Source organism: Sorangium sp. So ce887 (assembly GCF_051521455.1).
GTDB lineage: Bacteria > Myxococcota_A > Polyangia > Polyangiales > Polyangiaceae > Sorangium.
Map to the genome: position 1 here is coordinate 3,308,009 of NZ_CP150354.1, position 84,492 is coordinate 3,392,500.

The following is an 84,492-nucleotide window of genomic DNA, read 5'->3' on the forward strand; positions in this document are numbered from 1 at the left end:
CGGGTTGATGTACCCGATCGCCTCCGGCGCGACGCCCGCCCTGGCGAGGGCGCGCTCCAGCGACAGCGCGAGCCCGAGCCCGGTCGAGTGCGGCCGCGTGAGGTGCTGCGCGTCCGTGGTCATCCCGAAGCCGGCCAAGAGGGCGAGCGGCTTCGCGCCGCGCGCCCGCGCGTGCTGCTCCTCCTCGAGCACGAGCGCGCCCGCGCCCTCGCCCATCACGAAGCCGTGGCGCCGCCGGTCGAACGGGCGGCTCGCGCGCGTCGGGTCGCCGTCGATGGCCCTGGCGAGCGCCTTCGCGTTGCCGAACCCCGCGACGGTGTTGAGCCGCGTCGCGGCCTCGGCGCCCCCCGCGACCATCACGTCGGCCTCCCCCGCCTCGATCATGAGGGCCGAGGTCGCGATCGAGTGCGTGCCGGTCGCGCACGCGCTCGCGAGGTTGTACGACGGCCCCATGAGCCCGTAGCGCATGGCGATGAGCGCCGCCGCGCCGTTCGGCATGACGCCCGGGATGAAGTAAGGCGACACGGCCCTCGGACCGCGCGCCGCGCTCCGGGCGATCTGCTCCTCGAAGATATCGACGGAGCCCATCCCGGTCGACATCAGGCACCCGATCCGGGTCCGGTCGAGGCCGCCGCCGACAGGCGCCGCGGAGCCGCCCGGCGCCTGCGCGCCCTCCGCCGCCTCGTGGTCCGCGGCGGGGGCGCGCTGGATCGGCGCGATGCCCGCCTCGCGCAGCGCCTCCACCGCGGCCGCGAGGCTCAGGTGGGTCACCCGGCCGTAGATGTCCGCCTCCTTGGGCGACAGGTACTTTCCGACGTCGAACCCCTTCACGCTGGCGGCGATGTCGCTGCGGAGCTTGTCGACGGGGAAATCGCGGATGAAGTCCACGCCGGACCGGCCGGCGAGGAGGTTTTGCCAGGTGGTATCGACGTCGTTGCCCAGCGGGCATACGGCGCCGATCCCGGTCACGACGACCCGCCTTCGCATCGGACTGCTCGTGCTCGCTTCAGGGAGGGGGAGAGGGTTCAGGGCGGGCCGGGGGACGGTTCAGGCGGACAGCGCCTGCGGGCCGGCGTCGTTCAGGTTGGGAGCGACCGCGAGGCCCTCGATCGACGTGTCGCGCGACGTGTCGCGGCGGCGCTCTCCGCCGTGGCGCAGGTCGAGCGCGGCGCGCTGGGCGGAGAGCATCTCGTGCCGGCCCACCCCGAGGTACTTGAGGATCGGCATGTAGACCTTCTGGATGAACACGTTCCGATCGACGCCGGCCTCGCGCATCTTCAGGATGCGCGAGTCGTAATCGGGGACGATCCCGACGCCCGGCATCTCGAAGTTCGCGAACACGTGCGCCATGTCGGCGAGCGTCCCCTGCCGGTCCTCCTCGAGCAGCACCTTGATGACGTTCTGGTAGAAGCGGCAGTGGGCGATCTCGTCGCGGGCGATGTAGTCGTAGACGGCTCGCAGGCACTCGTCGTTCTCGCCCGCCGCCCGCTCCCGGTGCTTCACGTAGATGACGAACGTCGCCATCTCCTGCACGCAGCCGTAGAAGGTCATCTGCCGCGGCGTGTGGAACGGGAGATCCCACTTCTTCGCGAAGAGCTGGTGCTGCAGATCGGTGAGCTGCTCCTCGGTGCGCTTGCCCGACCGCAGGAGGTACTGCATCAGCGTGAGCGAGTGCTTCGACTCCTCGTAGGCCCAGTTCGCCTGGAACCACGCCTGGCCGAAGTAGCTGCGCACGAGGTTGATGCCGTTCGACACGTAGTCGGGCAGGTACATCTCGACCGAGCAGAAGGTCTCCGCGCAGAGCGCGAGCTCCTCGCTGGCGTCCTTGTTCACGCGGTCCCAGGGGATGTCCTCGAAGAGGTTCCAGCGGCGCTCGCGCTCCGCCTTCTCGAAGAAGGTCATGTACTCCTGGAAGATCTTCTCCTCGAGCCGGCTCATGCGCCTGCCTCCAGCCGCTCTCCGACCTTCTTGCAGAGGTCGCCCACGGTGATGAGCTCGACCAGATCTTCGTCCGGAATCATGATCCCGAGCTCGGTCTCCATCTCTCCGACGATCTGCATCATCGAGAGCGAGTCGATGCCGAGCTCCGTGATCACCGACGTCGCGGTGACGCTGGGGAACTCGCGCTTGTCCACGCGAGCGGCAACCGTCTTGAACATCTCGAGCAGATTGGTCTTGTCCGTCATGGTTCAGTCGATCCTGCGAAGCTCGTATTGAGCGAGGGAGCTGTAATGCTTGTCGAACGCGTTCACGCACGTCGACAGGTAACGATCGTAGTCGTCGAAGACCTTGTCCCCCCACGTCGACCGGATGGTCTTCTCGTTCAGCCTGAGGCGGCGGAGCCACTCCGCGGTGGTGCGCTGGTAGTGCTCGCGCCGCGTGTTCACCTGCATCACCTCCCAGTAGGGGTTCGCCGCCTGGATGATGTCCTCGAGCCGCGGGTTCAGGCCGCCGGGGAAGATCTCCCGGGTGACGAAGTAGATGTCCTCGAGGTCCTTCCGCGTGCCGGCCGGGAGCCCGCCCCACGGCGTCATCCGCGGCGTCCGGTTGCGGAGGATGGTCTGGAGGCCGAACCAGGCGCCCTTGTTCGTGAGCTCCCAGGCCTTCTTGAAGTACGCCCGGTAGATGTCGATCGCCTTGCCCTGACGCGCCTCCTCCGGCGAGCACAGGTGGTCGATCATGCAGATCGAGATGAGGCTGTCGAACCGCTCGGACGTCGTGAAGGTCCGGAAGTCGCCGCCGACCACCTCGACGCCGGGGAGCTTGCGGGCGTTCACCTCGGCGGCCTGCGCGGTGGACAGGGTGACGCCGACCGCGCGCTTCACGCCGCGCGTCGTGGCCACGTACTCGAGCGCCGCGCCCCACCCGCAGCCGATGTCGAGGACCTTCTTCTCGGGCCCCGCCTTGGCGAAGTCCGACAGGATCCGGAGCTTGTTCAGCTGCGCGGCCTCGAGCGACTGCTCGGGGGACTCGTAGACGGCGCTTGTGTAGTTCATGCGCTCGTCGAGCCACAGCCTGAAGAACTCGTTCGAGACGTCGTAGCTGACCTCGACCTCGGCCTTACTGGATCCCATCGATGACTCCTTCGACACGTGCCGGGGCGCCGCCCGCGCGGCCCCCTTCGTTTCGCGCCGCCGCTCCGCTCGTGCGGACCGCTTCGGCATGGGGGGAGGGCGTGATGCCCTCGTCAACGTCCGAGGCGACCTCGAGCTCGCCGGCCTCGAATCGCCGCTTCATCTCGCGGCGCCGCACCTTGCCGCTCGACGTCTTCGCCAGCGTCCCGCGCTTGATGAGCGCGACCTCGGACAGCTGGACGCCGATCTGGGCGCGCACGGCCTGGGTGATCGCCTGCGCGACGCCGCCCGCGCCGCGCTTGGCCTCGGCGACGACGACGGCCCGCTCGGCGCCCGACGCGGTGAGGCACGAGAACGCCACGCAGTGGCCGTCGCGCACCCCCTCCACGGAGGACGCGACGCGCTCGATGTCCTGGGGGAAGTAGTTCTTGCCGCCGAGGATGATGAGATCCTTGGAGCGGCCGCAGAGGTACACCTCGCCGGCGACCGTATAGCCGAGATCGCCGGTCCGCAGCCAGCCCCCTCCGAACGCGGCCTCGGTCGCCTCCGGCTCGTTGAAGTAGCCGGCGGCGACGCTCGGGCCGCGCACCCAGATCTCGCCCACCTCGCGCTGGCCGAGCGGCGCGCCGTCGGGCCCCACGATGGCGAGCTCGTGGCAGGGGAGGGGACGGCCGCAGGAGACGAGCTCCAGCGACGCGCCGCCGTTCGCGGGCCGCGCCTTCCCCGCCTGCATCGCCTTCGCGTCCACGCGGTCGGTGGTGAGCGGGGCCGTGAGGTCGCTGAAGGTGATCGCCAGCGTGGCCTCGGCCATGCCGTACGAGGGCAGGATGCTCTCCGGGCGGAGCCCGTGCTTGCCAAAGCGATCGAGGAACGCGCCGAGCACGTCGGCCTGGATCGGCTCGGCCCCGCACCCGAGCGCGCGCAGACAGGAGAGATCCCACTGGCCCGCCTGCGCCTCGGTGACGGCCCGCGTCGCGAGGGCGAAGGCGAAGTTCGGGGCGAAGGTGATCGTGCCGCGGAACCTGTGGATCGCGTCGAGCCAGAGCGAGGGGCGGCGGATGAACGCCGTCGTCGGCAGGAACATCACCGGCACGAGCGCGTAGAGCGGCGCGATGACGAAGCCGATGAGCCCCATGTCGTGGTAGAGGGGCAACCAGCTGACGCCGCGATCTTCCGGGGTGGAGCGCAGCCCGTCGAACATGATCGCGTGGCTGTTCACCGTCAGGTTGCGGTGGGTCACCATCACGCCCTTGGGTCGCGAGGTGCTCCCCGACGTGAACTGCAGGAACGCGAGGTCGTCGAGGGACACCCGCCAGGGCTCCGCCGCGTCGGACGCGTCGAACCCCTCGGGCTCGCGCAGGTCGCGCTCCAGGACGACGCGCAGCCCCGGCAGGGCGGCTCGGCCCTCGCTGCTCGAGGCGAGGTAGGCGTCGATCATCTCCTTGAGCTGCTCGTTCGTGACGAGCACGCTGGCGCCGGACGCCGCGAGGATGTGCTGCACCGTCTCGCTGTACGCCTCGAGCTTGGCCAGCGACTGCGGCGGATACATCGGGACCGCGACGATGCCGGCCGTGAGCGCTCCCACGAAGGTCAGGACGAACTCGTCGGCCTCGGTCAGGATCAGCGCCACGCGGTCGCCCTTGGCGAGCCCGAGCTTGCGAAGCGCGTAGGCCCGGCGCCGCGCCTCGAGCCAGAGCTCGGCGTAGCTGATCGCCCGCTCCTCTCCCGAGTTGCGAACGAACCGGACCGCTCGATCGGCGTGCACCGAATTTTGCTGGAGGACTTCGACGAACGTTCGCATGGCTCTCTGGTGACTCAGGCCGACCGGACGTAGGTGTCCGTCCGACAAGGACGCCCCTGGCTTGAGTGAGCGCAGCCATAAGCGAAAATCGGGCCAGGGCAAACAGAAAACAATGGAAACCAGGGTTTAGGCCTGATTTCGCCATTCGGGCGCATGAGCCAGCCTGACACGGGCGTCCTGGGTGACGAAAATCCGTGCGCAGAGTGCGTCGAATATTCGTCACATCGCCCGCCGTGTGCGAATCGGGATTCGCGTGGCGCGGGGGCCAGGCCACGTCGGTGCACAAAAAGCGAAGAGGCGCCGGTCTCCCGGCGCCTCCCTATCTCACGCGCGATGTCGCCGGCTACTCGCCGTCTTCCATGTCCGGCATGCCGGGCATGCCGGGCATGCCGGGCATGCCCATGTGGCCCGCGGCCTCGTCCTCGTGGGGATTGCCCCCCTGCTTGTCGTCCTTCTTCTCGGACTTCTCGAATCGCTTCGGGTCCGCGAGGGCCCAGTCGGCCGACCACGACGAGAGCACGTAGATCGTGCCGTCGCCGCCTTCTTTCACGGCGTAGCGGCTCGACGCCTTCGCGGTCTTACCCACCTTGATGGTGAAGTCGCCCGCGTTGTCCTTGAGCTTGATCGTGACGATGCCGCCGTTCGTGGTCGGCGCGTCGAGCCCGGTGTCGGCCTCGGACTTGCCGTCGCCGAAGTCCTCCGCGCCGAGGCCCTTGAAGGCGCGGAGCAGGTCCTTCACCTTGGCCTCGTCGAACTTCTCCCACTTCGCGGAGGCCGCGCCGAGCTTGCCGCTCTTGTCGCGCGGCGCGAACGTGCCGGCCCACTTGTCGTCGTTCTTCGAGAAGCTGAACAGGCCGTTCTTGTTCTCCACCGAGACCTGGATCGCGTTCTCGTCCTCGAACTTGAGGATCGAGTTCTCGCGCCAGTTCTTCGCCTCCCGCGTGTAGAGGTAGCTCGAGTAGCCGCCCGCGACGTAGACACCGTCCGTGCCCTCGACCCGCGCCATCTGCCCGCGCGACCCGCTCTTGCCGAAGTACAGGTCGAGCGCCTTCTCGTCGCCCTTGTGCGCGACAAGGTGGACCGCCTTCTCGTCGGTGAGCTCGTACTGGCCGTAGGTGCCGCTCGTCCTGTCGATCACCTCCTTCAGCTTGAGCTCCTTCAGGTTGTCGAGGAGGCTCCGCACGTTCGCCGTGTTCGCCTTCGCGTTCACCGGCTTCGTGACCTCCCACGTCTCGCCCTTCTTCTCGAGCGTCACGTCGGACTTGTCGGCGTTCTTGATCGAGATCTTCGTGATCTTCTCGACGTCTTCCTTCGAGACCCCGACCTTCGGCATATCCGCCGAAGCGGCGGTCACCGAGTGCGCGGCGAGCTCGTCCTTCTGCCGCTTCTGCGTGAGGTACACGCCGACGCCGAGGAGCGCGAGGACGACGAGGGCGACGTAGATTTTGTGCTCGGTCTTCATGGCTCTTTCACCCCGTGGGGCCCTGGCTCAGTCGAGCGTGATGTTCGCGCGTGCGCTCTCGCGCCGCCGCCACCGGACGATGCCGAACGCGGCGAAGAAGACCGCCGGCAGGAGCGTGAGCGTCCACTGCACGCGCTGCTGCACGGTCTTGCGCTGCGCCCGGTACTCCTCGGTCTTCTTGGCCAGCGTGGCCTCGTCGTCCGCGGCGTCCTGCTTCGGCTTCTCGATGTCGGCGTAGGTCAGGTTGGTGTCGCCGAACATCTTCGCGGTCGCCGCGAGCAGCGTGCTGTCCCCCGCCATCCAGTCGAGGGTGTTCTTGAACGTCAGGATGGTGGCGGTCAGGTACTTCTGCGCGTAGGGCTGCGACAGCATCAGGAGATCCTCGTCTCCGCCCATCCCGCCCATCATCTGCATCTGCGGCGGCATGGGGGGCGCGTTGCCGGCGCGGGCGAACGGGTTCGCGAGGAACTGCGACGCCGAGAGCACGAGGATCCGGCTCCGGTCCGCGCTCTCCGCGGGCGCGCTGATCCCGAGCCCCTCCTGGCCGCCGAAGGCGCTCTTGAGCTTGCCCTCGACCGTCACCGCGATCGCGCGCTGCGCGTGCTCGCCCTTCGGCTTCCAGTCGGCCGAGAACTTCATGTCGACGGCCTCGGACGTGTCGACCGTGGTGTTCGGGGTCGAGCGCGCGACGACCTTCATCGTCGCCTCGGGCTGCTTCTCCGGGTGCGGCACGAGGGTCGACGGGAAGGGGAAGGCGAGCTCGGGCAGGCGGAAGAAGCCGGGGAACGACGAGTCGAGGATCTGCTCGTTCTCCTCGAAGCGGCTGTCCTCCTGGAGCTGGAGGATGCCCGGCGCGCGGAACCACATGACCTGGCCCGACTGCGTCTGGACCGGGATGGCCATCGAGCGGCTCCAGTCGAGGATCGCCTCCTTCTTCATCTCGACGCCGTAGCCGTCGAGCAGCTTCTCGAGGCCCCAGGTGTTCAGCGTCGCCTTCATCGACGGGTCGGACGCCTTGAGGTTCACCGCGCCGGCGAACACCGCGAGCGACTTGTTGCCGAGCATCAGGAACTGGTCGATGCGGCGCAGCTCCTTCTCGGTGAACTCCTTGCCCGGCTGCGTGATGACCAGGCCGGCGAGCTCCTTGTTGACCTCGGCCTCGCCGCCCTTCAGGTCGACGTCCTCGAACTTGTAGAACGGGAAGTGGTGCTCGAGCAGCGCCCGCATCGACGGGCCGCCCCGGCCGCCCTGCGACGCGACGAGGTTCGGGTCCGTGAGCTTGATCTCGTCCTTGCCGGTCACGACGCCGATCTTTGTATCGATGCCGTCCGCCTTGTCGCGGATCTCCCGGATGGTGTTCGTGATCCAGAACTCGAGGCCCTGCCCCTGGTCGGGCGAGAGCATCGGGATCGCCTCCTTCTCGCTGCCGTACTTGAAGGCGATGCCCATGAACCCGCGGGTGATCGTCGCCTGGTCCTGGCCGGTCTCGCTCCCCTCGCCGAACGCGGCCTCCTGCAGGCCCGCCTCCTTGGCGGCGGCGCGCTGCTCATCCGTCTTCGCCTCGATGATCGCGTAGTGGAGCTTGCCGTTCGAGGCCTGCTCGTACTCGTTCATCAGGTCGGTGAGGTCCTGGATGAACGCCTCGTGCTTCGGGAGCCCCCGGGTGACGTAGACGTCGATCTGGAGATCCTGCTTGAGCCCCTCGCGGACGAGGTGGGCCGAGCCCTTCGAGAGGGTGAACCTCTCGGCCTTCGTCATGTCGAAGCGCTTGTAGACGCCGATCGAGATGATGTTGGCCACCACGAGGATGGCGGCCACGATGGCCAGATAGAAGCCTGTCTGCGTCGCGGCTTTGGCTTTGCGTTCCATGGTAGTCCTTACGCCCACTTCCTGCGCTCAAGCGCCCTGAACGCGGCCATGAGGCAGCCTGCGGTGACCGAGAGGAAGAAGACGATGTCGCGGGTGGACACCATGCCGCGCGCGAACGGCGTGAGGCGGGTGTCGAAGCTGATGAAGGAGAGGACGTCGCGGAAGAGCGACGGGGCGTAGTCGGCGAAGTTGTCCACGCCGTGCAGGAAGGCGAGCACCAGGAAGGTGATGAAGAAGGCGATCACCTGGCTGTCGGTCAGCGACGAGATGAGGAGGCCGATCGAGACCGCCGCCGCGCTGTAGAGCACGAGGCCGACGTAGCCCGCCACCACCGGCCCGCTGTCGAGCGCGCCGAGGTGCCAGGGCCACATGAACATCATGATCGGGTAGAGGATGGTCGAGAAGACGAGCACGAGGACGAGCCCCCACGCCCCGAGGAACTTGCCGAGGACGACCTCGTGGTCCTGCACGGGCAGGGTGATCAGCATCTCGAGCGTGCCGCTCCGCTTCTCCTCGGCGAGGAGGCGCATCGTGATCACGGGGATGATGAGGAAAGAGAGCCCTATCGGCGCCCACGAGAACAGCTGCACGAGCGAGGCGCGGTCCGCCTGCCAGAAGCCGCCGTTCATGAAGAAGAAGATGACGCCGAGCGCGATCAGCCCGAAGCAGATCACGACATAGGCCAGGGGGGAATCGAAGTTGGAGCGGAACTCCCGCTTCGCGATGGTCAGGGTGGTGCTCATACCGTTCAGCCCTTCTTCTTGGCCGGCGCCTCGTCGTCGGCGCCTCCGTCCTCGGCGCCGTCGCTCTTCGTCTCGTCGCTCTCGTCGCTCTCGTCGCCGGCGCTGTCCTCGTCCTCGTCGTCCTCGTCGTCCTCGTCGTCCGCGGCGCTGTCCTCGTCCTCGACGTCGTCGAGCAGGGCGCGGCCGCGGTCCTTGCGCTCGTCGCCGCGCGTGAGCGCCTTGAACACGTCCTCGAGGCTCTGCGAGTCGCGCCGCATCTCGAGGAGGAGCCAGCCCTTCTGCACGATGAGCTGGAAGAGCTCGGGCCGGACGTCGCCGCCGAGCGCGCCGAGGAGCTGGAAGCTGTGGGCGTTGTCGTCGGTCGGCAGCTCGGTGACGCTGGTGACGCCGGGCAGCCCGGCGAGCGCCTCCTGGACCTCCTGGGCCGTCGGGGGCTTGCGCGCGCCCGACCGGTAGCCCTCGCCGCCCTCGAAGACCTTCTTCTCGTGGACGGTGACCACGTACCGGACCTTCCCGCTCTTGGAGCGGATGTCGTCGAGGGGGCCGTCGGCGACGACGCGCCCCTTGGAGACGATGATGGCGCGGGCGCAGGCGGCCTCGACCTCGGAGAGGTTGTGGGTGGAGAGGAGGATCGTCCGCTCCTTGCCGATCTCCTTGATGTAGCGGATGACCTCCGCCTTCTCGTTCGGATCGAGGTCGCTCGTCGGCTCGTCGAGGATGAGGATCGGCGGATCGTGGACGAGCGCCTGACCGAGGCCGACGCGCTGGCGGTAGCCGTGGGAGAGGGTGCCGATGTCCTTGCCGAGCACCTGGGCGAGGCCGCACACCTCGACGATCCCCTTCATCCGCTTCTTGAAGAGCGACGGGTCGAGCCCGCGCATGTCGGCGACGAACGACAGGTACTCCCAGACGTTCATCTCGCCGTAGAGCGGGGCGCGCTGGGGCAGGTACCCGAGCTTGCGCCGGACATCGAGCGGGTCGTCGAAGACGTCGTAGCCGTGAACGCGCGCCGTCCCGGCCGACGCCGAGATGAAGCAGGTGAGGATGCGCATCGTCGTCGACTTGCCGGCCCCGTTCGGTCCGAGGAAGCCGACGACCTCGCCGCGATGGACCTCGAAGCTCACCTTGTCGAGCGCGCGCAGCGACCCATAGCGCTTGGTCAGCGAGCTCGCCTCGATCATCACATCGCTAGCCAAAATGACCTCCTTAGATGGTTCCTTGAGAAGCGGAGCGGGTGCTCCGCGGTTCGCCTCTGGGCGATCCCCCCCGCCCTGGCGGGCGGCCGCGCCGTCGTGGCGCCCTGGATCGCCCATTACCCAGGCGAATGGCGGCGCCATCGTAGCGACGGGGGGATCTGTGTCAACAGCGCCGACCCGAAGCGGCTGAGCCGCGGGTTTATTCCCGGCCGGCGGGCCTGCACCGGGCGTGGTTGTTCAGGGGTTCCACGCTCGGGGTGGGGTGACGAGGGGGCTCCCTGGGCGTGTCCTGGGCGCGCTGTGCTCGTCTGCTCCGCGGTGTTTTCGCGTGCCCTGCGGCGCTGTCGCGTGCTCCGCGAAGCTGTCGAATTTCCTCTTGACCCGGGCGTCCACGTTGGACTAGTTGGCCACACCTCGCGTGAGCCTCATCGTCCAGAAGTTCGGCGGCACGTCCGTCGGGTCCATCGAGCGCATCCAGCGGGCGGCCGCGCGGGCGCTCGCCACACAGCGGGCCGGTCATCACGTCGTGGTCATCGTGAGCGCGATGGCCGGCGAGACGAACCGGCTGCTCAAGCTGGCGTCGGACATCGCGCCCGTGCCTGACGCTCGGGAGATGGACGCGCTGGCGGCGACCGGCGAGCAGGTCTCGGCGGCGCTGATGGCGATGGCGATCCAGGCGCTGGGGGGCCAGGCGCGGAGCTTCCTCGGTCACCAGCTGAAGATCCTGACGGACAGCGCCTACACGAAGGCGCGGATCAAGGCGATCGACGCCCAGCGGCTGCACGAGGCGCTGGCGGCGGGGAAGATCGCTGTGGTCGCCGGCTTCCAGGGCGTGGACGACGCGGGCAACATCACGACGCTCGGGCGCGGCGGCAGCGACACGAGCGCCGTGGCGATCGCGGCGGCGGTGGGCGCCGAGTGCGAGATCTACACGGACGTCGACGGCGTTTACACGACGGACCCGAACATCTGCAAGACGGCTCGGAAGATCGAGCGGATCAGCTACGAAGAGATGCTGGAGCTCGCCTCGCTGGGCGCGAAGGTCCTTCAGATACGGAGCGTGGAGGTTGCGATGAAGTATGGTGTCCCGGTGCACGTGCGGTCGTCGTTCTCGGACGTGCCGGGCACGTGGGTCGTCGGCGAGGAGCAGTCGCTCGAGAGCGTGACGGTCACGGGCGTGGCACTCGACCGGAACGAGGCGCGGGTGATGCTGGTCGGCGTCGACGACAAGCCGGGCGTCGTGGCGCAGATCTTCGGCGCGCTGGCCGAGGAGAACATCAGCGTCGACATGATCATCCAGAACGCCCCGAGCTACGGTCTCGAGGCGCGCGGCGCGTCCGGCGAGGTGAAGGCCGACGTGACATTCACGGTCGGCAAGGCGGATCTGCCGCGGGCGAAGCTCGTGATGGAGAAGATCGCCGGCGGCGTGGGCGCGGTGGGCATCCGTTACGAGGAGGACATCGTGAAGGTGTCGATTGTCGGCCTCGGGATGCGCACGCACGCGGGCGTGGCGGCGCGGATGTTCCAGCTGCTCGCGGCGGAGGCGATCAACATCCAGGCGATCTCCACGAGCGAGATCAAGATCTCGTGCCTGGTCGGGACGAAGTACGCTGAGCTCGCCGTCCGTGCGCTGCACGATGGCTTCGGGCTCGGCGCCAAAGCGTGACAAAAACTGTGCTACCGTCGTAGTGCGCTCGCGGTGAGCGGTCCGCCGACAGGGTCGGTGAGGCTGCTCGCGGCGCGTTGCGTTATGGCGTCGCGATCGCTCCCCGAGGAGCGCACGGCGTTATTTTATCGTCGTGGAGGTTCGCATGCGTAGCAGGGATGTTGAGCTGCTGTGGCGAGGCGCGCTCTGCGCGGTGGCGTTTTCCATGAGCGCCGGCGGGTGTCAGCCCGAGGGGAACAGCAGCCTGCCGACGGGACCCGGGGGGCCGGGAGGGACCACCAGCGGGGCGGGGGCGGGGGCGAGCGCTGGCGAGGGCGGCAGCGGGGGTAAGGCGGGGACGGGGAGCGCTGGCGGGGATGGCGGAGGGGGAGGGGCGGAGGACCCGCCCGCGCAGGTGGTGACGATTCAGGGCATCACCAGCGGCACCGTTGGAGACGGGATCGACGTCGAGGTACAGGGCGTCGTGGCGATGAGCCGGAAGTGGCTCGTATCGAAGAGCAAGAGAAGCGGTTCATGTCTGTGGGGCGTGTTTCTGTCCGCTCCCGGGATCTCTGTGACCGAGCCCAACTCAGGCATTCTTGCTCTGAGTTATGGCACTCCCGGCGTGACTGACGATCAAGACAATCTCATTTGCCCCAATATCGAGGAAGCGTCTGCGGGCGACGCATTCCCCGACGACGTCAAGCCTGGCGATGTTCTCGATGTGACCGGGAGAACCTCCTACCACAGCCCGGCCGATTGCCACGAGCAGCCACCGGAAGCCAACCCAACTCAAGTCAAGCAGCGTCAGCTGGCCAACGTGACCAAGGTGAAGCTCGTCGGCACGGCGCCGATCCCGGAACCCCATGTGCTTTCCGGCGAGGACATCGCTAAGCTTGCCGCCCCGTCGAATCCAGATGGAGAGAACTTCCACGATGCATGGGGCGGCGTGAAGGTTCGTGTAGCCGGTCCTCTCGGCCCGTCCCTCCAGGGTGAGATGCAAACCGTCGTCGGTGCATATGGAAACATCACGCTTTCCGGGAGCGGGCTTCGGGTGGGCGATAAGGTTTACTACGTGCAGGGATCCATGAATGCCTGCCATCGAGCACCTGACTACCCCAGCACTGACGTCGAATGGGCGCGAATCGATGGCTTCAGCACGCTTGACTACTGTACCTGGAGCCTGCAGCCCTTGAACAAATGTGCGGATTTCGATCCAGCGGCGAAGGAATGCACAGACGGACTGATATGTGAATAGAGTCCTCGCTCGTCAATGACGACGGCGAGACTCTGCGATGAGGTCGAGAACGGCCGACATCTACGCGCTCGACAACCCTTCAGCGTCCGAACCTGGCTAGCAGGATGTCACTCCCACCGCTGGAGTACAGTGCGCCTGCGCCGACATTGACGCTACCCTCGATATCGCCTCCCAAGATGGGCTCTCCAGAGGGCAATATCGTGATTGCCTTTGAAATCTGATTCCTGTCGTCACCGAAGCGCTTGCTCCAGACATGCGCTCCGTCTGGGGCGAGCTTGATCAGTGGCAAGTCGATGCCGCCGGCTCCCACCAGGGGACCTCCACCGTAGTCAACATCTCCCTGGGCTCTCCCGGTGACAGCGATGGTGCCATCGACTGCCACTGCCAGCTCGATGGCGATCTCGTCGCCGGCGCCTCCGATAGATGTATTCCATACGCAAGATAGCTGACTGTTGAGTTTTGCGACGAGTATGTCCCTCATGCCAGCTGACGATGCGCCGTAGATGCCCACTGTTGTCATGTTGTCATGATTTGCCAATACGATTGCGTTGTCGTCCTTGTCTGTTGCGATATCAACGCTTATCTGTTCCCCAGGGCCACGAATAGTCTGCTGTGCTTTGAAATTTCCGTCGTTGTTGAGCTTGACAATGAACCCGTCGAGATCGTCCCTGAGCGCGAAGATGGGTCCACCGAATTCGACCGGACGAGCCTCCTCGCTGCTGGCCAGAGACCCTGTGATGTATATGTCATTCATTGGGCCTATGGCGATATCTCCGGCGAGACGTTTTCCCTGAGAATCGGAGCCGACAAAGTGTTTGCACCAAGCGCGTTGTCCGTTGGTGTTGTACTTGCATAGCCAGAGGTTTTCCCCGGCGATGACGCATGCGGATGCACAGCTGTCGCGTCCGTAGACAAATACGTTGCCCAGCGTGTCGGTCGCAGCCCCGGCTATCTGCGGATCTTCTTTGGATATAGCTTCAGAGATGGCCCATGAGAGCGTGCCGGACGGATTCCATTTGGCTACATATACAGAAGATATCACGTAGCCATCGACCTCGAGTGTCGTGTCTTCAATACGCAGTTGGGACTGAAAGCTCCCGGCCAGGATCGCGTTGTCTTCTGAGTCGACGGTCAGGCTGGTAGCGCTCGCGTAGGCATCACCGAACTTTCTGCTCCATACGGGAGCGCCATCTGCTGTGAATTTTGCCAGGTAGAGCGCGCGATCGTCCGCGGTCAGCGGGTCAGAAGCAGCAACGTCCAATGTTCCACTGAAGGTACCCGTGACGAGAATGTTGCCTTCGCTGTCGAGCGCGATGTCATTCACGCCTTGATTGCTGGCGTCTCCGAAGATTTTTGACCAGATCGCGCAGTCATGGCCGTCGCAGTTTTCGTCTGCCGGATCTGTGCATGTTTCGGATTTTGGTATTTTCTGGCCGTCGCAGCTGCCATAGGCGGTGCCTTCGTCGTTGCATGTCTTTTGGCCAGTCTTGCAGATGCCGATGTGCGCAGTGTTGTCAGGTCCCTCATAGCAGCTCACAGCTTTGCCAGGCTCGCAGGTTGCGCCTTGGCCTCCGGTTCCGGTTCCGGTTCCGGCTCCGGTTACGCTGGACTCCGATGACGGGGCATCCTTGAATTCGTCCAATCCAAGCAGCAGTCCGCATCCGGCTCCGGTCCATGTTGACGCAACGACGAGAAGTCGGGAACAGTACCGAAGTGATCGATCTCGCATGACCAACACCCTTACAAAGGACATGGATATGGGCCACGGCACACCGCGCTTCCTTTGCGTGTTGTACCGACCCCCCTCACGGCGCCAGCATCAGCACCTTCACCTGGCTCGGCACGACCCTCATCCCCGGGCAGTTCGTGCTGTTCTGGAGCGACATGCTCGTCAGCCTGCTCGCCGGCATCCCGCGGATCAGCACCGTGAAGGCCCCGGTCAGGTGGCGGCTCGGCCCCATCACCGTGCCCGACGCGACCCCCATCGCGACCCCGGCGTTGTCCCCGTTCGTCAGCGGGATCGTCGTCGCCAGGTTGTGCGCGGGCGCGGCCATGAACAGCACGTTGTAGACCGCGGGCACCCCCATCGGGCCGGCGGCGATGTTCGGGTAGGGCACGGGCACCGGCGCGGGCGAGGGCGTCAAGCACACGTCCGGTAACCCCAGGTCGATGCCCATCATCTGCGTGTTGGCAAACATCGCTTCCTCTGCTCCCGTTCAGCTCAACCGAGGTGGATCTGCGCGCCGTCGAGCTTGACCAGCTCCTCGGCCGTCACGAGGGTGTTCTCGCCGCGCAGGCTCATGTTCTTCTTCGCCACGTAGTCGACGCGCTCCGCCCGGAGCTGCTCGAACTCCTCGACGAAGCGGTACACCCGCTTCAGCCGCTGCGTCACCCGCTCCACGGAAGCGTCGAACGCCGCCGCCTTCACCTTGACCTTGTCGATCTCGGCCTGCACCGCCGTCCCGAGATACGACAGGCTCTCCACGAAGACGCTGCCGAGGCGCGCGTTGACCTTCAGCTCGCCGGCCACCACCCCGACCTCCTTGCCGGACGCGAACGTCACACCTTCGGCGGCGCCGACAACGAACCGCCCTCTGGGCAGCTTCACGTGCAAATCCCCTTCGAGCACCAGGCTGACGTCGCTGCCCTGCCGCTCCAGCACGGCCAGGATGTACGCGCCGCGGTCCGGCAGCACCGAGACGAGCACAACGTCGCCGGCCACGGGCTCGACCATGCAGCTCACCGCGCGACGTGCCTCGATCTCGGCGGCGCCGGAGGCCACCACGAACGCACCGCCCTCCGCGCGCACCACGCGCCCCGCCTCCTGGTAGGCAGCCTCGGGCTCGATCTTCGCGAGCTTGTGAATCTTCGCGAGCTTGTCGATCTTCGCGAGCTTCCTCGCAACGTTGTTTCGCATCACGCCTCCCGCGCCGGCTCAGCCGGCCTTGCCTCGAAGCTTGTCCTGCCAGGCCTCCGCCTCGGCCAGCGGCTCGTCATCGCCCAGGGCGAGGGCGCGGCCGGTGATGACGGCCCCCTCGTCCCGCGTCCGGTGAAGGCGCGCCCGGAAGAGCGTGGCCCCCGTGAAATCCGCCCCCCGGACGTCGGCGTGGGAGAAGTCGGCGTACGTGAGCTCCGCGCCCGGGAACCGGGCGCGCTCGCACCGCGCGCGGTGCCAGAGGCTCTGCTCGAGGCTGGCCCTCGAGAGATCGGCGCCCCCGAGCTCGGCGTCGACGAAGATCGCCTGCTTGAGCCGCGCGCCGCGGAGGCTCGCGCCGCTCAGGTCGGCCTCGACGAAGATCGCGCCCTCCGCCCCGGCGTCGTCGAGCCGAGCGCCGGTGAGCTTCGCGCCCTTGAAGCCGCACTGCGTGAGGGTCGCGCCGGTCAGGTTCGCGCCGGTGAGATCCGCCTCGGTGAACTGGCTGAGGGTGAAATCGAGCCCCGAGAGATCCATGCCCGCGAACCGGCTGCCGATGAAGATGACGCTCCGGCAGCGCGCCCCGGCCAGCGCGACCGTCGTCATGTCCGCCTTGATGAGGTGCGTGAACTCCAGCCGAGCGCCCGAGAGATCCAGGTGCGCCACGTTCGCGTCGACCAGCACCGTGCGATCCAGGCTCGCGCGCGCGAGCCTCGCGCCTGCGAAGCTCGACTGCGCGAACGCTGCGATGATCAGATCCGCCTCCGAGAGATCGGCGCACGACAGATCGGACGCGGCGACCTGCGCCGCCGCCCAGTTCGTCCGGACCAGCTTCGCCTGCGCCAGCACGCACCGGTGCATCGCCACGTGGTGCAGGTTGGCGCCGGTCAGATCCGCCTCCCTGAAGTCGCACGCGGTGAGGATCGACTCCTTGAACGAGGCCCCGGCGAGGCGCGCCCCCTGGAAGCTCACCTGCTCGAAGAGCCCGCCGGAGAGATCGGCGCCGCTCAGGTCCTCCCCGTCGAGGCAGGCGCCCGAGATCGTCTCGCCGCCCTGGATCGCCGCGATGAGCTCAGCCCTGTCCACGCTGCCTCCGCGGCACGAACCGCACCTCCCGGACGTTCGCCTCCTCGAAGCGCGTCCGCTCGTCGCCGAGCACCTTCGCGAGATCGGCGCGGAAGAGGTTGGCCCCGGTGAAATCGGCTCCCATGAGCTTCGCCTTCTGGAGGACGCCCAGCATCAGATCGGCATACGTCAGATCGGCGTCCGACAGCTCGGCTCGGATGAACCGCGCCTCTCGCGCCGCGATCCAGGCCATCCTGGCGCCGCGCAGGTCACAGTCGCTGAGATCGCTGCCGTTCATCTGGGCCTCGGTGAAATCGGCGCCGGCGAGGCTCGCCCCCCGGAGGTTCGCGCCGGTCAGCGTGGCGCCGTGGAAGTCGGCGCCGTCGAAGGCGCACTCCTTGACCATGCGCAGGTTCTCCGCGAAGGCGCCCCGGAACACGGCGCCTCGACCCTCCGACGAGAAGAAGGCCGTCGAGATCAGCCGGGCGCCCGAGAGATCGACGCCGCCGAGCTTGCACTCGATGAAGGTGGACCGCGAGAGATCCGCGCCGGTGAGCTTCGACCCCGCGAGATCGACCCGGAGCAGCGTGAGCAGCTGCGCCAGCGCGTCCGAGAAGTCGTTGTCGCCCAGGGTGGCCTCGGAGAGGTCGGCCAGGGTGAGCTCCGCGCCGCGAAACGATGCCCCCGTGAGATCCGCCCGGTAGAGCACGGCGCCGGAGAGGTCCGCGCCGGAGAGGTCGGCGCCCCGGAGCGTCGCCAGCCCCAGGTTCGCGTCCTCGAGCCTCGCGCCCCGGAGCGTGGCCCGGGAGAGGTCGGCGTGGGCGAGGACCGCCCGCTCCAGATCGGCGTCATCGAGGTCGGCGTCCGCGAGGCTCACGCCCTCGAGCAGCGCGCCGGTGAGGATCGCCCCGCGGAGATCGAGGCCGGAGAGGTCGGCGCCGGTCAGATCGCGGCCGGCGAGCGAGCGCCCCGCGCGATGCGCCTCGGTCACGTCGTCGCGGAGGCGCCGCGCGACCTCGCCGGCGAGCCGGCCGGCCGCGGGGCCGAAGTGCGCGGTCTGCCGGTATCCCTCCAGCACCTGCGCTTCCATCTCGGCGAGCTTCCGATCGAAGGCGGGATCGGCGAGCGTCTCCTCGAGCGCGGTGTTCGGATAACCCGCGTTCGCGAGCAGCGCCGCGAGATCCTCCAGCCGCTCGCGCTCGGCCTTCGCCGAGAACTTCGGCGGGCCGGCGGCCTGCTTCATCGCGTCTGCCGCCAGCGCGTCGTAATCCATCCCGGCCGCGGCGTAGGCCGCGCGCGCCTCGGCTTCGGCGCTCGCCCGGCGGCCCTCCGCCTCGGCCCGCTCCCGCTCTGCGCGCGCCTCCAGCTCCTCGACGAACGGCCCTAGCTCCTCGATGTCGGGGATGACCTCTTCCACGGCCGGCTCCTCGGCCTGCTCCAGACCGAACTGCGCCGGGTCGAGCCCGAGCTCCACGACGGTCGCGTGCGCCTTTCGGCGGTTCGCCTCCGCCCTGCGCCGCGCGCCGTCCTGGAGGTTCTTCCGGAGGAGATCGTCGCTCTCCAGCAGCCGCTCGACGTCGGACTTGTCGCGCGGCGGCCGCGCTCCCGAGGGCAGCGGCGGCAGGAGATCGCTGTCGCGCAGGGCCGCGAGGTGCCCCGCCTTGGGGTCGAGCCGCTGCCTCAGCACCTCGCGGTAGTGCTCCCCGGCCTTCGGCTCCCCGAGCGTCTCTGCGCCGATCACGATCTGCAGCACGTCGGCCGCGTCGTCCTCGTCGACGAGCGCGATGCCCCGGAACAGGAGGATCCCGCGCTCGGCGTGAGGAAAGAGGTGCACGGTCTCGAGGTGCATCGCGATCTCGCTGAACGTCTCCACCTCCCCGAGCTTCCGGTGGATGAACGCGCGCGTCGCGATCCCCGGCAACGCCGCCTCGATCACCGGCTTTTCCGGGTGCATGTGCTCCAGCACCATCGGCTCGTCGCCCCGGAAGAACCCCTGGATCTGCTGGTCCTCCGGCGCGGCGTTGAACATGCCGAGATCGGTGTCCTCGGCGAAGCCGGGGAACCGTTCCTTGAGCCACTTCTGGTCGTACGTGCCGATCTTGGCGAAGCGCTGCGGCCACATGAGGTCGATCGGGCCGAAGCCCGCGGGCGCAGGCCGATCGCCCGGCGACGTGATCAGCGGCTTCGGCAGCTCGATGTTCGGGAGCGGGTGGAGCTCTCCCGTCTCGGTCTCGATCGGCTGGGCCCCCTTGCCCACGGGGTTCGGCGCGAACCCCGGGCCGCCGAAGGCGCGCTCCCAGACGATCGGCATCGAGGTGAACGGCTCGGGCTCGGTGGGCACGCCGCGTCGCCACGTTCTGTCGCCGATGACGTAGAGCGTCTTGTCCACCGCGCCGAGCCGCGCCCTCACCGCGCAGGCCGGCGCCCGACCCTCGCGCGGGTAAGCCCGCCCGGAGATCAAGAGCTCTCCTCTCGGCTTGGGCATGCCCATGTCGAGCACGGCGTCCCTGCCGAGCTCGGCCGCGGCGAACTTCCAGAGATCGATCTCGGACAGCAGGGCTGCTCCGGGGTCGAACGAGAAGAAGGCCAGGACGGTGACCGACAGATAGCAGTCGCTTTCATCCTCGAAGACCCTGTGGAGGAGGCCGAGCTTCTGGGGCTTGATCGTCTTCATGGGAGAGGGAGGCGCGCCGCGGGAGCGCAGGCCCACGGCCCCCGTGGCGAGGGGACGCGAGGCCGTGGGGCCGGTCGAGGATCAGGGTCGCCGCGGGCCATGCCGCGGCGGCACTGTCACCGAGCCGCTCGCGTCCGTCAATGCGGCGGCCGGAGACCCGGCAGGGTCCCGGCGCGCGCCGCTACGCCTGCGCCATCGCCGCGGCGAAGCGCAGGAGCCCCTCGCCCCAGCCGCCGAGGATGTACGTGCGATCGTAGAACTCGGGCACGAGGGTGTCCTGGTATCCGGCGACCTGCACAAGGAACACGCGCACGTCGCGGTGCACGCGCGCGCGGTACGTCGCGACGAGCTTGGCCACGTCGATGTACTGCTTGTTCCAGGCGAAGTCCGCGTAGTCCTTCGGTCGCGTACCGTAGAGGCCGCCGTGGCCGGCCTGCATGTCGCTCAGCACGAACACCGCGTCCCAGCGCTGCCGCTCGCGGATCGCGCGATCCCAGAACAGCCACACGCCGTTCTCGGTCGCCGTGCCGATCGTGCGGGCGATCTGCTCGGCGAGGTCGAGCTGCGAGAACACGCTCTCCTTCCTGCGCACGGCGAAGCTCTCCAGCCGGTCGCCGAACACGCCGAGGTGCCCGTCGTCGGCGCGCATCCCGGCCACGACGCCCGTGAGGTTCGCGATCGTGGAGATCCGCATCGTGCCGAGGCTGCTGGTGGTCGTGCCCTGCGCCGAGCCGCTGTTGTCGCAGAGCACCATCACCCGCCCGGGGAAGAACGGCACCTGGCCGAGAGAGCGGTGCAGGCACTGCTCCACCGCGTCCAGCACGGCGCCCGGCGCGCAGGCCTTCACCGCCTGATAGGCGCTGTAGTACCGGAAGGGCAGCTGCTTGCCTTCGGCGGCCGTCGCGACGAGCTTCGGCAGGAACACGTCGGCCGGCACGCCCGCCTCGATGAGGTTGCGCAGGTTGCGCAGCAGGGCCATGTGGCCCATGGCCGGCAGCGCCTTGCGCCACGCGCACCGGTTCGAGCCGCGGGCCGAGACGATCGCCTCCCAGGTGCGGCCTGTCGCGCGGAGCGTGCCCTTCGCGAGGCGGTCGACGCTCGGGCTCTTCGGGTGCACGAGGTTCACGACGTCCACGGTCTTGCTCCCCTTGCCCTCGAGGCGGTACTTCGCGAGGGCGTGATCATCGAAGCGCTGCAGCGCGTCGCGCAGCGCGCGCTTAAGCGCGTTCGGCACCGGCTTGCCGAACCGGTAGAGCTGGTACGCGAGGGCGACCGCCGGCTCGTCCGCGCGCTTCAGGATGCGCGGCGCGAACCGGCGCACGAGGCCGGTTCCGCGCACCGAGGCGGTGTTCGCCGCGCGCACCAGGATGACCTGGGGCGTCGTGCGCAGGTGCTCCTCCTCGCGCAGCCGCGCCGCCTCGGCGAGCGTCGCCTCCGGATCGGCGGCGAGCGCCTCGTCGATGGCCCGCTCGATCAGCGCCGCCGGCGAGAGCGCGCGCCACTCGGCCGGATCCACGGCGCCGAGCGTCTCGCGCAGGCGCTTCACCTCCGCGTCGGAGAGCCGGGCGCGGTCTTCCGCCTTCTTCCTGGTCCTGGCCGGGCGCGGGTCCGCCGGCTCGCGGTGGTAGTACATGGGCTCGCCGAAGAAGCACGACGAGGCCGCGAGGCGGAGGCGCTTCAGCGGATCGGCGATGTCGTAGGAGCGCCCGCCCATCCAGTTCAGGTGCGAGGCGCCGTCGCGCTGAGCCTTGCGCTTGAGATGCTGAAAGAAAGCCATGAGGACACCTCCTTCCTCGACGCACGCGCGGCGAGGGGTCGAGAAATCGGGCGCAGCGCGGAGAATGGTGGTCACGGGGTGGGTCGTGGTTGAACGAAGGAACCGTGACGCTCACTGCCGCGCTGCGCCCTTGTGCCAGAGACGGGACTCGAACCCGCGACCTCGTCCTTAGGAGGGAAGTAACCCCGGAGCTCACTGCCGGCGCTCATCGCGCCGGAGAACACCGTCCGGAGTTGTTTGCGCGCTCTACCGCTGAGCTACTCTGGCGTGGACGCTGGGGGGTATTGCAGGGACGATGCCAGGCGGGATCGAGCGGGGTTTTCCGCGGGGAGCCGTGGGGGACGAGCGCGGGGCCCGGGGGTGGCCTATCCTGGGAGATAAATTTGTAGATGGGGAGATAGAGGGGTGAGCTCACCGCGACGGGCGCGGGGGCGCGTTGCGGCCAGCTGCGCTCGCGCCGCCGGCCGGCGGCGTGCGGTGGGGCTTTCGGGCTGGGCGTACCGAGGGTGGACGGCCGGGGGCGGGGCGGGGCGGCGCGGCCGGATGGCGCGCAGGGGTCCGGGAGGTCGCGACCCCCTTGCGCGCTCGTGACGAGCGCGCAAGGGGGTCGCGACCTATCGGAGGGCATGATTTCGACGGAACGGAGAGGTCGCGACCTATCGGAGGGCATGATTTCGGCGGAACGGAGAGGTCGCGACCTGTCGGAGGGCATGATTTCGACGGCGTGGAGAGGTCGCGACGTGGGCGGGGGCTGTGAGACGAGGGGCGGCCAGGGTCGCGACGTCCCCAGGGGCTGCGGAGCGAGGGGAGTATCGCGCGTCGTGGTCGAGGCTGCGGTGCGCGCCGGCCAGCGTTCGTGCGGGCTGTCGCTTCGTGTACAGTTCGCGCAACGCGCCCGAGCGCGCCGTCGATTTCCAGGACAGGATGAGCACAGCGACCGTCGAGTTTGCCGGCATCGAGCTCCTCAGCCCGTGCCCCCACTGCAGCGCGCCGATGGCGGTCAACACGCTGACCGACCGGTGCCGCTGCTCGAGCTGCCTCATGGAGTCGGCGCTGCCGCCGCCGGTCTGGGATGAGGCGCTGCGCGGCGTCGAGAAGGACGTGGTGCAGTTCGCCGCCGGGTACCTGCGCCATGGCCCGGAGTGGGACGAGGGCGGCCCACCGCCAGGGCCGCACGTCGAGTGGCAGCGCGGCCACGACGCGCCGCCGTGTCCGCGCTGCCAGCGGCCGATGCGCCTCGCGCCGCAGGGGGGCTGCGTGTGCGCGGCGTGCGGCGCGGGGCGCGCGATCCTGCCGAAGCCGCCGTGGCTGCCGCCGGACAGCCCGGTGCTCGGGTTCGTGAGCGACGAGCCGGCGGTGGCCGAGGCGCGCCCGCGCCAGCCCGTGCATGTCGCCTGCACCCAGTGCGGCGGGCCGCTCGTGGCGGACGGATCGAGCCGGATCGTGCCGTGCGGCTACTGCTCGGCGCGGGTGGCGTTGCCCGATGCGGTCTGGGCCGCGCTGCACCCGCCGCGCGTCAAGAGGCGGTGGTGGCTGGCGGTGCACGTGGCGAACGACCCGCGACGGGGCCAGGCTGATGTCGGAAGGTTCACCGGGCTAGCCTGGAAGCTCGCCGCCGTCGTGGCAGTCTTCGCAGTTCCCGTGTATGGAGCCGCCGGTATTGCTGCGATAGAGATGCATAGAGATCCAGAGGTTTGGAGTCTCCGTGGCCTCTTTGCTCTGTTTAGCGTCCCTCTCGTGCTATGGCTCAGGGGCCGCTGGCGCTGCTGGCGTATCTGCCGACCTGAGCACGAAGCAGTCGGTCGTATGCGCGGTCCATGGCGTCCAGCGTCGTTCATGTCGGTGCTGGTTACGCCGCCGAATCAGCCAGACGTCGTGCTGGCGCGCGGTTCTCTCTGGAATCTCAGCGAGCAGAAATTCGCTCAGCTCGGCGGCGACGGCGGCAGGGTACGAGCCTGGGTAACCAGGGGGCTATGTAGACAGAGCCACATCGAGCCGACCCCATCAGTCATGGAAGAATAGAGGAGTGGCGTCCTCGTGGCAGACGCAATCTCGCGCCGATAAATCGGTGGCCATCATCAAGGCGTATGAGTGAGGAGCTCTCCTGACTCTACTGCAGCCAACATATGAGCCGCTGGCGCCGTGCGAAGGTGATTCTATACGATCGAGAAAACTCCAGTGACTGCTGTCCAGACCGCGTTCAAGCTCGTTAGCGTGTCGATCTTCTTCAGGTTGAATGAGTTATTTTGAAGTTTGCCTCCGGCGAAGTCGATCTTTATGGCGGTTACGTCGAGCTTGAACCCTCCGACATTGACGCTTGTTGCGAAGGCCTTTTGCTCGAAGTACACGCTCTTCGTGTCCGACATGAGGAATGCCGTCTTGTGCGCGGTGGTGTCCTTGTGCGCCGCGGCCAACGTCTCCCAGACGCCCTTGACCTCCTTGTGGCTCCCCGCGTTGGTGACCTTGAACTCCGGCGCATCGATCACGAAGCTCGGCGCCTTGATGTAGCCGTCGCCGCTGAGCGTCCACTTGAGCCCCTTCGTCTCCCAGTCGAGCGCGCCGACCCTCCACTGGACCTTCCCGCCCTCGAGCTCCTGCGTCCCGAACTTGTCCTTGTGCAGCCCCTCGACGGTCGTCTCGAGGCGCTTGAAGTCCTCGTCGACGGCGCCGGCCTTCGTGTGCTTCTTGCCCGCCATCTCGGTGTCCTGGCTGGCGTAGCGCTCGACCACGGCCTCGGCGGTCGTCTCCTGCTTGCCGCCGATGGTCGTCGTCAACGAGGTGTCGTAGTCCTCCTCGACCGCGCCCTCGACGTGGTCTTCGCGCTTGCCCGCGACGTGGATCTTCTGGTCGCCGCCCACGTCCACGCCCTGGTTCGCGCCGACCGTGACGACGTTGTCGCGGTGGGCGTGGAGCTCGAGCAGCTCCTCGCCCTTCTTGTCCTCCATCATGATCTGGTTGAACCCATCGCCCCCGGGCGACGTCTTGCTCTTCCAGATCGAGCGCGTCTTCTCCGCCGGCAGCTTGAGCGGCGAGACGCTCCACGCGTTGTGGAGGCGGCCGACGACGACGGGCTCGTCCGGGTCGCCGTCGAGGTAGGCGATGATGACCTCCTCGTTCACGCGCGGCAGCATCACCATGCCGTAGTCGAGCCCCGCCCAGCCCTGCGAGACGCGGACGAAGCGGGTCGGGTTGCCCTCGTGCAGGTCGCGGCGATCCCACCGGAACTCGACCTTGACGCGGCCGTGCTCGTCGACGTCGATCTCGTCCACGCCGGCCTTGTTGCCGACCACGAAGGCCGTCTGCGTGCCGAAGATGCGCGGCTTGGGCCGGCGCGCAGGACGCCACGGATCGCCCGCAGGCACGCAGACGAGGACGTGCCGCCGCACCGGGTGCCCGTCAGCCCCCTCCGTCACCGTGCAGCGCGACCGGATCACGAGCAGCTGGCCGTTCACGTCGGCGCGCGGGTGCTCCTCGACCGTGAAGCGGCCGCCAGCGCCGAGCGCGAAGCTCGTGTGGCACTCGAAGACCCGCCGCTCCGACCGGGCCTCTTCCAGGTACCGCTTCGCCAGCGCTTCGCCGTGCTTCTCGGAGGCGGCGGTGAACCTGTTCGTCGTGAACTCGTACCGCTCGAGCGTCGCCTCGCGGACGAAGGCCCTCTGCGAGGTCTCGGCCCGCTGATCGAGGACGTACTCCGGCTTCTTGAAGTCGTAATCCCGCACCGTGACCATCGACGTCTCGATCGACGAGGTGATCGCGATGAACGAGACCGTCGGCGCCGCCGCGCTCATCCCGGCGCCCGCCGGCGGCACGAACGGCACCCGCGGCGCGCCGTCGTCGGTGAAGGCCGTGTCCTCGGCGAGCACCCAGTCGCTGCTCCCGGACCCGTGATCGAAGTAGGAGATGAGGCCCTCGTCCGCGAGGGCGCGGAACATGAAATCGAAGTCGGTCTCCCCGTACTGGACGCGGTACTCGCGCGCCGGCCGATCCGGGGAGGCGATGAGCGAGCTCGGCGCCGGGATCCGGCCGCCGTACGCCGACGCCACGACCTCGCAGACGTCGTCCGCCGTGAGGTTCTGGAAGATGCGGTGATCCGCGCCCCGGGTGCTGAGCCACAGGGGAGGCACGACCGCGAGCTCGTAGCGCGACACGCCGGTGGGCTCCGCCGAGAGCTGCCGCACCCGCCGCACGATGCCGTGGACCTTCTTGAGAAAGGGCTCGCCGTCGAGCTCGACGACGATCTCCTCGCCCACCACGCTGGAGAGATCGACCTCCGGATCGGTGGTCACCACGTCGAGCGTCAGCTCGAAGAGCTCGTTGAGCGCGTCCCTGTAGTCGAGCTGGTGGACCTCGAAGCCGGTGACTCCGGAGGTGGGGAACGTCAGGCGCACGTCGATGGCCATGGTCGGGTCTCCTCGGGGGTTGCGCCGCCGGGCGCAGCGCTCATCTCGGCTCGTTCGGGCTCTTCCCGGCGGGAGAAGAGCGGGCGCTTTGCTGCCAGTAAAGCTCCTGCCAGCGCTGATGCGCCGCCGGGTCGCGCGCCAGGCGCTCGCGCCAGAAGCCGTCCACCGCGCGGCGCGCCTCGGGCTCCCTGAGCCCGTACTGCGCGAAGAGGGCCTCCGCGCTGGCGGGAGCGGCGGCGAGGTCGGCGCAGAGGGACGCGTACTGCTCCAGGGAGAGCGCCGGGGCCGGCGGCGCGCCCGGGGGCGCAGCGGGCGCGGCGCGAGCGCTGGACGAGAACGGCAAAGCCGCCTCCGCGGGCGCTCCGGACGTCGGCTGCGTTCCGGTCAAGCTGGTGAAACCGCGCATGCCTCTGGGCACCTCGGCCATCGCTGCGCCGAGTTTCGCGGGCTGCGGTGGTGCAGGGAGGCCGAACGGCAGCACGGGTGCGCTGGAAGCGGCGTCGGAGGTGGGCTGCGTGCCACGAAGATCGGTGAACTTCCGCATGCCCGGCGGGACCAGCGACGCCGGGTCGGCCGGCGCCGCGCGAAGGAAGCTCGGCACCGCCGGAGCACGACGCGGGGCAGGGTCGCCGGTCGGTCGCGGCGCGGGGGGCTCACCCGGCGCGGGGGGCGCAGGTGCTTCGGGCGCAGCTTCGGGCAGAGAGGCCTCCGCGCGAGCCGCGCCGGGCTTCGCCACGCGCGCGTGCGCCGCCGCCTCCGGGGGCAGCGCGCGCGACCGGGGGCGAGATGCGTTGGGCGACGGGACCATCAGCAGGCTCTTGAGTTGTTTCGTGATCATCGCTGTTGCCTGTCCCGCCGCCGCTCCGCCGCGCTCCAGGCCGGCTGCGTTCATGGCTGTCCACGACAGGTATCACGGTGCGGGTGTTTCGACGCAAGAGCGCACAGCACCGACGGGCGCCACGCTGCGCGCTCGCCGCTTCGCCGCTTCGCCGCTTCGCCGCTTCGCCGCGAAGACGCACGGCACCGGCACGGCGCCCGGTCGCCCTCCCCGGGAACGCGCAGCGCCGGCGCCGCGCGGGGTTCCGCTCATGCTGGATGCCCTCGAGAGCGTGGGTTGCCCACCGGCGCTCGCCGGCATGCGGGCCTCGACCCGACCGGCTTCTGTCTCGTCGCGGCCCACGAAATTCTCCCGCCGCTCGCGCGCCTCGGGTAGAGAGCTCTGGCTGGGTCCGCCCGTTCCGCGGTGGAGCTGCCCCCATGTCCGACGCCTACATCTACCAGCGCGACATCCAGCCCTATGGCCGCCTCACCGCGTCCCAGATCCGGAGGCTCGTCCTGCCGATCGATGCGGGTTTCCAGCAGGCCTTGCGCGCCATCGCGGCGCGGCTCGAGGCCGCGACGGAGGCCTTGCACACGGCGACGCTGAAGGCGATCGCGGCTGCGGTGACGGCCTCCGCGCCCAGCACCGCGACGAGAGGCCAGGTCGATCCGGTCGCGATGGGCCGCGATCTGCTGCGCCGCCTCGTCGCGCAGGCCGCAGCCCGGCCGGGCGGGGTCGCGCTGGCCCGCGACCTCCTTCAGGGCGAGACCCTCGCGACGGTGCTCCGCCGCCGCCCCGCGAAGCTCGCGGCGGCGATGGCGCACGCGGTCGAGGTGCTCGAGCAGCGCAAGCGTCAGCTGCCAGAGCACGAGGCGTGGACGGCTGAGCTGAAGCGCTCCCGGGATGCCCTCGAGCCGCTCGTCCGGAGCGTGCGCAAGACCCGGCTCGCCCGCCGCACGATGACCCCCGAGGTGAAGGCCGCGCGCGCCGAGTGGCTCACCATCTATGGCGCCGCGAAGCTCCTCGTCGAGTGCGTGCTCCGGCTCCACGACAAGGTGTCCCTGATGCCGCAGATCTTCGACGACCTCGCCGCCGACGCGCCCCGCGTCACCGGCGAGCCGGAAGGCCCTGCGCAGGATCCGGCCCCCAGCGCCGCAGGAGGGCTCCCCTCCGGAGCCTGACCGCCTCCGACACGCATCCTCGCAGGCCTCGACGCGGTAGGCCCGAGGCGAGCGTGTCCTTCGCGCGGCGCGGGGAGGGCCGATGTCCGAGGGAGACGCGCCTACCGCCCGCCGAGGTGCGTCCGGAAGAACCGCACCAGGTGACCATACTGGAGTACCTGGTTGTCCCGCTTCTGCGCCCCGTGCCCCTCGTCGGCGAACAGGATGAGCTCGGACGGGATCTTCTTCGCCTCCAGCGCCCGCTGGATCTGCACCGACTCGCCAGCCGGCACGCGCGGATCCGTCACCCCCTGCACGATCAGCAGAGGCGCCTTCACCCGATCGAGGTACGTGATCGGCGAGAGTTTGATCAGCGCCTCCCGGTCCTTCTCGGGATCACCGTACTCCGAGATCCGGAGGATGCGCCGGTAAGGCGCCGTGTTCTGGAGGAACGTCACCAGGTTGCTCATGCCGACGACGGCCGCGCCCGCGTCGTAGGCGCCGGCGAACATCGTCATGCCGAGCAGCGCGGAATAGCCGCCGTAGCTGCCGCCGAAGATGCCGACCTTCGGCGGCCGTCCCTCGTGGCCGAAGCTCGCCCTGACGAACTTCGCCGCGTCCTCGATGTCGGTGATGATGTCGAGCCGCTTGGCGCCGTCGTCGGCGTGCAGCCACGTCTTGCCGTAACCGTCGCTCCCCCGGACGTTCGGCTCGACGAACACGAACCCCGCGTCCACGAAGATCTGCGCACGCGCGCTGAACCCCGCCTTGATCTGGCTCTCCGGGCCGCCATGGAAATGGACGATCACCGGACACGGCCGCTCGCACTGGGCAGGGCGCCGCACGAACATCGGGATCTGCGTCCCGTCGCGCGCCGGATAGGACTCCAGCGTGGCCGCCGCGAACGCGTCCGGCGCGATCTCGGGCATGCTCGGGGTGTGCCACTGCGTCAGCTTGCCAGTCGTCCAGTCGAGGATATAGCTCGCCGCCGGCGCCCTCGCGGTCTCCAGGAGCAGCGTCGTGAACCGGCCATTCGGCGTGGTCGCGACCGGTACCACATGATCCGCTGCAGGGAGCGCGGGGAGCTTGACCTCGCGGTGCGACCTCGCGTCGAGCGCGCGGAGCCGCGTGTGGCCCCGCTCATTCACCGTGTAGAGGATCCTCTTCCGCGCCCGGTCGATGGAGAAGGCGCTGACGTCGAACGGGAGCTCCGGCGAGATTGGCGTGAGCTTGCCCGCCTTCCAGCTGTAGAGCCGGCGGTACTCCCCGAGGCGCGGCGTGAGCACGAGGACCTCGCCGGGCGCCGCTCCGAACATGGCCCTGTAGTCCTCGCGCTCGCCCTGCCCGAAGAGGGGAGTCAGCGCTCCGGCCGCAGGATCGGCCTTCGCGGCGCCCTGCGCGCCGGGCGCCCACTCGTAGAACTCGCTCATGTTGGAGCCGACGTCCCTCGCGAGCAGCAGGCGGCCGTCGGCCGCGGCGTCCACGGCGCGCCAGATGCCCTCGCGATCGAACACGAGCTCGCGCTGCTTCGACGCGATGTCATACCGGTAGATGGCATACGCGTCCTTCTTGACGTCGTTGGCCCGGTAATAGACGTGCCGCCCGTCGTCGGAGACGAACTGCAGCTGCGTCTGCACGCCGGGCTTGTGCTGGATGGCGAGGAGCGGGCCGCCCTTCACGTCCTGCAGGTAGAGCCCGGGGTTCTCCTCGCCCTTGCGATCGCGCGAGAGGACGAGGTGCGCGCCGCCGGGCGTGACGTCCTGCACCACCGTCGGATCCTCGCCGCCCGTCAGCTGCAGCGGGAAGCGCTGCGGCCCGTCGAGCCGGAAGACCTGCCTCGTCCCCGTGATCGTCCAGGTGAAGTAGAGCGCCTTGCCATCCGGCCCGAGGACGCCGCCAGAAGGAGCGCGCACATCGAGCAGCACCTGGATCCGGCGCGACACGTCGTCCGGGAGCGGCGGCGGCGCGTAACGTGCCAGGATTTCAGGAGAAACGCTCGCCGCGCCGTGGCCCTCGTACCCCGGTCGCTCCGGCGCGGGCGCAGGCCGCGGCGCCTCGGCGGAGACCGACGGCACAGGCGGCGCGGGCGCGACGGGCCGGGGCGCGGCCGGCGCAGGCGCCGACGAGGCGGGCGCGCACGCCGCGGAGAGGGAGAGAATGCCGAGCAAGGAGAGCAGCGCGCCGTCGTGGCGCCGGCGCCGCGTCGAGGGGGACGACATGTGGGACATTTCGCCGGAGCGGCCGCGCGCTGGCAAGGTCAAAGGCCGCGGCGGCGACCGGGCCTACCAGGGCAGGGGGACCTTCTTCACGTTCAGCTTCTCGGCGCGCTCCTTCAGGACCGCGATGAACCCCTCCGCACGCGCCGACGCCTGGAAAAACGAGCCTCGGTCCGGATCCCGGATCTGCCCCTTCTGGTGGTAGACGACCGTATACCCGTTCTCCGCGAGCAGCCGCCGGAGCGGCGGCCGCAGCGACGTACTGAAGATGATCGTCGGCTTGGGCAGGCGGCAGTCCTTGCGGATCCGCCGCTGGTTCTTGAAGAAATACTCGTACGACATCGCCGACCCGTAGACGCTCTGCTTGAGGTGGTTCCGGGGCAGGCAGCGGAGCAGGCGGTCCGACGTCAGCGAATAGAGGTCGATCAGCCGGGCGGCGCTCCCGTGCTCCAGGAAGACGTAATAAGGGATCATGCCGGCCTGCCCTGACATCAGGTACACGGGATCCTCACTCGTCGGGCCGAGCTGGCGCATCAGATCGAGCAGCGTCGCGATGAGGGGCGCGTCCCGGAGGTGGGAGCGATTCAACAACTCCGCGGTGGTGAACCCGGGCTCGGGGATGCCCGAGCGTACACGGGCGGCGAACTCGAGGGCCGAGGTCCCCGGGAAGCCGAGGTCCTCCCGCGCATACCGGAGGGTGCCGAAGAGGTTGAGGCCCGCGAAGAGCGCCACGGCCGTGATCGCGAGCATCGGCCTCCGGATCATCCGGTCGATCACCATGATCGTGAGCGCCGCCAGCGCGGGGATCGCCTGGCTCAAGAAGCGCGCCCCGGGCATCCAGTCGCCGCCTGACGTGGCGATGAAGCCGAGATAGGCGAAGCAGAAGGCGGCCGTGAACAGGAGCGCCGGCGCCACGCGCCCGCGGACGAGATCCCGCCCGAGGAGGACGAGGACGAGGACGAGCGAGAGGAGCATCGCGACGTTGTTCGCCCAGATCCCTCTCCAGAGGTACTTGAGCCCTTCGGAGAGCGCGAATCCGCCGGATTTCGCGACCGCCGGGTTGGGCAGGAAGGATCCGAAATACGCCTGCCGGAAGGCGAGCAGCAGGGCGACGGCCGCGGCGCCGCAGCCGAGGAGCAGGAGCGCCCCGAGGAGCCGCCGCCGCGCGTCCGACGTGCGAAGCCGGAGCGCCTCGATTCCATGCCCGGCGACCGCCGCGACGAGCACGCAGAGGAGGACCACGGGGCTCTCCGGCCTCACCGTGACGAACAGGAGCATGGCCAATCCGGCGCGGATCAAGAGCCCACGGTCGACCGGGCGCTCCCCCCCAGGCCGTTGCTCGGCGGCCGCCGCTTCGCCCGCCTTCACTTCATTGGACGCCCTCTTTTCAGCCGCGCCTTCATCGATCGATCCTTCATCGGCCGCTTCGTCACCGGTCTCCGCCGGCTCCCGGCCCGCTGTCTTCTTGTCCGCCGCCCCGCTGGCGGGCGCGTCCGCGCCCATCGAATCCTGAAAGCGCGCGCACTGCAGGAGCGCGAGCACGGCCGCGAACGCCGCGAACGACGACTCCATCCCGCTCGTGCTCCAGTAGAGAAAGCCGCCCGTCGTCGCCACGAGCGGGGCCGCGAGGTAGGCCAGTCGGGGCGAGACCGCGCGGGCCAGCCATACGGCCCAGGCGATCGCCGCCGCGCCAAAGGCGAGGCCCGTGAAATGGCCGAGGATCGGGATCGGGATCGTGGTGATCCGGTGAAGGAGCGCGAGCAAGCACACAAGCCCGAGGCTGCTGCTCTGCTCGATCCGCTCGCCGTTGAAGTTGAGGAGCTGCCCGTGCCGCGCGAGCGCGTGCGACACCCAATAGGTGATGTGGGTGTCGTCGGTCCCTCCCGAGGCGAAGAGGAAGAACCCGAGCGCAAGAAAGAGCAGGATCGAGCAGAGGATCCAGAGTCGCTCGCGTCTCATGAAAACTCAGCGCCTCTCGACAGCCAGGCATGCAAGTCATCCGCGCAATGCCATTCTGACTTGTTAAGAGAGGCTCCTCGACGACCGGCAGTTGACATAGCACCTGAAGAATATGGTTGGCGGGCGGAGCTAGAGCGACAAACGGGTTGAAACCCCGAAAAAAAGCAGGAATTTCACAGGGAGGCGAGGAGGCGGGGAGCGAGAGACGGTGAGAGGGAGAGATTCTTTTTTTCTTCCTCCCCGCCTCCTCGCCTCCCTGTGAAAATTCTCCGGGTTTCAACATGATTGGTGTTCTAGTCGGGCTCGCCCGGGAGCCTGAGGTGGCCGAGGGCCGCTTCCGCCGCCGCGAGCTGCGCCGCGAGCTTCCGCAGCAGCTCGGCCTCCTCGCCCTGGAGCGAGATGTTCGGGACGAGCGCGTTCAGGGCGCGGCGGTTGTACGCGAGCCCGAGCGGCGAGCCCTTCTCCAGGTTCATCGCCATCGACTCGGCCAGCAACGAGAGCGCCTCGCGGTGCAGCCCCTTCGCCGAGAGCACCTCGGCCAGCGCGGCCGTCGAGCGGGCAAGGCCGATGAGATCGCCGAGCGCCTCCTCTGCCTCGATCGCGGCGGTCAGGCGCTGCGTCGCGCGATCGAGGCGACCCTTGCGGAGCTCCAGCCGGCCGATCGTCTCCCACACCCGGGCGAGCTCCCGGCCATCCCCGAGCTGCTTGTAGGTGCGCTCCGCGGCGAGCGCGTGGTCGATCCCCATCGACAGGGCGTCGGACTCGCGCCCGGGCCGGGGGGGGACGTGGAGCGGGATCCGCGCGAAGAGGTGGTCCGTCTCGGCCAGCTCGACGCGCGCCACCGGATCGACCCGGGCCCGCTCCTCGAAGACGCGGCGCGACTCGGTGAGGAGGTGCGCCGCCCGGACGGGATCGCCCATGCGCACGTAGACCGCCGCCTGATCGTTGAGCAGCCGGGCCGAGCCGAGCGCGTCCCCGGCGTCGAGCAGCTGGCGGCTCGCGGTCGTGAGCTCCTCCAGCGCGCGCTCCAGCGAGCGCATGTCGCCGACGTCGTAACAGACGCTCGCGATGAGCGCGGCGACCTCGGCGTGCAGCTCCGGCGGGTCGCCCTGCGCGAGGAGCGCCCGCGCGACGTCGAGCACCTCGAGCGCGCCCGCGAGCGTGAAGGCCGGGTCCGGGCCGGCCGCCTGCCATTGCACCCGGGCGATGCCCGCGAGCGCGCCGACGCGGAGCCGCCGGCGCGCGGGGGTGGCCGGCATGCCGTCGAGCAGCGCGAGCGCCTTCTGCCCGTAGCTCAGCGCCTGGGCATACGCGCCCATGGCGGCCGCCTCCGCCGCGGCCCCGCGGTAGCGCCGCGCCGCTTCCTCGAGATCGCCGGCCTCGGTGAGGTGGGCTGCGGCGCGCGCGTCGTGGGGCCGGCGTCCGGCGCCGTGCACCGGCGCGCCCGCGGCGCTCGCCGCCTCGGCGCGGTCCGGCTCCGGCGGGGCCGGGTGCACGGACACGCCGAGCGGCGCGGCGGCGCGCAGGGATTCGGCCGCGGCGCGCGCGGGGTCGACGCGAGCGCCGGCCGCGGCGTCGGGCGCAGCAGGCCACGGGAACGACGAGCGGGATCCGCCGGGGGGCGGTCGCTCGGACAGGGAGGCGGGGACGCGCAGCGAGGCCCCACGGACCGAGAGGACCGGCTCGTCCGCCTGGCCGGCGGCGCCGCCGGGCGCGAGATCGCGGGGCATCCGCACCGGCCCCGGGATGGGCGCGTCCAGCGAGTCGGGCGGGGCGTCGAAGCGGACGGACTCGGGCGGCTCGGAGCGGCGGCGGCTCTCCGGGCTGCGAGGAAACAGCTCGGCGTAGGGCCACGGCGGGTTGCCCGGCCCGGCGGGCGCGATCGGCGTGGACCTCTCCTGGCCGGCGCGCGGGTACGCGCGGCGCGCGCTGTTCATGTGCGCGCCGCCGGCATGGGCGGCGGCAGGCGGCGGCCTGAGCGTCTCCGCCGCCCGCGGTACCCCGCCGCGCGCTCCAAGGAATCCTGCGTCGGCGCCCTTCTCCCGCTCGTCGGCGGCCGCCGCGCCGCTGCTCTCGAGAACTTGCACGGCGGCGGCGGTGGGCGCGCCCGGCGATGCGGCCGCCGGCGGGGGCATCGTGCCGCTCGTGCGCGGCGTCGCGATGGCGGGTAGCGACGGCGGCGCGGTCGAGAGCGGCGTCGTCGCCCCGGGCCTCGCCCGCGCGGCCGTGTCGTCGCCGCGCGGCGCGCCCGGGCCCGCTGCGCCGGCGAGGTGCCGCTCGACGGCCGCGGTCGCGGCCACCACGTTCTGGGTCGGCGGCGCTGCGGCGTGCGCCGGCGACGCGTCGGCATGCGCCGGCGACGCGTCGGCATGCGCCGCGGCGGGGCTCTTCTGGGGGTCGGGCGCGACGGCGCCCGCCGCTGCGCGCGGGTCGTACGCCGCCGGAGCGCCCGGCGCGATCGGCTCCTCGCTGAGGAGGGTCGCGAGCCGCCGGTGCCACAGCCGCGCGAGCGACGGGAGGATCGACCCGCGGAGCGCCTCGACGATCGTCTGCGGCAGATGGAAGCGCCCCTCGCCGCGGTCCTCGAGCGGAACGCCCGCGTCCGCGGCGCGCTGCAGCGCCTCGAGCACGTCGACCGCATCGACGCGGAGGAGCGCCGCGACGAGCTCGCTCTCGAACCCCGAGCCGACGATCGCGCCGGCCCGGAGCACCCGGAGCACCTCGCCGGGCAGCTCGCGCAGCGTGATCTGCGGCGGCGGCGGGGGCGCGGTCACGCTCGTCAGCGTGGTCGTGGCGTCGGGCGACCGGAGGATCGCGTCGGCGCCGAAGCCGACGCGCACGGCGCTGAGCAGCTCGCCGGCGGGGCCGGCGGGCGCATGCAGGCGGAAGGACAGGACGAGCGCGACCCGGAGCGCGTCGGGGCGCGAGACGACCCGCCGCAGCACGTCGAGCGTGGCGTGGTCGGCGAGCTCCACGGCGTCGAAGACGATGGCCCACCTGCGATCGGTGTGCTGCGCGAGGCGGTTGGCGGTCTCGATGAACTCGACGTCCACCATCCGCTCGTGCACGTCGCCGAGGAGCCGGCGCCGCAGCCCGGAGACGACGCGGCTCCGCGCCTGATCGAGCAGCGGCGGCGCCCCGCCCACGAGCCGCTCGACCTGGGTCCGCACCTCGTGCAGCGGCCCCAGCGTCACCTCCGGCACATCGCAGCGCACGCGCAGGACGCGCAGCCCGAGCTGGGACGGAGGCTCCCCGGGGACGATGTCGAGCAAGGCCGTGTGCCGGCCCTCAGAAACACGCTGCCAAAGCTGTTCCACGGTCCGCTCCTTCCGTCTGGCTCGCTCGGAGGTCTCGCACGACTGCGCCCGATCTCTCCGAAGGACGTCACGCGCGAGCTAGTAGCCCCAGAGAAACTCCGCGCGGGCGAACGCCGTGAAATAGCTCCCCGGACCGTCGCCTGCGCCGGGGAGGAGCAGCGTGTACTTGCCGGCGAAGCCTGCGGCGAACTGGCGGTTGAAGGCGTAGTCGATGCCGAACGGGATGGAGACCCCGAACTGCCCTCGGTGGCAGCTCGGCCGGCCATACGAGCCGCAGGGCGCGAGGCGCACGCTGTCGTACGCGCCGGTCATGAGGCCGATGTAAGGGACCCACTGCAGGATGTCGATGACGTACGCGGCGCCGGCCGATGCGCCGAGGAACATGAGATCGCCCCCCGGGTGGGACGCGGTGTCGAGCTCGGCCATCACGTTGAACGCGTCCGTGAGCCCATAGGCGACGTGCAGGCCGCCGCCGAGCCCCGGGTACGTTCCGCCGTCCGCGAGGAGCGCGTACCCGATGCTGGCGCCGGCGTGCCATTGCCGTTCAAAGGCGTCGGCCTGCGAGGGGGCGAGGAGCGCGACGAGCGCGAGCGCGGCGGCGGTCAGCGGGGCGGCAGGGGAGCATCTCATGGTCGGTGGCGGCGAGCAGCCCGGAGCGCCCCCGCGTCGAACCAGGGAGCGAGGGCGATGGAGGCGCGCGCCGGGCGCTCGAGGGGCGCGCGGCGCGAGGCTAGCATGCGCGCCGCGGGACATCCTCAGCGGAGCTGCTCGCGGCGGCGGGGAGCGCGGGACGCGCCCGCGTCCTCTTCCTCGAACTCCTCCGTGAAGACCCTCGCCGCGGGGTCGGCCGCGCCGTGGCTCGGATCGATGCGGAGCGAGGGCTGCGGGAAGCGGACGCCGGCCGCCCCCATGATCCCGGGGAAGGTGTAGAGGAGCTCGCCGTGCTCGCCGAGCTCGACGCCCACGTCGTCGGGGCGCTCCTTGGCGAGGTCGGTGAGCAGGGTGTCCGCCTCCGACACCGGCAGGTCGAGCACGACGCCGACCTCCTGCGCGGTGAGCGGGCGGCGGCGGTGCGACGCGAGCGAGAAAATCGCCTGGATCTGCGCGTCCCGCGAGGCCTTCACCCCGGACCGGGAGAGCTTCCGCCCGCCGATCAGGAGGAGCACGCCGAGCGTCAGGGCGATGAACCCGATCGGCAGGCCGATCGCGAGGCCGGCGATCGAGCCCGGGAACAGCGCGGCCAAGCCCAGCCCGAGGAGCAGCGCCAGCGCGGTGCCCCCGATGAGGACCAGCCAGCCGAGCGCGCCCGCGACAGCCCCGCCGAGCCTGGACGGCTTCCCCGCCAGGCTGACCGACTTGCCCGCAAAGGGCAGCCGCTCCCGGCCGCACGCGGTGCAATACGCAGCGAGCCCGCGGTGAATGACCGGCGCGTTCTTTCCGCAATGAGGACACATGAGGACTCTCCCCGCGAGCAAATCTTCGCGAGCCAGGCTGTAGCGTAGGAACCGAGCACCACCACCGCCAGCTGGCCGACGATGTGCTCTCCAGGTTTTTCAAGGCATGCCACGGAACGCCCCGGCGGTGGAGTCCGTCCCGGTGCGATGTGCTCTGCGCGCAGGTCTCAGAGGCCGAGGTAGCGCGCGATCTCGGCGCGGGCCGGGTCAGAGGCCACGGCGCGCAGGGCCTCGTACCGGCGTTGCCAAGCGGCCGCGCTGCCTTCGTCGCCGCGCCATCGCGCCGCCTCGGCCCGGGCGAAGGTGGTGTGCCGGAGCGAGAAGCGGGGGGCGTCGAGCGCGAGGAACGCGTCGAGCCACACCTCGGTGTCCCCTTCACCGTCGCCGAGCAGCTGCGCCGAGAGCGCGGCGTACGGGACGAGCGCGGGCGGCGCGTCGCCGCGGCGGCGGAGGACGGCGTAGCGGAGCGCGCGGCGCGTGGGCGGCGGCGCGTCGCGCGCGGCGCTCCAGGCGGCGAGCGCGCGCGAGAACGCCGGCTGGCCGTCACGCGCCCAGGGGACGTCGGGGCGCGCGAAGCCGACCCACGGCCAGGCGGCGGAGAGGTCCGCCGGCAGCAGCGCGGGCGGGCTGCCCTGCCGGAGCGGCTCGCCGCTCCCGGGAAGGGCGAGGGCGAGCCGGGTCCACCGCGCGCGAGCGTCGAGCAGCGCGAGCCCGGCGAGCCCCGAGGGCGCATCGCCGGGGCGCGCCGCGCGCGCGGCGGCGGTCGCCTCCTCCGCGAGCACGGCCGCGCGCGCGGCCTCGATCCGGCGCCCGAGCGAGGCGAGGAGCTCGGCGCGCTGCAGGAGCACGGCCGCGCGGAGGGCCGGCGGCGCCGCGGCGAGGTCGACGCGCTCGATCGGGTCGAGCGCGCGATCGCGATCGCCGGCGAGGATCCACACGCTCGATCGAGCGAGCGCGCGCGCCGCCTCCGGCGCGAGCTCCGGGGCGAGCGCGCCGAGGCGATCCAGCGCGTCGATCGCCCGGGGCGCGTCGCCCTCGAGGGCGAGCTCGCGGGCGGCCTGGAGCGCGAGGGCTCCCGCGGCGGCGCGCAGGGCGTCGGCATCCGACGGCGATAGCTGAGGGTCGGCGGCCAGCTCGGCGGCGCGCGCCGCTGCGCGCGCGCGCAGCGACCCGGCGATCGCGGGCTGCGCGAGCCCCCGCTCCGGGAGCCAGTCGAGCGCGCGCAGCGAGCCCGCGCGCCGCGCCAGCGCAGCGCCGGTTGCGCCGCGTGCCGGGGCGGCTCCGGCGCCTCCGACGGCGACGTCGGCCTCCTCGGTCTCGTCCGGCTCCGGCCGCGCGAGCGCGGCGGCTTCGGTCGCGTCGAGCGTTCCGCCCTCCGCCAGCACGACGGCGAGCAGGTCGCCGCGGGCGTCCGGATCGAGCGCGGCGGCGGCGACGAGCAGATCCCGGATCGCTCGCACGGCGTGCTGCTTCGCCTCGGCGGCGTCCTCGCGGGCGGCGGCGAGGCGGGCGCGCTGCGCGAGCCGCGCCTCCACGGCGTCGGCCAGGCCGGCCTCGGGGTCTTCTGGTATCGGCGGAGGCTCGACGCCGGCCCGGGCAGCGCAGGCGACCAGGACGGCGCGGATCTCGCCCCAGTTGCGCACCATGCCCGCGTGGCGCTTCGATGCCCGGTCGTCCTGGGTCAGCGTCAGGAGCGCGACGCCACGCTTGGCTTCTGCTCCCGTGCCGAGGCAGAGGATCGCGGCGACCGTCGTGCGCAGATCCTCGTCGCGGGGGTCCATCCCCGCGTAGCCGGTCGCGATCGCGAGCGCGCGCTGCAGGTCGCCCTCGGTGAGCGCCGCGCGGAGGGTGTGCACGCGCACGTGCCAGTCGGGCCAGCGATCCGGCTGCTCCAGGAGCGTGCGGCGATCGCCGAGGCGCGCCGCCTCGCGCGCGAGGCTCGGCGCGCCGCCCGCGGGCCCCAGCTCGTCGAACGTGATGCGCCTGGAGCCGGCGGAGACCGCGGCCTCCGCCGTCGCCACCGCCCCGGTCGCGCCGGCGAGCGCCGCGCGATCCGGCCGGCCGACGGCGGCGTCGATGTACCCGGCGACCGCGGTGCGCACGCCGAGCTCCTCGGCCAGCGTGCTCGCCGTCCGGTAAGTCCACGGCAGCCGCGACGGCAGCGCGAACCAGCGGATCTCGGGCCGGCAGTCGGGCAACGCGGGGCCGCGCGGCGCCTCGATCGACGCGAGGCACGCCGCGGCGCTGCGCCTGCCGGCGAAGACCAGCGCGACGGGGGCGAGCAGCGCGAACACGAGCAGCGCCACGGCCGCCGTGGCGAGCATCAGGGCGAGGGGCCGCCGCCAGCGCGGCCGCGCGGCCGAGGCGCCGCGGTGCACAAGGGAGCCGTCGCTTTCACGGGGCCGTATCGTGGGCTGCGCGCGCACGGGACGGCTTTTAGCCCACGGCACGGCCGAGCGACACCACGCCGCCCTCGACGTGGTGCTCGCGCGCGAGCAGGATCATCACCTCGGCGAGCGACCGCACGTACCTGCGCACGTCGCACCGGTCGGGCCGCAGATCGAGCAGCGGGTAGCACACGAGCTGGCCGGGGCCGTGGTAGGTGACGTCGCCCCCGCGGCCCGTCGCGACGAGGTCGATGTCGCGCTCGTTCAGCGCGCCGGAGTCGAGCAGCACGTTCTCCGGGTTCGCCCGCGGGCCGAGCGTGATGACGGGGTCGTGCTCCAGGAGGAGGATCGTGTCGCCGATCCGCCCCTGCGCGCGCGCCTCGACGAGCTGCTTCTGAAGATCGTGGATCGGGGCGTAGCGGCGCCGGCCGATCCACACGGCGCGCGCGCGCCGCGGCTTCGGGGCTCCGAGCGGGGCGACCTGGTCCCTCGCGGGCTGCAGGAGGTCGCGGAGCGGGTCGGTCGTCATGGCTACTCGGGGACCTTCTCGCCGCGCGCCCGCCGCTCATCGCGGTACGCCTCGATGTGCGTCGTGAAGCTGGCCGCGACCTCGGGGTCGAACTGCGAGCCCGAGCACCGCTCGATCTCGGCCACCGCGACCTCGTGCGGGAGCGCCCGGCGGTACGAGCGATCGCTCGTCATCGCGTCGTACGTGTCGGCCACGGAGATGATGCGCGCGATGATCGGGATCTCGTTGCCACGCATCCGGAGCGGGTAGCCGCGTCCATCCCAGCGCTCGTGGTGCAGGTGCACGCCGGGGATGAGCGGGTGCAGGAACTTGATCGGCTCGAGGATGTCGCGCCCGTAGACGGGGTGCCGCTTGAACACCTCGTACTCGTCGTTCGTGAGCTTGCCCGGCTTGTTCAGGTTGAGCACGCACCCGATCTTGCCGATGTCGTGCATGAGCGCGCTCTGGCGGACGATCTCGATCTCGATCGGGCCGAGGCCGAGCCGCTGCGCCAGCATCACCGCGTAGACGGCGACCCGATCCGAGTGGCCCGCGGTGTAGCGGTCCATCTTGTCGATGGCCTTGGCGAGGCCCTGGATCGTCTGCTGGAACGTCGCCTGGAGGTCCTGGTAGAGGCGCGCGTTCTCGATCGCGGCCGCGGCGCGCGATCCGATGATGCTGAGCAGCTTGCGCTGCCCCTCGTCGAAGCGCTTCGTCCGGGTGAACGACGCGACGGCGACGAAGCCCATGAGCCGCTTCTGGATGCGGAGCGGCACGGCGACCAGCGACTGGAGCGGCAGCGCCGGCTCCGCCGCGAAGAACCTGAGCCCCTTCATGCCCTGCTCGAGGAGCTGCGCCTCGGGACGGAAGTGCTCGAGCACGAGCGCCGGGTCGAGCCGGCCGAGGTCGGCCCCCGGCGGGACCGACGGGCCGCGGAGGTGCTGCCGCTCGAAGAAGCTCCCCTCGCCGTCGTCGAGCCACGTCGAGATGAGATCGCCGCGCACCTCGTGGAGACAGCTGTCCGCGACGGTCTCGATCACCTGGTCGAGCGAGAGGCTCGCCGCGATGGCCTCGCTCACCTTGTAGAGCGACACCGCCTCGCGCAGCCGGATGTTCTCCGCGGCCATCCGCTGCTTCTCGATGCCGCGCTGGACCACGTGCACCACCTCGTCCAGCTTGAACGGCTTGAGCACGTAGTCGTAGGCGCCGCGCTTCATGGCGTCGATCGCGGTCTCGACGGTGCCGAAGCCCGTCATGATGACCGTGAGCGCGTTCGGCGCCGTCTTGCCGATCTCGTCCAGCAGCGCGATGCCGCCCATCCGCGGCATCTTGAGGTCGCTGATCACGAGATCGTAATGACCCTTCGTGAGCTCGCTCAGCGCGCTGGTGCCATCCTCTGCAGTGCGGACGTAGTAGCCCTCCATGCCGAGGAAGTCGGCCAGCATGTCGCGGATCACCTTCTCGTCGTCCACGACGAGGATGCGAGGGCGGTCTTCTGGAAACGTGGACATGCGGCCGGCAAGCCTACCAGATCCGCTCGCAGCCCATCGCTCCAAGGTGGGCGGGTCGGGCACACAGGCGGACCCGCGCCCTATGAGGTCCAACGGACCTGCGGCGCCCCGGTAAGGCGGATGGCGCTACCGGGGAGGGGGCGGCCGCCGCGAGCGAGGTGGCCGCCGCCGCGCCACGGGCCGCGACGGCCGGCCGGTCGGTCTCCTGCCCGCGCGCGGCGCGGGGCCGCTCAGTCCTCGTCGCCGGTCGAGACGATGGGGTGCCGGATGGTCCGGGGCGACTCGTCCAGATCCGGGACGCGGATCGAGATGGGCCCGGGGCTGCGGATGGAGGGGGGCGGCGCGGACTCGGAGTCCTCGGTGCGCAACGGGATCATCCTGCTGCTCGGAGCGGGCTCGTCCGTGGTGGTCGTCAGCACGGCGACCGCCCGCTGCTCGCCGAGGGCGTGCTTCTGCTCGAGGAAGCGGAGGACCGACGGCCCGGTCGAGCGCTCGAGCGCCGAGCGCAGATCGCCGGGCAGCGTCGACTCGATGATCATCTTCACCCCGGTGCGGGGGTGCTCGATCTCGATGCGCACGAGGTGCACGAACGAGCGATCGAGCCCGTGCTTCTCCTCGAAGTAGCGGTTCGTGGGCACGTGGCCGTAGCGCTCGTCGCCGAGGATCGGGTGGCCGATCGCGGCGAGGTGCCGCCGGATCTGGTGCGTGCGCCCGCCGTCCGGGATGACGCGGAGGATCGAGTGGCCCGAGGCGACCGCGAGGCGGCGGTAGCGCGTGCGCGCCGTGTACGTGCGCGTCCCCTCGCGGAGATCGCGGGTGATCGCGCCCTTGCCCGGCGTGACGCCCTTGGCCGCGGCCAGGTAGATGAGGCGCCCCGTCTTCGTGAGCGCCTCGCCCCAGCGCGCGGCCGCCTCCTCGTTGCGCGCCAGCATGACCAGGCCGCTCGTGCCCGGATCCAGCGCGTGCACGATGACGGGCGTCGTGGTGTTGCCGGGGATGCGGGCGCAGCGGGCGAGCAGCGAGCCGAGGTACTCGGGCTGCGTGGCCACCGGCTCGTGCGGGCCCTTCTCGACGACCAGCACGTCGTCGTCGTCGTAGATGACCTTCGGCGCCGGAGGGGGCGTCCTCCGGAGGGCGGCGATCGTCTCGATCTCCTCCGTGAGCGGGATCATGTCGAGCGGGGTGAGCTCCGTCGACGAGTACCCGAGGCGGCAGAAGTGATCGAGGTCGCGCGCGAGCGTGTCGGGATCGCACGAGACGTAGACGAGCAGCGGCGCGCCGAGGCGCGCGATCGCCTCGCGCGCCGTCGGGGAGACGCCGCGGCGCGGCGGGTTCACCACGATGCCGTCGAACTTCTCCGTGCTGTTGACGAGGGAGCTCACGATCTCCGAGACGTCGCCGGTGCGCACCTCGATGCGCTGGCTCAGCCCCTGCGCCTCCGCCGCGGCGCGCGCGTTCACCGCCGCGGGCGCGAACGACTCGACCATCAGGACCCGGTTGCCGCCCTGCGCCAGGGCGAGCGAGATCGCGCCCGAGCCGCCGTACAGATCGAGGATGCGCGGGGGCTCCTTGCGCCGGGAGGCCGGGCCCATCGGGGCCTCGCCCTCGATCACGGGCCCGTCGTTCTCGAGCGACGCGATCTCGCGGAGCAGGAGGGCGTGCACGCGCGCGGCCTGCGCGCGGTGCGCCTGCACGAACGAGCCGAACGCGGCGATGTGGTAGGTCTGCCCGATCCGGTCCTCCGCGTGCGAGACGCCATCGAGCACGATCGTCTCGGGCCCGAGGATCTGCGGCGCCTCCGCGTCGTGGAAGTTCGCTGCGATGCCGATGACGCGGGGGAGCATCTGGCGGATGGCGCGGCCGGCCTCCCGCAGCTCGTCGCGCGTGCACGCGCGCTCGCGCTGGAGGACGAACGTGATCAGCACGAACGCCGGGTTGTCCTCGGTCGCGCCCATCTCCGCGAAGAGCGGCGTCCCGGGCGCGAGGTGGACCTCGCGCAGATCGAGCGCGCGGAGCACGCCGCCCCTCGTCGGATCGTACGGCAGGAGCAGCGGCCGGACCTCCGGCGGTGGGGACGCGATCAACTCGCGGAGCCGCGAGGTCACCGCGGCGAGGGCCGGGGCGAGGACCCTGCAGCCCGGGATGTCGACGACCTCGTGATGCCCCGTGCGGCCGTACAGCCCGATCGCGCCGGAGGGGGCGACGATGAGCTTCGCTCGACCGCGATAGCCGGTGATCGGATCGGCCGGGATGACCGGGCTCGTCTGGAGCAGCTGGAGCGACGGGTAGTGCGCGGCGGCGGACACGACCCGCGCGCGCTTCGTGCTGAGCTGCTCTGCGTAATCACCTGCGATGAGCGGACAGCCCGCGCACTCGACCGAGTGCCCGCACTCGATCAGGGTGTTCGGGATCTCGCCTGCCTTCAGTGTGCGCCGCACGGGTCCGGACAAAACGCCGCCGCCCGATCCCTCTGCGCTGGTGCTCTCGCCCAGCCCGTGCGGTTCTTCGATACCTGCGCCGGAAGCCATTCCGGGGGAGCTTACAGGGGCTCTCGGTCAGCGTCGAAGGTGTAAAGAGGAGTCCGTCGAGCTTTTCGTCTGCAGCGCTTCGGCGTTCCGGGCACGCTTCCGGGGGACGCTCGGGATCCCGGCAAAGCCCCGTGTCTCCCCGGCGGCCTGCGCGATTTGCCCGGACGGCGGGCCGTCCAGGCCGCGCTCGCTCCGTCGGGGCGGCCGACTGGTGATGCTGGCGCCAATGTGGGCGGCGCCTCGCGCTGCTCCGTACCTCGGGCCGCCGCGCTGTTCGCGACATCCGCGGCCGCAGAGGGCGCGTCCGTCCCGCGCGCGCCGCGGGGGAGGTGGTAGACTGAGCGCCTCTTGCGCCTTCCGATCGCTTCTCTCTTCGGCGTCCTGGCTCTGCTGTTCGCCCATGCGGCGCTCGCCGCGCCGGGCGACAAGGAGGCGAACCAGGGCATCAACGCGGCCAAAGGCGGGCGATGCACGAGGGCGATCCCGCTCCTCGAATCCGCCGAGAGCCAGCGGCATCGCCCGAGCTCTGCGGTCCCGCTCGCCGACTGCTACGTGAAGCAGGGCGACATGCTGAGGGCCAGCGAGATCTATCACACGGTCGCGAGCGAGAAAAAGCAGCCCGGTTACAACGCGCGGGATGTCGCGGCCATCACATCGGCCAAGAAGAAGGCAACGCAGCTCGACGGGCGCATCCCGACGCTCGTCGTTGCGCCGGTGGAGCCCTACGAGGGGCTCGTCGTCGAGATCGACGGCGCGGCGATCCGCGATCCCTCGAGACCGCAGCGATTCGATCCCGGCAAGCGGCTGGTGATCGTCGCCCGGGCCGATGGGTACGAGGTGTTCACGCAGAAGATCTCGCTGAAGGAGAAGCAGCGGCGCGTGATCAAGCTGCGCCTCAAGCCGAAGGCCAGCGCGACGAATCTGCCGCCGAAGCCCGCGGCGCCGAAGCCGCCGGAGAAGAAGCCGCCGAAGCCCGCGGCGACGAAGCCGCCGGAGAAGAAGCCGCCGAAGCCGGTGGCGACGAAGCCGCCGGAGAAGAAGCCGCCGAAGCCGGTGGCGACGAAGCCTCCGGAGAAGGAGCCGCCGAAGCCGGTGGCGACGAAGCCTCCGGAGAAGAAGCCGCCGAAGCCGGTGGCGACGAAGCCGGCCGAAGGCAAGCCGCGCGTCGCGGCGAGCCCCGAGGAGAAGGCGAAGCCGCCGGTAGAGATGCCCGAGCCCACGCCGCCGGACGTGCGCAAGCAGCGGAACGTGTGGCTCGGCGCCGGCTTTCGGGGCTTCTTCATCCCCCAGGTCCTGTTCGAGCTCTTCGGAGATGGCGGACGGCATGCCCTCTTCCCCGGCGGAGACGTCTCGCTGTCCAAGAGGCTCGGGCGGTTCGATCTCGTCTTCTCCGTCGCCTACGCGCGCTTCCGGTTGCACGAGACGCCGTTCAAGCCGAAGGGGCACCCCGACACCGACTACGAGATCATCGAGAGCGATCTCCAGGCGCTCCAGGCGGACGTTCGCCTGGTCTGGAACATCCCGCTCGATCGCGACGAGCTGTTCGCCTTCCGTGTCGGGGCGGGCCTCGGCGTGGGCTGGATGTTCATGGGCGAGCTCTACCGGACCCAGGCGTACCCGGGCGACGCCGTCCCCGGCGACCAGAGCTCCTTCGCGCCGGGAGACCCGTACCGCTACGTGAAGTGCCGCGGACCGAACAACCCGGCCGGGAGCTTCCGGTACTGCAACCAGCTCGACTACGACGCGAATCATTACCCCGGCTATGTCGAGCCGAGCTGGTTCACCCGTCCCAAGGGGAGGCCCCAGGGCCTGAAGCCGGTCGTCTATCCATGGCTCCTCTTCCCCGAGATCGGCCTCGCGTTCCGCCCGTGGGACCGCGTCGCCTTCGATCTGCGGGTCGGCGCCTCCGTGACGGGCCCGCTCGGAGCGCTCGGCATCCGCTTCGCGCTGTGAGCGGCGGGGCTCAGCGATCGAGCTTCACGGCGCGGCCGAGCTTCCGGGAGAGCACGGCCTCGAGCGTGCTCCAGAGCTCCTCGCCGGTCTTCTGCGCCAGCCAGCGGCCCTCGGACTGCCGGTAGTCGAAGTGCCACGCGGCCCGCTCGGCGGCCATCCAGATCTGCCGCGCCGCGCGATGGCTGTTGACGATGTACTTGATGCCGTCCTCGAACTCCAGGGTGAGGATGCCGCTCTGCAGGTCGGCATCGACGCCGTCGGGGATCTCATTGATCGCCCGATCCAGCGCGCCTAGCGACCGATCGGCCACGGCGTCGAACTCTCGCTCCGACAGGGGCTCTCCGCTCATGCCGATCGGCTTACAACGGCGCGCGCCCCGGCGGTACGGGGAAGCGCCCGGGGGGCCGCTCCGCCTCGAACGGCGGGCAGGGGCGCGCCGCGCGCCGCGCCGATGCGTCAGTAGCCCGGCCAGGGCTCGGCCGGCTTCAGAGGCGCCGGGGCCGGCCTTTTGAAGCACATCACGCCGGCGTCCAGCGCCACGAGCTCCCAGCCGCTCTCCCCGCGAGCCTTGGCGACGGCGCGGGCTTCCTCCACGCCGTGCGTCTGCTCGCAATCCTGCTCCCATCGCGGGGCGGGGACGCTCGGCGCGGCCACCTGGGCGCGCACCCGCCCTGCCGCGAGCGCGCAGGCCACGCCCAGCACCAGACCTCCCAGCACGAGCGCGCCCCGCTTTTCCATGACTCCAGAAACATGGTGGTCCGCTGCGGGCAGGACCGTCAAGCGACGCACCGAGAACGTTCGGCACGCCCGGCAGGATTCGAACCTGCGACCCGCGGCTTAGAAGGCCGCTGCTCTATCCAGCTGAGCTACGGGCGCTTGGACGACAAGCGCGTCTTTCGTACTGCATCGCGGCCCCGGAATCGAGCGCCACGAGCGACGCGGGCGCGCACGGGCGCGGCGCCCCGCCGATGTTCGTTCAGCTCGACGCGGCCAGCCGCCGGACCTGCTCGCCGGTCCGGCCGTAACGCCGCTGCCGCCGGGCGTAGGTCTCGAGCGCCTCGTCGAAGGTCGCCTCGTCGAAATCGGGCCAGAGCGTGTCGGTGAAGAACAGCTCCGCGTACGCGGCCTCGAAGAGCAGGAAGTCGCTGAGCCGCTTCTCGCCGCCGGTGCGGATGATGAGATCCGGATCCGGCATCGAGCTGGTCGTCAGGAAGTTGCGGAGCGACTTCTCGTTGATCTCCTCCGGGATGACCAGCCCGGCGCGCGCGCGGACCGCGAGCGCGCGCATCGCGTTTGCCATGTCGCGGCGGCCGCCGTAGCTCAGCGCGAGCGCCAGGGTCATCTCGGTGCCCCCCGAGGTGTCCTCCACGAGCTTCTCCATCGCGCGCCGCGTCGGGGTCGGGATCTCCTCGAGGTCGCCGACCACCTGCACCGCGATGCCGCGCCGGATCAGCTCGTCGTGCTCCCCCTCGGCGAACTCCTGGCAGATGCGCATCAGGGCGTCGATCTCGTCCTTGGGCCGCGACCAGTTCGCCACGCTGAACGCGTAGAGCGTGAGGTACGGGATGCCGCGATCGCGGCAGGTGCGCACCGAGAGGCGCACGGCCTGCGCGCCGTGCTGGTGCCCCTGCATGCGGGCGAGGCCCCGAGCCGCTGCCCAGCGGCCATTGCCATCGAGGATGATCGCGACGTGCTTGGGGAGGGTGCTGGACGTCATGGGCTTTCCTGGGTGGGGACGACAACGCACTTTGCGCCGAGCAGGAGCGCGGTGGGGGGGCCGACGGTGATGCGATTGTGGAGGTTCTGTGGAGGATGGCGCGCGCGAGCTCGAGCGCCGCTGTCCGTCGACCTTAGCGCGCGCCGCTCGGATCGCTCCGCCCGATCGCCGCCGCGCCTTCGCAGCATCGATTTGACGCTGCGTCAAATCGAGGAAACCTCCCGGAAACCAAGATGTTCGCCGGGGAGGTGAGGCGAAGCGGGGGAGCTCATGGGTTCACCAGCTCAGGCCCCCGGCAGCGAGATCTTGAACTCGACCGCGGGCGGCCCGCGGTGGGTGCACTCGGCCGAGCCGCTGTGGGCCTCGGCGATCGCCTTGACGATCGCGAGGCCGAGGCCGGTGCCGCCCCGGTCGGCGCGGGTCGTCACGAACCGGCGGAACAGGCGGCCAGCGACGTGCCGCCCGATCTCGCCGCGGTTGCGGATCGCGATCGCGACCTGTCCGCCCAGGCGGGACACGGCGATCTGGATGGGGGCCGCGGCATCACCGTGCGTGCGCGCGTTGTCGAGCAGGTTGTCGAGCGCGCGCGACAGCCAGAGCTCGTCGCCGCGCACGGTCGCCGAGCTCGGCGTGTCGATCTCGACGCGGCTGCCGCGCTCGCGCGCCCGCGCGGCGGCGGCCTGCGCGATCGCGACAAGGTCGACGACCGCGGCCTGCTCCACGCCGCGCGCCTCGAGGCGCGCGAGCGACAGGAGCTCCCCGAGGAGCGCCTCGATCCGCGTGATCGCCTCGCGGATGCGCGCGACGAAGCGGGCCGCCTCCTCGGGGTCGTCGAGCGCCTCCGAGAGCACCTCGGCGCTCGCGCGGATCGCGGCGACCGGGTTCTTGAGCTCGTGCGAGAGATCCGCGGCGAACGTCTCGACGAAGGGGCGGCCCTCGATCTGGCGCCGCATCGAGTCGATGGCGCGCGTCAGCCGGTGGACCTCGCGGCCCTGGGCCGGCGGCGGCGCCGCGCGCACCTCCCCCTCGCTCACGCGCACGGCGAACTCGGTGAGCGCCTCGATCGGCGTCGCGATGGTGCGGCCGATCAGGAAGGACGAGAGCGCCGCCGCGGCGCCGAGCACCGTGCTGATCACGAGGATCGGCGGGGCAAAGTCGGCGACCATCCGCTGCACCACGATGGTCGGCTTCACGACCTGGACGCTCCCGACGCGCCGGCCGCGGACCTCGATGGGCGCGGTCACGAAGACGGTGCCGGGCTCGCCCGGCGAGGCGCCGCGCGCCCGGAGCACGCGCCCCTCCGGGTCGAGCAGCGCGATGCTCTGGGCGGTGGGGCCGTCGGCCTCGCCGTCGAGCGCGCGCACGGCCGCGAGGTCGACGCCGCGGACCTCCATCTCCATCGCGGCGACGGCGGCGAACGCGGCCGCCTCGTCGCGCGCGCTGCCCTCGGCGAGCAGCGTCGCGCGCGCCTCGATGCGATCGATGACGAGCAGCCCGAGCCCGAACGCGAACGCGCCGACGATGCCGCCGAGCGCGATGAAGATCTGCATCCGGATGCTCATCCCGGCCGTCCGGGCCCGGACGAGGCGGGAGGCGAACAGCGCGACGAGCAGGATGATCGAGACCGCCGCCGCCGCGGTGACGACGAGGCGCACCATGAGCTAGCCGCCGCCTTCCGTGGGGCTCGGCTTGTCGGTGACGCGGTAGCCGACGCCGCGCACCGTCTCGATGAGGTCGGCGTCGCCCCCGGCCTCGACGACCTTCTTCCGGAGCCCCTTCACGTGCGAGTCGATGGTCCTGTCGGTGATCGCGAACCCGTCGCCCCAGACCCGGTCGATGAGCTGCGCGCGCGTGAACACCCTGCCCGGCACGGCGAGCATGCAGGCGAGCAGATCGAACTCGACGCGGGTGAGGTCGACCTTCTGGCCGTTGACGTGCGCCCGTCGCGTGGCCTCGTCGACCATGAGCGGCAGCGGCGTGGGGGCGGCGTCGGACAGCGACGGTCGCGCGGCGCGGCGCAGGACGGCGCGCACCCGCGCGACGATCTCCCGCGGCGAGAACGGCTTGGTCACGTAGTCGTCGGCGCCGGTCTCGAGCGCGGCGACGCGGTCGGCCTCGCTGTCGCGGCTCGACAGGACGATGATCGCGGCGCGCGCGGCGCTCCGCCGCACCTGGCCGATGAGATCGAAGCCGCTGCCGTCGGGGAGCATCAGGTCGAGGATGATGAGGTCCGCCTTGTCGATCTCCCGCTCCGCGGCCGCGAGCGTGGTGGCGACCGTGGCCGCGAACCCGTCGCGGCGCAGGAAATAGGCGATGGACTCGGCGATGGCCGGCTCATCCTCGACGACCAGGACCTTGGCCATGATCGGGGAGCCTAGAACGGCGCGGCGGACGCGTCGACAGGGCTGGCCGGCGGGGCCGCGTTGTCCCATTGTTGCGTGTTTACGCGTGTTTACGCGTGATTGCGTGGGATTACGGGAGCTTACGGAGCGCTCACGGGCGCCTCGCGTTCACGGGAGCGCCGCGTTGACGAGCTCGCGCACGATGCCGAGCAGCCGGTCGTAGTGCTCGGGGGTGGGCCGCAGGCCGGCGCAGTGCACGACGAGCCCGCCGGGGCGGAGCTCGATGTGCCCCTGAAAGCCGCGGCGGGCGAGGAGCTTCCGCAGGCGCGGAGGGAACGCGGCGGCGGCCTCGCGCCGGGATGCGGCGAAGGTCGTCACGTGGGCGTCCCAGAGGGCGTCGTCGAGGACGACCCTGGCCGGCGGGGGGCTCTCGATGAAGGCGACGCGGGTCAGGAAATGCTCGCCGACGCGCATCGCGGCGCGGTGCTGGAGCGCCGGGTGCGTCGCGAAGCCGAGCAGCGATCGCTCGATCGGCTCGGCTTCGCCGTCCGCGTACCAGGGCTCGGCGATGACGGCGTGCCCGGGGTTCGCCGTCCACGTGCACGCGGAGAGGTAGGCGGAGGGGGGCGCGATCGTGTCATACGGCTCCCAGCGACGGAACCAGGCCTCGTCGGGGCGCGAGGTGAAGGCGAGGCCACGCCGGGCAGCCCACGCTGCGATGAGCTCGGATCCGAGCGAAGGTGGCATGAGCGGCGAGGTTAGTCCGTGCGACGACGCCTCGGAAGCCTCCGCCGCCACGCCGCGGCGAGCGCTCCGGCGCCGAGCGCCATCCAGGACGCCGCGCCGGCGGCGGCGCCGCTCCCGGGCACGTCGCAGGAGCACCGGCCGTGGATGCCCACCGTCGTCGAGGTCGTCTCGTCGTCGTTCTCCTCGTCGTCCAAGGGGCCTCCGGATCCTCCCTGGCCTGCCGTGACGGACGTCCCTCCAGCGTTGCCGTCCGGTCCGCCGTTGCCGCCCGCGCCACCTGTTCCGCCGCTGCCGCCGCTGCCGTCGCTGCCGCCCGCGCCGCCCGCGCCGCCGCTGCCGCCATCGCCACCCGCGCCGCCGTCGCCACCCGCGCCGCCGTCGTCCGCGCAGCGCGTGACGTGGAGGGGGCGCGTGCGCGTGCAGTCCGTCGGCGAAGCGCAGCGCGGATCGGAGAGCGCGGCCGGCGCGCCGCTGCCGCCGATCTCGCCCAGGGCCGGGTAGGCGACCTCGGTCCTCTCCCAGCGCTCGCCGGTGTGCTCCATCCGGCCGAACACCCGCTCCTGGTACGGAACCGCGCCGCCGATCGCCGGATCGTAGACGCCGCGCCCCGCGTCGTAGTTGGGGTTGTTCGGGTTGTTCACGTACGAGAGCCCGTTGTAGGCCCACACGGCGCTGTACCAGTGCTCGACGATCGCCGGTTGCCGGTCGCCGACGCAGCGCGTGGCCTTCCACTTCATCGCGAGGATGTGCGTGCCGGTGGCCGCGTTGTAGGTCGGGTCGGCGGCCACGCGGCGCGGATCGAAATCGGGGCTATCGCCGCTGCGCATGCCGCTCGTGATCTGCGACGCGCCGTAGCCGCAGTCGAACGAGATGATCGTCCGCGAGCTCGCCCCCGCCTGGTCCATGGGCCGGTCCGGCTCGCAGAACTGCTGCCACCCCGACTCCTGCATGGCGATCGCCTTCAGCAGCTCGCAGGGGAAGGCTGCGGGGATCTGCCGCGGCGCCTCCGGTTGATCGCAGCCCTGGCCCAGGTCGAAGGTCGCCGGGCCGGCGTCCCCCCAGGCCGCGGGGCCCCGCGAGACGCGGTCGAAGATGGCGTTCCACTCCGCGACCGATGGGTTGATCCCGGGCACGGCCTCGATCGCGCAGCCGCGATCGTTGTAGGCGCTCGACGCGGTGAAGCAGGGGCAGTACGCCGCGCGGGCGGCCGGCGCGACCAGCGCGGCCGCGGAGAGCGCCGCCGGGATCAGGAGCAGGCGACCCCTCACGGCTCCTCCTTCGCGGTGGTGAAGCCGGCGACGGCGATGCGCGCCCCGGACGGCGCGGGGATCGCGGCGACCTCCCCGCTCTCCACGTGGATCGCGAACGGCACGGCGAACGCGGAGGGGTTCGTGTGCAGCGCGGCCACCCACGCCGCGTCGGACGAGACGGCCTGGATGGCGTCGACGCCGGCGCCGAGCGGGCCGCGGACCGTCGCGCGGGCGCCGACCAGGAAGAGCCCGGTGGCGCGCGTGGGCGTGTACGCGAGCCCGCCGCCCGGCCAGACGTGCGGGGCGAGGCCGTTGCTCGCGCTCACCTCGAGCCGGGTGCGCTTGCCTCGTGCGAGATCGATGCGATCGATGACCCACATGCCGGGATTTGTCTCGTGCCGCTCCTGGAACACGAGCGCGCCCGTCGCCGCGTCGATCGAGAAATCGCGGGCGAACGGCGGGATCGACGGGGCGATCACGCGCGTCGTGCCGGAGTCGGGGTTGACGAGGACGATGTCGGCCGATCCGGGGGAGACGCGGTAGACGACGAGCTCGCCGTTCCACTCGCCGGCGAGGAAGGCGAGGTAGCCCGTGTGCCTGTGCGCGGTGCGCGTCGCGCCGGTGGCGAGGTCGACCTCGTCGATGGTGAGCGCGTCGACCCGCAGCCGCGCGAGGTCGCCGTCCCTCGGCGGCTCCGGGCCGGCCACGCCGCGCGAGACGAAGACGCGCCCGCCGGCGGTGACCAGCGGGCGGCTCGCGTGCACCACGCCGTCGCAGAGCGCGACGGGCTCCGCGTGCGGCTCGATGCGGAAGAGGCTCGCGTTGAACGAGCGATCGCGGGCCGGGCTCGTGTCGGCGGTCGCGACGACGATCGACGTTCGCGGCACGACGCGGGCGCGGACCACCGCGTCGCTCAGGTGCTGGATCGTGGCGAGCGCGGGGCCGGCTTGGGCGCCTCCGACGGCGGCGATGTGGAGCGTCGTCCGGGCGGCCCCCGGCGAGGTCGCGAGGATCGCGACCCTGGCGGCCGCGGAACGCGGAGCGGGCGCCGCGAGCGCCGCGGGCACGAGGAGACGACCGACCCGCGAGAGCGCGGGCGCCGGGTCCTGCCCGCCGGCGAGCACCGCCGGCCCCGCGACCGACAGCGCGGCGAGCAGCGCGCCCGGAAGCGCGGTCCTGTTCAGAGAGCACCTTGTCAGGAGCAGGCGGGCGGAGGAGCGGAGGCGCACGGTAGAAGAGTAGACGATACGCCGGCGATCGCTCGTCCGCCTGCGGTCCCTCGTTCCCCGTGCCGGCGAATCTCGCCGAGCCGGGGCAGCCGGCCGTGTCGCACCTGCGCCCGCACGGAGGCCAGCGGCTCGCCGGGAAGCCTGCTCAGAAGCGGCCGGACACGCCAAGCCCGGCCGCGCCTGGACCGGCGATCGGGGTCAGCCGGACCCCGGCGGCGGGCGCAGGCATGCCGGAGACCGGCCGGGGCTGATTGAACCCGAGCTCCCAGATGAGGCCTCCGGCGACGCCGGCAGCGCCGAGCCCGAGGAGCACGCCGCCAACGGTCGCGTGGGTGCGGCCCTGGTTGCCCTGATCGGCCGCGTCCGGCTCACAGTTGATGCGCGACGGGCAGCTGTCCTCGGCGGCGCCGATGTCCGCGAAGCCGCTCGAGGTCAGGATCCCGCCGACCAGCAGCGTGACGACGCCGGCGCCCGTCGCGACCCACGGGGCATAGCCATAGGGGGGCAGCGGCGGGGGAGGTGGCTCCACGGGGAAGCTCGGGACCGCCGAGGCGGTGGGATCCGTCGGAGGCGGCACGGCTGCCGACGCGGACGCGCTGGCGGTCGGGGTCGGCGCCGGCCGGATGGCGTTCCTGAGATTCTGGATCTTGTCCCGGATCGTCTGGGTGTCGCTCGCGTCCGGCGTGCGGGCGAGGTACGTCTCCAGCGCGGCGACCGCTTCGGCGCGGTCGCCCTTCTTCTCGTACGCGTTGGCGATGTTGATGAGCACGGGGTGCGCCGTGCAGTCGAGCTGGTAAGCGTCCTTCCAGTACTGGATGGCGCGGTCGTAGTCGGCCCGCTCGTAGAACTGCGTGGCGGCCTTGTGCGCGCCCTTGGCGCCTTCCAGGTCCGCAGGCGTGGCGGTGCGGTAGCACTCGGGGTACTCGATGGCCGGATCTCCTGCTACGGCCAACCCCGCAGCGAGGAACATCCCCGCGCCGAGACCGACCAGCCAAGTCCGAAGCACACGCATCCGAGCCGCCCTCCACGAGAAGTGGGCGCAGCATACTGATCCGTCTCGCCGGCAGCGAGAAAAAGGAATCACGGCGGACTTCGGGGCAATGCGTTCGGCCCGTCGACCGGCAGGACGGGCGGCCGAGCGAGGCGGCGGGCAGGAGCCCCGGAGCGCCCGTCGGCGCGACCACGAGGCGCGCGGTGCGCGGTGTCGAGGACGCGCACGTCGCGCGCGCGGCGGCCCACCTGGCGCATCAAGGGGCGGTCACGGCGCTTGCCCGGTTGCCGGTTCTGCTAGTCTCGCCCTGTGATGCTCCCCGAAAAGAAGCAGATCCTCGTCGTCGATGACGAGGCGAACCTCCGGCGGGTCCTCAGCGCCCAGCTCGGCCGGGATGGCTACGAGGTCCACACCGCCGAAGACGGCGAGGAAGGGCTCGCGTTCCTGAAGGAGCACCACATCGATCTGGTCATCACCGATCTCCGGATGCCCAAGGTCGACGGCATGGACCTGCTCCGGGCCGCGCTCCGCGACGACCCCTCGCGCCCCGTCGTGCTCCTCACAGCGCACGGGACCGTCGACAACGCCGTCGAGGCGCTCAAGACGGGCGCGTTCGACTACATCACGAAGCCGTTCGATCAGAACGAGGTGCGCGTCGTCGTGAAGAAGGCCCTCCGCACCCGCGATCTCGCGAGCGCGGACGCCACGCGGGACGTCTCCGCGGCGCCGCTCCGCGGGGGCTCCGACCGCTTCGGCATCATCGGTGAGAGCCCGCCGATCCAGGAGCTCTACGCGATCCTCGAGCGGGTCGCCGACACGCCGACCACGGTGCTCATCAGCGGCGAGAGCGGCACCGGGAAGGAGCTCGTCGCGCGGGCGCTGCACGAGAACTCCAGCCGGCGCGACCGGCCGTTCATCAAGGTCAACTGCGCGGCCATCCCGAAGGATCTCATGGAGTCGGAGCTCTTCGGCTACGAGCGCGGCGCCTTCACGGGCGCGGTCGGCTCCAAGCCGGGGCGCTTCGAGCTCGCCTCCGGCGGGACGCTCTTCCTCGACGAGATCGGCGAGATCCCGAACGAGATGCAGGTGAAGCTCCTGCGCGTCCTGCAGGAGAGCGAGTTCGAGCGGGTAGGGGGCATCAAGACCATCCACGTCGACGTCCGGCTCGTCGCCGCCACGAACCGCGATCTCAAGCGAGAGATCGCTGTGGGAACGTTCCGCGAAGACCTCTTCTACCGGCTCAACGTCGTCCCGATCGCGCTCCCTGCGCTGCGCGATCGGAGGAGTGACATCCCCCACCTCTGCGCCCACTTCGTCGCGAAGTTCAACGCGCGCCTCAAGAAGAGCATCGAGGGCATCGAGCCCGACGCGCTCGAGCGCCTGTCGTCGCACGCGTGGCCGGGGAACATCCGCGAGCTCGAGAACGTCGTCGAGCGCGCGCTGCTCTTCGCCGACGGCGCGCGCATCCGCCTCGACGACCTGCCGGAGGAGATCCGCAGCGGCGCCACGTCGGCGCCCGGCGCCTCGCTGCCGCTCGCGGCCGCGGCCGCGGACACCTCCCTCGCGCCGTCGACGCCCGACGGTCTGAAGGAGCAGGTCAAGGCGGCGATGAGCAAGCTGGAGCGCGACCTCATCGAGCGCGCCCTCAAGCAGACGCACGGCAACGTCACCCACGCCGCGCGGCTCCTCAAGATCTCGCGCAAGGGGCTTCAGCTCAAGATGAAGGAGCTGAACCTCCGCGAACGCGACCCCGAGTGAGCCCGTGGGCCCCGGCGAGCAGCGCTCCGTCCGCACGCCGAGGGGGAAGGCCCTCGCGGCCGCCGTGTCGCTCGCCGTCCTCTCGGCCTCTCTCGGGTGCGAGCGCGGCGGCGCTTCGCCTGGCACGGACGCGGACCTCGACGCCGCGCCGCCCTGGGACGTGGGCCAGGCCGAGCCGGAGCCGCGCCCCGGCATGGCGTGGATCCCGAAGGGCGTGCTCATCGCGGGCACGCCGCCGGACCGGCTGCCGCGCATCGCCGACGAGGAGATGGCGGGCGCGCAGGTCGTGATGCACGGCTTCTACATCGACGTCTTCTCGTACCCCAACGAGGTCGGCGCGATCCCGACCACGAACATCACGCAGGACGAGGCGCGCGCTCTCTGCGAGGCGCAGGGCAAGCGCCTCTGCACGGAGCTCGAGGTCGAGCGGGCCTGCAAGGGGCCGGCGAACACCACCTACGAGTACGGCGACGCGTACAAGGCGTCGGTGTGCGCGACCGGGCAGAGCCGGGTGCTGACGCCGAACGGGGTGAACGCAGGGTGCGCGAGCGCGTTCGGGGTGCACGATCTCCATGGCGGTGTCTGGACCTGGACCTCGAGCCAGTGGCAGCGGGACAGCGGCAAGCCGGGGCTCGTGACGCTGCGCGGGGGCAACGGGCCTTCGGGCGATCTCGTGGGGCGCTGCGCCCACGGGCGCGGCGTCAAGCCGGACACGCGCCGCCCCGAGGTCGGCGTGCGCTGCTGCGCCGGGGAGGCGAACAGCTTCGAGGTGGTGCTCGAGGTGACGCGCGATCGCCCGCTCCGGCTGGAGCCGCTCCTCGACGCGCGCGTCGCGGCGCAGCTCGCGCAGCTCGCTCCGGAGGAGGTGCGCGCCGCGGCCCAGGCCGGATCGTCCGAGGATGCGTTCGAGGTCGAGCGCATGTGGACCTGGCACCCCCGGGGAAACGAGGAGCTCGTGCTCGGCGGCGGCTGTGTGCGCCCGGGCGGCGCGAAAGAGGGGCCGCGTGGGCGCGGCAAGCGCGCGAAGCGAGCGCGGCCGGGCGACAAGGCGACGTGCGGGCTCCTCATCGCGCGGATGCACCTGAGCGCGCCCGCGCTGCTCGCGTTCGTCCCGTCGGACCTCTGGGAGCCCACGATCGGGGAGACGGACTCGCCGCGCGAGCTCCTGCTCTACGGCGGCGATGCGCTGGGCGTCTTCCGCCGTCGCATCACCTACGAGTGGGGGAAGATCGGCGTCGCCGACAAGGAGCGCAAGCGCAAGCACAAGGGCCGTCGCGGGCTCTCGTTCGACTAGGGCGACTAGGGCAGGGGGCTCCCGCTGCGCGCAGAGGCTCCTCCCCGCTCGCGGCGGGGGTGGCGCCGGCGTACGGCGACGACCACATTCCAACGGCGCGCCCTGGCGCGTGCCACATTGGCCTTGCGCCCGCGCGCCTGGAAGGGCAGCGCTAGCGGCGCGCGTCGCCGCCGCTCTGTCCGCACGCCCCCTTCGATGACCCGCCCGCACGATCCCGAACCGCGCGATGCGCCGAGCAGGCGCCCGGACGATCCCGGGCGGCGGCGCGCGGCCGTGCGGAAGGCGCTGCGCGCCGCGGTCGCGCTCGGCTGCGCGCGGCTGCGCAGCGCGCGCGGCGGGCAGCTCGGCCTCGCCATGGCGGCGCTGATCTCGCTCGGGTACGGCGTCACGGCGCTCGTGCTCCGGCTGGACGACGGGACGACGGCACTGGAGGGCCTGCTCGGGTCCGCGGCGCGTGGGCTCGCGTGGGCGGCCGCCGGCCCCATCGCCCTCGCCGCGGCGCACGATCGGCCCGCGTCGGACCGCCGCGACGGCATCGAGGCGCTCGCCGCCGCGCGGGGGATCTCGCGGGCCTCGCTCCACGGCGCGCGCAGCCTCGCCGCGATGCTGGAGATCGCGCGCGTCGTGGCGCTCCCGTTGGCCGTGCTCTCGGCGCTCGCGGCGCTCCTCTCCGGCTCGGCGCTGCTCGCCCTCCATCACCTCGCCTTCGGCGCCGCGCTCGCCCTGTTCGGCGTCGTTTCCGGCGTGACGCTCGGCGGCCTCGCCGCGGCGAGCGGCCGCATCGCCGGCGCGCGAGGGCGCGCCCTGTTCCTGGCGCTGACCCTCGTCCCCTGGGCCCTCGCCGACCTCGCCGGCGACTCGAGGTGGTCGATCCCGGGCGCGCTCGGCGCGTTCCTCTCCTTCGCGGCCCGCTCGGCCGGGGCCCCCGCCGGATGATCCCGGGCGGGCCCATCGTGGTGCTCGAGGGCGTGCGCGCGCGCGACAGCGCCGGCGAGGCGGGGCGCCCCCGGGGGAGCCTCTCCGGCGCGGCGGCGGCGCTCGGCCCGGGCGTGCACGCGGTCCTCGGCGCTCCGGAGGACGGGACGCTGGCCCTCGCCGAGGTGCTCGCCGGGCGCGCCGCGCCCCTCGCCGGCCGCGTCCTCGTGGCGGGGCGCGACCCGTTCCGGAGCGCGGCGACGCGGGCGCGGATCGGCGTGCTCTCCATCGCCCCGGAGCTGCCCGACGGCGCGTCGGTCGCCTCCTGCATGTCCGTGGCGCTCCGGGCCCGCGGCGCGCCCGCGAGCCGCGCCGCGGCGTTGCTCGATCCGCTCGGCCTCGCGCCGCTCCTCGCCCGCCGCAGGGCTTCGCTGAGCTTCGCCGAGGCCCGGGCGATCGAGCTGTCGCTCGCCCTGGGGGTGCCCCAGCCGCTCCTGCTCTGCCTCGTCGAGCCGTTCGCCGACGTCGCCGTGCCGTCGCCGGCGCCGGTCCGCGAGCGCCTGCGCGCGCTCGCGGCGGGCGGCGCCTGCGTCGTTCTCATCACGTCCTCGACGGTGGACGCGAGCGCCCTCGCGGATCGCATCCACGTGCTCGATCGCGGCGTCGTCGCCCGGACCGAGCCCGGCGACGGCGAGCGCCTCGCCGGCGCTCCGCGCTCGGCCGCGCCCGGCGCCGCGGGGTCCGAGGTCGAGCTCCACGTGCTGGTCCATGAGCGGGCGCCCGGCGCGCCCGGCGCTCGCGCGCTCGCCGCCGTGTTCGCGGGCTCTCCCGCCGTCCGCGCGGGCGCGTGGGAGCAGGGGCCGGTCGAGGCGTCCTCGACGCTGCGGATCCGGGCTGCGGACCGGGAGGCGGCGGCGCTCGCGATCCTGGATGCGGCTGCCCGGGAGGACGTCACGCTGATCGCGATCTCTTCCCCGGCCCCGTCGCTGCACGACGTGCGGGCTGCGACCGCGCTGCATCTGGCCGCCGTTCGCCCGGCCCGGTCCTTCGGCGCGCCTGTGGGTGCAGGCGCTGCGCCGCTGCCCGGCGCGCCGCCCCAGGGTCCGGTCGCCGTTGCGGCGTTCGACGTGCGGGCGCCACCCGGCCAGGAGCCGCCCGGCCCGCCGCTGCCCAGCCCGATCCTGCCCGGCGCAGCGCCCGCAGACATGCAGCCGGCGGCGCCCGGCGGCACCGCTTCTGGCGGACAGATCGGGTCCGACGCGCCGGTGACGGACGGCTCGCCGCACGCCACGGAGGCAGGACGCCAGCATGATAGGTGAGAGCGCCCCGGTCGAAGCAGCGCAGCCTGTGCCTCCTGCGGCGGGGGGCTCCGAGCGGAGGACGCCCGCGCTGGTGGGCGTCCGGCTCGGGATGGAGATGGCCCTGAGCCGCCTCCGTGCGCGGCGCCCGCTGCTGGCGCTCGGTCTCGGCGTCGCGCTCGCCGCCACGGCGGCGGTCATCGAGGTCGCTTTCGGGTCTTCCGGGGCCGTCGACCGGGCGCTGCTCGCCACGTTCCGCCTCGTCACGCCGATCACGATCTTCGCCCTCGCCGCTGACGCCGCCGATCGGACCGCGCTGCGTGACGCGGCCTGGCCGGCGGCCCGCTTCGGCGCTTCCTCCCACCATGTCGCGCTCGGCATCGCTCTGGCCACAGCCCTCACCGCCGCTCTGGTGGGCGCGTTGCTCGCCGTTGTTGTCGTCGCGGCCGCCCGGGGCCCCGGCGCTGCGCCGTTTATCCGAGACATGCTCATCAGTGGGTGGATCGGCGCGCTCACCGGCGCCGCCTACGCTGGCTGGTTCTCGCTCGGCGCGACCTTTCTCCGGCGCGGCCTCGGCCGCTTCGTGCCGCTCGCGGCCGACTTCCTGTTCGGGGGCTCGGCCGGGGTGGTCGGCGCGCTGATGCCCCGGGGCAATGCCGTGAACCTCCTCGGCGGTCCCTCGCCGCTCGGGCTCGGGCAGCCGGCGAGCGCCGGCTTGCTCGCGCTGAGCGCCGTTCTTCTCGTGCTCGCCGCGTCCGCTCGCTGCAGGGAGTAGCGTTGTGGGCCGGGGCGGCGGGGGGCGTTCGGTCCAGCTTGCCGCGACCGGCCGCTCGACTTCCTTCCCGAGCGCGAGCTCATCGGCGGTGCAAGAGGGATGGCTTCATCCGCTCGTTCACGTACTCTTCAAGGAATGACTCACGAGGACGACGACGCCACCAAGGCGATCAATACGCCTCGATCGGTCCTGCTCGTCGGCTCGGCGGAGGCGCTCGCGACGCGTTGCAGGGGGATGTGCCTGCGGGCCCGCGTCATGCTCATCGTCGAGAGCGACCTCGCGGCGCTGACGAACACGGCCGTGGAGCGGAAGCCGCTCGCGCTCCTGTTCCCCGACGACATCTACGCCTTCGACAGCGCGGAGTTCGACGCGCTGGCGCGCGACATCCAGGCCGCGGTGGTGACCCTGGAGCCCGGTGTCACGGACGAGGTCATCGAGGCGCGGCTCGCCGAGGCGCTGCTCCGCGCCGAGCTCCTCCGGCAGCCCGAGCCTCAATCGAGCCGCTACGTGCTCGTCCCTGACGGACCGCGCCGCTCCAAGCGCCGCTGATCGTGGCGGCCTCCGTCCTCCGGCTCCCCCGCATGGTGACAAGGATCCCCGCCCCGTGAACGAGCTGCACCTCGATCCTGCCGCGTCCCGTCTGACGATCCGCACTCGCGCCGTCGGGATGCTCGCGCGCCTCGCGCACGATCTCGAGATCACCGCGTCGGATCTGCGCGGCCGGGCGCGGCTCGATGGCGATGCATGGACGGCCGAGCTCGAGATCCGCGTGGCCGGCCTCTGCGTCGCGGGGGTGCTGCGCGGCGATCGCCTCGACCCGGACGCGCTCTCGGCCGGGGATCGTCGCGACATCGAGCGCCGCATCCAGGGCGAGGTGCTCCGGGGCACGGAGGTCGTGGAGGTTCGCGCCTCGGGGGTCGCGCGCGATCGCGCCGACGTGCGTGTGCAGAGCGCCTCGGGGAGCGCCGCGCTGACGGCGCGCCTGTCCTCGCGCGATCGCGGCGAGGGGGCCGTCGGGGTGACGGGGGGCTGTCAGCTCTCGCTGGCTGCGCTCGGCGTGCGCGAGGTCAAGGGGCCGCTCGGCGCCTTCAAGGTGCGGGACGAGCTCGAGGTCCTCTTCGACCTCACTCTGCGGCCGGCGGGCTAGGCGGCTCGGACGGGAGCTCGGGGGCCGCCTCGCCGCGCGAGCACGCCCCGTGGACCTGGTAGGGCTTGCCGGAGAGGCGCTTGACGAGCGAGGCCCCGCGCCAGGCGACGTACGCCTTGTTGAACCCGAGCACCTGATCGGCGGCGAAGTAGGGGTTCTTCGTCTTGCCCAGCGTGACGAGCGTGAGCACCTGCTCCGCGACGCTCACGGGGCAGCCCTCGAGCCGGATGACGCTCTCGTTCCGGGCCATCGCGAGCTTGGTCGTCACCTTCACCATCTTCGCCAGCACGTCGTCGTGCTTTGCGGTGTAGGGGTCCCGCGCGCTCCGCTCGCGGTACAGGCTGTCGATGCTGACCAGCTGATCGCCGATCTTGCCCTTGTACGTCGCGCAGTCGCCGATGAAGACCACCTTCTCGCCTGGCTTGGCGTCGATGGGGCCCTCGTAGGCGCCGAACACCACGTGCATCCGCGGCATCTTCGCGTCGCACTCCTTGTCGTACTCGCGCAGGATCTCGATCGCCTCCTCGATGGCGCCCGGGCAGCCACCCCAGCAGTAGTCGGTGTGCTCGGGCTCGGGCGGCGAGCCTGCGTAGGCGGTGATGTTGGTGCCCTCGAAGTACTTCTCGACGCGGACGAGGCCCACCTTGAACCCCTTGGCCTTCTGCTTCGCCTCCTCGAGCGTCACGTCCCCGGTGATCTCGATCTCGCCGAGGTTCATCGGGCCGAAGCCGCGCTCCGAGGCCAGGCGGATGTGCTCGACGCTCCTCGGATCGACGCCGATGATCTGGCAGCAAACCGCGTCGAACGCGACCTGGTTGTTCCCCATGATGATGAGGCCCAGGTCGAACGGCGACGGCGTGAGCATCCGGCCCTCGCCGGCGGTGATGGCGTCGATCGCGATGAACTGCGGCTGCACGATGTACTGGAGGTCGGCGACCTTCTCGTTCAGCCGGTGGTCGTGATCGATGAGCCGGTGCCGATCGTCCTGGATCCCGATGTAGTTCTTCATCGAGAAGGTCACGGTGGTCCAGGGGTGCGATTTGAACTTGGGGCAGTTCACGAAGAAGTCGGCCTTCGCGACGGGCTCCGGCGTGAACACGTAGTCGCGCAGCCGGCCCTCGTGCGTGAGCCGGATCTCGACCTGCTGCTCTTCCTCGAAGTGGTAGTGCTTGACCCCGGCCCGCCGGAACATCGGGTAGTAGCCGGCGCCCTCGTACGTCATGCGGGTCGGGAGCGTGATGCCGCACCGCTCGCCGACGGCGAGCTCGGTCACGCGCCCGTCGTCGCGATCCCTGAGCGCGCCGATCACCCCCTCGACGAACTCGGGCCGCGTATAGGCGTGCGGGAAGTGCGCGCCGGAGGCGACGACGTTCGGCTTGATGAGCGTCCGGCCCCGCGGGCGGAGCGACAGCTCCTCGAGTCCGCTGCGCACGATGCCGCGGATCTTCTCCACGTCATACGTCGAGCAACGTCGCAAAATTACACGAGGGCGCGACGTGATTTTCATAGACTGTCAGCGTAAGTGTCGCGGTGAATCACCGCAACACCCGCGGCCGGACGGCTCGCTCCGCGGTGATCAGCCCGGACGCTCGTCGACGCGAGCGCGGATCAGCCCGGACGCTCGCCGCCGACGAGCTGCGCGAGCTCGGCGCGGACGTCACGCGTCGCGTCGATGAGCCGGCCTTCGAGCTCGTAGATGCGCTCGGCCGGCGCTGGGTCGCTGGGCTCGTGGGGGGCGCGCAGGCGGCACCGGGCCACCTTCAGCCGGATCGCCGTCCCCGTCGACCGGAGCGAGCCCTCGACGCGCGCTCCCGGCGCCGACGATGCGGTCGAGCGGAGCCGCACGCGGTCGCCATCGATCTCGACGAGCTCCGCCTCGCCGCCCCTCGACCAGGTGAGGTGCGATGTCATTCCGGCCTCCGCGGGCGGGGGCGTTCCTCGCTGCGCGCCGCGCGGGGCGCCGAGCTGCGTCCGCGGTCGCCGCCGCCGCGGGCGCGCTCGATCGCCGCGCGGGCCTCGCGCGCGGCGTCCTTCTCCTTCAGGCTCTCGCGCTTGTCGACGGTCTTCTTCCCCTTCGCGAGGGCGATCTCGGCCTTCACGCGGCCGTTCTTGAAGTAGAGGCGGGTCGCGATCACGGTCATGCCCTCCCGCTCCACGCCCTTGCGGATCGCCACGATCTCGCTCTCGTGGAGCAGCAGCTTGCGCGGCCGCTTCGCCTCGTGCCCGAAGGCGGCCCCGGACATCATGGGGATGTTGACCCCCTTCAGGAACACCTCCCCGTGCTCGATGGCGCACCAGCTGTCCGTCAGCTCGGCGGCGCCCTCGCGGAGCATCTTCACCTCGCTGCCGAGCAGCACCAACCCCGCCTCGAACCGATCGTCGAGGGTGTAGTCGAACGTCGCGCGCTTGTTGCGCACGATGAGCTTCTCTCCCTCTCGTTCCTTCTCTTTACCAGCGCGGCTCACGCGGCCGCATAGCGCGCGCGCCGCCGCCTGTCCACCGCCTCACCGCGCACGGGGCCGGCGGGGGGCGCTCCGCGGCTCGCTCCGCTGCCGGCCCCGCGCGCGGTGAGGCGCCGTCGCTTGACGCCGAGCGCCGCCGCTCGTCCAATGGCTCTATCGAGCGCGACTTGCTGTCGGGCCGGAGGATTCAGTGAATCGCGGACTGCGTTTTTCCGCCTGGCTCGGAGCGATGGTGACGATCTCTGCGCTGACCCCCGCGGTCGGCTGTAGCTGCGCCGCCGATTCGATGATCGAGGCTCCCTACACCGCGAGCAGCGGCGGAACCGGCGGCGCCGGCGGTCAGGGCGCAGCCGTGAGCTCGGGCAGCGGCGGGGAGGGCGGCGGCGGCGGCGAGGGGCAGGGCGGGGCCGCGCACGCTGCGGCGGGCGCGGAGGCGAGCGAGACGGTGACCGCTGGCGAGGTCGCGAAGAGCTCGCGCTACCGGATGGTGTTCACGCTCGGCCAGCCGACGCAGAACCAGGAGGCGTCGACCTCGCCCAAGGTTCGGATGCAGGGGGGGCTCATCGGAGCCAACGGGAGCTTGCAATGAAGAGGATCTGGTGATGAGGACATCGAGGTTCGTGCGGTGCATGATGGCTTCCGCCCTTGCGGCGGTCGCGGTCGCGGGCGCAGGGACCGCGGCTGCGGCGGTGCCGGCGACCATCACCCACCAGGGCCGGCTCTTCGACGAGCGCAACGCGCCCATCAGCGAGACGCTCGATGTCGTCTTCGCCCTCTATGACGAGCGCGGCGCGTCGACCCCCATCTGGAGCGAGGTCCACTCGATCACGTTCGACGACGGCTTCTTCTCGGTGCGCCTCGGCTCGATCACCCCGTTCCAGGGCGCGATCTTCAACGGCGCCGAGCGGTACCTCGGCATCACGGTCGGCGACGACGTCGAGCTGAAGCCGCGCGCGACGGTCGCGAGCGTGCCGTACGCGCTCCTCGCCGGGAACGTGAACGGCGACATCACGCCGACCTCGATCTCGGTGAACACCGAGAGCGGCACCACGGTGCTCATCGACGGGAGCGGGGTCGCCGTGAACGGCGGTCAGGTGATCGACGAGAACGGGCAGTGGGTCGGCTCGCCGACGGGGCTTCAGGGGCCGCAAGGGGTGGATGGTCCCGCCGGGCCGGCCGGAGCGACGGGTCCGGCAGGGCCCACGGGGCCGGCGGGCGCAGCGGGAGCGCAAGGCCCGGTCGGCCCCATGGGACCGGAGGGGCCGATGGGTCCGATCGGTCTGATGGGCCTCCAAGGCCCGATAGGCCCGATGGGCCCGGAAGGTCCGATGGGCCCCGCCGGACCCCAGGGGCTCGACGGTCCGATCGGCCCCGAGGGCCCCGTCGGGCCGCAAGGACCCCGCGGCTTCACGGGCCCCGCTGGCCCGATCGGGCCACAGGGGGTGGTGCTCTCGCTGATGGTCAGCGGAGTCGGCCCGCACGTCACGCTCCCGGCTGGAAGAGCGGTCGACTTCTTCGGCCCGACGGCCCTGGTGGAGGTCTCGTCGATGAGCCAGTCGATCTACGCGACCGCACATCGGTACCTGGGAGCGGGCACCTCGCCGGCGGACAGCCTCAGCCTGTTCATGTGCTACCAGCAGGTTCATCCTCAGCCGTCCGGCCCGCCGGAGCTCGACGACATCTTGATGGTCGGCCTTGGGTTGAAAGGCGGCCGGGTCCCCGCGAGCACGCGCGTGTCCTTCGGGCTCAGCGCCGTCATCACCGGCCTCAACGCGGGCACCTACAACATCGGAATGTGCGGCATGACCTTCAGCCCGAACTGGACCAGCAACGACTACGGCTATCTCTCGCTCCTCCTCGTCAACGGCGGCTAGCCGCTGTGCTCGGCGGGCGCGCTGGCCACGCTGGGCAGAGCGGGCAGACCGGAGCGCACGAGCCTCCCGCCACTTCATCCCGAGCGCGCACCTCGACAAGACACGATAATTCAGCGGTGAAGAACGCAATGCCGCGACGCGCATCCTCTGCGCGCTGTCCACGTACGATCGTCCGCGACGATGGGTGGAAAGGGGGCTAAACACTCGCGGTTTCACGCGGAGCCCGTCCACCCCGGACGCCATCCCGCGGGGCCCACCCTTCAGCGCCTCCCATGCAATCCATCTGTCTCCGCGGCGCCCGCACGCACAACCTCCAGGGCATCGATCTCGATTTCCGGCCCGGCGAGCTCGTGGCCATCGCCGGCGTGTCCGGCGCCGGCAAATCATCGCTCGCGCTCGACACGCTCTACTCCGAAGGACAGCGCCGGTTCGTCGAGAGCTTCAGCCCGTACGCCCGCCAATTCCTCGAGCGGCTCGAGCGGCCGCCGATCGACGCGCTCGAGCCCGTGGCGGCCGGCGTCGCCGTCGACCGCCGCGCGCCGGTCAAGAGCTCGCGGTCGACCGTCGCCACGATGGCCGATCTCGAGCCGTACTTCTGCGCCCTCTTCGCGCGCGAGGCGGTGCCCGTCTGCCCGTCCTGCGAGGCGCCGGCCGCGCGGACCGATCCCGCACGCGCGGCCGAGCTCGCCGCGAGCCAGCACGAGGGCGCGACCGCGCTCGTCACCTACCCGATCCCCGTCGCGGGCACCGAGCGGTTCCTCGACGTGCGCGAGTCGCTGCTCGCCTCCGGCTACCGGCGCTTGCTCGTCCGCGGCGAGGCGCGCGACCTCGACAGCGTGGCGCCGTCCGAGGCGATGAGCGGCACCGACAAGGTCGAGGTCATCGTCGATCGCGTCCGCGTCGCCCCGCGGGAGCGCCGGCGCCTCGGCGCCGCCATCGAGGAGGCATGGAAGGGCGGTGGAGGCGACGCGTCGCTCCACCTGCAGCGCAAGGCCGAGGAGCCAGGCGGCAACGGGGCGGGGTCGACGCGGCTCCGGCTCGTGCGCGGGCTCGCCTGCCCCTCGTGCGCGCGCGCCTTCGATCCGCCGCGCCCGGGGCTGTTCTCGTACCAGTCCCCGACCGGCGCGTGCCCCTCGTGCCGCGGCTTCGGCCGCACGCTCGGCATCGATTACGACAAGGTGATCCCGGACGCGTCGAAGTCGATCGCGGGCGGCGCGATCCGTCCCTGGAACGGCCGCTCGACCACGTGGGAGCGGAAGCTGCTCCGCGCGTTCTGCGAGCGGAACAAGATCCGCACCGACCGGCCGTGGCGCGACCTCTCCGAGGCGCAGCGCGCGCTCGTGCTCGAGGGCGAGGGCACGTGGAACCAGGGGAAGTACCCCGGCGTGAAGGCCTGGTTCCGCTGGCTCGAGACGCGCACCTACAAGATGCACGTCCGCGTGCTGCTCGCGCGCTACCGCACCTACGACGTGTGCGGCGCGTGCCACGGCAAGCGGCTCGCCCCCGAGTCGCTCCTCTACCGCGTCGGCGGCCTCGATCTCGCCGCATGGCACGAGCTCGAGCTCCGCGAGGCGCGCGCGCGGCTCGAGGCCGAGCGCCCCCAGACGGGCCAGGGGGAGATGGCGCGTCGCGAGCTCATCGCGCGGCTCGGTTATCTCGAGCGCGTCGGGCTGGGCTACCTCTCGCTCGCTCGCCAGGCGCGCACGCTCTCGGGCGGCGAGGCGCAGCGCGTCGCGCTCACCGCGGCGCTCGGCACGTCGCTGACGGGCGCGCTCTTCGTGCTCGACGAGCCGACCGTCGGCCTGCACCCGACGGACATCCCGCCGCTCGTCGCGGCCATGCGCGAGCTCGCCGACTGCGGCAACGCCGTGCTCGTCATCGAGCACGAGCCCCTCGTCATCCGCGCGAGCGATCGCGTCGTCGAGCTGGGCCCCGGCGCGGGCAAGCAGGGCGGGCGCGTCACCTTCGACGGCCCGCCGGAGGGGCTCGACGCGCGCAGCCCGCTGCCCTCGGCGCGCGCGGAGCGCCGGGCGCCGAGCGGGAAGATCGCGATCCACGGCGCGCGCGAGAACAACCTGCGCGACGTGACGGTCGACGTTCCGCTGGGCGTCGTCGTGGCGATCACGGGGCCGAGCGGCTCGGGCAAGAGCACGCTGGTGAGCGACGTGCTCTACCGGCACGTCGCGAGGGCGCGCGGCTACAAGGACGTCGAGGCGCCCGGCCTGTACAGGCGCATCGAGGGCACCGCCGACATCCGCACCGTCACGCTCGTCGATCAGGCGCCGCTCGGGCGCACCTCGCGGGGCAACCCCGCGACCTACACCGGCGCGTGGAACCGCATCCGCGCGCTCTTCGCCGAGCGGCCCGAGGCGGCGGCGCGGGATCTCGGGCCCGGTCACTTCTCGTTCAACGTCGCGCTCGGGCGCTGCGAGGCGTGCGCCGGCGAGGGGAGCGAGACGATCGAGATGCAGTTCCTGGCCGACGTCTCGCTGACCTGCCCGACCTGCAAGGGCAAGCGGTTCCGCGACGAGGTGCTCGAGGTGAAGCTCGACGGCCGCTCGGTCGCCGACGTGCTCGATCTCTCGATCGACGAGGCGTTCGCGGCCTTCGAGCGGGAGCCCGCGGTCCGGCGGGCGCTCGCGCCGCTCAAGCAGCTCGGCCTCGGCTATCTCACGCTCGGCCAGCCGCTCTCGACGCTCTCCGGCGGCGAGGCGCAGCGGCTCAAGATCGCGCGCGCTCTCGGCGAGCCCTGCGCGGGCGCGCTCTTCCTCCTCGACGAGCCGAGCGCCGGCCTGCACCCGGAGGAGGTGAAGCACCTGAACGCCTCCCTCTCCGTGCTCGTGGCCGAGGGGGCCTCCGTGATCGTCGTCGATCACGACCTCGACGTCATCGCGGCGGCCGACTGGGTCATCGATCTCGGGCCGGGCGCGGGCAGCGAGGGCGGGCGCGTCGTCGCGGAGGGGACGCCCGAGGAGGTGGCCAGGACGGCGACGCGGACCGGCGGCGCGCTGGCCGAGTGGTTCGCGCTGCGGGGCGATGGCCCCGCGCGAAGGCCGAGGCGCGGCGCGTCGGCCGCCACGAAGCCCGGAAAACGTGGCGGCAACGGCGCAGCGCGCGCGTCGCTCGACCGGGGGCGGATCGAGGTGGAGGGCGCCCGCGAGCACAACCTGGCCGATGTCTCGACCGTGATCCCGCACGGCCAGATCGTCGTCGTCACCGGCCCGAGCGGCTCCGGCAAGAGCACGCTCGCGTTCGACGTGGTCTTCGCCGAGGGCCAGCGGCGCTTCCTCGAGACCTTGACCCCCTACGCGCGCCAGTTCCTCCCCACGCTGCCGCGACCGGACGTCGACCGCGTCACCGGCGTACCCCCGTCGATCGCGCTCGAGCAGCGCACCACGCGCTCCGGCGCCAACTCCACCGTCGCGACCGTGACCGAGATCGCGCACTACCTGCGGCTGCTCTACGCCAAGGTCGGCGAAGCGCGTTGCCCGGACTGCGACGTCCCCATCGAGGCGCGCTCGCCGGACGAGGTCTACCGCTCACTGCTCGCGACGCGCGGCGCGCGGACGCTGCTCGCCCCCGCCGTCGTGGCGCGCAAGGGGACGTACCTCGACGTCTTCACGGCCGCCGCCCGCGCCGGCATCACCCGCGCGCTCGCCGACGGCGAGCCGTGCGCGACCGACAGCCCTCCCCGCCTCGACAAGCGCCGCGAGCATTCGATCGACCTCGTGATCTACGAGGGGCGCATGTCCGCCCTCGATCGCGCGCTCTTCGATCGCGCCCTCTCGTTCGGGCGGGGCGCGGTGAAGCTCGCCGGCGGCCGCGGCGGCGAGCAGCTGCTCTCCACCACGCGCACCTGCCCGCGCTGCGGCGTCGGCGTCCCGGAGCTCGATCCCCGCTGGTTCTCGTTCAACACGAAGCAGGGCCGCTGCGCGTCGTGCGAGGGGACGGGCGCCTCGGACTTCGACGACGACGCGCTCGCGACGCCCGATCCGTGCGAGGACTGCGGCGGCTCGCGCCTGGCGCCGATCCCCCGGGCTGTCCGGCTCGCCGGCGAGCGTTACCACCAGGCGTCGGGCCGATCGGTCGCGGCCGCCGCCGTCTGGGCGAGGAGCCTGCGCTTCACGGGCGATCGCGCGCTGATCGCCGAGGCGCCGCACAGGGAGCTCTGCCGCCGGCTCGACTTCGTCTGCGAGGTGGGCCTCGGCTACCTCACGCTCGATCGGCGCGCGTCCACCCTCTCGGGCGGCGAGATGCAGCGCCTGCGGCTCGCGGCGCAGCTCGGAAGCGGCCTCACCGGGGCGCTGTACGTGCTCGACGAGCCGACCATCGGCCTCCACCCGCGCGACACCGAGCGGCTGCTGGACAACCTGCGGCGGCTCGCCAGCATGGGGAGCACCGTGCTCATGGTGGAGCACGACGCCGACACGATTCGCGCCGCGGATCACCTGATCGACCTCGGCCCCTCGGGCGGTCGCAAGGGCGGCAGGATCGTCGCCGCGGGGCCGTCGCGCGAGGTGCTCGCGAACCCCGACTCCCCGACCGCTCGCGCGCTCGCCGGTGAGGACGCGCTGCTCAGCGCGCGCCCGGCGCGCCCGCCGGTGCGTGAGCACATCGAGCTCCTCGGCGCCCGCGCGCACAACCTCCAGGGGGACGCGCTCCGGATCCCTGCGGGCCGGATGACGGTGGTCGCCGGCGTGTCCGGCTCCGGCAAGAGCACGCTGATCCAGAAGGTGCTCTACCCTGCCGCGCGCCGCGCGTTGAAGCTCGAGGCGCCCGAGCCGGGCCCGCACAAGGCGCTGCGGCTGCCGAAGGGCATCCTGCGAGCGGTGGCCGTCGACCAGTCGCCCATCGGCCGGACGCCGCGCTCGATCCCGGCGACGTTCCTGGGCGTCTGGGACGAGGTCCGCAAGCTCTACGCCGCCTGTCCCGACGCGCAGGTGCGCGGCTACGGCCCGGCGCGCTTCTCCTTCAACACGGCCGCGGGCGGGCGGTGCCCCACGTGCGAGGGGCAGGGCGTCATCGCGCACGAGATGTCGTTCTTACCCGACGTGACCACCCCGTGCGAGGCGTGCGGCGGCGCGCGCTTCGAGCCGGCGACGCTCGACGTGCGGTACCTCGGCCTGTCCGCCGGCGACGTCCTGGACCTCACGGCCGAGGAGGCGGTCGAGGTCTTCGCGGCCCACCCGCGGATCCGCGCTCCTCTCTCGACCATGTGCGATCTCGGCGTGGGTTACCTCCACATCGGTCAGGGCTCGCACACGCTCTCGGGCGGCGAGGCCCAGCGGCTCAAGCTCGCGGCGGAGCTGACGGCCGGCGCGCGGCCCAAGCCGACGCTCTACGTGCTCGACGAGCCCACGACCGGCCTGCACCTGGCGGACGTGGCGCGCCTGATCCGCGTGCTCGATCGCCTGGTCGAGCGCGGCGACACGCTGGTGATCATCGAGCACCACCCGGCGGTCATCGCGTGCGCGGATCACGTGGTCGAGCTGGGCCCGGAGGGCGGCGCGGGCGGTGGGCGCATCGTGGCCGAGGGCACCCCGCGCGAGGTGGCCCGTCAGGCGACGGCGACGGGCGAGGTGCTCAAGAGGATCTTCGCGAAGGCGACCTGATCGGGCGCGCCGGCTCGGGCCGGCGCGTCGCCTCGCGGATCGCGGCTCAGCCGTCGGAGCGCTTCGCGTACCTGTACGCGGTGTAGGCGGCGATCAGGTGGCAGATCCAGCCGAGCCAGCCGCCCGTGCCGATCCACAGGCCGGGGGTGACGATCAGCCAGAAGATGCAGCGCAGGAACGCGCCGTTGTAGAGCTGCCCAACGCCCGGAATAAAGAACGACAGAACTGCGGCGATCCCGGATTTGCTCATGAGGTCGGAAGCTGATCACCCTGACCGCCTTGTCAAGCGGACTCGAGCGGAAGCCTCGGATCGCGCCCGCCGCGCCGTGGCCGGCGGCGCGGCGGACCGCGCAGATCAGCTCAATTCCGACCGGGCAGGATGATCTTCCGCCGGCCCGTCGAGGACCCGGAAGGGGTGGGCGGCGGGGTCGTCGCGGCGGGCGCCGTCGGGGTCGTCGCGGCGGGCGCCGTCGGGGTCGTCGGCGGAGCCGTCGACGGGACCGTCGGCGTGGTGGTGGGGTTCGTCGGCTTGGGCTGCGCCCGCGGAGGCGGCTTCGGGGCCGCCACGGGGACCGGCTCCGGCGGGGGCGGCTCGGGCGTCGTGGTCGCGGGCGGCGGCGGCGCCGGATCGCCGGCGACCGACGCCGGCGCTGGCGGCGCGTCGATCGGCGACAACGCCGTCACGTCCTCGGACGAGCTTCCGCTGCGCATCACGAAGAACGCGGTCGTGAGGCCGCCGATGACCACGAACGCGCCTAGCCCGATCAGCGCGAGCGTCGGGCCGGAGCTCTTGGGGCGAGACCGCGAGGGGACCGGTGCCGAGTACAGCCCGCCGCCGCTACCCGGCAGCGCGGGAGCGCCGCCGGCGTGAAACCCCGGCGCGCCGGCTGCCCCGGGCCCGCCCGGCGCTCCGAACGGCGAGCCGCCGTAGGGAGGCTGGGGCGGCTGCCCGTAGGCGCCCCCTGCTCCGGGAGGGCCTCCGTAGTTCGCCGTTGCGCCGGGGCCGTAGGGCCCGGGCGTGCCCGCCGGCGGCGCGCCGTACGCGCCCGCCGGGGATCCGTAAGGGGCCGGCGCGCCGGGCGGGGGCGCGCTGTTGCTCCCGCCCTCGACGATCGTTCGCGGGACGGCTGCGCCCGCGGCCCCTGGATCGTGCGGCGCGGCGCCGGGCGGCACGGGGAAGGCGCCCTGAGGCGAGTTGAGCCCTGCGAGCGGAGGCTCGCCGGGCACAGTCTTGCCAGGGCCGTACATGCCGCTCGGGGGCGCAGGCCATCCGGGCGGCGGACCGCTATTCTGGTTGCTCATCGAGATCGCATCTTACCGCCCGCGCCGGGCGAGTCAGTTGTTCGGTACGATGATCACGCGCCGTGACGGCCTGCCGGACGGCGTGGTGGGCGGCGTCGTCGGCGACGTCGGCGTCGTCGTCGTGGGGGGTTGCTGGGGGCCGGCCGGAGGCTGCACGCTGGTCGGCGCGGGGAACGGGAACGGGAACGTCGACGGGATGACGATGGGCGGCAGGCTGGGGATGATCGACGTCGCGCTGGGGCGCGTCGTCGGTGCCGGCGTGGTCGGCTGCGTCCCCGTCGCGCTCGGCGTCGCCGGAGGCTTCGATGTCGACGTCGCGGTCGGCCGGGGCTGAGGTTTGGCGACCACCGGTGGCGTCTCGACCGGGGGCGGCACCACGGCGGGAGGCGCTGTCGTGGCGTGGGGGCTGGGCTCCGGGGGCACCGTGTTGGTCGGCAGGAGCGTCGGCATGGCCGGCCCCGCGTCGGCCTGCTCTCCCCGGCCGAGCTCGCTGGCGATGTACACGCCGCCCACGACGGCGCCGGTGATCCCCGTGGCGAGCAGGAGGATGGTGAACAGCGAGGTCCCGCGCTGCGCGGGCTGCTTCGCTCCGTGCGCCGAGGCGGCGTGCGAGGTCCGGGGCAGCGGCTCCATCGGCGCCGTCCCAGGGATGTAACCCTGCATACCGCCGCCCCCGTAGGCGCCGCCGTAGCCGGGCGCTGGGCCGCCGTTGAACGGTCCGGCGGGAGCCGAGCTCCGATCCATGAAGGGTACGTTGCCGACCGCTGTCCCGCCTGGGCGAGGCGACGCATCGAACGGCCCAGGCTCATAGCTCGTGGCCGGAACCCCGGGCACCCCATGCGGCGGCAGGTAGGGCGCGGCGCTCACGGTCGCTGGCTGGCCGACCGGGGGGTAGCCGCCCTGGGCGAAGTACGGGCCGGAAGAGGGCTCTGGCCTGGGCGTGACCCCTGGAGCCGACGCCGAGGGACCCCGGGCATCCGAGGCGAAGCCGCCCATGGGGGTCGAGGGTCCGAGCGCGCCCGGGGGGCCGCTCGACGCGTGGTGCGCGCCGCCGTCCTCGGGCGGGATCGTCTTGGGGATCGAGCTCCTGCGACCGTCGCCGATCGCGTTGGTCGCGGGCGCTGCCGCTGAAGCCGCGAGCATCCCGGGCGCCGCGAGGGCTGCCGGCAGGGCCGCCCCGGACGACCGCGCCACGCTGACCTCGGACGGCGAGGGGGTGAGCGCCGAGGGGGCGCGGGCGGCTCGGGCGAACGGCTCGAGGGCGCTGCGGAGCTCGGCGGTGGTCGAGAACCGATCGGGCGGCGAGGCCGCCATCGCGCGGTGGACGGCGGCGCAGAGGCCCGGCGCGAGCTCCGGCGCCAGGTCCGAGAGCCGCGAGATCTGGCCCGACAGGTAGGCGCCCGCGATCTGCTGGGGCTCATCGCCGCCGACCGGCCGGCGGCCGGCCAGCATCTCGAAGATGATGACGCCCAGCGAGAAGATGTCGGCGCGCGCGTCCACGGAGTCCGCCGAGTAGGCCTGCTCGGGGGCCATGTACTCGGGCGTGCCCATGATCACGCCCGGGCGCGTGAGCCCGCGATCGAGCTCCCCCGTGACCTTCAGCTTGGCGATGCCGAAGTCGAGCAGCTTGATGAGCGGCTCTCCCTTGGCCGTCCTCGTGATGATGACGTTGTCCGGCTTGAGATCCCGGTGGACCACGCCCGCGCGATGGGCGGCCTCGACGCCCTCGAGGATCTGCATCGCGTACTCGAGGGCGTCGGCGTAGGCGAGCCGGATGCCGGCCCGGTAGAGCTCCTCGTAGAGGGCCTGGAGCGTCTTCCCCTCCAGGTACTCCATCACGATGAACGCCAGGCCGGCGGCGGTCTGGTCGACGTCGACCACGCGGACCACGTGCGCGCTCTGGATCTGCGCGGAGACGCGCGCCTCCTGCAGGAAGCGCTGCACCAGGCCGGAGCGGCGGGACAGCTCGGGGTGGAGAAACTTGAGGGCGACCGTCGTCCCCAGCACCTCGTGGCGGGCTTCGTAGACGCTCCCCATGCCGCCGTCGCCGATGAGGCGCACGAGTCGGTACTTGTTGTGGATGACCTGGCCTGCCTGCGGACGCATCGATCTCCGTTGAGGGCGCTGGAGTTGCTCGGAGAGTCTCACAGGCTGGTAGACGAACGTCAGCCCCATTTGTGCGACACAGCGTCGTGATGGTCGCGATCCGCACCGCTTTTCGGCGCCGCGGGGCCCATCCGCTCCGCCGCGGTCCCGTCCTGGGCAGCTGCGCCGCCGAGGTCGCACGCTTCGGTGCGAGTCCTCATGGCGCATCGCGTTATTCGGGCTCGGGGAGGTGCGACGGCGCTGATACGCGCGTGCGGGAACGAGTATACCTGGGAGCGCCGCCGGGGTGCGGCGCCGAGGAGATGCCTGTGCTGGCTGCGCCGCTGCTTGATGCCCTGATTGATCGCGCTCTGGAAGAAGATCTCGCCGGAGGCGATCTCACCACCGAGGCCTGCATCGAGGCTTCCGCGCGCGCGACAGCGAAGGCGGTGGCGCGCAAGCCGCTCGTCGCATGCGGGGGGGCCGTGTTCCTCCGGGTCTTCCAGCGCCTGGATCCGCAGGTGGAGGGCGAGGTGCTGGTCGCGGACGGCACCGCCGTCGACACCGGCGCCGTGCTCTGGACGGTGCGTGGCTTCGCGCGCACGCTCCTCAGCGCGGAGCGCACCGCGCTCAACTTCGCGCAGCGGATGAGCGGCGTCGCCTCCGAGGCGCGCCGCTATGCCGCGGCGATCCCGCAGGGGTCCGGCGTGCGCATCACCGACACCCGCAAGACGACGCCCGGCCTCCGCGCGCTGGAGCGCTACGCGGTGCGCGTCGGCGGGGCGCACAACCACCGCGACAGCCTCGGGAGCGCCGTGCTCATCAAGGACAACCACATCGTCGCGGCGGGCGGCATCGCGACCGCCATCGCCCGCGCGCGGGCGCGGGCCCCGCACACGACGAAGGTCGAGGTCGAGGTCGCCTCGCTCCGCGAGCTCGACGAGGCGCTCTCCGCCGGCGCGGACATCATCATGCTCGACAACTTCACGCTGGCCGACGTCAAGGTCGCGTCCGCGCGCGTCCGCTCGGCGCAGCACGGCCGAATCTTCCTCGAGGTCTCCGGCGGGATCACGCTGGAGCGCATCCCCGAGCTCGCCGCGGCGGGCATCGACGTCATCAGCGTCGGGGCGCTGACGCACTCGGCGCGATCGGCCGACATCGCGCTGGATCTCGCGCTGTGAGGCGGCTCGACGCGGAGGCCGTCGAGCGCGAGCTCGCGCGCCTCGGCGCGTCGCTCGGGAGGCCGCTCGTCGTGGCGGCGGAGACGGGGTCGACGAACGACGACGCCCGGAGCGCGGCGGCTGCCGGGGCGCCGCACGGGGCGGCGTTCCTCGCCGACGCGCAGACGCAGGGGCGCGGGCGCGGCGGGCGCTCCTGGCACTCTCCGCCCGGGGAGAACCTCTACCTGTCGGTGGTGCTGCGCCCCGGTTTGCCGGCGAGCAGCGTCGCTCCCATCGCCCTCGTCATGGGCCTCGCCGTGGCGTCGGTCGTCGGTCCACGGCTCGCGCCTCGCTCGCGCCGCGGCGACGGCGCCGCCGCCGAGGTGCGTCTCAAGTGGCCGAACGACGTGCTCGCCGGGGGCCGCAAGCTGGCGGGGATCCTCGTCGAGGCCCAGCTGCGCGGCGATTCCGTGAGCAGCGTGATCGTCGGCGTCGGGCTCAACGTCCACGCGTCGAGCTTCCCACCGGAGCTCTCGGGGCGGGCCACGTCGCTCGCGATGCTCGGGATCGACGACGTCCCGCGCGAGCTCCTCGCGGCGGAGCTGCTCCAGGCGATCGGCGACGCCGCGGCGAGGTTCGAGGCGGGAAAGCTCGCCCCCTTCGCCGAGGATCTCGCGCGGATGGACTGGCTGCGCGGCCGCCGCGTCGAGGTCGCCGGCGTGGCCGGCGTCGCGGCGGGGATCGATCCGGAGGGGCACCTGCGGATCCGGGGCGAGGACGGCGTCGTCCGCGCGGTGGCGGCGGGCGAGGTCAGCGTCCTCACCGGCTGAGCGCCTCGCGCCGCTTGCGTTGGGCGCTCGGCGCGGCCAAAGCTTGCGGCCCCATCGCGGGTCGCCGGGGGCGCGGAGCTGCCCGGGCCGATCCGAGGCTCCTCGGAGGCGTCGCTTCCTTGAAAGAAGACACCCTCGTCGTCCACGAAATCTACGCCAGCGTGCAGGGCGAATCGACGTTCGCCGGGCTGCCGTGCACGTTCGTCCGGCTCACCGGGTGCAACCTGCGCTGCACCTGGTGCGACACGCCGCAGGCCTTCTACGGCGGCAAGCGCATCGGCCGCAGCGATGTCCTCGAGCGCGCGCTCGCCCTCGGTACGCCGCTCGTCGAGCTCACGGGCGGGGAGCCCCTCCTCCAGCCCGCGTCGTTCCCGCTCCTCGCTGAGCTCTGCGACGCGGGCCGCACCGTCCTCGTCGAGACCAGCGGCGAGGCGGACGTGTCGCGCGTCGACCCGCGCGTGCACAAGATCATGGATCTGAAGGCGCCCGGCTCCGGGGAATCGCACCGGAACCGCTGGTCGAACCTGGACCACCTCACGCCGCGCGACGAGATCAAGTTCGTGCTCGCCGATCGGGCGGACTACGAGTGGATGCGGGGCACCATCCGCGAGCGCCGCCTCGACGCGCGCGGCGTGACGCTGCTCGCCTCGTGCGTCTGGGGCAGGCTCGCGCCGAGAGAGCTCGTCCAGTGGGTGCTCGACGACGCCCTTCACGTCCGGGTGCAGGTCCAGCTCCACAAGGTGATCTGGGGCGCCGACGCGCAGGGGGTCTGACGCGCAGGGCCGCCCCGTCCACGCGGTCTCGTCGCGGTAAGGGGTGGCGGCGTTCCCTCGCAGCGTCAGCGCTCGCCGCGCAGGAACTGCTCGAAATCGTCGACGTCGCGGGGCGAGCCGAGGACGAGCGGCACGCGCTCGTGGAGCGACTTCGGGACCCGATCGAGGACGCGATCGGTCCCCGTGCTCGCCTTGCCCCCGGCGGCCTCGAAGATGAAGGCGAACGGGTTCGCCTCGTAGAGCAGCCGCAGCTTGCCCTGGCCGCCTCGATCGGCGGGGTACGCGAAGATGCCGCCCTTGAGCAGCGTCCGGTGCGCGTCTGCGACCAGCGAACCCACGTACCGCGCGCCGTACGGCCTCCCCTCGTGCTTGCTCTCCTCTTTGATCCACGCGTTCCAGCGGCGCACGCCCTCGGACCACCCCGCGCTGTGGCCCTCGTTGATCGAGAAGGTCGAGCCGCGCTCCGGAGTCCGGATGTTCTCGTGAGAAAGGAAAAATTCACCCACCGTTGGATCGTAGGTGAACCCGTGCACGCCGCCGAGGCCGGTGGTGATGACGAGCAGCGTCGACGATCCGTAGAGCACGTAGCCCGCCGCGACCAGATCGCGGCCGGGGCGCAGGAAATCCGAGGGATCGGCCCCCATCTTGGCGTCGCTCTTGCGGAGCACGCCGAAGATCGTGCCGATCGAGATGTTCACATCGATGTTGGACGAGCCGTCGAGCGGGTCCACGACGACGATGTACTTGGCGCGCGGGTCCGTGGAGAGGAGCCTCATTTCACCGAGCTCCTCGCTCACCACGGCCGCGCAGTGCCCGCGCCGCCCGAGCACGCTGAGCAGCGTCTCGTTGGCGACCTCGTCGAGCTTCTGCACGACCTCGCCCTGAACGTTCGTCTGTCCCGTGTACCCGAGGACGTTGGCGAGGCCGGCCCGCCGGACCTTGGACGTCACGAGCTTCGCCGCCAGGCCGATCTGGTTCAGCAGGGAGGTGAACGCCCCCGTCGCCGAGGGGAACCCGAGCATTCCCTCGAGGATGTACGTCTCGAGCGTGATCCCGACGCGTGACTGCGCGTCGGGCGGCGTCCAGCTCAGGTTCCGTTGGTCCGATGAGAGCGACATGATCCCTCCGCGTTGTCGGCGAGGGCGTCGCCGCCCCGCCACGTGCTCGCGCGCGCGCTCGCCGCTGCTCTACTGCACCTGGAGAGTGCACTTGGAGAGCCGACCGGCGCAGCTCCGAGAATTGCGTATCCGATGGCTCCGCACAACATCCTCCGAGCGCTGGACCACCGGGGCGTTCGGCTCGATACGTTCGTCCAGATCCTGAAGAGACGGCCCGCGCCCGCTCGCTCGCCGGCTCCGACACGGGGCCACGGAGCAGGGCGGATCGGGCCCGCGCCCCGGGGGGCCTCGCGTTCCGGCTGCAACACCCTCGACGGAGTGATTCATGGCGCTCACCTCCCGCGTAGAGCAGATCCTCTCTTGGTACGCCTCGGAGAACCCCGGCACGCTGACGAACCTCGTCCGGCTGCTCAACCACGGCGCGCTCGCGGGCACCGGCAAGCTGGTGATCCTGCCCGTGGACCAGGGCTTCGAGCACGGTCCGGTGCGATCGTTCGCCCCGAACCCCGAGGCTTACGATCCCGACTACCACTTTCAGCTCGCGATCGACTCGGGGTGCAACGCGTATGCGGCGCCGCTCGGGTCGCTGCAGGCGGGCGCGGCCAGGTTCGCGGGGCAGGTGCCGCTGATCCTGAAGCTCAACAACAGCGACACGCTGGCAAAAGTGGAGCAGCCCCTGTCCGCGGTGACCGGCTCGGTCGAGGACGCGCTCCGCCTTGGCTGTGTCGGCGTCGGCTACACCATCTATCCAGGCTCCGGCGCGAGAAACCGCATGTACGAGGACCTCCGCGAGATTGCCCTCGAGGCCAGGCGCAAGGGCCTGGTCGTCATCGTCTGGAGCTATCCGCGCGGCGCCGGGCTGTCGAAGCAGGGCGAGACGGCCATCGACGTCTGCGCCTACGCGGCGACGATCGCGGCTCAGCTCGGCGCGCACATCATCAAGGTCAAGCCGCCGACCGCTCATATCGAGCAGGAGGAGGCAAGAAAGATGTACGAGAAATACGGCATCCCCACCCGGACGCTCGCCGACCGGGTCCGCCACGTCGTGCAGGCGACCTTCAACGGCAAGCGGGTGGTGATCTTCTCCGGTGGCGAGTCCAAGGCGACCGACGCCGTCCTCGAGGAGGTGCGCGAGATGGCCGCGGGCGGCTCCTTCGGCTCGATCATGGGGCGCAACGCGTTCCAGCGCCCGCGCGCCGAGGCGCTGCAGCTCCTCTCCGACGTCAGCCAGATCTACAGAGCGGCGCGCTGACGCCCCCTCGATCCGGCGCTCGGGGCGGGGACGCTCGGGCCGCGGTCCGCGGCGTCGCCGCGCGAGGCGCCGCGGCGGAGGCGCCTCGCCGCCCGTCGCTGCCGGCCGCCGAGCGCCGAGCCTGAGCGGCGCTGCGCGCGGCGCCGCGCCCGGGAGCGCTCTCCTCCGCACTTCGGACCGACCGCCTGCGGGTCTCGTCCACGTCGACGGGGTTAGCCCTTCGTGATTAGATGCCGCGCTGGAAACACCCCCCATCCGGGCTCAGGAGACCGCATGCCGATCAAAGTGAACCTCGCCTCGTCAGACCCGCTGAGCATCGCCGTCGACGTCGTCGTCATCGGCGTGCCCGAAGGCGCATCGACGGGTGAGGGCGTGCTCGCGAGGCTCGTGAAGGCGCTGGGTGAGTCCGTGGTCCACCAGGTCAAGCGTGACGACTTCACGGGGAAGAAGGATCAGAGCATCGATTTCACGACGCACGGCGCGCTGAAGCCCGGCCGCGTGCTGCTGCTCGGGCTCGGGTCCGGCAAGCTCACCGACATCGATTGCCGCCTGCTCGCGGCGAAGGGGGCGCGCTTCGCGAACGGCGTGCGCGCCGAGAGCGTCGCGGTCGTGGCGCCGCCCGGCGTCGAGCGTGCGGAGCGGGCCGCCGCCGAAGGGCTCGTGCTCGGGTCCTACCGGTTCACCCGCTACTTCACCGGCGATCGCGTGCCCAAGTTCGAGCTCGCGCGCGGCACGGTGGTCGTCGAGGGCAAGGCGGGCAAGGTGGCGCGCGACGCGGTCGCGCTCGGCCAGCAGGTCGGCGAGGCGATCTGCGTCGCGCGCGATCTCGTCAACGAGCCGCCGAACGAGGTCTACCCGGAGGCGCTCGCGCGCGTCGCGGTCGGCGTTGGCAAGCAGCACGGGCTCAAGGTGACGGTGTTCGACAAGGCCGCGCTGAGCAAGCGTGGCATGAAGCTGATCATGGCGGTGGGGCAGGGGAGCGCGCGGGAGCCCCGGCTGGTCCACATGGTCTACGCGCCCCCCGGGAAGCCGAAGGGGAAGCTGGTCTTCGTGGGCAAGGGGCTGACATTCGACAGCGGCGGCCTCTGCATCAAGCCAGCTCAGGGCATGGAAGAGATGAAGGGCGACATGGGCGGCGCCGCGAACGTGATCGCGCTGATGGCCGCCGTCGCCGCCGCCAAGCCGAACGTCGAGGTGCACGGCGTCATCGGCGCGGCCGAGAACATGCCTGACGGCGCGGCCTACCGGCCCGGGGACATCTTCGGCTCCCTGGACGGCAGGACGGTGGAGATCATCAACACCGACGCCGAGGGGCGCCTCGTCCTCGCCGACTGCCTCGCCTATGCGCGCGCGCTGAAGCCGGATCTCATCGTCGACAACGCGACCCTCACGGGCGCCTGCGTCGTGGCCCTCGGGCCCACGGTGTCGGGCTTCTTCTCGAACCGTGAGGAGCTCGCCGAGCGCCTCCGGAGCGCCGCGAAGGCCGCGGGCGAGTCGATGTGGCAGCTCCCGCTGGTCGACGAGCTCCGCGATGGCCTGAAGAGCGACTGGGCCGACATCAAGCACACGGCCGACCGCTGGGGCGGGGCGATCACCGCGGCCCTGTTCCTGCGCGAGTTCGTGGGCGATGTCCCCTGGATCCACGTGGATATCGCCGGCCCCTCCATGGCGAGCAAGCCCTATGGCATCTTCTCCAAGGGCGGGACGGGCCACGGCGTGCTTACCTTCCTCCGCCTCATCGAAGGCTTCACCGGCTAAACCGTGCAACTCCGCCGTAAGCTCGCGCGCGCCATGGGCCGCGCCATCACCGACTTCGACATGATCGCCGACGGCGATCGGATCCTCTGCGCCGTCTCGGGGGGCAAGGACAGCTACGCGATGCACGCGCTCCTCGTCGACCTCGCGCGCCGCGCGCCGGTCCGGTTCAGCGTGATCGCGGTCAACATCGACCAGGGGCACCCCGGCTACCCCGGACACCTCCTGACCGACTACATGGCCGCGGGCGGCCACGAGTTCCGGATGATCTCCGAGGACACCTACTCGATCGTCACCGAGAAGATCCCCGAGAACAAGACGTACTGCTCCCTTTGCTCCCGCCTGCGGCGGGGCATCCTCTACCGTATCGCGCGCGAGCTCGGCTGCTCGAAGATCGCCCTCGGTCACCACCGAGACGACGCCGTGACGACGCTGCTCTTGAACCTGATCTTCGCCGGCCAGCTGAAGTCCATGCCTCCGAAGCTCATCTCCGACGCCGGCGACAACGTCGTGATCCGCCCGCTGATCTACTGCGCCGAGGCCGAGCTCGCCGCGTTCGCCGCGGAGGAGCGCTTCCCCATCATTCCCTGCGATCTGTGCGGATCACAGGACAACCTCCAGCGCAAGGCGGTGAGCCGGCTCCTCGCCGAGCTCGACGCGCGCCACCCCGGGACGCGGCAGAACATGCTGGCCGCCCTCGGCAACGTGCGCCCGAGCCACCTCTTCGACACGGGCCTCTGGAAGCGGCTCGGGCTCGAGGTCGCCCGGGAAGAGGGGGGCGTGCGCGGCGAGGCAAGCGTCGACGCGCCGGCGCCGGATGTGCTGCCCGTGGGCAACCTGCTGAGAAATCTGGCCTAGCGGCTCGCTCATGAGCACGGATGTCCCCGGCGCGATCTCGATCGGCGCTCCGCGCGAAGCGGAGTCGGGCGCGTCCGCATCCGGCGGACGCGGCGGAACGGTGGCGCGGGGGGGCGATGCGCCGTCCGCCGCGGATGGCCCCGAGGCGGCGCAGCCCGGAGCGGCGCGCCCGGGTCTCGGGGATGGGGGCGCTCCGCAGGCGCTGCTGGCTGCGGTCGTCGCCTGGATGATCACGGTCGCGCCTGCCGGGTTCGGCCGCGGCGCGCCGGTATCCGCCAGCGTCGCCGCCACGCTCGCCTTCCTGTGCGGCATCGCTGCGCCGCTGCTCGCCGCGTCCCACCGCCGGGCGGCGCGGCACCTGGGCATCTCTGTCTTCTTGGCGCTCGTCACGTTGACCTGGCTGCTCGCCTCTCCTTCCCTTCAACCGTCCCGCCTCGACCCGGTCCGGGCGGCGATCGGCGGGATCGCCTGGGGAATCTTCGCGCTTTCCTGGCGCGATCGCTGGGATGTGCGGCGCCAGTCGGAGCTAGACCCGGATGCCCCCCTCCTGCAGGCCCGGGCCCACCTGCCTCCGCTCGCCGTCGCGGTCATCGCGTTCGGCGCGCTGGTGAGCCTCGCCATCCTGGTGCTCGCATGGCGCGTCCGGGACCCGGACCGCGCCCTCCTGGCCCAGGCTGTCGCCGTGGCCTGCGCCGTCGCGCTGATCACCGCGGCCGCCAGCGTCGCGGTCGCCCGTGGCCGCCGACACACGGCGGGCGCGCGCCGGCTCAGCCACCGCGCCGTCCGGCAGCTGCTGGTCCTGATCGTCTTCGCCGTCCTGGGGGCGGTGGTGATGATGCTGCGCTGAGCCGTGGCCTGCCGCTGCCCGCAGCGTCCGCGCATCCCCGTCGGTTCCGTGTCAAATCGCGTTACACTCACGCGCGTGTCCCGTGCAGTCGATGTCTTCGCGATTCTGCTCCTCGCCGCCGCCGCGTTCTCCTTCGCCTTCGGGGTCCACGCCCTCGGCGATCGCCAGGATTTCAAGGCCATCTACCTCCTGGTGATCGGCGGGCTCTCGCTCAAGGCGTCCACGGAGATCCTTCGTCCCCGTGGGGGTAGCGCGTGAGCCCCGTGCGCCGGATGAGCGCGGCCGCCGCGTGTCTGTACGCGTGCGCGGCCTGGGCTGCTCTGACGACGTCCGCGCGGGGGGCGCTGCCGCTTCCGCCCGATGTGGCGGCCCGTGTGGGCGCGCTCGCCATCCCCGTCGACTCGGTGGCTCGCATCGCGGCGGCGCAGCACGTCTCGCCTGCGCAGGCCCGGGATGCGGTGGTCCGCGACGCGCTCTTTGCCGCCGAGGCACGAGATCGCGGCCTCGAGCACGAGCCCGAGGTGCAGCGCGACATCAGCGCGGTGCTGGCCCGCCGCCTGCTTCACCGACTGAAAGAGGAGGCGGAGAGCGCCGGCCCGGTGACGGACGACGAGCTGCGCGTCGCCACCGAACGGCACTGGCTCGAGCTCGATCGTCCCGAGGGATACCGCACCGTGCACGCCGTCGTGAGGCTCTCGGCGGACGCCGATGAGGCCACGCGTGACAAGGCGAGGGCGATCGCCGACGCGATCCGGACGGCGGTGCTGTCGTCGCGCGAGGTGGCCCGCCGCTCCGAGCCGCCGCGCGCCTCGGGGACGCGGCAACCGCCCACCGATCCGGCTGCCGACGCGTTCATCAGCGCCGCGAAAAGCGTCCCCGCCGAGGGCCTCGATGTCGTCGCGCAGGCGCTCCCGCCCGTGACCGCAGCGGGCCGCGTGCTCACCCCGGAGCCGCAGCAGTTCGACGTCGATTTTTCCCGTGCGGCGGCGGCGTCGCTGAATGTGCGCGGAGACGTCAGCGCACCGGTCGCGTCGTCGTTCGGCGTGCACATCATCATGCTCCTCGAGCGCATCCCGGCGCAGGTGGTGCCCGTCGAGGAGCGACGCGCTCTGGTGCGCGATGAGATCATGACGGACCGCGCACGCGCCGCGCAGGCCAGGCTCCTCGAGGCGCTGCGGCGCGAGCCGAAGGTCGTCGGCGGCGTCGACGCGTTGCTCGAGCTCGTTCGGATCGACCCATGACCACCTCGCGCAACGGAGCTCGTAAGCGGAGCCAGTGCGGGCTTTCACGCGACCAGACGCCCTCCTCGTTCGCGTCGATCCTCGAGGATCTCCTGTGCGCGATCCCCGGCGCGCATGCCGCTGCGCTCGTGGACTTCGAGGGGGAGACGATCGACTACGCGGGCCGGCT

The 84,492-nt window shown here is 71.6% G+C and carries 67 protein-coding genes and 2 tRNA genes (2 of these 69 only partly in view); 25 read left to right on the top strand and 44 right to left on the bottom strand.

Features of this window, described 5'->3' with window-relative positions; genetic code table 11:
• The 9 genes from WMF36_RS12555 to WMF36_RS12595 form a co-directional block, all read right to left on the bottom strand.
• A protein-coding gene (locus WMF36_RS12555; RefSeq protein WP_437579833.1) for a beta-ketoacyl-[acyl-carrier-protein] synthase family protein crosses the window boundary here: on the bottom strand, window positions 1-987 show its 5' portion. Its footprint begins 327 nt before the window's first position; only the first 987 of its 1,314 coding nucleotides appear in the window; its start codon is at window positions 985-987; the stop codon falls past the left edge of the window.
• A 60-nt stretch (window positions 988-1,047) separates the two neighbouring features.
• A complete protein-coding gene (locus WMF36_RS12560) occupies window positions 1,048-1,938 on the bottom strand; it encodes an acyl-ACP desaturase (protein ID WP_437579834.1) in 891 nt (296 codons plus the stop codon).
• Complete coding sequence (locus WMF36_RS12565) at window positions 1,935-2,186, bottom strand: acyl carrier protein (RefSeq protein WP_437579835.1); 252 nt, start codon at window positions 2,184-2,186, stop codon at window positions 1,935-1,937. The genes WMF36_RS12560 and WMF36_RS12565 overlap by 4 nt, the downstream gene beginning before the upstream one ends.
• A 3-nt stretch (window positions 2,187-2,189) precedes the next feature.
• Window positions 2,190-3,074 carry a class I SAM-dependent methyltransferase gene (locus tag WMF36_RS12570; protein WP_437579836.1) on the bottom strand — a complete coding sequence of 295 codons (885 nt, stop codon included), beginning with the start codon at window positions 3,072-3,074 and terminating at the stop codon, window positions 2,190-2,192.
• Window positions 3,061-4,875, bottom strand: coding sequence for a fatty acyl-AMP ligase (locus WMF36_RS12575; RefSeq protein ID WP_437579837.1), 1,815 nt, complete (start codon window positions 4,873-4,875; stop codon window positions 3,061-3,063). The genes WMF36_RS12570 and WMF36_RS12575 overlap by 14 nt, the downstream gene beginning before the upstream one ends.
• 343 nt (window positions 4,876-5,218) lie before the next feature.
• Complete coding sequence (locus WMF36_RS12580; RefSeq protein WP_437579838.1) at window positions 5,219-6,337, bottom strand: DUF4340 domain-containing protein; 1,119 nt, start codon at window positions 6,335-6,337, stop codon at window positions 5,219-5,221.
• A 27-nt stretch (window positions 6,338-6,364) separates the two neighbouring features.
• Window positions 6,365-8,206 carry a GldG family protein gene (locus WMF36_RS12585; RefSeq protein ID WP_437579839.1) on the bottom strand — a complete coding sequence of 614 codons (1,842 nt, stop codon included), beginning with the start codon at window positions 8,204-8,206 and terminating at the stop codon, window positions 6,365-6,367.
• 8 nt (window positions 8,207-8,214) lie between these two features.
• A complete protein-coding gene (locus WMF36_RS12590; protein WP_437579840.1) occupies window positions 8,215-8,949 on the bottom strand; it encodes an ABC transporter permease in 735 nt (244 codons plus the stop codon).
• Between the two features lie 5 nt (window positions 8,950-8,954).
• Window positions 8,955-10,145, bottom strand: a complete 1,191-nt coding sequence (locus WMF36_RS12595) for an ATP-binding cassette domain-containing protein (RefSeq protein ID WP_437579841.1) — start codon at window positions 10,143-10,145, stop codon at window positions 8,955-8,957.
• A gap of 418 nt (window positions 10,146-10,563) precedes the next feature.
• Between WMF36_RS12595 and WMF36_RS12600 the strand changes: the two genes are divergently transcribed.
• Together WMF36_RS12600 and WMF36_RS12605 are read left to right on the top strand one after the other, a co-directional pair.
• Window positions 10,564-11,811, top strand: coding sequence for an aspartate kinase (locus WMF36_RS12600; protein ID WP_437579842.1), 1,248 nt, complete (start codon window positions 10,564-10,566; stop codon window positions 11,809-11,811).
• A gap of 394 nt (window positions 11,812-12,205) precedes the next feature.
• Window positions 12,206-13,048 carry a hypothetical protein gene (locus WMF36_RS12605; protein ID WP_437579843.1) on the top strand — a complete coding sequence of 281 codons (843 nt, stop codon included), beginning with the start codon at window positions 12,206-12,208 and terminating at the stop codon, window positions 13,046-13,048.
• 79 nt (window positions 13,049-13,127) lie between these two features.
• On the opposite strand, the gene WMF36_RS12610 is transcribed toward WMF36_RS12605, so the two are convergent.
• The 7 genes from WMF36_RS12610 to WMF36_RS12640 form a co-directional block, all read right to left on the bottom strand.
• On the bottom strand, window positions 13,128-14,585 hold the full coding sequence (locus WMF36_RS12610; protein ID WP_437579844.1) for an SBBP repeat-containing protein: 1,458 nt from the start codon (window positions 14,583-14,585) through the stop codon (window positions 13,128-13,130).
• A 268-nt stretch (window positions 14,586-14,853) separates the two neighbouring features.
• Window positions 14,854-15,246 carry a DUF4150 domain-containing protein gene (locus WMF36_RS12615; RefSeq protein WP_437579845.1) on the bottom strand — a complete coding sequence of 131 codons (393 nt, stop codon included), beginning with the start codon at window positions 15,244-15,246 and terminating at the stop codon, window positions 14,854-14,856.
• Between the two features lie 23 nt (window positions 15,247-15,269).
• Window positions 15,270-15,965, bottom strand: a complete 696-nt coding sequence (locus tag WMF36_RS12620) for a DUF3540 domain-containing protein (RefSeq protein ID WP_437579846.1) — start codon at window positions 15,963-15,965, stop codon at window positions 15,270-15,272.
• An 18-nt stretch (window positions 15,966-15,983) separates the two neighbouring features.
• Window positions 15,984-17,048, bottom strand: coding sequence for a pentapeptide repeat-containing protein (locus WMF36_RS12625; RefSeq protein WP_437579847.1), 1,065 nt, complete (start codon window positions 17,046-17,048; stop codon window positions 15,984-15,986).
• Complete coding sequence (locus tag WMF36_RS12630) at window positions 17,035-19,701, bottom strand: DUF2169 family type VI secretion system accessory protein (protein ID WP_437579848.1); 2,667 nt, start codon at window positions 19,699-19,701, stop codon at window positions 17,035-17,037. The genes WMF36_RS12625 and WMF36_RS12630 overlap by 14 nt, the downstream gene beginning before the upstream one ends.
• Window positions 19,702-19,882: 181 nt before the next feature.
• On the bottom strand, window positions 19,883-21,478 hold the full coding sequence (locus tag WMF36_RS12635; RefSeq protein ID WP_437579849.1) for a TROVE domain-containing protein: 1,596 nt from the start codon (window positions 21,476-21,478) through the stop codon (window positions 19,883-19,885).
• Window positions 21,479-21,611: 133 nt separating this feature from the next.
• A tRNA-Arg gene (locus tag WMF36_RS12640) sits at window positions 21,612-21,745 on the bottom strand.
• 606 nt (window positions 21,746-22,351) lie between these two features.
• Between WMF36_RS12640 and WMF36_RS12645 the strand changes: the two genes are divergently transcribed.
• Window positions 22,352-23,500: a hypothetical protein gene (locus WMF36_RS12645; protein WP_437579850.1), complete on the top strand. Its 1,149-nt coding sequence runs from the start codon at window positions 22,352-22,354 to the stop codon at window positions 23,498-23,500.
• Between the two features lie 134 nt (window positions 23,501-23,634).
• Here the strand turns inward: WMF36_RS12645 and WMF36_RS12650 are convergent, their stop codons facing one another.
• Both WMF36_RS12650 and WMF36_RS12655 read right to left on the bottom strand, forming a co-directional pair.
• Window positions 23,635-25,878, bottom strand: a complete 2,244-nt coding sequence (locus WMF36_RS12650) for a type VI secretion system Vgr family protein (protein WP_437579851.1) — start codon at window positions 25,876-25,878, stop codon at window positions 23,635-23,637.
• Between the two features lie 40 nt (window positions 25,879-25,918).
• Window positions 25,919-26,716 carry a hypothetical protein gene (locus tag WMF36_RS12655; protein ID WP_437579852.1) on the bottom strand — a complete coding sequence of 266 codons (798 nt, stop codon included), beginning with the start codon at window positions 26,714-26,716 and terminating at the stop codon, window positions 25,919-25,921.
• A gap of 419 nt (window positions 26,717-27,135) precedes the next feature.
• On the opposite strand from WMF36_RS12655, the gene WMF36_RS12660 reads away from it, so the two are divergent.
• Window positions 27,136-27,879, top strand: coding sequence for a hypothetical protein (locus WMF36_RS12660; RefSeq protein WP_437579853.1), 744 nt, complete (start codon window positions 27,136-27,138; stop codon window positions 27,877-27,879).
• Window positions 27,880-27,980: 101 nt separating this feature from the next.
• On the opposite strand, the gene WMF36_RS12665 is transcribed toward WMF36_RS12660, so the two are convergent.
• The 9 genes from WMF36_RS12665 to WMF36_RS12705 form a co-directional block, all read right to left on the bottom strand.
• Complete coding sequence (locus WMF36_RS12665) at window positions 27,981-30,077, bottom strand: S9 family peptidase (protein ID WP_437579854.1); 2,097 nt, start codon at window positions 30,075-30,077, stop codon at window positions 27,981-27,983.
• Window positions 30,078-30,140: 63 nt separating this feature from the next.
• The gene (locus WMF36_RS12670; RefSeq protein ID WP_437579855.1) at window positions 30,141-32,033 is read right to left on the bottom strand and encodes a hypothetical protein; all 1,893 of its coding nucleotides are present in this window, start codon (window positions 32,031-32,033) and stop codon (window positions 30,141-30,143) included.
• 293 nt (window positions 32,034-32,326) lie between these two features.
• Entirely contained in the window at window positions 32,327-35,350 is a 3,024-nt protein-coding gene (locus tag WMF36_RS12675; protein ID WP_437579856.1) for a hypothetical protein, read from the bottom strand.
• Window positions 35,351-35,428: 78 nt separating this feature from the next.
• A complete protein-coding gene (locus tag WMF36_RS12680; RefSeq protein ID WP_437579857.1) occupies window positions 35,429-35,980 on the bottom strand; it encodes an outer membrane beta-barrel protein in 552 nt (183 codons plus the stop codon).
• 125 nt (window positions 35,981-36,105) lie between these two features.
• The gene (locus WMF36_RS12685; RefSeq protein WP_437579858.1) at window positions 36,106-36,804 is read right to left on the bottom strand and encodes a hypothetical protein; all 699 of its coding nucleotides are present in this window, start codon (window positions 36,802-36,804) and stop codon (window positions 36,106-36,108) included.
• Window positions 36,805-36,971: 167 nt separating this feature from the next.
• Window positions 36,972-39,128 (bottom strand): hypothetical protein, encoded by a 2,157-nt coding sequence (locus WMF36_RS12690; protein ID WP_437579859.1) that lies wholly within the window; start codon window positions 39,126-39,128, stop codon window positions 36,972-36,974.
• 112 nt (window positions 39,129-39,240) lie between these two features.
• Window positions 39,241-39,720: a lipoyl(octanoyl) transferase LipB gene (locus WMF36_RS12695; RefSeq protein WP_437579860.1), complete on the bottom strand. Its 480-nt coding sequence runs from the start codon at window positions 39,718-39,720 to the stop codon at window positions 39,241-39,243.
• Window positions 39,721-39,722: 2 nt separating this feature from the next.
• Window positions 39,723-41,210, bottom strand: a complete 1,488-nt coding sequence (locus WMF36_RS12700) for an HD domain-containing phosphohydrolase (protein WP_437579861.1) — start codon at window positions 41,208-41,210, stop codon at window positions 39,723-39,725.
• Between the two features lie 230 nt (window positions 41,211-41,440).
• A complete protein-coding gene (locus WMF36_RS12705) occupies window positions 41,441-43,648 on the bottom strand; it encodes a pseudouridine synthase (protein WP_437490079.1) in 2,208 nt (735 codons plus the stop codon).
• 438 nt (window positions 43,649-44,086) lie between these two features.
• On the opposite strand from WMF36_RS12705, the gene WMF36_RS12710 reads away from it, so the two are divergent.
• Entirely contained in the window at window positions 44,087-45,691 is a 1,605-nt protein-coding gene (locus WMF36_RS12710) for a hypothetical protein (protein ID WP_437579862.1), read from the top strand.
• Window positions 45,692-45,701: 10 nt separating this feature from the next.
• On the opposite strand, the gene cyaY is transcribed toward WMF36_RS12710, so the two are convergent.
• The 10 genes from cyaY to WMF36_RS12760 all read right to left on the bottom strand — a co-directional run bounded on the left by cyaY (window position 45,702) and on the right by WMF36_RS12760 (window position 53,928).
• Window positions 45,702-46,040: an iron donor protein CyaY gene (gene cyaY, locus WMF36_RS12715; protein WP_437579863.1), complete on the bottom strand. Its 339-nt coding sequence runs from the start codon at window positions 46,038-46,040 to the stop codon at window positions 45,702-45,704.
• 107 nt (window positions 46,041-46,147) lie between these two features.
• The gene (locus WMF36_RS12720; protein WP_437579864.1) at window positions 46,148-46,429 is read right to left on the bottom strand and encodes a hypothetical protein; all 282 of its coding nucleotides are present in this window, start codon (window positions 46,427-46,429) and stop codon (window positions 46,148-46,150) included.
• A 64-nt stretch (window positions 46,430-46,493) separates the two neighbouring features.
• Window positions 46,494-46,567 (bottom strand) — tRNA-Arg (locus tag WMF36_RS12725).
• Between the two features lie 100 nt (window positions 46,568-46,667).
• Window positions 46,668-47,408, bottom strand: coding sequence for a polyprenyl diphosphate synthase (uppS, locus tag WMF36_RS12730; protein WP_437490083.1), 741 nt, complete (start codon window positions 47,406-47,408; stop codon window positions 46,668-46,670).
• 284 nt (window positions 47,409-47,692) lie between these two features.
• Entirely contained in the window at window positions 47,693-49,066 is a 1,374-nt protein-coding gene (locus tag WMF36_RS12735) for a histidine kinase dimerization/phospho-acceptor domain-containing protein (RefSeq protein ID WP_437579865.1), read from the bottom strand.
• 3 nt (window positions 49,067-49,069) lie between these two features.
• Window positions 49,070-49,771, bottom strand: a complete 702-nt coding sequence (locus WMF36_RS12740) for a response regulator (protein WP_437579866.1) — start codon at window positions 49,769-49,771, stop codon at window positions 49,070-49,072.
• A gap of 147 nt (window positions 49,772-49,918) precedes the next feature.
• Window positions 49,919-50,497 carry a hypothetical protein gene (locus tag WMF36_RS12745; protein ID WP_437579867.1) on the bottom strand — a complete coding sequence of 193 codons (579 nt, stop codon included), beginning with the start codon at window positions 50,495-50,497 and terminating at the stop codon, window positions 49,919-49,921.
• An 11-nt stretch (window positions 50,498-50,508) separates the two neighbouring features.
• Window positions 50,509-51,765, bottom strand: a complete 1,257-nt coding sequence (locus tag WMF36_RS12750) for a hypothetical protein (RefSeq protein ID WP_437579868.1) — start codon at window positions 51,763-51,765, stop codon at window positions 50,509-50,511.
• On the bottom strand, window positions 51,762-52,976 hold the full coding sequence (locus WMF36_RS12755) for a hypothetical protein (protein ID WP_437579869.1): 1,215 nt from the start codon (window positions 52,974-52,976) through the stop codon (window positions 51,762-51,764). Before WMF36_RS12755 ends, WMF36_RS12750 begins: the two co-directional genes overlap by 4 nt.
• Before the next feature lie 145 nt (window positions 52,977-53,121).
• Window positions 53,122-53,928 carry a tetratricopeptide repeat protein gene (locus WMF36_RS12760; protein WP_437579870.1) on the bottom strand — a complete coding sequence of 269 codons (807 nt, stop codon included), beginning with the start codon at window positions 53,926-53,928 and terminating at the stop codon, window positions 53,122-53,124.
• Between the two features lie 351 nt (window positions 53,929-54,279).
• Here WMF36_RS12760 and WMF36_RS12765 point away from each other — a divergent pair, with 351 nt between their 5' ends.
• From WMF36_RS12765 to WMF36_RS12795, 7 genes are all read left to right on the top strand, one after another.
• Window positions 54,280-55,725 (top strand): sigma-54-dependent transcriptional regulator, encoded by a 1,446-nt coding sequence (locus WMF36_RS12765; protein WP_437581899.1) that lies wholly within the window; start codon window positions 54,280-54,282, stop codon window positions 55,723-55,725.
• A 4-nt stretch (window positions 55,726-55,729) separates the two neighbouring features.
• Window positions 55,730-57,019 (top strand): formylglycine-generating enzyme family protein, encoded by a 1,290-nt coding sequence (locus WMF36_RS12770; protein WP_437579871.1) that lies wholly within the window; start codon window positions 55,730-55,732, stop codon window positions 57,017-57,019.
• Window positions 57,020-57,214: 195 nt separating this feature from the next.
• Window positions 57,215-57,955, top strand: coding sequence for a hypothetical protein (locus tag WMF36_RS12775; RefSeq protein WP_437579872.1), 741 nt, complete (start codon window positions 57,215-57,217; stop codon window positions 57,953-57,955).
• Window positions 57,952-59,253, top strand: a complete 1,302-nt coding sequence (locus WMF36_RS12780; protein ID WP_437579873.1) for an ABC transporter ATP-binding protein — start codon at window positions 57,952-57,954, stop codon at window positions 59,251-59,253. The genes WMF36_RS12775 and WMF36_RS12780 overlap by 4 nt, the downstream gene beginning before the upstream one ends.
• Window positions 59,243-60,007, top strand: a complete 765-nt coding sequence (locus WMF36_RS12785) for a hypothetical protein (protein ID WP_437579874.1) — start codon at window positions 59,243-59,245, stop codon at window positions 60,005-60,007. Before WMF36_RS12780 ends, WMF36_RS12785 begins: the two co-directional genes overlap by 11 nt.
• 135 nt (window positions 60,008-60,142) lie before the next feature.
• On the top strand, window positions 60,143-60,556 hold the full coding sequence (locus WMF36_RS12790; protein ID WP_437579875.1) for a hypothetical protein: 414 nt from the start codon (window positions 60,143-60,145) through the stop codon (window positions 60,554-60,556).
• Window positions 60,557-60,611: 55 nt separating this feature from the next.
• A complete protein-coding gene (locus WMF36_RS12795; protein WP_437579876.1) occupies window positions 60,612-61,154 on the top strand; it encodes a hypothetical protein in 543 nt (180 codons plus the stop codon).
• Here WMF36_RS12795 and WMF36_RS12800 read toward each other — a convergent pair.
• The 3 genes from WMF36_RS12800 to smpB form a co-directional block, all read right to left on the bottom strand.
• Window positions 61,132-62,607: a DUF362 domain-containing protein gene (locus WMF36_RS12800; RefSeq protein ID WP_437579877.1), complete on the bottom strand. Its 1,476-nt coding sequence runs from the start codon at window positions 62,605-62,607 to the stop codon at window positions 61,132-61,134. The genes WMF36_RS12795 and WMF36_RS12800 overlap by 23 nt on opposite strands.
• A gap of 155 nt (window positions 62,608-62,762) precedes the next feature.
• Window positions 62,763-63,065 carry a hypothetical protein gene (locus tag WMF36_RS12805; protein WP_437579878.1) on the bottom strand — a complete coding sequence of 101 codons (303 nt, stop codon included), beginning with the start codon at window positions 63,063-63,065 and terminating at the stop codon, window positions 62,763-62,765.
• Complete coding sequence (gene smpB / locus WMF36_RS12810; RefSeq protein WP_437579879.1) at window positions 63,062-63,619, bottom strand: SsrA-binding protein SmpB; 558 nt, start codon at window positions 63,617-63,619, stop codon at window positions 63,062-63,064. Before smpB ends, WMF36_RS12805 begins: the two co-directional genes overlap by 4 nt.
• 226 nt (window positions 63,620-63,845) lie before the next feature.
• Between smpB and WMF36_RS12815 the strand changes: the two genes are divergently transcribed.
• The 3 genes from WMF36_RS12815 (at window position 63,846) to uvrA (ending at window position 71,102) form a co-directional block, all read left to right on the top strand.
• Window positions 63,846-64,205: a hypothetical protein gene (locus WMF36_RS12815; RefSeq protein WP_437579880.1), complete on the top strand. Its 360-nt coding sequence runs from the start codon at window positions 63,846-63,848 to the stop codon at window positions 64,203-64,205.
• A gap of 13 nt (window positions 64,206-64,218) precedes the next feature.
• A complete protein-coding gene (locus tag WMF36_RS12820; RefSeq protein WP_437579881.1) occupies window positions 64,219-65,490 on the top strand; it encodes a collagen-like protein in 1,272 nt (423 codons plus the stop codon).
• 272 nt (window positions 65,491-65,762) lie between these two features.
• Complete coding sequence (gene uvrA, locus WMF36_RS12825) at window positions 65,763-71,102, top strand: excinuclease ABC subunit UvrA (RefSeq protein ID WP_437579882.1); 5,340 nt, start codon at window positions 65,763-65,765, stop codon at window positions 71,100-71,102.
• Window positions 71,103-71,148: 46 nt separating this feature from the next.
• On the opposite strand, the gene WMF36_RS12830 is transcribed toward uvrA, so the two are convergent.
• From WMF36_RS12830 to WMF36_RS12840, 3 genes are all read right to left on the bottom strand, one after another.
• On the bottom strand, window positions 71,149-71,352 hold the full coding sequence (locus WMF36_RS12830; protein ID WP_437579883.1) for a hypothetical protein: 204 nt from the start codon (window positions 71,350-71,352) through the stop codon (window positions 71,149-71,151).
• A 110-nt stretch (window positions 71,353-71,462) separates the two neighbouring features.
• Complete coding sequence (locus WMF36_RS12835; protein ID WP_437579884.1) at window positions 71,463-72,404, bottom strand: hypothetical protein; 942 nt, start codon at window positions 72,402-72,404, stop codon at window positions 71,463-71,465.
• A 33-nt stretch (window positions 72,405-72,437) separates the two neighbouring features.
• Entirely contained in the window at window positions 72,438-74,510 is a 2,073-nt protein-coding gene (locus tag WMF36_RS12840; RefSeq protein WP_437579885.1) for a protein kinase domain-containing protein, read from the bottom strand.
• Between the two features lie 308 nt (window positions 74,511-74,818).
• Here WMF36_RS12840 and nadC point away from each other — a divergent pair, with 308 nt between their 5' ends.
• The 3 genes from nadC (at window position 74,819) to WMF36_RS12855 (ending at window position 77,252) form a co-directional block, all read left to right on the top strand.
• Window positions 74,819-75,670, top strand: coding sequence for a carboxylating nicotinate-nucleotide diphosphorylase (gene nadC, locus WMF36_RS12845; RefSeq protein WP_437581900.1), 852 nt, complete (start codon window positions 74,819-74,821; stop codon window positions 75,668-75,670).
• The gene (locus WMF36_RS12850) at window positions 75,667-76,479 is read left to right on the top strand and encodes a biotin--[acetyl-CoA-carboxylase] ligase (protein ID WP_437579886.1); all 813 of its coding nucleotides are present in this window, start codon (window positions 75,667-75,669) and stop codon (window positions 76,477-76,479) included. The genes nadC and WMF36_RS12850 overlap by 4 nt, the downstream gene beginning before the upstream one ends.
• Window positions 76,480-76,598: 119 nt before the next feature.
• On the top strand, window positions 76,599-77,252 hold the full coding sequence (locus WMF36_RS12855; protein WP_437579887.1) for a radical SAM protein: 654 nt from the start codon (window positions 76,599-76,601) through the stop codon (window positions 77,250-77,252).
• Between the two features lie 65 nt (window positions 77,253-77,317).
• Here WMF36_RS12855 and fbp read toward each other — a convergent pair whose 3' ends face one another.
• Complete coding sequence (gene fbp, locus WMF36_RS12860; RefSeq protein WP_437579888.1) at window positions 77,318-78,370, bottom strand: class 1 fructose-bisphosphatase; 1,053 nt, start codon at window positions 78,368-78,370, stop codon at window positions 77,318-77,320.
• Window positions 78,371-78,695: 325 nt separating this feature from the next.
• On the opposite strand from fbp, the gene WMF36_RS12865 reads away from it, so the two are divergent.
• The 7 genes from WMF36_RS12865 to WMF36_RS12895 all read left to right on the top strand — a co-directional run.
• Window positions 78,696-79,622: a class I fructose-bisphosphate aldolase gene (locus WMF36_RS12865; RefSeq protein WP_437579889.1), complete on the top strand. Its 927-nt coding sequence runs from the start codon at window positions 78,696-78,698 to the stop codon at window positions 79,620-79,622.
• 273 nt (window positions 79,623-79,895) lie between these two features.
• Window positions 79,896-81,380: a leucyl aminopeptidase gene (locus tag WMF36_RS12870; protein ID WP_437579890.1), complete on the top strand. Its 1,485-nt coding sequence runs from the start codon at window positions 79,896-79,898 to the stop codon at window positions 81,378-81,380.
• Window positions 81,381-81,383: 3 nt separating this feature from the next.
• Window positions 81,384-82,235 (top strand): tRNA 2-thiocytidine(32) synthetase TtcA, encoded by an 852-nt coding sequence (gene ttcA / locus WMF36_RS12875; protein WP_437579891.1) that lies wholly within the window; start codon window positions 81,384-81,386, stop codon window positions 82,233-82,235.
• Window positions 82,236-82,461: 226 nt separating this feature from the next.
• Window positions 82,462-83,082, top strand: coding sequence for a hypothetical protein (locus tag WMF36_RS12880; protein WP_437579892.1), 621 nt, complete (start codon window positions 82,462-82,464; stop codon window positions 83,080-83,082).
• 75 nt (window positions 83,083-83,157) lie between these two features.
• Window positions 83,158-83,340: a hypothetical protein gene (locus WMF36_RS12885; protein WP_061614223.1), complete on the top strand. Its 183-nt coding sequence runs from the start codon at window positions 83,158-83,160 to the stop codon at window positions 83,338-83,340.
• 14 nt (window positions 83,341-83,354) lie between these two features.
• Window positions 83,355-84,323, top strand: a complete 969-nt coding sequence (locus WMF36_RS12890) for a foldase protein PrsA (protein ID WP_437581901.1) — start codon at window positions 83,355-83,357, stop codon at window positions 84,321-84,323.
• Window positions 84,320-84,492, top strand: the 5' end (the start) of a protein-coding gene (locus WMF36_RS12895) for a roadblock/LC7 domain-containing protein (protein WP_437579893.1). Its footprint extends 481 nt past the window's final position; 173 of the gene's 654 nt are visible here — the first part of the coding sequence; the start codon lies at window positions 84,320-84,322; its stop codon lies beyond the right edge, outside the window. Before WMF36_RS12890 ends, WMF36_RS12895 begins: the two co-directional genes overlap by 4 nt.

What these genes read in the sequence shown, in the direction of transcription:
- WMF36_RS12560 (WP_437579834.1), bottom strand. Translation starts at nt 1,938, where the DNA reads ATGAGCCGGCTCGAGGAGAAGATCTTCCAGGAGTACATGACCTTCTTC.
- WMF36_RS12565 (WP_437579835.1), bottom strand. Translation starts at nt 2,186, where the DNA reads ATGACGGACAAGACCAATCTGCTCGAGATGTTCAAGACGGTTGCCGCT.
- WMF36_RS12570 (WP_437579836.1), bottom strand. Translation starts at nt 3,074, where the DNA reads ATGGGATCCAGTAAGGCCGAGGTCGAGGTCAGCTACGACGTCTCGAAC.
- WMF36_RS12575 (WP_437579837.1), bottom strand. Translation starts at nt 4,875, where the DNA reads ATGCGAACGTTCGTCGAAGTCCTCCAGCAAAATTCGGTGCACGCCGAT.
- WMF36_RS12580 (WP_437579838.1), bottom strand. Translation starts at nt 6,337, where the DNA reads ATGAAGACCGAGCACAAAATCTACGTCGCCCTCGTCGTCCTCGCGCTC.
- WMF36_RS12585 (WP_437579839.1), bottom strand. Translation starts at nt 8,206, where the DNA reads ATGGAACGCAAAGCCAAAGCCGCGACGCAGACAGGCTTCTATCTGGCC.
- WMF36_RS12590 (WP_437579840.1), bottom strand. Translation starts at nt 8,949, where the DNA reads ATGAGCACCACCCTGACCATCGCGAAGCGGGAGTTCCGCTCCAACTTC.
- WMF36_RS12615 (WP_437579845.1), bottom strand. Translation starts at nt 15,246, where the DNA reads ATGTTTGCCAACACGCAGATGATGGGCATCGACCTGGGGTTACCGGAC.
- WMF36_RS12620 (WP_437579846.1), bottom strand. Translation starts at nt 15,965, where the DNA reads ATGCGAAACAACGTTGCGAGGAAGCTCGCGAAGATCGACAAGCTCGCG.
- WMF36_RS12630 (WP_437579848.1), bottom strand. Translation starts at nt 19,701, where the DNA reads ATGAAGACGATCAAGCCCCAGAAGCTCGGCCTCCTCCACAGGGTCTTC.
- WMF36_RS12635 (WP_437579849.1), bottom strand. Translation starts at nt 21,478, where the DNA reads ATGGCTTTCTTTCAGCATCTCAAGCGCAAGGCTCAGCGCGACGGCGCC.
- WMF36_RS12650 (WP_437579851.1), bottom strand. Translation starts at nt 25,878, where the DNA reads ATGGCCATCGACGTGCGCCTGACGTTCCCCACCTCCGGAGTCACCGGC.
- WMF36_RS12655 (WP_437579852.1), bottom strand. Translation starts at nt 26,716, where the DNA reads ATGATCACGAAACAACTCAAGAGCCTGCTGATGGTCCCGTCGCCCAAC.
- WMF36_RS12660 (WP_437579853.1), top strand. Translation starts at nt 27,136, where the DNA reads ATGTCCGACGCCTACATCTACCAGCGCGACATCCAGCCCTATGGCCGC.
- WMF36_RS12665 (WP_437579854.1), bottom strand. Translation starts at nt 30,077, where the DNA reads ATGTCGTCCCCCTCGACGCGGCGCCGGCGCCACGACGGCGCGCTGCTC.
- WMF36_RS12670 (WP_437579855.1), bottom strand. Translation starts at nt 32,033, where the DNA reads ATGAGACGCGAGCGACTCTGGATCCTCTGCTCGATCCTGCTCTTTCTT.
- WMF36_RS12680 (WP_437579857.1), bottom strand. Translation starts at nt 35,980, where the DNA reads ATGAGATGCTCCCCTGCCGCCCCGCTGACCGCCGCCGCGCTCGCGCTC.
- WMF36_RS12685 (WP_437579858.1), bottom strand. Translation starts at nt 36,804, where the DNA reads ATGTGTCCTCATTGCGGAAAGAACGCGCCGGTCATTCACCGCGGGCTC.
- WMF36_RS12690 (WP_437579859.1), bottom strand. Translation starts at nt 39,128, where the DNA reads ATGCTCGCCACGGCGGCCGTGGCGCTGCTCGTGTTCGCGCTGCTCGCC.
- WMF36_RS12695 (WP_437579860.1), bottom strand. Translation starts at nt 39,720, where the DNA reads ATGACGACCGACCCGCTCCGCGACCTCCTGCAGCCCGCGAGGGACCAG.
- WMF36_RS12700 (WP_437579861.1), bottom strand. Translation starts at nt 41,210, where the DNA reads ATGTCCACGTTTCCAGAAGACCGCCCTCGCATCCTCGTCGTGGACGAC.
- cyaY (WP_437579863.1), bottom strand. Translation starts at nt 46,040, where the DNA reads ATGAGCGGAGAGCCCCTGTCGGAGCGAGAGTTCGACGCCGTGGCCGAT.
- WMF36_RS12720 (WP_437579864.1), bottom strand. Translation starts at nt 46,429, where the DNA reads ATGGAAAAGCGGGGCGCGCTCGTGCTGGGAGGTCTGGTGCTGGGCGTG.
- uppS (WP_437490083.1), bottom strand. Translation starts at nt 47,408, where the DNA reads ATGACGTCCAGCACCCTCCCCAAGCACGTCGCGATCATCCTCGATGGC.
- WMF36_RS12735 (WP_437579865.1), bottom strand. Translation starts at nt 49,066, where the DNA reads ATGGTGCGCCTCGTCGTCACCGCGGCGGCGGCGGTCTCGATCATCCTG.
- WMF36_RS12740 (WP_437579866.1), bottom strand. Translation starts at nt 49,771, where the DNA reads ATGGCCAAGGTCCTGGTCGTCGAGGATGAGCCGGCCATCGCCGAGTCC.
- WMF36_RS12745 (WP_437579867.1), bottom strand. Translation starts at nt 50,497, where the DNA reads ATGCCACCTTCGCTCGGATCCGAGCTCATCGCAGCGTGGGCTGCCCGG.
- WMF36_RS12765 (WP_437581899.1), top strand. Translation starts at nt 54,280, where the DNA reads ATGCTCCCCGAAAAGAAGCAGATCCTCGTCGTCGATGACGAGGCGAAC.
- WMF36_RS12775 (WP_437579872.1), top strand. Translation starts at nt 57,215, where the DNA reads ATGACCCGCCCGCACGATCCCGAACCGCGCGATGCGCCGAGCAGGCGC.
- WMF36_RS12780 (WP_437579873.1), top strand. Translation starts at nt 57,952, where the DNA reads ATGATCCCGGGCGGGCCCATCGTGGTGCTCGAGGGCGTGCGCGCGCGC.
- WMF36_RS12785 (WP_437579874.1), top strand. Translation starts at nt 59,243, where the DNA reads ATGATAGGTGAGAGCGCCCCGGTCGAAGCAGCGCAGCCTGTGCCTCCT.
- WMF36_RS12790 (WP_437579875.1), top strand. Translation starts at nt 60,143, where the DNA reads ATGACTCACGAGGACGACGACGCCACCAAGGCGATCAATACGCCTCGA.
- WMF36_RS12805 (WP_437579878.1), bottom strand. Translation starts at nt 63,065, where the DNA reads ATGACATCGCACCTCACCTGGTCGAGGGGCGGCGAGGCGGAGCTCGTC.
- WMF36_RS12815 (WP_437579880.1), top strand. Translation starts at nt 63,846, where the DNA reads ATGGTGACGATCTCTGCGCTGACCCCCGCGGTCGGCTGTAGCTGCGCC.
- WMF36_RS12820 (WP_437579881.1), top strand. Translation starts at nt 64,219, where the DNA reads ATGAGGACATCGAGGTTCGTGCGGTGCATGATGGCTTCCGCCCTTGCG.
- uvrA (WP_437579882.1), top strand. Translation starts at nt 65,763, where the DNA reads ATGCAATCCATCTGTCTCCGCGGCGCCCGCACGCACAACCTCCAGGGC.
- WMF36_RS12830 (WP_437579883.1), bottom strand. Translation starts at nt 71,352, where the DNA reads ATGAGCAAATCCGGGATCGCCGCAGTTCTGTCGTTCTTTATTCCGGGC.
- WMF36_RS12835 (WP_437579884.1), bottom strand. Translation starts at nt 72,404, where the DNA reads ATGAGCAACCAGAATAGCGGTCCGCCGCCCGGATGGCCTGCGCCCCCG.
- WMF36_RS12840 (WP_437579885.1), bottom strand. Translation starts at nt 74,510, where the DNA reads ATGCGTCCGCAGGCAGGCCAGGTCATCCACAACAAGTACCGACTCGTG.
- fbp (WP_437579888.1), bottom strand. Translation starts at nt 78,370, where the DNA reads ATGTCGCTCTCATCGGACCAACGGAACCTGAGCTGGACGCCGCCCGAC.
- WMF36_RS12865 (WP_437579889.1), top strand. Translation starts at nt 78,696, where the DNA reads ATGGCGCTCACCTCCCGCGTAGAGCAGATCCTCTCTTGGTACGCCTCG.
- WMF36_RS12870 (WP_437579890.1), top strand. Translation starts at nt 79,896, where the DNA reads ATGCCGATCAAAGTGAACCTCGCCTCGTCAGACCCGCTGAGCATCGCC.
- WMF36_RS12880 (WP_437579892.1), top strand. Translation starts at nt 82,462, where the DNA reads ATGATCACGGTCGCGCCTGCCGGGTTCGGCCGCGGCGCGCCGGTATCC.
- WMF36_RS12890 (WP_437581901.1), top strand. Translation starts at nt 83,355, where the DNA reads ATGAGCGCGGCCGCCGCGTGTCTGTACGCGTGCGCGGCCTGGGCTGCT.